We start from the raw sequence: 115,343 nt of genomic DNA on the forward strand, positions 1-115,343 counted from the left end.
GACAGCCGCTCTCGATCGCGATGCAGCTACGCTACGAGAGTCATCACGTCGCGTTCGGCCGGCCCGTGAGTCTCAACATCAATGCCAACCTGGGGGAGAGGTCGGAGCCGACGTGGCCGAGGAACCTGATGATTGCGAGCGGGGTGGGGATGGGGCTGGGTCTCGGGGGGCTCGTCACGGGGGTCGTCTTGCGGGACGAGACGCCCGGCAACCCGTGGACAGGCGTGGCTGTTGGGGGTGGGATCTTGTCAGCTCTATCCGTGACCGGCCTCATCATCGGCATCGCGAGCCGTCCTACTCCGCCCAATGTCATCATTCAGCCCCAGGTCTCGAACGACGGGGGCGGCATCGGGGTCAGCGGCGTGATTCCGTAGGGGCGATCGGCGGGGTGCTGAGCATTGGTTTCATCGGGCAAGCGCTTCGCTGGGGCGTTGCCCCAGGCCCCACCAGGGGCTGTCCGCCCCTGGACCTGGACCAGCCAGGGGCTGGACCCAACGTCGATGAACTGCGCTCCGCGCAGTTCATCGAACAGGCCCGGCCAAGACTGACGACGCCCCTGCCAGTCAAGACAGCCGCGCTGCGGGTTCTGCCGGCGACGCGGCCTCTTCGCCGGCCTGTTTGAAAAACTGCGCGGAGCGCAGTTTTTCAACCCCCGGTCCAGGGCTTGCCCTGGCGCGGGTCGAGGGGCGCGTAGCCCCCGCGGGGTCCGGGGCAGCGCCCCGGCTCTGCGCCTGCCCGATGAGACCCATGCTCAGGGCCGTGCCTGGTCCGGGGTGAAGGGGGCTGTATGCCCCCCTCAGGCACGCCCGGCAGGACTCGAACCTGCGACCCGCGGCTTAGAAGGCCGCCGCTCTATCCAGCTGAGCTACGGGCGCTCGCTTTCGCGTTCGCTCGCGAGCATAAACGGTCGCGGGCCGCCTGCCTAGATCGATCCGATCTCCGCCGTCGTCGCCGTCCGACCGACCTGCTCGTCCGTGCGACCAAACCGGCGCTGCCGGCGCGCGTAGAACGCGAGCGCGTCGTCCAGCGTCGCCTCCGAGAAGTCGGGCCAGAGCGTCTCCGTGAAGAAGAGCTCCGCGAACGCTGCCTCGAACGGCAGGAAGTCGCTCAGCCGTTGCTCGCCGCCCGTGCGGATCACGAGGTCCGCGTCCGGCAGCTCGCTCGTGCTCAGGAAGCGACGCACCGACACCGGGTCGATGTCCTCCGGCAAGAGCAGGCCCGCCCGCGCCTGCGCCGCCACCGCGCGCATCGCGTTCACCATGTCGCGACGGCCGCCGTAGTTCAGCGCCAGCGCCAGCGTCATCGACGTCCCGCCCGCCGTGTCCGCGATGAGCCGCTCCGTCGCCTTTCGCGTCGCCGTCGGGACCTCGTCGTCGATGTCCCCCACCACGACCACACGCACCCCACGCGAGACCAGCTCGTCGTGCGCGTCCTCCGCGAACTCCCGGCAGATGCGCATGAGGTTGTCCACCTCCTCCGCCGGCCGGCTCCAGTTCGCCGCGCTGAAGGCGTAGACCGTCAGCACCGGGATCTTGCGCTCGTGACAGGCGCGCGCCGCGAGACGCACCTTGTGCACCCCGCTCTCGTGACCCTTCGTGCGAGGGAGCCCGCGCGACGTGGCCCAGCGGCCGTTGCCGTCGAGGATGATCGCGATGTGCCGAGGGAGCGTGCGTTCGTTCATGGGATGCCTCGAGATTGCGGCCAGAGGATGCACCATACACGCACGCTCGTCCACGAAGCGGCCATGGTGCATTCGTGGAGCCTCCATGGAGAACGCACACACGAGAAGCGTGGCGAGTGTGGATTTTGTTACAGGATCTTCGCGGCCGGGAGCGTGACGCGGAACGTGACCTCGGGGGGGCCGCTCGCGGCGCACTCCGCCGAGCCGCTGTGCGCCTCGGCGATGGCGCGGACGATGGCGAGGCCGAGGCCCGTGCCGCCGTTCTCCACGCGGGTCGTGACGAAGCGCCGGAACAGGCGGCCGGCGACGTGCGGGTGGATGCGGCCGCGGCTGCGGACGGTGAAGCGGACCTCGTCGCCGTCTCGCACGAGCGAGACGTGGATGACTTCGCCAGGCTCCCCATGGGTCACGGCGTTGTCGAGCAGGTTCTCGAGGGCCCGCGAGAGCCAGAGGGCGCTGCCGCGGACGGTGACCGCGCCGGTGGTGGAGACGTCCACGAGGGCGCCTCGCTCGCGCGCGAGCGCCGCGGCGTCCCGGGCAAGCTTGGCGAGGTCGACGACGGCGGCGTCCTCGACGCCACGCGCCTCGATCCGCGCGAGGTTCAGGAGGTCGCCGAGCAAGGCCTCGATGCGCTCGGTCGCTTGCTGGATGCGGCCGACGAAACGCGCGGCCTCCTCCGGCTCCTCGAGGGCGCCGTCGGCGAGGACCTCGGCGCTCGCGCGGATGGCCGCGACAGGGTTCTTGAGCTCGTGCGAGAGGTCGGCCGCGAAGGTCTCGACGAAGGGGCGGCCCTCGAGCTGGCGGCGCATGGAGTCGATGGCACGCGAGAGGCGCTGGACCTCGCGGCCAAAGGCCGGCGGCGGCGGGGCGCGGCGCTCGCCTTCGCTGACGCGGACGGCAAAATCGGTGAGGGCCTCGATGGGGCGCGCGATGGAGCGGCCGATGAGGACGGCGGCAGCAGCGGCAGCAGCGCCGAGGACGAGGCTGATCGCGAGGATGGTGGGCGCGAAGTCGGCGAGGGTGCGGACGATGACGAGGGTCGGCTTGACGACCTGGACCTGGCCGACGACGAGGCCGTGGACGAGGATGGGCGCCGTGACGAAGACGGTGCCCGGCTCGCCCTGGGCAGGGCCGGCGCGGAAGACGGGGCGGCCGTCGGGGTCGAGCAGGGAGAAGTGGATGGCGTCGGGATCGGCGGAGCGGGTGATGCGGCGGCCGACGTCGGCGAGGGAGGCGCCGCGGGCGTCGAGCTCGCCGCCGACGACCGCAGCGATGGCCGCAGCCTCGTCCCGCGCGGCGTCCTCGGCGAGCAGGGTGGCGCGCGCCTCGATGCGATCGAGGACGAGCAGGCCGAGGCCAAACGCGAAGGCGCCGACGATGCCGGCGAGGGCGAGGAAGACCTGGAGGCGGATGCTGGTGCCGCGGGTGCGAGCGCGGACGAGGCGCGAGGCGATGTAGGCGACGAAGAGGATGAGGCCGACGGCGGAGGCGGCGGCGACGAGGAGGCGGATCACGGCGCGTCCGGAGCGCCGCCCTGCGGAGGCGCGGCGGGCCTGTCGGTGACGCGGTAGCCGACGCCACGCACGGTCTCGACGAAGGCCGGGTTGCCGCCGGCGGACTCGACCTTGCGGCGGAGGCCTTTTACGTGGGAGTCGATGGTGCGGTCGCTGATGGCGAAGCCGTCGCCCCAGACGCGGTCGATGAGCTGGGCGCGGGTGAAGACGCGGCCAGGCGCGGCGAGCAAGCAGGCGAGGAGGTCGAACTCGACACGCGTGAGCTCGACCTCGCGGCCGTGGACGTAGGCCCTGCGGGTGGCGTCGTCGACGGAGAGGGGCATGGGGGCGGAAGCGGGGGCGGGCGCGGGCGCGGCGGCGGGCGGGGGCGCGGAGGTGGTGGAGGCGGCGAGGGGCGCGGGCGGCGCTGCGCGGCGGAGGACGGCGCGGACGCGGGCGACGATCTCGCGGGTGGAGAAGGGCTTGGTGACGTAGTCGTCGGCGCCGGTCTCGAGGGCGGCGACGCGGTCGGCCTCGTCGTCGCGGCTCGTGAGGACGATGATGGGCGTGCCGATGCCGCTGCGGCGGACCTTGCCGATGAGGTCGAAGCCGCTGCCGTCGGGGAGCATGAGGTCGAGCAGGACGAGGGAGGCGACGTCGAGAGAGCGCTCGGCGCCGGCGAGGGTGGCGGCGAGGGTGACGCCGAAGCCGTCGCGGCGGAGGGCGTAGGCGAGGGACTCGGCGATCGCAGGCTCGTCCTCGACGATGAGGATGTGCGGCATGCGGGGAGGTATCGCGCCGCTCGGGGATGGGTTCAACCGGGAAGAGGGGGGCCTGCCGGGGCTGCGAGCGCTCGGAGGCCCCCGGCGCCGGGGAAGGAGCGTCGGGGGTAAGGCGCGGGGGGCTTCAGCGCTCCGCGGAAGTCGCGTACCATCACGCACCAACCGTCGACGAGGATCCATGAACAGACACGTGTCAGGGACGCTGGGCTTGTTTCTGTGGGCGCTCGCCGGGCTCGCCTGCGCCGGCGCGTCGCCTGGCGGCGCAGGGGGCGCCGTCGCGGCGGAGGCCACGTGTCAGTCGGACGCGGACTGCGTCGTCGTCCGGACCACGTGTTGTGATCACTGCAACGGAGGAAAGGTCGAGGCGTTCAACAAGGCGCACGCCGACGAGCACCACCCGCGAGGTTGCGAGGGCGTCGCGTGCACCCGCCTGGGGTGCGGCGACGCCATCGCCGTGTGTGAAGACAACACGTGTCGGATCGAGATCCTGCCGCTCGGTTCCTGACCTTTCTGCCGCTCGTGGGTGGCGGAAGCCAGGCGGGGTGAACGGATTCAGTGCGCGGTGATCCAGGCGCGGATCGGCTCCCAGAAGAGCGTCTCCGCCTCGTAGCCCTGGAAGATGTCGGTATGGCCCACGTCGAGGAGGCGGTATTCCTCGGGGAAGTGCTGGACGACGTGGCTCGAGACGTCCCCGCTGCCGAGCAAGGTCGTCGTGTAGATGCCGGCCGCGCCAAACCCGCCGCCCGCGCCGACGTAGAAGGTGGGGACCGTGATGTCGGCGAGGTGATCGTCGAAGGGCACGTCGTCCTGCGGATCGTCGCAGGCGGCCGCGTCGGCGTCGGCGATCATGGCGAGGGGCTGGAAGGGTCTGGCGCGGGAGAGCACGTCGAACCACACGGCCGGATCGGTATAGGCGAGATCCAGCACGCCGGTCTCGTCCCAGAGGCCACCCGTGAGGTGATACGAGGGCACCGGGGGCTGGGGCATCAGGAGGAAGGTGGCCGCGCCGAGGGTCATGGCGGCGTGCTCGTTGTCGAGGCCGGGGAACGCAGGCGAGGGGCCCGCGGGATCGATCTGCGCGAGCAACCCGAGCGGCCCGACCTGCGCGCCGAGGTCGTTCGCGTACTGGCCCGAGGCGACGAGGGCGCGCTCGTCGGCCCGACGCTGGCAGGCGCCGGCGCGCAGGTCGGGGTCGTCCGTCTCGAGGTAGATGTCCACCGGAATCAGGCCAGCGACGTGGCGCAGGCCGGCGGGGCGCTGGCTCTCGGCGCCCGCGTAGGCATACGCGAGCTGGCCGCCGCGGCTCCAGCCGAGCAAATGCAGGCGGCCGTGTCCATGGCCGGTGACGGCGCGGACCACGCGGGCGATGCCGAGCGCGGCGCCGATGTCGCGCACGTCGCGCGAAAAGCCCCACGATTGCATGAACGAGAGGTCGGCCTCGTTCGCGGGGACACGTGTCCAGCCGAGATCGATGCCCCAGACGTCGATCCCGTGCGCGGCGAGGTGGACGGGCAAGCTCGCGCCGCCCGGCGTGGGGCCGGCGGCGAGGAAGGCGGCCTCGAAATCCCAGGCGTCGCCGTGCACCATCATGACGGCCTTGCTCGTGGGTGCGGGGACGCTGGGCGCGGATTCGCGCACCACGCGGTGCAGGCCGATGACGTCGTAGGCGCCGGGTCCGACGCGGACGTCGACGCGGTATTCGACGACGTCTCCCGCGAGGACACGTCGGCTGATGGGCGCGGCGAGGCTTTTTTCGGGGGCGTCGCAATCGGAGTCGTTCGACTCACAAGCAATGGCGATCGCGCGGGTCAGGCTCGGGGCCGCAACGGCGGTCGAGGAAAGCGCGAGGACGGGGGAAAGGGCGAGGGTCGCAAGAAGGGCGTGTCGCAACATCAATTCACCTTTCGGTTGGACAACGAGCGGGCGCCCTTGGCAAAGCCCGTGCCGCCTCGTACGAGGGGCCCATCGCCGAGCTCCAGCCGATCCTCGTTGTGCAGGTTCTGCTCGAATCGCGCGGATGTGGGTCGGCTTGGGCGCGGGCGACCCGAAAATTTTTGACACCCCGATCGCGCGGACATAACCGGGGCATGTGCTCCCCTCTCCCGGATGTTCGGTGGGGCCCGACGGCTCCGTGACCTTCGCCTACCGCGACGAACACGCGTCCCACGTGCTCGTGGCAGGAGACTTCACCGGATGGGGCAGGGATCCCATCCCGCTCGTGAAGCGCGAAGGCGCGGATCTCTGGGTCATGACGACGCGGCCGCTCCCGCCCGGAGTGCACGCGTACAAGCTCGTCGTGGATGGACGGTGGATCGCGGATCCCGAGAACCCGCTCGACGTCGACGACGGGCTCGGGGGGCGGAACGCGGCGTTCGTCGTGGGGGCGCGTGACCTCGGGGATCCAGCGGCGATCCGCGTGCTCTCGCTGAACCTGCACACCTACCAGGAGCGCGGCACGCGCGAAGGCGTGGTGGTGAACGACTCGATCCCGAAGCTCGAGCGGGTCGCGTTCGGCGTGGCGGTGCATGGGCTCGACGTGTTGCTCTTGCAGGAGGTCGGCGAGCACGTGTCGAACCCGGCCGAGCCGAACGCGGGGCGGCTCTTGCAGCAGTTCCTGGAGAGGTTCACGCGGCGGCGCTGGGAGCACGTGTGGAGGGAGGCTCATATCGGGTTCGACGTGTACCGCGAGGGGCTGTCGATCCTGTCGTCAGGGCCGATCGAGGACGTGACGGTGTTGCAGCTCAGCGAAGGCGGGCTCGCTCGTATCGCGCTCGTCGCTCGGACGACGATCAAAGAGACAAAAATGCGGGTGGGGACGACACACGTGGCGTGGGGAGCCGAGGGCGGGGCGCAGGTGGAGCGGCTGCTCGCGGGCCTCGCGCGGCTGCCTTCGGGCGATCACGTGGCGACGCTCGTGGCGGGGGATCTGAACGCGAGCCCGGAGGAGCCGCCGGTCGCCCATTTCGTGGAGCGAGGGTATGCCGACGTCGGAATGGCCACGCGGGCGGTGTGGCCGACGTTCGGGGAGAAGAGGCTGACGAGCCGGATCGATTATCAAATGCTCCGGGCCTCGGCGGGCCGGAGGGCCGCGAAGGTCGAGGCCTTCGCGCGGGTGTTCGACGGCGAGGGGCCCGAGGACGGGCTGCACCCGCGGGTGAGTGATCACGCAGGGATCGTCGGGGCGTATCGCTGGGCGTAGCGGGCGCGTCAGCCCGGCCGAGCAAGGTCGCGACGAAGACCCCCTTCGGATTTTTCGCACGGTCTCCTCCCGCTGGGATACCGTGGAGGTTCGAGCGGAGGTCTTTGGGTCGTGAAAAACGGGTTCGGGGTTCGTCGCCAAATATCATGGTCGCTGGCCGCGGGGGTCTCCTTCGCGGGGGTGGCGTTCGCCTTGCCTGTCCGCGCGGAGGCGCCGCCAGAGGCCGCGCCCGCCGCGCCGGAGGCCGCGCCCGCGCCGAAGGCCCCCGCGCCGTATTCGTTGCCCTTCATGCTCCGGCCCCTGACCGCGGGGAACGTGGTCCGCCTCGACACGACGCTCGCGTTCTCGAAGACGAAGGACACGGTCCCCGTGCTCCTGCTCGGCAGCTACAAGGTCCTGCCGAACCTCGCGGCCATCGTCCGGCTCGGCGTCATCCACAGCGAGACGAAGGGGCCCGAGGGCTCGAAGGCCACGTCGTTCATCAACCCCGCGATCGGCGCGCTCTACTCGATTCCACTCGGCGAGGCGTGGAAGGTGGGCCTCTTCGCGGGCACGACGATCCCCGTCGGGATGGGCGGCGGCGACACGCCCGACATGGCCGTCCGCACGGCGAACCTGGACGGGATCTATGCGCGCGCCTCCATGGATAACGCGCTCTTCCAGGTCAACTACATGACCCCGATCGTCGGCGCGGGGATCGGATACGTGGCGAACGGGCTCACGATCCAGGCCGAGGTGACGCTGCTCGAGCTGCTCCGCGTGCGCGGCGCGGCGCTCGACAAGGACGCGGCCCGGACGAACCTCACGGCGGGCCTGCATTTCGGGTGGTTCCTCCTGCCGCAGCTCTCGTTCGGCGCGGAGCTCCGGTACCAGCTCTGGGTCTCGAACGGCACGATCGAGAAGGGCCCGGATCCGACGCGGCTCGAGAACTGGACGCTCGGCCTCGGGCCCCGCGGGCATTTCAAGCTCGGCGACAAGATGTGGCTGCGGCCCGGGGTCTCGCTGACGCTGGGCCTCGACGCGCCGACGGGCTTTTCGCAGAACGGGCTCGAATACAAGATCGTGCAGATCGACGTGCCGCTCGCGTTCTAGCCCACCGCCGCGTGCAGGACCTCGCGCGTGACGCCGAGCAGGCGCTGGTAATGCTCGGCCACGGGGCGCAGGCCGGCCATGAAGAGGGCCAGGCCGCCGGGGCGCATCTCGACGTGGCCCGAGAACCCCCAGCTCGCCAGGAGGGCGCGCAGGGGCGGGGGGAAGGCGGCGGCGGCCTCGGCGGGCGAGGCGGCGAAGGTCGTGACGTGCTGGTCCCAGAGTTTGTCGCCGATCGTGACCGTGGGCGGCGGCGGGCTCTCGAGGTAGGCGACGCGGGTCACGAAGTGCTCGCCGACCCGCATGGCCGCGCGGCGCACGAGGCGCGGGTGCGTGGCGTAGGCGAAGACGGTGCGCTCGAGGGGCTCGGTGTCGAGATCGACGGCGTACCAGGGCTCGACGAGCACGTAGGGGCCGTGAGGCGTCTGCCGTGTGACCGCGTGGAGGTAGTGGCCCGGGGGCGCGATGTTGTCGTAGGGCTCCCACTGCCGGAACCAGGTCTCGCCGGGGAAGGGGCTCCACGCGAAGCCATTCGCGTACGCCCAGCCGGCGATACGCTCTGCGCCAAAGGTTCTCTGGGGGCCTGACACGCGGCGAGAGCGTAATCCGGGAGGGCGACGAGACAAAGGGTGAAATGACGAGCGGGAGGGTCGGTCGGAGGACGGGCGACGGTCGTGCTCCCGGGTAGACGCCGCGCGGGTTCCATCCTAGACGGGGGCCCTGCGACGCTCTGCGTCGCCGTCGACGCCCGAACCATGAAGCTTCACGAACGGCTCGCCGTCCTCGAATGTTCGCCCGTCCCGACCTGGGTGTTCGATCTCGACTTCTTCCGCCAGCGCTGGGCGAACAAGCCCGCCCTCGAGCTCTGGCGAGCGGCGACGCCGGAGGAGCTCTACGCGCGCGATTACTCCGATATGTCGGCGTCGACGCGGGCCAGGATGCGCGGATATATCGAGGGGTTTCGCTCGGGGCGCGCCGCCGAGGAGGAATGGACGCTGTATCCGAAGGGCGAGCCCCAGACGATGAAGCTCTTCATGACGGGCGTGCCGCTCGACGACGGCCGGACGGGCGTGCTGATCCAGGCGTTCGTCAAGGAGAACGCGCCGAGCCCGGATCTCGTGCGCAGCATCGAGGCGCTCCGGCACACGTCCGTGATGGTGACGCTGCTCGACATGGAAGGGACGATTGTCCTGCAAAACCCGGCGGCGCAACACGCGTTCGGCGTGGACGCTCCGTTCCGCGCGCGTTTTTCGGAGGAGGACGTCCCGGACGCGCTTCTCGCGGCGGCGCTTGCGGGCGAGGTGTTTTCGCTCGAGGCGGCGGTGCAGACGGAGGCGGGCGAGCGCTGGCACGTGATCGAGGCGCGCACGCTGCCGGACCCGGCGACGGGCAACACGGTGATCCTCGTGCACCACACCGACGAGACGGCGCGGCGCGGGGCCGAGCGGCGGGCCGCGGAGGAGGGGCGGCTCGCGGAGGAGCTGCGGGGGACGCTCGCGCTCGTGGAGCGGCAGAAGCAGGAGATCCTGGCCCTGTCGGCGCCGGTGCTCGAGGTCTCGTCCCGCACGATCGCGCTGCCGATCATCGGGGCGCTCGATCCTGCCCGCGCCGCGGAGCTCGAAGGTCGGATCCTCGCGGCCGTCTCGGCGCGCGGGGCCGAACGCGTGATCCTGGATCTGACCGGAGCCGACGCGCTCACGGCGGAGACGGCCGAGCAGGTGGCGCGCCTCGGGCATGCGATACGGCTGCTCGGGGCGAAGCCGATCGCCACGGGCATCACGTCGAAGCTCGCGCGGACGTTGATTCATGCCAACGTGGATCTCGGCGGGATCCTGCTCCTCCGCAGCCTGCGCGACGGAATCGAGGCGGCGCGGCGCGAGCGGACGTAATCTCTCACCTCGCGGGCACGTCGCGCGGGAGGGGGGCTGGTCGGCTCACCATGAGCGCATGATATTGGTGGCTGTTCCGTAGGGAGCCGGTTTTCGGCGCGAGGCTCGAGGTCCGAGCGCGTCGAAATGGGCCTGGATACCCCACGGAGGCGCGTCCGGGTCGTTCGTCCTTCCGAAGGGCCGGGCGCTCCTCCGTGGAGGGGCGGGGGCAGTCATGAAGTATGAATTCCATGGTGTGTGCGCGGCCCTGCTTGCGCTCGTGGTCTCGGCGGGCTGCGGGGAGGCGCCGATCTCCGAGTCCGTGGAGGCGGAGCCCATCGGGGAAAACGAGGAAGCGCTCTCCGATTGCTCCATCGATGCCACGAAGGAGCTCTTCATCACGGATCTATCGGTGATCCAGGATGCCCGGGCCACCGGGATCGGCCCGTGGTCGTTCGGCTACGTGGTCCGGGAAATGGCGAAAGGCAACGACGAGCAGGAGTTCATCGAGCGGTTCATGGAATCGTGGCTCGCGGATCAGGTCGTCGACGGGCTCACGATCAAGGCGCGCAGCAGGATGGAGAGCCTCGTGCTCGCGCCCTGGCGGGCGAAGAGCGCGGACGGAAAGACGTACGATCTCGACAAGGCGCCGATGTCTCTGCTCGGTATCGTGTACCGGCTCGATCTGCGCAAGCTCCGGAACTTCGGCGCGGGCGCGGGCGAGGGGCGCATGATCTACAACGTGCACGGGCCCGACGGGCGCGCGCTGCCGTTCACCCTGATCTTCGAATACCGGCTGCCCGCGAACCGGGGCCAGACGGCGGAGAGCTGGGCGAAGGAGTTCCACGCGCTCGGCGCGTTGCCCTTCGGCCCGGAGTACAACAAGAAGCTCGAGGCGCTGACCGAGAAATTCGTGACCGCGAAGGCCCGGCAAGGGATGCCGCCCGGGACCGTGCTCAACCAGCTCCGCTCGAACGAGATCGCCCTGACCTTCGGCGACGAGGAGCCGCTGTGGGAGCTCCGGCAATTCGAGGTCGACCGAAAGGGGTTCCTCGTGCCGGCGAGCGTGGGGTTGACGCCGGACCTCATCCACAACAACACGCCGCTGCTCGCCGATTACGTGCGGCAGAACGAGCGCCTGATCCTGGAGGGGAACCACAAGGTGGGATCCCGATTCAAGGGCAAGGCGTTCAACGGCGGATCGGCGCGCGTGCCGACGCGCGACTTCACCTGGCAGGTCCCGGGCGTGGAGGAGGACGTCCGGAAGGCGTTCTCGCTCAACACCTGCAATGGTTGTCACGCGGGCGAGACGGGGACGAACTTCCTGCACGTGTCCCGGAGCCGCACCGGCCCGGAGACCGTGCTCTCGGATCACGTGCTCACGACGGATTTCCCGTTCCGCGTGCAGGAGCTGAAAGCCGTCGTCTGCAAGGATTGACGGCGCTATCGGCGGCGGCGGCGCGCGCCGAGGCTCGCCAGGGCGGCGAACGTGGCGAGGCCGAGCCAGCCGGGCGGGCCCTCGCTCGTGCCCGTCGCGTGGCACTGGCAGGAGACGAAGCCGCGGACCGCGCCATCGTCGTCCGCCGCGAAAGCTCCGGCGCCGCCGCCGCCGCCTTCGCCGCTCGCGCCGCCGCCCCATCCGGCGCCGCCTTCGCCGCCGGCGCCGCTTCCATCTCCGGCGCCGCTTCCATCTCCGGCACCTTCGCCGCCGGCACCTTCGCCGCCGGCGCCGCTCCCGCCCGCGCCGCCGCCTCCGCTTCCGCTTCCGCCGCCGTCGCCGTTACAGGCCGTGACGTGGGTCGGGCGTTTGTTCACGCAATCGGTGGGGGAGGCGCAGTCGGGATCGGGGAGGGCGGGCGGGCTCGAGCCGCCGCCGATGTCGCCGGGGTTCGGGTAGGCGGGCTCGATCGTCTGCCACTGGCTGTTGAATTCCATGAACCCGTAGACCTTCTCCTGGTACGGCGCGGCGCCGCCCACGGAGGGCTTCCAGACGCCGCGGTTCGTATCGTAGTTCGGGTTGTTCGGGTTGTTCACGTACGCCAGACCATTGTAGGCCCACGTGGCCGCGTACCAGTGCTCGACGACCTTGGGCTGGTTGTCGCCGACGCAGTTCGTCGCCTTCCATTTCGCCGCGAGGATGCGGGTGCTCGTGGCCAGGTTGTAAAAAGGATCCGAGGCGACGCGCTCGCGGTCGAAGTCCGGGTTCTCCCCGACGTGCATGCCGCTCGTCACCTGCCCGATCCCGTAGCCGCAATCGAAGGAGATGATGGTGCGGGATTCGCCGCCGACCTGATCGGCGGGCAAGGTGGGGACGCAGAATTGACGCCAGCCGGACTCGACCCTCGTGATGGCCTTGAGCAGCTCGCAAGGGAAACGCGCGGGGACGGATTGATAAGGCTCCGGTTTGCCGCAGCCCTGGCCGATGTCGCTGACGGTGGGGCCGTCGCCGCCCCAGGCAGAGGGGCCCTGGGCGACGAGGTCGAAGATGACGTTCCACTCGTCGACCGTGGGGTTCGTCCCGGGCACGGCCTCGATGGCGCAGCCGTGATCGTTCGAGGGGCTCGAGGCGGTGTAGGAAGGGCAATACGCGGCGGCGCCCGCGCTCGTGGCGAGCAGGGCGAGCGAGGCGGCGGCGGCGAGGGGGCGCGTGGGGCTCACGGAGCACCTCCATTCTCGAGGTAAAATCCTGCAATGGCGACGCGGCTCCCGCGAGGCGCGGGGAGCACGGACGCGGCGCCGGTCTTCGTGTCGACGAGGAAAGGCACGGGGAGCGCGCTCGGCTGGGTGTGCAGCGCGGCGATGAAGCGAGAATCGGCGGTCGCGGCGGCGACGAGGTCGACGCCGGGGCCGAGGGGGCCCGCGATACGCGCCTCGGCGTCGAGGGTGGAGAGGCCGCGGCCGGGAGGATTGTAAAGGACGCCGCCGCTCGGGAGGACGGCGGGCGCGAGGCTCATGCTCGGGCTCGAGAAGAGCCGGCGCGCGCGGCCCGTGGTGAGGTCGAGTTCGTCGACGACCCACGTGCGGCTGTTGGTCTCGTGGCGGTTCTGGAAGACGAGCTTTTTGCCGGCCGCGTCGATGGAGAAGTCGCGGGCGAACGGCGGGAGGTTTTTCACGAGCGGACGCACGGCGCCGGCGTCGGGATCGACGGCGACGAGGTCGGCACGATCGGGCAGGACACGATAGAGGATGATTTCACGGGCCGTGGCGCCCGCGAGGAAGAGGAGGTGTCCGTGCGCGCCGTGGACGGCGCGGGTTTTCCCGGTCGTCATGTCGACCTCGTCGACGGTGAGGGGATCGACGCGCAGGCGGCCTTCGAGGTCGGGGCCGGGGCGGCCGCGGGAGACGAAGACGCGGCCCGTGGGGGCGACGAGGGGGCGGCTCGCGTGCACGACCCGGTCGACGAGCACCTCGGCCGGCGCGTGGGGCCGGAGGCGGAAGAGGGAGGCATTGAAGGAGGCGTCGCGGCCGGGCGTGCTGTCGGCGGTCGCGAGGACAAAAGGCGTGTCCGGGACGACGGCGGCGCGTACGGTCGCGTCGGGCAGGTGGGAGAACGTCGCGACCGGGGCGGGATCGGCGCCGCCGCCGGCCTGGACGAGGTAAAGCGCGCTGTGTTCGGCGCCCGGGAACGTGGCCAGGAGGGCCACGCGTGGTCCGCGGACCTCGGGCGGCGCTGCAGCGTGGGCGGGCGCCGCGACTTCGGGGCCGTACGCGGCGAACGCGAGTGCGACCACGACGCACGAGGCGCCGAGGCCGAGGAGGAACTTTCGCGTGAGCATGAAGGGAGCGTAATGCCAGGAGGGCACTACGGAAAGTTCGCCGCGCGAGAATCCGCGGAGGTGGCCTTCCCGGCGCCGGAGGACGGAGCGACCGGCGCGCATCCGTCCGCGGAGGCGGGCCCGATGGCCGCGTCGCCGACGCGCCGCGAGAGGGCGCGGAATCGACCAAAAAAGTGGGATTCGTAAGCCTTGCGCCGGGGATCGCGGGCGAGGGGGATCGGGTCGATGCCGTGAATGCGGAAGGGGCAAACGAAGAGGCGGGGAGGGGCGCCCTTTTCGAGCTCGAGTTTGACGGAGAGGCCCATCTCGGTCCACGGGTGGCCGCTGTGCATGCGCATGAGCAGGTTGCCGAGGCTGTAGACGATGGGTTTTCCCGCGTGGAACGTGACGCCCTGCACGACGTGGGGGTGGTGGCCGAGGAAGGCGTCGGCGCCGGCGTCGATCACGGCCTCGGCGAGGGCGCGCGTGCGGGGCAGGGGGTCTTCGCGGTACTCCTCGCCGCCGTGGTAACTCACGAGGATCGCATCGACGTCGCCCTTTTCGCGGAGGGATTTCACGGCGCGGACGAGGGCCTCCCGATCGGCGGAGGCGACGTGGGCGCGGCCCGGGTGCCGCGAGAGGACGCCCTGGTTCCAGACATCGGTGACGGCGAGGAACGCCAGGCGAAGCCCGCGCCGCGTGACGATGGCGGGCTCGAACGCCTTTTCGAGGGTCGCGCCCGTGCCCGCGTGCAGGACCTTGGCGCGGTCGAGGTGATCGAGCGTCTCGAGCATGGCCGATTTCCCGTAATCCCAGGCGTGGTTGTTCGCCGTGGAGACGACGTCGATCCCGGCGCGCGCGAGGACGTCGGCCGAGGCGGGCGGGCCATTGAAGACGAGGTTGTTCTCGGGGGAGACCGTCTCGCGGCCCTGATCACTGATGGGCCCCTCCAGGTTGACGAACCGCACGTCGGCCGCGCGGAGGAGGTCATCCATGGAGGCGAACAGGGCGCGCTCCGGCTCGCGCAGGAGGATCTGCCCGACGAGGCGGCCGAAGCTCACGTCGCCGGCGGCGAACACGGTGACGAATGCGGGTTTTTCGGGGCCCGTGTCCGGGGCCGCGTCGCTCGCGTCCGCGCCTGCGTCGTCTCCGGCTCCGGGCGGGGTGGCGGGTGCCGCGGGCGCGGGGGAGGGCGCTGGATTCGAGGTATCCGCGCGATCATTCCCACACGCGGCGACGAATACGAGCGCGAGGGCGAGGGGTGCGGCAGCGCGGATCGAGGCCATGGGAGGGAGCTTCGGCGTAGCGCGCGGCGGCCCTCAGCGCCACAACCGCGCGACGATGACGCCGAGCTCCGTGAGGAGGAAGAAGGTGGAAGATTGCAAGATGAACCGGTTCGTCGAGGAGTTCGGCATTCCACGCACGACGCGGTGCAGGAGGAGGATGAGCGGGAAGCTCGTGATCATGCCCCAGAGGAAGCCGCTGTAGAGCGGATCGCAGCACTCCGGGGCCTTGCTGCATACGAGGCTCGAGCCTTCCCCGTCGGATTCGACGCAGCCTCTCGGCGCATAAGCGAACGCGATGACGACCGCCACGATGAGGCCGACGATCGCGCCGGCGCAGCCGCCCGTGGCCGCCGCGGCCTGCTTGTCGGACGGAGGGGCCTCGCCGCTCGCGCGGATCGGGGGCAAGGCGTCCGCGAGGAGGGCGAGGGCCGAGACGAGGCGCGCGCCGCGCTCCTGATCGGGCGAGCGGGTCGTGAACTCGACGAGGCCGAGCGAGATAGTGCCTTCGCTCGTGCCGTCGATGCGGACCTCGGTGCAATGGGCGCCCTGGAGGAGGGCGAGGATCGCGGCGCGGGCGTCCGGCGAGGCGAGGACGGCGCGGACCAGATCATCGTTGATCAATGTATCAATGTAGACCGCTTCGTCGAAGGCCGGGTCGCCGGTCTGGATCTCGCGGTTCACGCCGTCTTGCTTGAATGCGCGGTCGCCCGGGGTCTCCTTGCGGAGCACGAGGTTCATGGGCCTCGGGACGAGGAGCGGCCCCTGGCGGCCATTTCGATAGCCGGCCTGCGCGTGACGCGGGGTGGATCCCCTCTCCGAGATGCGCGTCTTGACGTAAAGCGAGTCGGTCGATCCGGGGCTGAAGTGGACGTGAATGACGCGGCCCTCGTCCGCGAGGACGTCGAACTCGTTCGTATCGTGCGAGACCCCGGCGAGGGCGCGGAGCTGCTCGACGAGGCTCCTCTTGGAGGGATCGATCTCGGCCACGAGGTACGTTTACCAGAAAAAGGCGAGCGGGCGCGAGGAGGCGCGGCATCCGTCGTGCAGGCGCCTCCCCGGTGAGCAAGACGGTCCCCCGGGGCCGATGTGCTCGTCAGGAAGGGGGAATGACCATGGCCATGCTCTCGACGTCCGCCTGGGTGCTGCATGATCTCGGCCTCGCGGCCGGCTTCGGCGGCCCGCTGTTCGGCAAGCTCGCGTTGCACCGCGCGGTCCAGGACATCCACTCCGAGGAGGAGCGAGGACAGGTCCTCCACGACGCGTGGAGCAGCTACAACGTCGTGACGGCGGCGAGCCTGGGCGTCGCGGCGCTGACCTGGTTCATCGGCCGCGCCGCGATCTCGGGGCGGTCGATCGACGAGGAGACGCGTGGCCTCGTGCTGGCGAAGGACATCCTGCTCGGCGCCGCCGTCCTGACGGGCGCGGCGAACATCCTGAGCGGTCAGGAGCTCGGCCGTCAGGCCCCCGAGGGCGCGGTGCCCGTGGCGTCGGGGGAGGAGCCCTCGGCCCGGACGCCCGAGAAGGCGAGGGGCCTCATGCGATTCCTGGGCGTGATGGGGCCGGTCAACCTGGCCTGCACGGCGGGCGTCATCGGCATCACCGCGGTCCTCGCGATGAAGTCGGGCCAGTCGACGAAATGGAGCATCATCTCGCGCCTGTTGCCCTGAGCCTCACCCCCCAACCCCTCCTCTCCGCGCGTCGGAGAGGGGGCGAAGGGAGGGCTCGGGTGGTGAGGTCAGGGCGAGGCCTTGGCCTTGACGTGTTTGTCGAGGAAATCGACCATCGCGGGGAAGGCGACGAGGCGGTTCTTGCGCTTCGCGATGCCGTGACCCTCGTCCTCGAAGGTCAAGAGCTCGACGGGCAGGCCGCGCTTCTTCACGGCCTCGGCGATCTGCCGCGCCTCGCCGATGGGGACGCGGGGATCACGCGTGCCGTGCACGACCATGAGCGGGGCCTTGATGCGGTCGACCTTGTGGATGGGGCTCACGCGGTCGAGGAAGGCGCCGTCCTTCGCCAGCGAGCCATACTCGGCCTCGCGGAGGTGGCGGCGATAAGGCGCGGTCTGCTCGAGGAAGGTGCGGAAATTGGCGATGCCCACGATGTCGACGCCGGCCGCCCATTGATCGGGGTAAAGCGTGAGCCCGGCGAGGACCATGTACCCGCCGTAGCTGCCGCCGAGGAGCGCGATCCGGGCAGGGTCGACGTCGGGGCGCGCCGCGATGAACTTGCCGACCTCGGAGAGGTCCCGGACGGAGTCCTCGCGCTTCTCCTTGTCGTCGAGGTGGGAGAAGGATTTGCCGTAACCCGTCGAGCCGCGCACGTTCGGCGCCGCCACCGCATACCCGGAGAGCGCGAGCCATTGCACGAGCGGGCTGAAGTTCGGCTGCGCCTGACCCTCGGGGCCGCCGTGCACCGAGATCACGACGGGCCGCTTCTCGCCCGCGTTCGGGGGCGTCTGGTAATAAAAAAACGAGATCGTCTTCCCGTCGGAGGCCTTCATCGTGATGAGCTCGGCCGGGACGAGCCTGGACGTGTCGATGCCCGCGTGGTGGCTCTTCGTCGCCCGCGTGACGGCGCCTGTCGCGACGTCGACGCGGTAGACCTCGGTCGGGAGGTTCGGGCGCTCGAGGCCGACGAAGGCGACGTCCCCGGCCGGCGCGAGATCGAGGCTCGACACCACGCCGCCGAGGTCGGTCTTTTTCTTCGACACGACCTTGCGCTTCGCGTCGAGCGTGACGACGTGCACCTCCTCGACGCCGTCGACGTTGACCGTGAGCGCCACGATGTCCTCGGGCTGCCCGGCCTCGGCCTTGCGGCTCGTGTACGACGGGAGGTCGAGGTCCTGCACGTCGTGGTCGAGCTCGAGCACCGGCGTGACCTTGCCCGTCGCCACGTCGAGCGCGACGAGCGAGAGGAACTCGCGGCCCCGATCGGTGAGCACGAGCAAGGACTTGCCGTCCCGCGTGAAGCGCGGCGAGACCCAGCGCTCGTCACCCTTGTGCTTGGTGAGCAGCTTCTTCGAGGCGTTCTTCGCGTCGATGAGCCAGAGGTCTTGATCGAAGCCGGAGCGCATCTCGCTGACGATCACGCGATCGCCGAGGAAGTCGGCGACCGCGTGGCTGCCAGACAATGCGACGACGGGCTTCTTGCCGAACGTCTCTTTCTTCGCGGGCAGCGCCTCGACGTAGAGGTCCATGTCCTTGCCGTTGCGCGCGTTCGAGGTGAACGTGAAGCGCTTGCCGGCGTCGTCGAAGACGGGGAGCGTGTGCCGGACCTTGGGCGCGTCCGAGAGCGCCTGCGTCGCCTCGGGCTTGTCGCCGGCCGCGAGGTCGAGCCAGTGGATCTGGAAGTTCTCGTCTCCGCCCTTGTCCTTGAGGAACACTGCGCCTTTGCCGCCGGGCGCGAGCCGGAGGGCCACGACGCGATCGGGGAACTTCGTGAGCTGCACCGGGGCCGTCGGCTCGGCCGTGGGCGCCGCGTCGAGCGAGGCCGAGAAGATCTGCATCGTGCCCGGCGCGTCCGAGAGGAACAGGAATTTTTCGCGGCCGAGCGCGCGCGGGGCCGTCGCGCGGTGCACGTCGAGGAGCTGCTCGAGCGTGATGCCCGCGGCAGCCTCGGCGGCGGGCTCGGGCGCCGGGGCCTCGGGAGGCTCGACCGGAGGAGGCACGAGGGCAGCAGGAGGGACGGGCACGGGCTTCGGCGGCTCCGGCGAGGCGCAGGAGACGAGGCCGAGGCCCGCGAGGAAGGCGAGACGCGGGAGGCGCATGCGCGGCAGGTTAACAGACAAACCGTGAGGTCAAAAGCGCCCGACGAGCCCAACCCCGGTCGGCGTGACGAACGGCTTGACGGAGATCCCGGAGGACTCGGCGGGCGTGTCCTGGGGCTTGCCCAGGAGGAGCATCGCGGCCCCCGCGCCCGCGGCGAGGATGCCGACGCTGCCGACGATGTCCCCCGCGAGCGCGAGCCTGCGCGCCTCCGCCGCCTCGGGGCCGTCCTGCACGGGGGCGTCCGAGGCCTTTTGAACACCAATCAACCCGACGGTCAGGCCCGACGCGAAGGCCACGGCGCCACCCGCGAGCAGGACGATGGGCGCGATCGGCCGCTCGGGCTCGGGGCCCTCGACGATCGGAGGCTTCACGGGCCCAGGGCCCTTCGCGTGGATCGGCTCGAGCTTCACGGTGACCTTGATCTGCTCGCCCTCGCCGACCTTGGCCGTGGCCTTGGCCTCGCGGTAGCCCTCGGCGCGCACGACGATGCCGTGCTCGCCCGGATCGACGATCCGCGGCAAGCCGAGCGCCGCCTGCGGGACGTCGAGGCCGTCGACGCGCACGGCGAGCGCGCGTGGCCCGGCGGGGACGATGCGCAGGTCGAGGCGGCCCACGCGCTTCTCGAGCGCCGTGATGGCGTCACGCGCGGGCTGCTCGTACGACTTGTGGGTCGCGTTCTCGGGATCCATCTCCACGAGGAAGGCGCGGAAGCTCTCGAGCGCCTCGACGAGGCGGCCGACCTCGCGGCTCGCGACGCCGAGGCTGTAGAGGGTGAGCGGCGCGCGCTTCAAGGCGAGCGAGCGCGCGTATCGCTCGCGCGCCTCGGCCCAGCGCCCACCCTCCGCGAGCGTGGCGCCTTCGCGGAAGAGCTCACGCGCGAGGGCGACGTCCGCGGGGCTCTGCGCGCGCGCGGGCGCGTGGCCGAGGAGCACGGCGGCGAGGACGAGGGACGTGAAGAGGCGCCTCGGGATCACGGTCAAGGGCGGTAGCGCTCCCCCGCGGAGGTCAACATGTTGTCCTTGTCGAGCCCGCCCCAGACGATGATCTCCTGGCCGGTCCACACGAAGGTGCCGTGCTCGTGGCTGTTGCCCGAGGGCCAGGGCGGGATCGCGCTCCAGAGCGCGCTCGCGGCGTCGTAGACGTGGCCGTCGGTCGCGGGCATCTGCGCCACGTCGAGGCCGCCGGCGAGCAGGACGCGGCTGCCGAGATAACCCGTCACGCCCGTCCGGCCGATCGGCGCGGAGCGCTTGACGTTCGAGGTCGTGGGGACCCAGACGTCGCTCATCGGATCGTAGATCGCGGCGTCCTCCAGCGCGGAGCCGGCGACGTTGCGACCGCCGTACACGAGCATCGTGCCGTTCATCCACACGGTGAAGGCATCATAACGCGAGTTCGGCGCTTGCTGGGTAGGCAGGCTGCGCCACTTGTTCATCGTGGGGTCGTAGCCGAAGCCCTCGTTCGTCGCGCCGGAGCCGAAGGGGCGCCCGCCGAAGAGCAACATCTCCGTGCCGGTCCAGACCCAGCCGGTGTGGGTCCGGGCGTTCGGCGCGCTGGCGGTGCTCATCGTGCTCCACTTGTTCATGGCCGGGTCGTAGAGCGCGCCGCCGGCGATGGGCGAGCCGCCGCTGGTGCCGCCCCAGATGAGCACGTGGCTGCCCGTGGAGAAGGCGACGGGCGCGCGCCGGCCGATGGGCGCGACGGCGACGTCGCTCCAGGCGTCGGCCGCGGGATCGTAGAGCTTGCCGGTGTTCACCGCCGCGGAGCTGTTCGCGGCGCCGCCGCCCCAGACGAGCACACGATCGCCGGTCCACACCGCGACCGCGTCGACGCGCGCCTCGGGCGCGTTCGTCGCGCTCACGGCCGTCCACGTGTCGGTCTTCGGATCGTAGAGCGCGCCGTCGCCGAGCGCGCCCTGCGCGTCCTGGCCACCCCAGACGAAGAGCCTCGCGCCCGCCCACGCCGCCGCCGCGCGTTGCCGCGGCGAGGGCGCGTTCATGGGGGTCATCGTCACCCAGCCGGGCTGGCAGACGCCGCCCGCGCACGCGTGCCCCGCGAGGCAGTCGTTGCTGCAGGTGCCGCAGTGCTTCGGATCCGTCGCGAGGATCGCGCAGACGTCGCCGCAGGCCTCGGTTTGCCCGGAACACTGGAGGACACACGTGTTCCCGATGCACTGGTGATCCTGCGGGCAGTCCGCGGTCGCGCAGCACGCCGCGCAGCCCACGTCGCCGCCGCAGCAACGCTCGCCGGCCGCGCAAGCTTGCCCGCAGCCTCCGCAGTGCTCGGCGCTCGTCTCGGTGTCGACACACGCGTCCGCGCAACACGCCTCGCTCGCGCTGCACGCGCCGTCGCAGGGCGCTCCGCCGCCGCCCTCGTTGCCGACGCCGCCGGTGCCCGTGGCCGCGCCGCCGCCTGCGTTCCCGAGAGGTTTGTCCGCGAGCTCCGACTCCGCGAGCAGCGAACACGCGAGCGGCGCGAACAGCAGGGGAAGGACGAGCGTGAGCGGCGTGCCGCGAGCGTTCATGAGCTCAGAAGTCGGGGTTCTTGGGGACGGGCATTGGCGCAGGGCCCGGCTTGCTGGAGGGCCTCGGGGCGATCGGCGCGCTCGTGCTCGGCGCGGGCGAGGGCGTCGCCGGCTTGCTGGTCGCGCTCGAAGCAGGCTCCGCGCTCGGGGGCGGCGTCGCGGAGGGGAGCGCGCCCTCGGGAGGCGACGCCGCGTGGATCGTGGGCTTCGCCTCGGGGTCGCTCGTGAGCGGCGCGGTGAGGGCCGACGGCGCGCGCGCGCTCGCCGCGCTCGGCGCCGAGCCATCCCCCTGCACGTAGATCCACGCGCCCGCCGAGGCCGCGCCCACCGCGAGCGCGATCGGCCCGATCCAGAGCGCAGCCGAGCGCCGCTCGGGTGGCCTCGTGCTCGTCGTCGGGAGCGGCACGCTCGAAGGCGGGTGCACGGCGTTCGGGTCGGCCTCCGCGTCGAGGTCCTCCGCGGCGGGATCGCCGTCGAGGTCCACGGGCGGCGGCAGCTCGCGCTCGGAGATCATGCGTGGCCGCGGCGAGGAGGGTTGCACCACGGATGTCGGCGGCCTGTCGGAGAGCGGCCGATGCTCCTCGGGCTCGAGCCAGTGGGCGCGCAGGGAGTTGCCCGCGGCGTCGGTCTCCACGCCGTGGCTCTGCGCCCACGCGGCGAGCGCGGCGCCGAGCTCGCGCATCGTCTGCCAGCGATCGTCGACCTCCTTCGCGAGGCCGCGCTGCACGATCGCCCAGAGCTCCTCGTCGTCGACCTGGTGCTCGGACCACGGCTCCGGATCACGCAGCAGGATCGCGCTGAGCAGCGCGTTGTAGTTCGAGCCGTCGTACGGCTTCACGCCCGCCGTGACCTCGTAGAGCATCACGCAGAACGCCCAGATGTCGGTGCGATGATCGACGTCGCTGCGGCCACACGCCTGCTCGGGCGACATGTAGTGCGGGCTGCCGAGGATCACGCCGGCCTGCGTCGTCGTGCGCACGACCTCCTCGTGGTGCAGCTTCGCGATGCCGAAGTCCACGATCTTGGGCACGACCGCGCCGCGATCGTCGGTGACGAGCAGGACGTTGTCGGGCTTGAGATCGCGGTGCACGATGCCCTTCGCGTGCGCGGCCGCGAGCGCGCTCGCCACGGGCAGGAGCGTACGCACGGCGGCGGCGGGCGAGAGCCTGCGCCTGCGCGAGATCGTCTCGCCGAGCGACTCGCCGTGCAGGACCTCCATCACGATGAACGGGTCCTTCTGCTCCGTCGTGCCGAAGTCGAACACGCGCACGATCGACGGGTGCCCGATGCGCGCCGCGGCCCGCGCCTCCTGCAGGAGGCGCTGCGACGCCTCGGCGGTCGCGAACTCGCGCCGGATGAGCTTGACGGCGACGTCGATGTCGAGCGTGAGGTTCTTCGCGAGCCATACGGCGCCCATGCCGCCCTCGCCGAGGACCTTCGAGAGCCGGTACTTCCCGGCGATCACGTCACCGGCGAGGTACGTCGTCGCGGGGGATGCCTCGGGCGGCGCGGAGCGCGGCGGCGTCGATCGGGGCTCGCCCGAGCGCGGCGCGTCCTGCGTCTCGGCCATGGATCGCGCCTCGGCCTCCGGGCTCTGCTCTGCGCCCGTGATCGCGGCGTCGCCCGGCGATCGAGCGGACGCGGGCGGCGGCTTGTGGGACGAAGGCGACATGAGGAAGCAGAAGGGGCGCCCGGGCCGGGCACGCGGATCCAGCCGAACTATAGCGCTGCCAACGGACGCTCCACAACCCTCGCCGAGATCCGGCTCTACGGGTTTTCCGGACGCCCGAGGTGGAGCGCCGAAATCCTCCGAAGGCGCGCGACTTTGTCCCGGGCGGCGACGCCGCGCGTCAGGGCAGCAGGCGATCGAGCAGACCGGCGAGGGAGGCGAGCGCGAACAGCAGGCCGAGGGCGTAGAGCGCGAGGAAGGTGGTCGGCACCGTGGCCTCGAGCTCCGAGAAGCCGAAGCGCTTCTTCGCGCGTGGCGCGTAGAGGCCCTCCCACTCGCGGGTGAAGAGGCGATAGCTGCCGACGAAGCGCCGCCGCTCCATGCGCCGGAGCTGGCGGTAGCGCCAGTCGACGAGGGCCTCGTACTGGAGGATCGTGCGCTTCCAGAGGCGGCAAGCGAGCACGCCGATCAAGAAGAGCGGGATCGTCACGAGCGCGAGGCGCGCGCCCTCGAGCGCGAGGTCCTTGACGAGGAAGGCGACGACCGCCGAGAGCCCCGCGTTCACCGTGAGGAACGTCTGCGTGGTGCCGCGCCTGCGCTCGACGAGGCGCTCGGTGCTGTCGAAGAGCAGGCGGTACTCGTCGAAGGCGTCGGTGCGCTCGGGCGCGTGGGATCGATCCACCTCGGCGAGGACCTCGTGCGCGACGTGGCGCTCGACGTCCCGCGCCGCGCCCTCGTCGAGCTCCGCGAGGCCCCCGCGCGCGGGCAGGACATCGGCGCGCAGGTCGACGAGCGGGGCGAGCGCGGCCCTGTCGACGGCGACGAGCAGGAGTTTGTCCGTGAGCTTCACGAGCGCGGGGACGAGCTCCTCGGGCGCGCCGATCTTGCCGGCGGCGAAGCTGCCGTCGGCGAGCAGGACGATCGCGGCGGCGGCCTTGCCGGCGCGGGCGAGCGAGCGCGCGGGATCGGCGCCGTCGTCGTCGTCGGGCCAGCGCTTCGCGTGGAGGCCGCGCTCCTCGAGCCGCTCGATGATCCGGGAGGCGCGTCCGTCCTGGCTCGGAGCAGCGACGACGAGGACCTCGGCCGGCGGTGCGTCGTGCATGATGGCTCGCCGCATCAAAGCAAGAGATTGGCATTTTGAACAGCGGAACGCGTGATGACGAGCGTCGGCCGTTCGGATATCGTGAGCCCCGGAAGGCGGGCGGCATGTCAGGAGGAAGAACGATGAGCGGGTGGACGAAACGCGGCGCGCTCGTGACGACGATGGGAGCGCTGGTGGTGATCGGTATCGCGTCGTGTTCGCTGGGTGATTACCAGCCGCCCCCGGCCTCGAATATCACCGTGGCGGCGGCGAGCGGGTCGGGCGGCGCGGGCGGCGCGGGTGGGATGGGGGGCGACGGCGGCGGCGTGACAGGTCCCGGCGGTGCGGGGGGCATGGGCGGCGCGGGTGGTTTCGGAGGCGGCGCGTGTACGGAAGGTGTATGCATCCCGTCGATACCGCCGGAAGGCTGGGTCGGGCCGTACTGGGGGCACGTGACGGAGCCCCTGGCAGCTACCGAGGCCTGCCCGGAGGGCGGCCCGCCCGACTTCACCTTGCGGGCGGATCCCTCGCCGAACGATTGTAATGCCTGCGAGTGTGACGTTCTCCCGGAGGTCACGTGTGTCGGCGCCGAGGTGTCGTGTCATGCAGGCTCCGGTTGCAGCAACGGCGCGCCCAAGCTCGTCCAGGGTGGGTGCGTGGGGGGCAGCTCCCTGCCGGGCGGCCCGCTCGGGGCCTCGTCCTGCAAGATCACGGGGTTGCCCGTCCCGAGCAACGACAACGCGGTGAAGTGTGCGTCGACGTTCGAGGCGCCGACGCTCAAGTACCCGAAATTGTGGCAACACGACGTGCACCTTTGCGAAGCGGGCCCGGGGAGCTCCGCGTGTGAAGGCGGCGCGTGCAGGACGCCGCCGCAAGGGCTCTACAGCGGTCTGGTTTGCATGAAAACGGAGGGCGTGGTGAGCGAGTGCCCGGTGGGCTGGCAGGACGCGCGCCATGTCGCGTATGGCGCCTACACCGAGGGGCGAAAGTGCGGGAATTGCGAGTGTGATTCGAGCAAGGTGTCGTGCGGCACGGAGGGCGTGTTCTGGTACACGCCGGCTGAGCTCGAGCTCGGATGCAGCGGGAACAAGGAGGTCCCGGCTGGGACATGCGTCAACATCGGGCTGGGCGGCGCGATCGAGGTCAAGCCCCCGCAGCCGGCGCTCGGCCCCGATGCGTGCCCGACGCCCGCGGGGCAGGGCGAGGTATTGACGGCGGGGAGCGCGACGACGATCTGCTGCAAGAGCCTCCTGCTGGCGGCCCCTTGAATCACGTCGGCGCCGGCCTCACCCCGCCGGCGCCTCCGCCCCCAGCGCCTCCCCCATTCGACGAATCGCCGCGACCTTCGCCTCGAAGGGCCCCCAGTCGTCGTGCGCGTCGATCGCGTGCCATATCGACTCGATCTCGTCGATGAGCAACGAGCACGGCCCGTCGCCCTGGAAATACGGGTGCGAGAGCGCCTCGGGGCGGGCGGGCGCATAGAGGTCGATGAGGCTCCGCAGCGCGTCGAATCGTTCACCTTGGTAAAACCGCGCGGCCTCGCTCGCCCGGGCCCGCGCCTCGCTCGCGGCGCCGCCGTACCAGTCGAAGAAGAATGGGTCGAAGGGGGCCCCGCTCTCCTCCAGGAAGAGCTCGATCGCCTCCGTCAGGCTCGCGTCGATGTCGGGATCCGAGGGCGAGAGGCCCATCCGGGAGAGGAACGCGGCCGAGCGCGCCTCGCGCAGCGCCGGCTCGAACGCGCGCACGGCCGGGGCGAACGCGGCCTGGGGGGCCACGAGGCGCAACGCGTCGGCGAGGCGCGTCAGGTTGACCGCCACGGCGCGCGCCTGCTGCCCGAAGGCATAGAGGCCCGTGTGATCGAAATAGGCGGCGATGAACGAGGGATCGAGCGTGGGCAAGAACCGGTACGGGCCATAATCGAAGCTCTCGCCCGTGATGTTCATGTTGTCGCTGTTCAGGACGCCGTGGACGAACCCCGCGGCGCTCCAGCGCGCGACGAGCCGGGCCGAGCGCCGCGCCACCGCCTCGACGAACCGGACGGCCGGCTCGGCGCCTCCGGCCGCCTCGGGCACGTAATGGGTGACGCAGAAATCGAGCAGCTTCGACAGGCGCGCCGCGTCGCGGTGATAGGCGTGCCGCTGGAACGTGCCGAAGCGGATGTGGCCGTGCGAGAGGCGGACGAGGACGGACGAGCGGGTGGGGGAGGGTTCGTCGCCGCGGAACAAAGCCTCGTGGGTCTCGAACAGGGAGAACGCCTTCGACGTGGGCACGGCGAGCGCCTCCAGCATCTCCGCGGCGAGGACCTCGCGCACGCCGCCCTTCAGCGTGAGGCGCCCGTCGCCGCCGCGCGACCAGGGCGTCGTCCCGCTGCCCTTCGTGCCGAAATCGAGCAGCCTTCCGTCCTCGGGATCCTCGAGCTGGGCCAGGAGAAACCCGCGCCCGTCGCCGAGGTGAGGGTTGTACACGTCGAACTGATGCCCGTGGTAACGCAACGCGAGCGGCGCGGGCAGGTTGTCCGGCAAGGGCTCGAGGCGCGCGAAGTGACGCTCCCATGCCTCCGCGTCGAGCTCGCCCAGGCCGAGGCGGCTGGCCCAGCGCTGGTTACGAAAGCGGAGCGTGCGGGCGGGGAAACGGGCGGGCGCGACGACGTCGGCGAAGCCTTCGCCGAGCGACGAAATCCGGGGGGAGGGGCGGTAGCGGGGGGGGAGGGGCATAGGAAATCGGAAGTCCTTTAGGCCACCTCTGCGCGGCTGGCCAGCGCAAGCGTGCGAGCGGGGCTCGCCCCGCGGTTGCGACGCCGTAGCTGCATCCTCTAGGATGGGGCCCTCATGTCCTCCTACGATCCGCCGTTGCTCCTCGGTCAACCCGAGGACGCGCTCGCCCAAGGCTCGCTCGAAGGCCTGCCTTTTGATGCCCTGGTCCTCGTCGCGCCTTCGCCGCTCAGCTCACGCGGCGGCGCGTTCACGGGCCCCGTCTCCGCGGCGCTCGCGTGCGCGCTCAAGGCCGACGCGGCGCTCGATCGAGGCCCGCGGCCCCCCGCGGTGATCGCGGCGCCCGGGCTGCCGGGAGGGCGCCTCGTGGTGGTGCCGATGGGCCCGCTCGGCGAGGACACGGACGACGTGCGCAGCGTGGCCGAGGCCGTGGCCGCGGGGACGAGCCGGGCGGTCGACGCGGGCGCGACGAGGCCGCTCGTGTGGGTACAAGCGCCGTCGGGGCCGCGGTTTTCGCGTGCGCGGGAAGTCGCAGCGCTCGCGGCGCTTGGCAGCCAGTGGGCGCCGGTCGAGGCGCGCGAGGCGGGCAAGGCGCCGCGCACCGCCTCTGCCGTCGGCGTGGTGGGCCTCGACGAGGCGCGGGCCCGGTCCTTGTCGGCGATCGACCATGGCCGCGCGCTCTGCCGCGACATCGCGGGCACGGAGCCCGAGCGTATGGCGCCGCGGCGTATCGCGGAGCTCTGCGAGATCGCGTTCCGCGGCACGGGCGTCGCGGTCTCCGTGGAGCACGACGTGTCGGGGTATCCGCTGATCGCGGCCGTCGCGCGGGCTTCGATGCGGGTCGAGCGTCACCGGCCGTGCGTCGTGCGCCTCTCGTACACGCCCGAGGCGCCGGCGTCGCGGACGGTGGTGCTCGTGGGCAAGGGCGTCACGTACGACACGGGGGGCGCGGATCTGAAGACGGACGGGCACATGGCGGGCATGTCGCGCGACAAGGGCGGCGCGGGCGCGGTCGCGGGGCTCGTCCTGGCGGCGGCGCTGCTCAAGGTGCCGGTGCGCGTGGTGGGGCTGCTGGGGCTCGTGCGGAACAACGTGGGCGACGAGGCGTTCGTGAGCGACGAGATCATCCGGGCGCGCTCGGGGGTGCGGGTGCGTATCGGGAACACGGACGCCGAGGGGCGGCTCGTGCTCTCGGATCTCCTGGCGGAGGCGAAGTCGATCGCGGAGCGGGCGCCGTCGCCGACGGTGCTCTCGGTCGCGACGCTCACGGGCCACGTGTACCGCGCGTACGGGCCGTACGTGGGTGCGATCGGCAATGGTTCGGCGCAACGCGCGGGGACGCTGGAGCTCCTGGATCGGCTGGGCGAGGCGTGGGGCGAGCCCCTGGAGCGGTCGCGCCCGCGGCGGGAGGATTATTCGTTCGTGGCGCCGCGATCGAGCGCGGAGGACGTGGTGAGCTCGAACCGGCTCGCGTCGGTGAACACGCCGCGGGGGCATCAGTTCCCGTTTGCGTTCCTCGATATCGCGTCGGGGCTGCGGGGCGAGAAGATCCCGTTCGTGCACCTCGACATCGGCGGCGTGGTGGTCGATCCGCCGGACTGGCAATTCGGCCGGCCGACGGGGAGCCCGGTGGCGATGTTGACGGCGTTTTTGGGGCAGCCGGCGGAGTGAGGGAGAGCGCGCGGCGGAGGTCGAAGGTGACCTCGAAGGTTGGCTCCGAGGTCCGCGCGGAGCTCGAAGGTAACCCCGAGGGGTGGTTTCGGGTGTCGGGCGGAGTTCGAAAGGAACCTCGGAAGCTGGCTCCGAGGTCCGCGTGGAGCTCGAAGGTGACCCCGGAGGCAGGTTCCGAGGTCCGCGCGGAGCTCGAAGGTAACCCCGGAGGCTGCTTCCGAGGTCCGCGCGGAGCTCGAAGGTAACCCCGGAGGCTGCTTCCGAGGTCCGCGCGGAGCTCGAAGGTAACCCCGGAGGCAGGTTCCGAGGTCCGCGCGGAGCTCGAAGGTAACCCCGGAGGCAGGTTCCAAGGTCCGCGCGGAGCTCGAAGGTAACCCCGGAGGCTGCTTCCGAGGTCCGCGCAGAGTTCGAAGGTAACCCCGGAGGCTGCTTCCGAGGTCCGCGCGGAGCTCGAAGGTAACCCCGGAGGTTGCCAGCAGCACATTCCCAACCCTTGCAGGAAACCAAGGAAACCGGTACAGTTTCCTGAGTTCCCACGGAGGCCCCCATGACCTTGCCTGCCGGCCCTCGCGTCCCTGCGCTCCCCGTGCTCGGGATCGCGCGTGATACGAAGCGTTTTTTCCTCGAAAGCTCCCGTCGTTACGGCGATCCCTTCACGCTCCCGCTCCCTACGGGTACGGTCGTCGCCACCGGCGATCCCGAGGGGATCCGCGAGATATTCACCGCCGATCCCGCCCTGTTCACCCCTTATGCGGTCCTCCCGCTCGAGCCCGTCGTCGGCCGGCATTCGGTCCTCCTGCTCGACGGCGCGCGCCACCGCCGCGAGCGCAAGCTGCTCACCCCGCCTTTTCACGGCGATCGCATGCGCGCTTATGGCGAGCTCATGGCGAACATCACCCTGCGCAATGCGGCCGCGCTCCCGCCGGGCGCCGCGTTCAAGGCGCAGGACCTCACCCAGGACGTCTCGCTCGAGGTCATCATCGAGGCCGTCTTCGGCGTGCGTGATCCCGCGCGCGTCGCGCTCTTCCGCGAGGTGATCGTCGGCTACATCGAGGCGTACACGCCGCCGCTCATGATGACGACGCTCCTGCGTCGCTCCTTCGGCGGGCTCGGGCCCTGGGCGCGTTTCCAGCGGTTCTCCGGGCGTTTTCACGCCCTCATCGCCGAGGAGATCACGGCGCGGCGCGCGAGCGGCGAGGTCCGCGAGGACATCCTGAGCCTCCTGCTCTCCGTGCGCGACGAGGACGGGCGGCCGATGTCCGACGAGGAGATCGACGACGAGCTGCGCACCATGCTCATCGCCGGCCACGAGACGACGGCCATCGGGATGGCCTGGGCGCTCGACGCGATTCATCGCGATTCGCGGATCCGCGATCGGCTCCTCGATGAAATCGGCGCGCTCGGCCCCGCGCCCTCGCCTGAGGCGCTCGCGAGGTTGCCTTATCTCTCGGCCGTCTGCGACGAGGCGCTCCGCATTCATCCCGTGGTCGGGATGGTCTCGCGCAAGCTGCTCGCGCCCTTCACGCTCCGCGGGCGGGAGCTCTCGCCCGGGATCGGCGTGATGGCCGCGATCGTGCTCGTGCACAATCACCCCGCCATTTACCCCGACGCGGACGTGTTCCGGCCCGAGCGATTCCTCGAGCGCAAGTTCACGCCTTTCGAATACCTGCCTTTTGGCGGCGGCGCGCGGCGGTGCCTCGGGGCGGCGTTCGCGCTCTACGAGATGAAGATCGTGCTCGGGACGTTGCTCTCGGCGCACCGCTTCCAGATCGTCTCCTCGACGCCGCCGCGTGTCGTTCGCCGCAACGTGACCCTCGGCCCCTCCGAGGGCGCGCCGCTCCGGCACCTCGGCCCCGTCCGTCGGGCGGTCGCGTGACGGTCGAGGCGGAGGTGAAGCTCCGCATCCTCGCCGCCGCGCGCCGGCTCTTTTTTGCGTACGGCTTCGGTCGCGTCACGATGGACGAGATCGCCTCCGAGCTCGCCATGAGCAAGAAGACGCTCTACCGCCATTTCGCGAGCAAAGAGGTGCTCTGCGAGGCGGTCATCGACGCGTCGTTCTCGGCGATCGACGGCGACCTCGCGGGCGTGCTCGGCGACGGGGCGCTCTCGTTCGAGGACAAGCTCGAGCGCTTCATGCGTATCGTGGCGGCGGGTTACGAAGAGGCGCGCGGGCCGCTGCTCAGCGATCTGCAGCGCGACGCGCCGTCGCTCTGGGCCCGCGTCGAGCAATGGAGGCAGAAGGTCGTCCACACGCGCACGCGCGCGCTCTTCGCCGCGGGCAAACGCGCGGGCGTGTTCCGGCCCGACATCCCCGAGGATCTCGTCGTCCGCGTCGTGATCGGCAATGCGCAGAACGTCCTCCGCCCCGACGTGCTCTCCGCGCTCGGGATGAGCTTCCCCGAGGCGTTCGCCCATTGCAAGGCCGTCCTCCTCGACGGGATCCGCGCCCGGGACGGGGACGCGCGCGGCGTGAAGGTTTGATCCTCCCGGAGCAGGGCGCCCTCGCTTGCGCGAATCGCGTCACGGTGACGCCGATTTGCGCAATTCGCGCAGGGGAGCTGCGCGACATGCGCAGCGGCGGGCGCGCGTGACCTCTCGGCGAAGCGAAACTCCCGGGCACGGCGATTGCCAGATGGATTCGTATGGACTTTCGACGAATCCGTACTTTTCCCGTGGCCACGATCCTCCTCGCTCTCGGCGTCGCCGCTTGTGGTGACGCCTCCTCGCCGGACGAGGACGTCGCCGCCGCGCAATCCGCCGTGAATGACGAGCTCCTCGCCGGGCTCGCGACGATCCCCGGGCTCACGGTGGTCAGCGAGAACCCCTCGACCATCCCGGGGGCGCGTTTCCTCGTGCTCCGATTCGAGCAGCCCGTGGATCACCACGACCCGCAAGGGCCACGCTTCACGCAGAAGATCGCCCTCGTGCACCGCTCCTTCGACGCGCCCATGTCGATGCTCACTGGAGGTTACTCCGTCTGGACGGGGCGGCAGGTCGAGAGCGAGCTCACGACCGCGCTCGGGGCCAATCAGATCTACGTCGAGCACCGCTACTACGGCGAATCCGTGCCCGCGGGCCCGGCGTACGAGCACCTGAACATCCAGCAGGCCGCCAGCGACATTCACCGGATCGTGCAGGCGATGAGGCCGGTTTACACGGACCGCTGGATCTCCAACGGCAGCAGCAAGGGCGGCATGACCTCGATCTACCATCGTTACTATTATCCGGACGACGTGGACGGCACGGTCGCGTACGTGTCGCCGTCCACCTATTCGGACAGGGATCCGCGGTACGTCAAGTTCATTCGCAATGTGGGGACACCGGAGCTCCGGGCGAGGTTGATCGCCTTCCAGCGCGAGCTCCTGAAGCGGCGCGACACGCTCGTGCCGATGATGCAGGCGGGGGTCGCTCAATGGGGCCTCACCTATGACGTCGTGGGCGCCGATCGGGCCTTCGAGTTCGGCGCCCTGGAGGCCTCGTTTTTCTTCTGGCAGTTCTGCCCCCTGGAGGTCTGCGAGCCCCTCCTCCCGGAGCCCACCGCGAGCGACGCGGAGCTCATCGACTTCTACATCAACTGGCTCGGCGCGCCCTTCAACTACGACGACGACACCATCAACATCCATTACGGGCCGTATTTCTATCAATCGGCCACCCAGCTCGGCCACCCGCGCTTCGACGAGGCTCCTTTGAAGGACCTCTTGCGATATCCGGGGGAGGACCTGGCGAGAAACCTCACGCCCGTGCCGGTGACGATCCCCTTCTCGCACGGGCTCATGCCGCTGATCGAAGCGCGGACGCGGGCGCACGGCGAGCGGATGCTCTTCATCTACGGCGAATACGATCCCTGGAGCACGAGCAAGTTCGAGGGCAGGGCGAAAAACGACTCCTTCCAGTACGTCGTGCCCGGCGGGTGGCACGGCGTGAGGATCGCGCATCTGCCCGAGGACGAGCGACTCCACGCGATGAGCCGCATTTTCGAATGGGCCGACGTGCCCTTTGATCCCTCGGTCTTCCAGGCGGCGGCGTCGCCCGCCTCGCTCGCGCCGGAGCCCGTGGACGACGAGCTCCCGGGGCCCTTCTCGCGCCTGCCGCCGCGCTGACGCCCTGCTTTCGTCACCGGAGCGGCCGCGCGGCGAGGTCCTCGGCGAGCTTTCGTAGCGCCGCGTCCCGCGGGTGGCCCTCGCGCCACACGAGCCGGAACCAGTCGATCGGCAGCTTCACGCGGGGCAGGATCGGCAGGAGCCGGCCGCGCCGGAGATCCTCCTTCACGAAATAATGCGGCAGCACCGCGACCCCCGCTCCCGCGAGGGCGCGCAGCCGCACGGCGCCTATCGTGCCGAGATATTCGACGCGGCGGAAGGCCCAGTCCTCACCTCCGGGGCGCGTGTCCAGGAAGTAGCGGAAGAGCGGCAGATCGCGGTGCACATCGAGCAGCGTAAACGCTGCGCAATCGTCCCGGCGCGCGAGGGGGCGGCACGCGAGGAGCCGCCGTTCTCCCACGAAGACGTATCGCTCCTCGTGCAGGCGCGCATAGGAGAACCCTGCGTCCGAGAGGCGCGCGCTCGAGATGAAGGCGTCGATCACGTCACGTTGCGCCTGCCGGACGAGGTCCGGCGTGTCGCCGAAAGAGAGGTGGATCCTGCGCTCGGGGCGCGCCGCTTCGAGCGCGTCGAGCGCCGGGACGAGCCAGCTCAAGCCGAGCTCGAAGCGCGTGCCGATCGTGAGCTCGTACGGCATCGGCGCGCCGTCCTCGCGCCGCGCGACCTCGCCGCACCGGCGCGCTTGATCGAGGCAACGTTGCGCCTCCGGCACGAGGCGTTCGCCCGCAGCGGTGAGCGCGACGCGGCGGGTCGTGCGGTCGAACAGGGAGGCGCCGAGCGTGTCCTCCAGGCGCTGGATGCGATCGCTGAACGCCGCGGGCGACAGCGCGACCGCGCGCGCGGCCACGCGAAAGCTCAGGTGACGCGCCGCGGCCAGAAAACAGCGGAGCGATTCGAGGTCGGGGAGGCGAGGGATGTCGGTCATCGTTCGGTCGCTCCGAACGATACAGTATCAAAAGTTCCGATTCACAGGACGTTCGAGGGAGCGCATGCTCTGACGCGAGGGATGCGATGAACATCGAAAAACTTTTTCATGTCCTGGTCATGGGCGGCGCGGCGGTTGGTCTCGCTGCGTGCAACCACGCGAGCGACGAGGGGAGCGGCGGCGAAGCCGGCGCGGCCAGCAGCACGAACGACGGCAATGGCGGGGGAGGGACGGGCGGCGCGGGCGGCGCGGGCGGCGCGGGGGGCGCAAGCGCGACGACGGGGAGCGGCGGCGCGGGCGGCGAGGCCGGCGCGGGCGGCGGGAGCAACCTCGAATGCACGCCGACGCCCGGCGACCTGGCCGATCCGTGCGGCTGCCCGTGCTGCTGGGCCAACGATTGCCTCAATACGGAGCCGTGCTGCGCAGCCCTCTGCGATGCGGGCAACGCCGGGGCGGGCTGCTGCGGTGGTTGACGTCGGAGCCGCGACGGCGCGTGAAGCCGCGGCGCTGATCTGGCGGAGCCGCGCGCGCGCCGAGCTCGAAGCGTCGGCGCGATTCACGCGGCTCGCGGGGGATCTCGCGGCGTGCGACGCCGTCTCGCCCGTCGTCACGATGGCCCGCGAGGCGGCCGAGGACGAGCGGCGCCACGCGGTGCAATGCGTGGCGCTCGTGCGCGAGCTCGGGGGGAAAGCCTTCGAGCTCGGGCCCGCGCCCGCCGCGTGCAAGGTCGGGCCCTCCGGGCTCGAGCCACGCGAGCGGCTGCTCTACGAGGTCGTCGCGATGTCGTGTGTCACGGAGACGCTGAGCGCGGCCCTGCTCGGCGAGCTCGTCGCGCGCGCGATCGATCCGCTCGTGCGCGAGACCATGCAATCGATCCTCCGCGACGAGGTCGACCACGCGCGGCTCGGGTGGGCGCACCTCGCGGCCGAGCACGAGCGCGGCGCGCCGGACGTCGTGGGCCCCTCTCTGCCGGCGATGCTCGCCGGCACGGTCTCCGAGGAGCTCTTCGCGTCCTGGGCAGAGCACCCGGCAGCAGAGTCGCTCTCCGGTCTCGGCGCGCTCGATCGCGCCGAGCGGAGGCGGATCTTCCGCGACACGATGTCGCTCGTCGTGTTCCCGGGGCTCAGGCGGTTCGGCGTCGATACGGGGCGGGGGGAGAGCTGGCTCGCGGAGCGGCTGCCGCCGTCATGACGAACCTCGCGTCATAACCCCAGTTTCCCCAGGAATGGCTCCAGCAAGTCCAGCATGGCCTTGATCCGCGGGACCTCGGCGAGCACGGCGGGCACGACCACGCGCAGGCCGATCTCCCGGCCCACGATTTCATCCAGGACCGGGACGAGCGCGCCCTCGGGCAGACCGGGGTCGGGGACCATGGCGTCGGGCACGAGCGCGACGCCATGCCCCGCGATCGCGAGCTGCCGGATCAAATGAATGTCCGGCGCCGTGATGACGGGCGCGACGGAGAACGTGCCCCCACGCAGGAGCGGCCAGGAGCGTCCGTCCTCGAAAGGGGCCTCCCAGGTGAGCAAATCGTGACGCGCGAGGTCCTCGACGGACGCCGGCGTGCCCCGCCGCGCGAGGTATTCGCGTGACGCGACCAGCCACACGCGGAGGCGGGCGAGCTCGCGCGAGACCCACGGCCCCGCGGGGCTCGTCTCGCCAAAATGGATGGCGAAATCCACGTTCTCCATGAGCCCCCCGATGGGGTTGTCGCTGAACTGGAGCCGGAAGGCGAGGCGCGGATACGTGCGCGCGAGGGTGAGCAGCGGGGGGAAGAGGTGCGGGGGCAATCCCACGGGCAGGAGGACACGAAGCACGCCGGACGGCTCGGCGCCGGCCTCCCGGACCGATTGCAAGAGCGCATTCGATTCTTGCACCATCAGCCGCCCGCGCGCCGCGAGGAGCCGGCCCGCCTCGGTGAGGGAGACGCCGTCACGCGTCCGATCGACGAGCAAGACGCCAGCCCGCGCCTCGAGCTGATCGATGCGCCGACGCAAGGTCGCGCGGGGCATGCGGAGCGACGTCGCCGCGGCCAGGAACGAGCCCGCCTCGGCCACGGCGAGGAAGGCGCGGAGCTCTTCGAGGTCCATCCCGAAAATTCCCTCAGCTCGGCAGGACGCGCCCGGCCGCCCAGGCGATCAGCGGCAAGGCGACGAGTAATGCGACGAAGGTGCGAAACGCGCGCGCATCCCCCTGCGCCGGCAGATCCGATTTCAGCCGCACCCCTCCCGCCGCGCACACCACCCAGCCCATCACGTCGCCCGAGAGCAGCGCGGCCACCGCTGCGACGGTGAGCACGATCCCACGCTGCCGGACATCGAGCGCGCGGAACCCTCGCGCGCCGTCGAGCTGCCAGACCGGGATCAGGTTGAACACGTTGATCATCGCGCCCACGCTCGCCACCGCGAGGGCCGTTCGTTCGTGCAGCAACCATCCCGCCGCGAGCGCCGCCGCCGCCGCCGCGCACCCCCACACCGGCCCCGCGAGCCCGACCCGCGCGTCTTCGCGCGCGTCGATGGGATACTGCCGCAGCCGCACCAGCGCGCCGAGGCCGGGGATGAACATCGGCGCGGTCGCCTGGATGCCGTAATGCCGCAGCGCCGCGACGTGCCCCATCTCGTGCACGTAAATCGACGCCACGAGCCCGAGCGCGAACGACATCCCGCGGGATCGATCGAGCGCGAGCCAGGCGAACATGGAGAGCACCGTCGGCAGCGACGCGAGCCCCGAGACGAGCAGCTTCGCTTTGCCGAGGAGCGAGAGCAGAAAATACTTGAGGTTCCAGGCAATCAGCGCGAGCGCGCCGAGCCCCGCCGCCGCCTTCGCGCGGCCGCCGGGCGTCTTCGGCGTATTGCCGTCACGCTCGAGCGCGAGGCTCAGGCGGCGGATCGTCTCGCCGACCGCGTGGTGCTGCGTGCTCTCCGGAGGCAGGAGCCCGAGCGCCTCGCGCCAGTGGACGAGGGCGTCTGTCAGGCGGCCTTCGCGCTCGGCGGCCTCGCCGTCCGCCGCGAGGGACCCGAGCCGCGCGCCGTGCACGAGCTTGCGACACGCGGGGCAAGCGAGCATGCCCGGGGCGAGCTCGACCCCGCAGGCCACGCAACGCGCGACGGCTCCGCTGCTCACGCGCCGGCGCTGACCTGATACGGCCCGCTGATGGCGACGGGGCCGCCGATGCCACGCGACACCTGCCACGCCGTGCGCAGGCCGAAGAAGATGATGAGCGCGCCGAGCACGCCGCTGAAGCCGCTCGTGACGTCGAGGACCGGCGCGGCGAGGGTGAAGGCCGCGGCGAGCCCGAAGTAGAGGATGCTCCCGATCAAGCCGAGGCTCCCGTCTCCGGCGCCGTTGTCGAGCGCCGCGAGGATGCCGGGCAGGTATCCCATCGCAGACGCGAGGTACGTGAACACGACCGCGAGCACCTGGTGCTTCGTGCCGCCGAAGCCGCGCGTGACCTGCTGGATCACGCGTCCGACGACCCAGCCGATGCCGATCGTCGCGAGCGCGAGCTGGATCTGGGTGAAGTGGACGAAGACCGCGTACACGGCGCCGCAACCGAGGCCCGCGCCGCCGGCCACGAGGAACGCCTTTCCAAAGGCCGCGCCGCTGCGGGCTTGCTCGGAGGTGTGGTTCACGGCGTCGCGACACGAGCCACACAGCACCTTGTCGAGGAGCTGATAATACGCCGTCGTGATGCCCGCCTGGCAGGCCGAACATGTCACGTGCCGGGCGGCGGGATCGCCGAACTCGGCGCGCTCGAAATCGAGCTTCTGTGGGGCTTCTGTTTCAGCAGGTTTGGTGTCGAGGGTCGCGTCGCTCATCGCCGAGGGGTCTCCGCGGGCGAGTGGAGCGTCACCGGCGAAGGAAGTCAATCGACGCGGGATGGCTCACGCCGTCGGCGAGGTCGGCGGCGGCAAGACGGCCGTGAAATCACGGACGAACCGCACGGCATACTCCTCGACGAGCTCGCGGACGCGGGAAGGTTCGTCCGCGCGGACGATGAGCCCCGCGTGGTACGTCTTCTCCGGCGTGCGCCAGACGATCTCCGGGTCCGTGTACGCCGACATGTCCGGGTGCTCCTGCCGCGACAAGGACAGCACCAGGCCCGCGTAGTCGTGGCGCCGCGGCGGCAGCTCGTACGGGCGTTCGCCCTGCGTGATTTCGATCTTCGCCCATTCGCGCCACAGGTTGATCCCCGTCGCCGCTTCCACCACGTCCGCCGTGTGGCTCCCGCCGACACGCGCGGCCGCCTCGATGAAGTAGATCCGGCCGTCCTCGGCCGAGCGCACGTACTCGATGTGCGTCACGCCCCGCACGAGGCCCATGTGCTCGATCACCCGATCGTTCACGTCGATGAGCTCGCGCCAGAGATCACTCGACCGATCGACCGTCTGCGTCGCCGAAGGGCCGCCCTGGTTCACCACCTCGAAGAGCGAGGTCCGGTACTGGTGCGCCTCCGCGAACACGATTCGTTTCTCCGAGACGATCGAGTCCACGTGGAAGAACTGGCCGGGGATCATCCGCTCGAGCAGGTAACGGGATCGATCGTCGCCGAGCTCCTCGATCACGCGCAGGGCCTCGTCTTCGCGCTCGAGCTTCTTGATGCCGAGCGACGCCGCCTCGGAGCGGGGCTTGAGCAGCCACGGGGCCGGCACTGTGCGCAAGAAGCGGCGCACGCGCTCGTCGTTCAGCACGTGCACGAAGTCCGGCACCGGGATGCTGCGATCCTTGGCGCGTGCGCGCATCGCGAGCTTGTCGCGGAAATACCGCGCCGTCGTCTCGCCCATGCCGGGGATACGCAGGTGCTCGCGCAGGTGCGCGGCGAGCTCCACGTCGTAGTCGTCGAGCGGCGCGACGCGCTCGATCTCGCGCGTGCGGGCGAGGTAACTGACGGCGTTCACCACGGCGCGTCGATCGTTCAAGGTCGACATGCCGAAGACCTCGTCGATGACCTCGCGCGGCCAGGGCTTGTCGAGCAAGGACTCGAGGGTCAAGAGGATCACCCGGCATCCCTCGCGCCGCGCCTGCTCGAGGAAATCGTGGCCCTTGAAGTAGCTCGACACGCAGAGGATCGTGGTCGGCAACGGGGGCAGGGAGGCGGGCCTCGTCGGATCGTGGTCGGTGTTGATCACGGCGGCTCCCTTACCCCAGCCGGGCCGGGATGTCATCCGGCCCGGTGATACCGCGCCCGCCGCTTCAGCCGGCCATCTCGGCGCCGCGCATCTGGCGAATGAGGGCAATCACGAGATCGATGCCGATCTTGTTGTCGCCCCCCTCCGGGATGATCACGTCCGCCCAGCGCTTCGAGGGCTCGACGAACATGAGGTGCATCGGCCGCACGGTCTTGTAATACTGCTCCCGGATCGAATCGAAGGTCCGCCCGCGGTGCTCGATGTCGCGGCGGATGCGCCGGAACGCGCGGATGTCGGCGTCCGTGTCGACGTAGATCTTGATGTCGAGGTGCTCGCGCAGCTTCGCCTCGACGAACACGAGGATGCCCTCGACGATCACCACCGGCGTCGGCGCCACGCGGCGCGAGTCGGGCGCGCGGCGGTGCGTCTTGAAGTCGTACCGAGGGACGTCGATGGACGCCCCACGCCGGAGCGCGGCGAGGTGCTCGACCAGGAGCTCGGTCTCGAGCGACTCGGGGTGGTCGAAGTTGAGCCCGCAGCGCTCCTCGTAGGAGATGTCACTGCGATCGCGGTAATACGCGTCGTGCTCGAGGATGGTCACCCCGGCCGGAGGCAACGCCTCGGCGATCCGGCGGGCCACGGTCGTCTTGCCGGAGCCACTGCCGCCGGCAACTCCAATCATGAGCGGTCGCATCAGAGCTCGTTCGTCCCGGCGGCACCATACTTCGATTCGGCGGCCCGGTCGACTGCCGAACGACGAAGCGAAGGAGCGAGCCGCGCCACACCCGGACGGACGCCAGGGAGCTTGCCGCAGCGCGGACGGAGCCGAATGTGAGGGGGAGAAGAAGGCGCGAGTCCCGGCGTCCCGACGGCCGGGTCCGTGCCTGTGCGTCGAGGGAGGCTCCATGAAGTTACCGCTCCAGATCACGTTCCGCGACATGCCATCGTCGGAGTCCGTCGCGCGCGAGGTGCGCGAGAAGGCCGAGAAGCTGGAGGAGGTCTACGACGGGATTTTGGGGTGCCACGTGGCGATCGCGTCCCACTCCCGAAGGCACCATCAGGGCAACGTCTACCGGGTGCGCATCGACATGGCGGTACACGGCGGCGAGGTCGTGTTCGGCCGCGAGGCGTCCGAGGATCACGCGCACGAGGACGTGTACGTCGCGGTCCGCGACGCGTTCGACGGCGCGCGCCGTCTCCTCCAGGAGCACGCGGCCAAGCAGCGGGGCGACGTGAAGACACGCGTCGGGCCGCCCCATGGCCGCGTGGCGCGGATCTTCCACGAGAGCGGCTACGGGTTCCTGGAGTCCGAGGAGGGCTACGACGTCTACTTCCACAAAAACAGCGTCCTGCACAACGGCTTTGCGCGCCTCGAGGTGGGCGCGGAGGTCCGCTACGAGGAGGAGCTCGGCGAAAAAGGCCCGCAGGCGAGCACGGTCGCCATCGTCGGCAAAAATGGGCACAAGGCGGCCTAGTCCCGAGGGGGACGCCTCGCGTCCCCCTCTCGTCCGGGCAAAGCCCGTACGATTCACCCCCCGAGGCGAGCTCGCTGCGCGATCTCGCGGAGCGCCGCTCGATCGGCGCTCCCAACCACCCCCCCTTGCGGAGCCCCGGAGAAGTAGGTACGAACGCCGGCTGCGGACGCGCGGCCCGGGCAGTCGCCCGGCGCGGTGATCCTTTCGGAGGACGGCGTGGCGGACCCTTCGGGGCGCTTCCCCAGAGCTTCACACGACACGCTGACCGGCGGCTTCTCGGGCCGCCCGCGCGCGGGCTCGACCTTGCCCGGCCCCATGGCCGAGGCGCCCTTCCATACGCCGATCGGCCCCGCCCTGCGCGCCTTCGAGAAGGGCGCGCGTATCGGCAAGTTCCCGATCGTCCGCGTGATGAGCACGGGCGGCATGGGGATCATCTACGAGGCCGCGCACCCCGTGCTCGGCTCGCGCGTCGTCATCAAGACCGTGCGCCCCGAGATGGCCGGCAAGGCCGCGATGGCCGAGCGCTTCCGCAACGAGGCGCTCGCCGCGAGCCGCATCCGCGACGATCGCCTGCCGCAGATCTTCGACATCGACCGGCTCGACGACAACACGCAGTACATGGTCATGGAGTACCTCGAGGGCGAGGATCTCCAGCAGCGGCTCACCGAAGGGCCGCTGCCGCCCGCGTACGCGACGCGCGTGGTCTTCGAGGTCCTCGAGGTCCTGCACAAGGTCCACAAGCTCGGCGTCATCCACCGCGACATCACGCCGCGCAACATCTTCCTCGCCCGCAGCGAGGTGCTCGGCGAGATCCCGAAGCTGCTCGATTTCGGCGTCGCCCACTTCGTCGACGACCCCAACACGAGGCCGGGCGAGCTCGTGGGGTCGCCGTTTTACATGGCCATCGAGCAGGTCCGCGATCACGGCGCGATCGGGCCCTGGACCGACGTCTTCGCCGCGGGCGTCGTGCTCTACGAGCTCGTCGCGGGCGTGCGCCCCTGGCCAGGGACGAACCTCCTCGGTTACCTCACGGCCCTCGCCGAGCGGCAGCCGCCGCGCCCGCTCGCCGCCGCCGCGCCGAACGTCCCGCCCGGCCTGGCCGAGGCCGTGATGCGCGCGATCCGCGTCGAGCCGATCGAGCGCTTCCCCGACGCGCTCGCCTTCGCCCGCGCGCTCGAGCCCTTCGCCGCCGATCGCGCCGTGCTCTACGATCTGCGCCGCGTCGGGCAACGATCGAGCGTGCCCACGCGCCGCGCGAGCCTCGAGAACGAGGCCACGGTCGCGATGACGCGCGGCAAGACCGTGACGATCCCGCCGCCGCCGCCCGTGCCCAAGCTCGCGGGCATCCAGTCGAAGCTCGCGGGGCTCGGGCGCGTTCGCGCCGGGACCGACGTGCCGCGGCCGAGCCTGCGCAAGGGCGAGCGCAGGCACCTGACGATCGCGATGGTCGGCCTCGCGCTCGACGAGCCCCGCGAGAGCACGCTCGGCGCCGAGGAGATCGAGCAGATCGCCTCGCAGATCTCCGAGGTCGTGGGCCGCGCCTTCGAGACGGCGGGCGCGCGCCTCGACAGGCCGCCGGGCGAGTCCTTGATGGCCGTCTTCGGCTACCACGCGTCGAGCGAGGACGACGCCGAGCGCGCCGTCGCTGCCGCCTTCGCCGCGCTCGATCAGCGTCACGAGATCAACGCGACCCTCGCCGAGATCGGCTGCGCGCTCTCCATGCGGATCGGCATCCACACGGGCTTCGTCACGCGCGGCGGTGACGCCATGCTCACGGGCGAGAGCATCAACCTCGCCGAGGTCCTCCAGCGCTCGGCGCCGCTCAACGCCGTCGTGGTCAGCCGCGAGACGCTCGATCTGCTCGGCGGCAGGTTCACGGAGCGGCACTTCGGGCCGATCTCGATGAAGGGCCGCGCGCGCCCGAGCGAGGCGTACGAGATCCTCGGCCCCTCCGAGGTCGAGGGCCCGCGCAAGACGCGCGCCGGCTCCCCCGAGGAGCGCCCCTTCGTCGGCCGCGACGCCGAGCTCTCCTCGCTCGAGGGCCTCCACGCCGAGGCACGCGCGCGCGGCGGCCTGCACCTCGGGCTCGTGACGGGTGGTCCCGGCGTCGGCAAGTCGCGCCTCGTGCACGAGCTCCTGCGGCGCATCGAGGCCGACGACGCTCGTTCGACCCTCGTCGTCCGCGCGCACCCGTCCTCCGCCGCGCCGTACGGCGCCTGGGTGGCCTTCCTCCGCCGCGTCTTTTTCCCGCCCGGCGCGACCATGATCGACGCGCGGGAGACCTCGACCGAGATCGGCGCCCTCGCCGCCGCGCTCGAAGATTCTCGGCGGAGCGAGCTCATGGCCAAGGCCCCCGTCGTCGACTTCCTCCTCGGCCTCGGCGGGCACGACCTCGTCGAGCAGTACGGCCCCGACGGCTTCCAGAGCCGCGTCCAGCAGACGCTCACCCTCTTGCTCGAGGCCCTCGCGCGCCGGGCCACTTCGCTCCGGCCTGGCAGGCCCGTCGTCTGCGTCCTCGACGACATGCACCGCGCCGACGCGACGAGCCTCGAGCTGCTCGGCCGCGTCCTCGGCGGGTATCGCGCCGCGCTCCCCGTCGTTTTTCTCGTCACGAGCCGCGACGGCGAGATCGCGACGTTGCCCGAGCACGTGGCCGTCACCCGCGTCCCGCTCGTGCCCCTCACGGACGACGAGATCCGCGACATCGCTGTGCACCTCGCGGGCGAGGAGCCCTCCGCGGACGTCGTGCGCCTGCTCGTCGAGCGCGCCGCGGGCAACCCGCTCTTCGCCGAGGAGCTCTCGCTCTCCTTGCGCGAGCAGGGCATGGTCATGGCCGACGCGGCCTCCCTCCGCCGCTTCACGGTCCCGTCCTCGCTCGTGGGCATGTTGCTCGCGCGCCTCGACCGGCTCGAGCCCGAGCTCCGCACCACCCTTCAATACGCGAGCATCCTCGGCGTCGAGTTCAGCGTCGATCTCTTCGAGGCCGTGGCCTCGGCCCTCGGCGACGAGCGGACCTCGCAGCGCCACCTCCACGAGCTCGTCCGCCGTGGCGTCCTCTCGCACCGGCGCGAGCGCGGCGAGGAGACGTTCACCTTCCGCCAGGTGCTCGCGCGGGACGCCATCTACGGCACGGTGCTCATGGACAACAAACGCGTCCTGCACCACCTCGCCGCCGCGGCGATCGAGCGCCTGCACGCCGGCAAGCTCGCGCCGCACCTGCCCGCGCTCTTCCATCACTACAGCCAGACCGACGAGGTCGAGCGCATCGTGCAGTATGCGCGCCTCGCGGGTCGCCGCGCCGTCGCCCTCGGCGCGTTCGCTGATGCCGTCGAGGCCTTGATGACCGCGGAGACCTTGCGTGGTCGCCTGCGCGACGACGAGCCGCTCGCGGCGGCCCGCGCGCTCTTCGACCTCGGCATCGCCCTCTTCTGGCTCGGCCGCTTCGACGAGGCGGGCGAGCGTGTCGAGCAGAGCCTCGGCCTCCTCGCCGACGACGCCCGCGGCGAGGCGCTCACGGTGCGGGCGCGTTGCCACCTCCTCTGCGCCGAGACCGCGCACCAGCGGGCGCTCTGGCCCGAGGCGGCCCTCGAGCTCGAGCGGGCGGAGGAGCTCTTTCGCCGCGCGGGGCGGCCCTTCGACGCGGCGCAGGCGCTCTGCACGCGGGGCTTTCAGCTCCGCAGCCAGGGCAAGATCGAGGAGGGCCTCGCGCTCGCCGAGAAGGGCTGGGCGACCTTGCGGGGTTCGGACGACCTGCCGGCGGTGGTGCGCGCGGGCCACGACCTCGGGAACTTGCTGCGCGACGTGAAGCGGTACGACGCGGCGATCGAGGTCTTCGAGGCGGCGATCCGGGCCGGCGAAGAGCTCGCGCTCTCGGGGGATCCGCTCGCGGCCGTGTGGGGCCAGGTCGCGGCGCGCAGCGGGCGGGCGATGACGTTCGCGGCGATGGGCCGGCTCGACGAGGCGATCGAGGATCAGAAGGCGGTGCACGCGCTCGCGGTGCGGGAGGGCAACGTGCTCGCGCAGGCGCACTCGGGCTTTCACCTGGCGCATCACCTGCGTGAAAAAGGGGAGCTCTTCGAGGCCGAGGTGCAAGCGAACCGCGCGCTCACGCTCTGCACGGAGCTCGGCTTGTCGGGGCGCGCCGTGAAGTGTCGATTGCTGCTCGCGGATCTGTCGGAGCAGACGGAGCGCGGCGGCGAGGCGCTCTCGCACGTGGAGGAGGCCGAGCGGCTGGCGCGTCCGATGGGCGGTGACCCGTGGATCGACGTGGTGGAGCGGCTCGTTTTGCTCCTGCGGGCGCGGGGGCGTACGGATCGGATCGCGGCGCTCGCGGCCGAGGCGGAGGCGCGCCTCGGTCCGTCGGCGGATCATGCGTTGCGGCAGAGGGTGGCGGCGCTCATTCCTTGAACAGGAACGTCGCCGTCACCTGCGCGCTCACCTGGATCTCGCCTGGCTCGACGGGGAAGCCGCCCACGCTCGTCACCATATCCTCGGATATCATGGCCTGCTGCGCGTATCCGTAGCTCTGGACGGTCTCCGTCGAGATCGTCTTCAGCCCGGTCAGCGTGACGTCCGACGCGCCGGCCACCACATCGGCGTTTTGCTGCGCGTCGCGCACGGCCGCCACGAGCGCGAGCCTGTGGGCCTCCCGCGGCTCGTTCAGGAAGAACTGCACCCCGCCGACGACATTGGCGCCCGCGGCGAGCGCGGTATCGAGGATCCGCGATCCCTGGGCGCGCAGGACGTCGACCTCGACGTTGCGTAATGCGACCGAGAGCCTGCTCTCGGCCTCGTAGCCGATGATCTGCGGCGGCGTATCGTCGCCCTCTCGCTGGCGCTCGTGAATCGGGCTCACCGAGATCTCCACGGTCCGCACCTGCAATGCCTGGATGCCCAGGCCCTCCAGCGCCGTGAGCACCGCCTGCGTCTTGGTCCCGGCCTCCTCGCGCGCCTCGGCCAGCGTACGAGCGCGCGCCCGGACCGAGACGCTCGTGCGCATCGAATCGGGCGTGACCATCACCTCCCCGAGCCCCTGGACGGTGACGATCCGGGATTCGGCCTTCTCCTCCGCATGATGGGCCGCCTCGGCCTCTGCGTCCTCGACCGCGAATGCAGGCGTGGAGACGGCGGACAAGGCGCAGGTCGCGAGCAAGGCGAAGAGTTTTGTCGTTTTCGTCTTCGGCATGGGTCCCTCCCTTCTCGGGAGAATCTAAGGCGGACGGCGGGGCGGTGGGAGCCGAGGCGGGGCGGCTGCGCGACTCTCGATGGCGTGTACGGCATCCACTCGACCGATGCCATGCCGTGGAGTCCACGTGTCGCGCCGCTGCACACCCGCACACGAGTGGCCCTGCCCCTGACTGGTTCGGCGTGGCGTGACGATTGCTTGTTTCCGGGACGGAAGGAGGCATTCCCATGAAGACAATTGCGATGACTCTGATGGTGGCTGCCGCGTGCGGGGTCGCGGCGCCGGTGCACGCGCAGCCGACGGTGCGGCCTCAGGAGGCTCCTGGGCTCGGTGGAGTGACGACGTCGGTTGGAACGGCGGCCGGGAGCAGGCTGGCGTCGGACCTCCGGTCCGGGTGCAATGGTTACATCCCGGTCGAGCACGACTTCAATGTGGAGATCACCGAACGGCGGGCTTCCATGCTACTATATACCCGATCCGACAAGGATCTGGTCCTCGTCGTAAAACTACCCGACGGCTCCTACCGCTGCGACGATGACAGCGGCGGCGCCAGCCAGCCGCAAATCCAAATCACGAACCCGCCGCTCGGCACGTATCGCGTGTGGATCGGCGTGTTCAACCCCGGCGACGTCGCGGACTTCAAGTTTCACACGGCGGTCAGACCGATCCTCAGCGGCTTCACTCCCTGAGCCCCCGTAGCGCGACGACCACCGCGTGCGCATGATCCGACCCGTCTTCGCTCAAGGCGAGGATGCGGAGGACCGGCATCTCACCAGAGCCCTTTTTGCCGCAGGACCTCGCTGACGGCCTGGATCCCGGTCCGATACGCGACGAAGAAGTCGTCGGCCTCCTCGTCGGTGAAGTTCTCCCAGACCATCTCGTCGCCGTCGAGGGAGCAGCGGATGAAGCGAGACTTCACGGATTCGCGGGTCTCGAAGCCCATGTGATCGACGAGCAGGGGATTCTGGCTGGCGAAGAACTTCTGGCGGCCTTCGCACGCCTCGACGCAGGCGGAGATCCAGTCGTAATGCAGGCCGTCGACGAGCTCGTCGGCGACGACGGGGTTTGAAAGGGTGAGATAGTAGAGAAAGGAAAGCAGCCGCTTTTGCCCGAAGCTCAGGTGCTGCTCGCGGAGCTCGTCGCCATTCTTGCGGCGGAAGAGGAAGGAGGGGCGGCCGTACAAGGCATAAATGTCGTCCTCGAACGTGGTTCGCTTGAGAAGTTCGAAGTGGAGAGAAGCATTTGCGAACCCACATAGGTCGACGAACCTACGAAGGAATGGCAGGTTGGTGTGCTCGACCGAGATGCGCTCGTCAGCGCTCCAGATGGAGTCTCCGAATGCTTGTACTAACTCCGGGCTGGCGAGCGACCGACCTGTCACATCCGTGGAGAGGGTCATATTTTCATTGGGGCTGATTCGTTGGAAGTGCGTAAGAATCTCGTCGAAACGCAGCACGTCCGCTGATCTGGATGCCGCACGCGCAGCTTTTCTGAACCAATGCTCTTTAGACGAAGCATGGTAACCCAACAAGACCATCACGGCGAAAAGCGCAGAGCCGCCGGCCGGGCTTATCGCACGAGTGCCGTGGAGCCCGTCGATTCCACGATCGTCGCCAATGAACGTGCGGTTCCCCAGGTCAGGCGCAAATAGCTCCGCGTGAAAGCGACGTTTTGCCGAATGCACGATGGCCGGCAGACCTGCGACGCGCTCAGGGACGGCGCTCGGCTCCGCGTTTTTGACCGACCACTTCACATCGACAGCCCCAAATGAGAGCTCCGCCTCCAGATCGTAATCAACCCCCTCGAAGGCCTCCAGATCCCCCCGAATCGTCGCCGCGATCAACTCCAGCAGCGTCGTCTTCCCCGTCCCATTCTTTCCGAGCAGGACGTTCCACTCCTCATCGAACACGAGCTCCGTCGGACGCACGTTTCGGAACTTGTTGATCTTGAGCCGCCGGAGCCGCGGTCCGGGGATTCCGTTCCCGCCCTCGGGGGTCGAACCTGTCGTCTCCGTCGTCTCGTCGCTCATCACCGCGGAGCATCGCACATCCAGCCAGAAGGGGCCTACCTCTCACCCCCGTCCATCTCGTTCGAACTCCCCACCCCCTCCACCGAACCCCAAGTCCCAACGGTTGGGACTCGACCTTCCCTCCACCGAAGGCCAAGTCCCAACGGTTGGGACTCGACCTTCCCTCCACCGAAGGCCAAGTCCCAACGGTTGGGACTCGACCTTCCCTCCACCGAAGGCCAAGTCCCAACGGTTGGGACTCGACCTTCCCTCCACCGAACCCCAAGTCCCAACGGTTGGGACCCGGCCTTCCCTCCACCGAAGCTCCGTCCCAAACGCGAACTTTTTTGTTCAGTCCCTCACCCCCAAGTTCGAACCACGAACCTCGCCCCCCTTCTCGGTTTGTCCCGTTCAGGCTACGTTGCCCCGAGCCCATGCACGACGAAGACAAGCTCCGCGCCTTCGGACGCCTCGTGGTCAAGCTCCAGCAGCGCGAGGACCTCAGCCGCGACGAGGTCCGCGAGGCCTACCGCCAGATCTGGCGCAACGAGCAGCCCGAGCTCCACCAGGGCGCCTTCATCGCCGCCCTGCGCGCCAAGGGCGAGACCCAGGCCGAGCTCACCGGCGTCGTCGAGGCCTTTCAAGACGAGTGGCGCCTCTGGTTCCCCCACACCGTCAACTCCCCCGAACCACCGCTCAGCATCGCCGGCGTCGGCATGGACGCCCTCAAGACCATCAACGTCTCGAGCGGCGCCGCCGTCCTCGCCGCCGCCTGTGGCCTCTACGTCCACAAACCCGGCGCCCCCGCCCTCACCGGCGTCAGCGGCGCCGCCGACATGTTCGCCCACTGGGGCGTCGACCTCGACGCGCCAGGCGAAGCCCAGGTCAAGAGCACCGAGACCTGCCGCCTCGGCTTCACCTCCGTCGTCGGCCGCGCCTTCATGACCAGCGGCTTCGCCCGCGTCATCAGCCAGATCCGCATCGGAACCTCGTTCCACATCGGCGGCCCCCTCGTCCGCCACGTCGGCGAGCGCCACAAGATCGCAGGTGTCCCCGAGCCCCGCCTCGTCCGCATCGTCTGCGAAGTCATGCGCGACCTCGGCTACGAGCGCGCCCTCGTCCCCTGCGCCGCGTCCACCGCCCACCCCGGCCGCTACCTCGACGAGATCGGGAACGTCGGCCCCACCCACGTCGCCGAGCTGCTCCCCAACGGCGAGATCCGCGAGTACACGATCCGTCCCGAAGACGCCGGCCTGCACGAAGCCCCGTTCGAAGCCATCGCCTCCCGCGGCACGGCCGAAGAAAACGCCCGCGTCCTCGCCCGCGCCCTCGCCGGAAAGCTCGAAGGTCCCATCGTCGACGTGCTCCTCCTGAACGCCGCCGCGAGCCTGAAGCTGATGGGCAAGGTCGACTCGCTCACCGAAGGCGTGGCCCGAGCCCGCCGCGCCATCCAGGAAGGCCACGCGATACACCAGCTCCGCGCCCTCGTGGAGACCCAGAACCGTGAGCCCACCGCAGGCCGAGCCAAGCTCGAAAGTTTGCTCTCGGACTGAGCGTCGTCGGAAATACGTGACGAGGCCCCCCCCGGTGGGTATCCTCGGCGCATTGCGTCGTCCGCCGTGAACGGGGAAAAATTCCGATGACGAACAAGACCAGCTACACGAAACACATCGAGATGTCGGCCGACGAGATGGCCAACCTGGCCGTCTGGGATCGCGCCGTCCTCCGCGCCTGGCAGGACCCCGAGTTCCGCCAGAAGCTGATCGACGACCCGAACAAGGTCCTCGCCGACCTCGGCTTCAAGATCCCCCCCGGCGTGCGCTTCGTGGTCGCAGAAAACACCGCCGAACGCCGCCACATCGTGCTGCCCGCAGCCCCCTCCGGGGACGTGTCCGTCAAGCCGCTCGATATCTCGCCGCTGCACGACTACGACCCGGGGTTCTGAGAAGAGGGACGGGGGTTTCCACCCCCGAACCCCCGACCAGGGGTTGTCCACCCCTGGACCCGGACCAGGCACGGCCTGGACCGAAAGTGGATGAACTGCGCGATGCGCAGTTCATCCAGCAGGGTGACGTCAGGGTCGCTTGTCTCGCCGGGTGACGAGCTCGATGAGGCGCGTGACGTCAGGGACGCCGAGCCCCGTCGCAGGGTCCCAGCCAGGGGCCGCCGAGTAACCAGACAGTCTGTGGATCACCGCCTTGCCGTGCGCGTTGAGCACGTTCATGGCGACGTCCGTGCTGCCCTCGGAGATCTCGCGGAACGGGGAGGCTTTCTCCTTGCGCAACGCGTAGAGGAGCGGATTGACGAACCCCACGCGCCCAAGCCCAGCCGCCCGGCGCGCCTGGTTCATGAGCGCCACGATCGCCGCCCAGATCGGCGCAGCCACGCTCGTGCCACCCGCATAGTCGACCCACTGCCCACACGCGACAGCCTGGTACCCCTGCATCGTGAGCGGCTGGCCCGGCGCACGTTGCACGGCGGAGCCAGAGGCCATGAGCGAGACGTCAGGGAAGCCGCGACCGTAAGGCACGACGGCAGGTTCTCCCTCGCCACGCGCGTACCAGCCCTTCATCGCGTCGGTTTGCCATTTCGGGACGGGCACCTCGCGCGAGAAGCCGCCGCTCGAAGCGAGCCGAACGAAATGAAGGACCCGGCCGAGACCAGGCGGAGGCGGCCCGCTCCAAGCGATCTCCGTGAGCGGCGCGCGACCGGTGATCATCGTGCCGCCGACCGAGAGCACGCGCTCCTCGACCGCAGGAAAGACCCCGTGGGGCCAGGGCGCGTCACCGACGTACCTGCCGTCCTTGATCGTGCGCGGCACGCCGTCGAACGCGCCCCAGTCGCCCGCCGCGCTGATCACCGTCACGCCGATCGCCGCGGCCTGATCGAGCAGGCCGCTCACGACCCTGCGCCCGTGGACGCGGTAGTAGCTGCGCTCGGGCGTGATCCAGCTCGTCGACACGATCGTCGGCGCGTTCTCGCGATCGCCGATCACCTTGAGCAGGAACGTCGCCCAGGGGTCGGCGATCACCATCGGGTCGACGAAGTACACGAGGATCCGCGCGCCCGGCGCCATCGCGGACGCCCACTGGACCGTCATCGCAGCCTCGAGCGTGTAGAGCTTGTTCGCGCTCGTCACCTTCGAGGGGCGTGATCCCACGTGGTACGTCTTGATCTCGGGCGGACGCGGGATCCCATGCGCGTCCCAGAACGTGAAGAGGTCACTCTCCTCGAGCGCGCCGCCGAGCATGAGCAGCGCGATCGTCTCGCCCGAGCCGTCGAGCTCCGTCATCGAGGGGAAGCGGTAGATCTCGCGCACGTCCGCGGGCGTGAGGCCAAAGCCGGGCTCGGGCAGGGTCTCGCGCGCGCCCTCGAGCGTGGGGAACTGCATCGGGTGCTCGGCGCCCGCGTCCGCGACCATCGTGCTGCGCGCGCGGTTGCCGCTCTGCCGGACCTTCACGGACTGCACGTACTGCGAGAGCTGCCGCGGGATCGGCCACTCGACGGGCGTGTGCGTGCGCTCGTCCTTCTCGCTCTCGTCGAGCCAGCGCCGGCACTCGGCGCCGAACGTGCGCCCCACGGCCTCCTTCGTGGTCTTCACGAAGATCGTCTGTCCCGACACGCTACGCACGTCCATGTGCGGCATGCCGTGCTCCTCCAGCCACGAGAGCACGGCGCGGCGCTCGTCCGAGGGGAGCACGACGAACTTGCGCAGCTCCTCGCGCTCGAGGTGCGGCGCGCGCTTGTGCTCGTCCGGGTGGCTCGCCGCCTCCGCCACGCGGCGGATCGACTCGCGATCGTGCTCGTGCAGGACGAAGACGAGCGTGAGCTCTTCCTGTTGCGCGTGGGCGCTCAAGCGGAGGCTCCCGGCGCGAGCTTGACGAAACCCTTCTTCGCGGCGGCGCGCACGACGTGCAGCGTGGCGGCGCGGATCGCCTCGGGGGAGGCGTAGCCGTCGGGCAGGAGCCGCGGCGCCTCGTCGAGCAGGGAGGAGACGTCCCGGTGGCGCCCCATCGCTTCGACGACGGGCCCGAGCGCGGGCGCGATCTTGCTCGGCGCGGCGTGCGTGCGGTGCGTGAAGTCGTCGTCGTCGCTGACGAGATCGTAGAAGACGTCGAGCTCTCCCGTCGGCTTGCCCTCGCTCGCCATCGGCTCGGTGCGGAGCGCGAGGCGGAAGCGCGCGAGGTGCTCGATCACGTGCTTCGGCAGCGCCTCGGGCGGGGGCAAACCGTCGTCGTAGAAGACGTTGTACACGTCGCCCTCTAGGCCCGCGATGCCCGCGACGAGCGGGATCACCGTGTCGTCCGTGACGGCGCGTAGCGTCGGGAAGAAGCCCGCGCTCGCCATGGTGAAGGCCTGGCGATCGTCGACGGCGAGCGCGCCCGAGGCGTTGACGAGCCGCTGCGCCTCCCACCACCACGAGGGCGCCGCCTTGTTGTTGCCGTAGAAGTACCGCGCGAGCCGCAAGAACGAGCCCGCCTCGCCGCGGATGTAGTCGGCATACGCGCGCCAGAGCGCGTCCTCGGGCAGGTCCTCGCGCGCCCGCGCCGTGCGGAGCGTGTACGCCGCGCGATGGCCGCTCTGCATGGCGAGCGTGACGCCGGACGAGAGGATCGGATCGACGAAGATGGCCGCGTCTCCCGCCGTGGCCCAGCCCGGGCCGATGGGGCTCTTCGCCCACGACGACCAGTCACGCGTCACCGAGATCCGCTTGCCTCCGCCGATGAAGTCGTCGCGCAGCGTCGCCCGCGAGAGGAGCCCCCGCACCTCGTCGCAGCCCTGGATCGTCTCGTGGTAAAACGCCTCGGGATCCTGGCTCTGGAGCGCGTCCTTGAAGTGCGTCGTGTTCGTCACGACGCCGACGCTGATGCGATCCTGCGCGACGGGGATGTACCAGATCCAGCCCTTGTCGACCGAGCAGATGAACACGTTCGTCCGGTCGCGCGTGCCCCGGTAGAGCACCTTCCACTCGGCGCCGGACCAGTAGCCGTAGACCGCGTAGTTGTTCATGTTCGGATCGAAGACACGCCCGCCGGGCGTGAAGCGCGTGCCTTGCCCGCTCGCGTCGAGCACGAACGAGGTCTCGATCGTGCCCCCGCGGCCCGCGTCGTCCTCCCAGTCGACGCCCGTGACGCGGCCACGTTCGTCCTTGTGGATGGCCTTGCCGCGTGTCCCTTCGCGCACGTCGGCGCCGAAGTCGCGCGCGCGGTTCATGATCATCTGGTCGAACTCGGCGCGCCGGACGTTGAAGGCGTTGAAGGTCTCGTCGCGCTCCTCGGGGCGGCGCAAGAGCTTCGAGAAGTCCTGGCCGAGCACGTTCAGCACCTCGGCGCCGTCGTGGATCCGCACGTCGCCGAGCTTGAGGTAGTCGGCGTCCCAGGGCGCGCGATCGCGGCCCCAGACGAAGGTGATGCCCATCTTGCGGATGAAGCCCGCGCGAGGGAGATCGTCGTAGATGCCGAGATCCCGCAGCACGGGGTTCACGGCGGGGATGAGGGACTCGCCGATGTGGTAACGCGGGAAGCGCGCCTTCTCGAGGACCGTGACCGAGAGGCCCGGCTCGTACTTCTTCAGGATGGCGGCGAAGGTGCTGCCTGCAGGACCTCCGCCGAGGACGACGACGTCGCGACGCTCGATGCCCATGGTCGACGTCGATTACCACGAGAGCGCGCGCGCCTGGAAGCCACGCGCCCGATGGGTTATTCGTGCTGTGAGCCGTGCAGGATTCCGACATCACGTGGGCGCGTATCGCGCCAGGCAAGGTCGTGGTCGCGACGGGCGCGCGCGCGTTCCTCCACGAGGACACGTCGGCGTTCGGAGGCCCGTTCACCATCCCACCCGAGGGCCCCGTGAGCCTCGCGGCCACGCGGCACTTGCTCGAAGGCGCGGTGGGCGTCGCGCAACGCGAGGGCCCCGCGCCGCCGCGCCGAGCGCTCACGCTGCCCGGATGGATCCACCGCCTCGCCGGGTATTTCCACACGACGCACGCGACGCCTCCGCTGATGATCGAGGCGCGCGCGCGCTTCGAAGCGGAGGGGCGCGCGGCGCTCGCGGCGTGGGCGGACGAGAAGTCACGCGACGAGCGAGGGCACGACGAGCTCGCGCTGCGGGATCTCGTGTCGCTCGGGTACGACGGCCGCGCGCTCGTCGCCGCGCACGTGCCAGAGACCGCGAGGGCGCTCGTGGATTTCTTCACGTCGCTCGTGCGCGGCCCGGGAGATCCCGCGCGGTGCGTGGGTTACGCGTTCGCGCTCGAGCGCCTCGCCGCGACGCGTAGCGCGGCCGAGGTGCGCGCCGTCGCGGCCGTGATCCCGGACGGGATCGACGCCACGCGATGCCTGCGCGTGCACAGCGCCGCCGGCACCGACGCGGATCACGTCGACGACATCGTCACGCTCGTCGCCGGCCTCTCGCACGACGAGCGCGAGGCGATCACGCGGGCCGCTCACGAGACCACCCGGATCGGTAGATCCACGCGGGGCGAGATCGCTCGCAGCGACGACGAGCTCTCCGCCGTGTTCGAGCCGTTTCGCGTCGCGCGCAAATCTTGACAGGATCACGCGCGTCGGCTTTCGATGCTCGCCCTCCACAGCGGGAGAGCGGATGTACCAGAGGCGTCACGTGCCGAGCCCACGCGCGCTCGCGAAGTCCTATCGTTTCCTGCGGCTGCCGCTCACGCTCGACGTCGGGCCGATCGTCGCCGAGATCGAGGCGGCGAACATCGACTGGCTGCCGAGCCAGTGGAAGTGGCACCTCGGCACCTCGTTCTGCATCCTGCGCGGCGGGCAGGAGCGCGGATGGCCGGGCAGTCGGCTCACGAGCGGCGGCGGCATCGACGCGCCGGCGCTCGCGCCCCTGCCGCGGCTGCGCGAGCTGCTCGACACGGCGTTCCCCGCGCGCCCCGTCTCGGCCTGGCTCGGCCTGAGCCCGCCGGACTCGCGCATCCATCTGCACGTCGACAACACGCCGCACTGGGACGAGCACCACCGCTTCCACGTCCCGCTGATCACGACGCCCGCCGCGCGCCTTTGCGTCGCGGGCCGCTTCCTGCATCTGCCCGCGGGCACCGCGTGGGCCTTCAACAACAGCGTGCCGCACGGCGCGGAGAACCTGGGTCCGCCGCGGATCCACCTGATGGTCGATCTGCCGCCGACGCCCGAGGTCGAGGCCCTCGTCGCCGCCGGGACCGCGGAGGACGGCGCAAAAGATCCCGAGGCGATGGCGCGTTTGTCGCGGGATCCGATGGAGTCGATCCCCGAGGGGATGAAGTCGGACGCGTACCTGCTCTGGCGCCTCGCCCAGCAGTAGCGGGGCAGGGGAGGGAGGGCGTTTTTCTCGCTCGACCCCGAAGCCACGCAGGACCCGGCGAACCTCGAACGTCCCCCTACGGAACGTTCTTCTCCCATCAAATCCCCGTCAACCTGTGGCCTGACCAACCGTTCGTCGGACCGTAAGGGAGGGGGTGCGGCAGGTTGCCGCAGCCGTGCGGCGCTTTGCCATCTTGCCCTCGTCGGCTGGGGACGGCAAAACCCGCCCGCGTCGTCGGGAATTCCCGATGATCGAGCGTCCACATGGCGAGATACCTATTCCCAAAGTGGTCCAACCGGGTGCTGCCGATGGTAGCCGCCTTCGTACTTGCTCCGCTTGGCACCGCGGCTGCCGGCGGCCTCTGGTACTACGGTACCAACAAGCACGTCGAAGTTGGCTACACCCCCACGCAACCGGTGGACTACAGCCACAAGCTTCATGCCGGCGATCTCGGCATCGACTGCCGTTACTGTCATACGGCCGTCGACAAGAGCGCCCAAGCGTCCGTCCCTCCCACCGAGACGTGCATGAACTGCCACTCGAAGGTGAAGACGGATAGTCAAAAGCTCCTCCCCGTGCGGGAGAGCTACGCGACGGGGAACCCCATCCCCTGGGTGCGCGTCCACAACCTGGCGGACTACGCGTACTTCAACCACCAGGCCCACGCGACCGCGGGGGTGGCTTGCCAGAGCTGCCACGGGCGCGTCGACCAGATGATCAAGGTGAGTCAGGCCCAGCCGCTCTCGATGGGCTGGTGTCTCGACTGTCATCGGAACCCGGAGCCTCACCTCCGCGATCCGAAGGACATCACCAAGATGGTCGACGAGACCGTGCCGGCGAGCGTCGCGAACCTCGCGGCGCCGCCGTCTCAGCGCAAGGTCTCGCCTCCCGTTCATTGCTCGGGGTGCCACCGATGAAGCGAGCTCCGTATCCCATCGAGCCGGATACGTCCGGAAAGAACTACTGGCGGAGCGTCGACGAGTTCGAGAAGTCGCCGTCGTTCGCAGAGGATCTCACGCGCGAGTTCCCGGAGGGCGCCGCAGAGCCTCCGCAAGGGACGAGCCGTCGTAGCTTCCTCACCATCATGGGCGCCTCGATGGCCCTCGGCGGCCTCGCGGCCTGCCGCAGGCCGGAAGAGGTCATCGTCCCCTACGCGCGCGCGCCGGAAGAAATCGTCCCCGGCAGGCCGCTCTTCTTCTCGACCGCGATGCCGCTGCAAGGCTCCGCGATCGGCCTCGTCGTCGAGACGCACGAGGGTCGGCCGACGAAGATCGAGGGCAACCCGCGCCACCCCGAGAGCCTGGGTTCGACCAGCACGTTCGTGCAGGCGTCGGTGCTCGACCTCTACGATCCCGATCGCAGCCAGAGCCCGCAGGAGAAGGGCGAGGCGCGCACGTGGGACGAGGCGAGCTCCTTCCTGCGCAAGCTCGGCGATGACGCGAAGAAGAAAAACGGCAAGGGCCTCGCGGTCCTCGTCGAGGATCATCGCTCGCCCACGCTGGCCGCGCAGCTCGACGCGCTCCTCAAGCTGATGCCCGACGCCCGCGTCGTGCGTTACGAGGCGTTTGGTCGTGACGCAGCCGAGGAGGGCGCGAAGCTCGCGTTCGGCAAGGCGATCGTGCCGGTCTACGACCTCGGCGAGGCCGACGTCGTGGTCTCGCTCGACGCGGACTTCCTGCTCACGGACGGCGCCGCGGTGAAGAACGCGCGCGCCTTCACGTCGCGTCGCAACCCCGAGAACAAGCAGAAGCCGATGAACCGCTTCTACGCGATCGAGAGCGCCTTCTCGGTCACGGGGACGAACGCGGATCACCGGATGCGCGTGCAGAGCCGGAAGATCCCGGCGATCGCCTTCGCGCTCGCGCAGGAGATCGCCTCGGCCGCGAAGGCGGAGCTGCCCGCGGAGATCGCCTCGGCGCTCGGCGGCGCTCCCGCGCTGGATCCGCAGGCGGCGAAGATGGTCAAGGCCATCGCGAACGACGTCGCCAAGCGTAATGGCGCGGTCGTGATCCTCGTCGGTCGCAAGCAGCCGGCGGCGGTGCACGCGCTGGTGAACGCGCTCCATCGGACGATCGGCGCGGTCGGCAAGACCGTGAAGTTCGTGAAGCCGCTCGACGAGGTGAAGGGCGGACCGGCCGAGGTCGCGGCGCTCGGGAAGGACCTCCAGGCGGGGGCGATCGACACGCTGCTCGTGCTCGGCGGCAACCCCGTGTTCAACGCGCCCGCGGACGTTCGGGACGCGATCACCAAGGCCAAGACGCTGGTCCACGTCGGCACGCACGTCGACGAGACGGGCAAGGCCGCGGCGTGGCACCTGAACCGCGCGCACGCGCTGGAGAGCTGGGGTGACACCCGCGCCGAGGACGGCACGGGCGCGATCATCCAGCCGCTCATCGCGCCGATGTACGGCGGCAAGACCGACGCGGAGATCCTCGAGGTCCTCCTCGGCGGCACGCGCAAGGGCTACGACCTCGTCCGCGCGAGCTGGCGTGGGGCGGAGTCGCTGGTCGCCGACTTCGAGCGTGATTTCCGGCGCGCGCTGCACGATGGGCTCTGGAAGGACAGCGCCTTCCAGGCCGAGACGGCGGAGCTCGACGCGGCGAAGATCGGCGCGGCGATCAAGGCGCAGAAGGCCGTGGCGCCGAAGGGCGACCTCGAGGTCGTCTTCGAGCCCGACTTCCACACCTGGGACGGCCGTTACGCGAACAACGGCTGGCTGCAGGAGCTGCCCGATCCGATGGGCAAGCTCACCTGGGGCAACGTCGCGTCCCTCTCGCCGGCGACGGCGAAGGGCCTCGGCGTGGCCGACGGGGATCTCGTCACGGTGAGCGCGAACGGCGCGAGCGTGACGCTCCCTGCGCTCGTGCAGCCGGGGCAGGCGGACGGGACGATCCTCCTGACCGTCGGTCAGGGCCGGAGCGTGGTCGGTCGGGTCGGCAAGAACATCGGCGTCGAGACGGGCGTGCTCCGCACGAGCGCGGCTTTCCACGTCGCCGACGGCGCGTCGATCACGAAGGCGGGCGGCGTGGCGAAGCTCGCGCGGACGCAGGAGCACTTCCTCACGGAGGGCCGTCCGCTCGTGCACGAGGCCTCGTACGTCAAGTACCAGGAGAGCCCGCAGGTCGTCCCGCCGCCGAAGAAGTACCTGAGCCTCTTCGAGGAGCGGAAGTACGACCAGGGCCATGCCTGGGGCATGACGATCGACCTCTCGGCCTGCATCGGCTGCAACGCTTGCAGCGTCGCTTGCCAGGCGGAGAACAACATCCCGATCGTCGGCGCGGAGAGCGTGGGGCGCACGCGCGAGATGCACTGGATCCGCATCGACCGCTACTACGAAGGGACGAACCTCGACGAGCCGACGAGCGTGGCGCAGCCGATGATGTGCGTGCACTGCGAGAACGCTCCGTGCGAGGAGGTCTGCCCGGTCGCGGCGACGACGCACAGCCCCGAGGGGCTGAACGAGATGACGTACAACCGGTGCATCGGCACGAAGTACTGCGCGAACAACTGCCCCTTCAAGGTCCGAAGGTTCAACTACTTCGACTACACGAAGGACACGATCGAGCAGCACAAGATGCAGATGAACCCCGACGTCACGGTGCGAGGCCGAGGCGTGATGGAGAAGTGCACGTACTGCGTGCAGCGCATCAACCGCGCGAAGATCGCCGCGAAGGCGGAGGGGCGTGATCGCCTCCGCGACGGTGAGGTGGTGACGGCGTGCCAGGCGGCTTGCCCGGCGCAGGCCATCCACTTCGGCGATCTCAACGACAAGCAGAGCGAGGTGGCCAAGCGGGCCGCCCTGCCGCGCGGATACAAGCTCCTCGAGGAGCTGAACATCCGCCCGCGCACGTCGTACCTCGCCAAGATCAAGAACCCCAACCCTGAGCTGGAGGGGGCATGACCACCGCCGCCCTGCAAGAAGACACGCCCGGCAAGCGTGCTCCACTCGTCCTCGGCCACCGCGATTTCAACGCGGTGACCGAGACGGTCGCGGGAATCGTCGAGAAGAAGACGACCCCCACTTGGCTGGTCCTTCTGGGCGTCGCGATGAGCGTGTTGCTCATCCTGCTCGGCTCGCTCGGTAAGCTCGTCGCGGACGGCCTCGGTATCTGGGGTCTGAACAACACGGTCTTCTGGGCCTGGGACATCACCGGCTTCGTCTTCTGGATCGGCATCGGCCACGCCGGCACGCTGATCAGCGCCATTCTCTTCCTGTTCCGGCAGAAGTGGCGCACGAGCATCAACCGCGCGGCCGAGGCGATGACGATCTTCGCCGTCATGTCCGCCGCGATTTACCCGGTGTTCCACGTCGGCCGCGTGTGGTTCGCGTATTGGCTCTTCCCGATACCGAACCAGATGAGCATGTGGCCGAACTTCAAGAGCCCGCTGCTCTGGGACGTGTTCGCGATCTCGACGTACGCGACGGTCTCGATCCTGTTCTGGTACGTCGGCCTCGTGCCGGACCTCGCGACGCTGCGTGATCGCGCGAAGACGAAGGTCCGCTCGATCGTGCTCGGCATCTTTTCGCTCGGCTGGCGCGGGTCGCACAAGAACTGGCTGAACTACGAGAAGACCTACCTGATCCTGGCGGGCCTCTCGACGCCGCTGGTCCTCTCGGTGCACACGATCGTCTCGTTCGACTTCGCCGTGTCGATCATGCCGGGCTGGCACACGACGATCTTCCCGCCGTACTTCGTCGCCGGCGCCATCTTCAGCGGCTTCGCGATGGTCGTGTCGCTGATGGTGCTCGCGCGCAAGGCGTACGGTCTCGAGGGCCTGATCACGATCAAGCACCTCGAGAACATGAACAAGATCATCCTCCTCACGGGGACGATGGTCGGTTACGCCTACGCGATCGAGTACTTCATCGCCTGGTACGGCGGTAACGAGTACGAGCGCTTCGCGTTCATCAACCGCGCGTTTGGTCCGTACAAGTGGGCGTACTGGACCATGTGGAGCTGCAACGTCTTCTCGCCGCAGCTCTTCTGGTTCAAGCGCATCCGGACCAGCATCCCGGCGATGTTCGTGATCTCGATCTTCGTGAACATCGGCATGTGGTTCGAGCGCTTCGTCATCATCGTGACCAGCCTCCACCGCGACTTCATCCCCTCGAGCTGGACCTACTTCCGGCCGAGCCTCTTCGACATCTCGACGTTCCTCGGGTCGTTCGGCCTCTTCTTCACGCTGTTCCTGCTCTTCCTCCGGTTCCTCCCGGCGGTGGCGATCAGCGAGGTGAAGGGCGTGATGCCGCAGGCGGATCCGCACGCGGGTCACGGCGGTCACGACGACCATGGGCACGACGCGCACGACGACCACCACGAGGAGGCGAGCGCGAAGGCCGACGAGAGCAACGAGGACGAGGGCGACGAGGGCGAGGAGGCTTCGAACGACTCGGAGAAGGACGAGGAGGAGTCCCGTGGATAAGGCTCATCGTCACGAAGAGCTCGAGGAAGAGTCGGCGAAGCCGTTCGGCCTCATGGGCTACTTCCTCACGCCGGGCGAGCTGATGCACGCGTGTGAGAAGCTCAAGAACGCCGGGTACAAGCACTTCGACGCGCAGACGCCGTTCCCCGTGCACGGCCTCGAGAAGGCGATGGGGCTGCCTCCGTCGAAGATGCCGTGGATCGTGCTGTCGTGTGGCGCGACGGGTCTGCTCAGCGCGATCGCGCTGACGTGGTTCGTCTCGGTCGACTACCCGCTCGTCATCAGCGGCAAGCCGTCGTTCTCGTGGCAGGCGTACATCCCGATCATGTTCGAGCTCACCGTGCTCTTCTCGGCGTTTGGTGCGTTCTTCGGCATGTGGGGCATCAACCGCCTGCCGATGTTCTACCACCCGTCGATGAAGCACCCGTCCTTCCCGCGGGCGACGGACGACGCGTTCTTCGTCACCGTCGAGGCGAAGGACCCCAAATACGACGCGTCGAAGACGAAGAAGCTCCTCGAGGAGCTCGGCGCGCGCGAGATCGTGGAGGTCACGGAATGAGGCCCGCCGCATTCCTGCTGTTCGCGCTGGCCCTCGTCGGCTGTCGCGGCGGCAAAGGCGAGGAACCGCCGGTCCATGTCTTCGGAGACATGGACTGGCAGCCCAAGTACCAGTGGGGTGAGGCGAGCCCGCTCTTCGAGGACGGCCGCGCGATGCGTCCGCTCGTCGACGGGACGGTGCCGGTCGGCTACCTGAACGAGGACGACGCGTATTACCGCGGTAAGGACGCGAAGGGCGAGTTCGTCAAGCGGGTGCCGACCGAGGTGGACGAGAAGCTCGTCCGCCGCGGCGAGGAGCGCTTCAACATCTACTGCGCGCCCTGCCACGACATGTCGGGCAGCGGCCGCGGGATGGTGGTGCAGCGCGGGTTCCCCCCGCCGGTCGATCTCGCGTCGGAGCGTGTCCTCACGATGCCGGACGGGCAGGTCTTCGACACCATCACGCACGGCGTCCGCAACATGCCGGGCTATCGCAAGCAGATCCCGGTGGCCGACCGGTGGGCCATCGTCACGTGGGTGAGGGTGCTCGGCAAGAGCCAGCATGCCTCGATCGACGACGTGCCTGCCGAGAAGCGCAGCGCGATCGAGCCGGAAGGAGACGCGCAATGAGCCAGGCGGCGGCGATGACCGCAGGTCGGGCCTCGGGCGGCAAGGCGAAGACCGACGACGCTCGGAAGCTCCCGAAAGACGTGGGCGACACGCTCACGAAGGCGGGCATGGGGCTCGCGGTCGTGGGCGTCGTGGCGGCGGGCGCCGGGTATGCGATGGACGCGAAGCGGTTCGCGTTCTCGTACCTCGTCGGCTTCCTGTTCGTCGCGACGATCGCGCTCGGCGGCCTGTTTTTCGTGCTGGTCCAGCACCTCGCGCGAGCGGGCTGGTCGGTGGCGGCGCGGCGGCAGATGGAGTGGCTCGCGAGCCTGCTCCCTGCGGTCGCGGTGCTCGCGATCCCGATCTTCCTCTGGGCGCACGACCTCTACCATCACTGGATGGGGCCCCAGGCGGCGACGGATCCGCTCCTCCAGAAGAAGGCGGGGTATCTGAACCCGTCGTTCTTCTATGGCCGGTCGGTGCTCTACCTCGTGGTGTGGGCGGCCCTCGGGCTCTACTTCGTCCGCACGAGCCGGGCGCAGGACGAGAGCGGGGACCTCAAGCTCACCGAGAAGATGCAGGCGGCGAGCGCCCCGGCGATGATCCTCTTCGCCCTGACGACGACGTTCGCGGCGTTCGACTGGGTGATGAGCCTCGACCCGCACTGGTACTCGACCATCTTCGGCGTGTACGTGTTCGCGGGCTGCGCGACGAGCTCGCTGTCGGTGCTCGCGCTCATCACGGTGCAGCTCCAGCAGCGCGGCTACTTCCGCAAGATCAGCACGGTCGAGCATCGGCACGACATCGGCAAGCTGCTCCACGGGTTCGTCATCTTCTTCGCGTACATCGGCTTCTCGCAGTTCCTGCTGATCTGGTACGCCGACATCCCCGAGGAGACGATCTGGTACCACCACCGCTGGGACGACGCGGGGTGGGCGAAGGTGAGCCTCGCGATCTTCTTCGGCCACTTCGTGATCCCGTTCCTGCTGTTGCTCTCGCGGCACGCGAAGCGGCACGGGGCGGTGCTCTCGCTCGGCGCGGTGATCATGCTGGTCATGCACTATGTCGACCTCTACTGGCTCGTCATGCCGACGTTCGACCACCACTTCCACTTCAGCGTGGTGGACATCTGCGGCCTGCTCGGTCCGCTCGGCATCGCGGCGTTCCTGGTTGCGCGGCAGGCTGCGCAGGGACCGCTCTACCCGCTCCGTGATCCTCGGCTCGCCGAGACCGTGAAGGTGGACAATCCATGAGCAAGAAGAAGAAGAAGAACCAGGGCCGCGCGGAGGCCGCTGCCGAGGAGACCTCGAAGGTGTCCTCGAGCGACGAGGAATCCACCTCCGAGGAGCGCGAGGACGGCGCCGAGGCTTCCGCGCACGACGCGGGTCACGGCGACGAGGCGCACGGCGGCGGCCACGGGCACGGCGGGCACGACCCGGTCGAGGACGACAGGCCCCGCAACGGGCTGATCGCGCTCGTCACGGTCGTCACCTGCGTGGTCGTGGTGGTCATGTGCGTCGCGGTGCGCGAGATCTTCAACTACTACGTGGACAGCGAGCTCCACGAGAAGGTCCTCTCGCTCCAGTCGAGCGACCTTCGGGCGCTTCGCGCCGCCGAGCAGCAGAAGCTCACGCATTACCAGTGGGTGAGCAAGAAGGACGGCGTCGTGCGGATCCCGACGGATCGCGCGATGGAGCTCACGATCGCGGCCTATCGGCAGCCGGCGCCCGAGCCCTTGAAGGAGGAGCCGGCCCCCGCGCCCCAGCAGGACAAGCCCGAGGAGAACAAGGGCGAGGACAAGGGCGAGGAGAAGAAGGACGGCGCCAAGGTCGAGGAGAAGAAGGACGGCGCCAAGGTCGAGGAGAAGGGCGAGAAGAAGGGCGAGGCCACGGACAAGAAGCCCGAGGACAAGCCCGAGGAGCCCAAGCAGTGATGGTTCGTCCGGGCCGCTTCCTTATGTTCTTCGCTGCCGCGCTCACGGCGGCCGTGGTCACGCTTGCGCCGGCTTCGCGGGCGCTCGCGGGGGATCCGGCGTTGCCGAAGGAGCTCGTTGGTGTGGACATCGAGGAGCGACCCGGCGCCGACCTTCCGGCGGACGTGAAGCTCCGAGATCAAGAGGGGCGCGACGTCACGCTGGGCAGCTACCTCGACGGCGAGCACCCGGTGATCCTGGTGCTCGCGTATTACGAGTGTCCGATGCTCTGCACGCTGGTCGTGAATGGCCTGATGCAGGGCATGAAGGGCCTCGATTGGACGGCGGGCAAGGAGTACCGCGTCGTCGTCGTGAGCTTCGATCCTCGCGACACCCCCGAGATGGCCCGCAAGAAGCGCGACGTGTACGTCGGCGCGTATGGGCGTCCCGTGGGGGAGCGTGGGTGGGAGTTCCTGGTGGGGGAGGAGGCCCAGGTGCGTCGGTTGGCCGACGCGGTGGGCTTCCGGTACCGCTGGGAAGAGGCGACGCAGCAGTATGCGCACGCGGCAGGGGCCTTCGTATTCACGCCCGAGGGCAAGCTCTCGCGGACGCTGTACGGGCTCAACTTTGCCTCGAACGACTTGAAGTTGTCCTTGCTCGAGGCGTCGCAGGGCAAGCTCGCGACCGCGTGGGGTCGCGTGCTCCTGTTCTGCTTTCATTACGATTCCGGCGAAAACAAGTACGTCCTCGCGACGAGGCGTCTGATGAAGGCGGGTGGCGCGTTCACAGTGCTGGGACTCGGGGGTATGCTCCTCGGGTTCTGGCGGCGTGAGCGTCGCCGCGCGTCGAAGTCGGCGGATGGAGCTCTGGCATGACGTTTGACCCGATCGACCTCGGCTCGTTCTGGATGCCGAAACAGTCTTCGACGATCGCAGAGGAAATCGATACTGCGTACTACATCGTCTACTGGCTGGATGTCGTGATGTTCGTTGCCCTGATGGGAGCGCTCGCGTACTTCATGTGGAAGTACAAGCGACGCGGCCCGAAGGACAAGCTCAGCGACGTCACCCACAGCACGACGCTCGAGATTTCCTGGACCATCATCCCGACGATCCTCGTGATCGGCCTCTTCTTCGTGGGCCTCAAGGGCTGGATGAAGGCGATGGTCGCGCCGGGCAATGCGCTCGAGATCCGCACGACGGCGGAGATGTACATGTGGACGTTCACGTACCCGAACGGGAACGTGAGCGTGAACGAGCTGGTGGTGCCCAAGGGCCAGCCCGTGAAGCTCATCATGAGCTCGAAGGACGTCCTTCACAGCTTCTTCGTGCCCGAGTTCCGGGTGAAGCAGGACGTCGTGCCGGGCATGTACACGACCGTCTGGTTCGAGGCGATCGAGAACCGCGAGACCGTGCTGTTCTGCACGGAGTACTGCGGCGTCGGTCATTCGGACATGATGGCCAAGGTCCGGGTGATGGAGAAGGCCGATTACGACAACTGGCAGGAGACCGGCCTCCTCCCCGGGGAGAAGCCGCTTCCCCCGGCAGAGCTCGGCAAGAAGCTCTTCACGACGCGTAGCTGCAACACCTGCCATTCGCTCGATGGGTCCCGCATCCAGGGCCCCACGTTCAAGGGCATCTTTGGTCGGACCGAGCAGATCGCGGACGGCTCGTCGGTGAAGGTCGACGAGAACTACATCCGCGAGAGCTTGCTCGAGCCGAACAAGAAGGTGGTCCAGGGGTATCCGGCGGTGATGCCGACCTACAAGGGCCTGCTCAAGGAAACGGACATCGACGCGCTCATCGCGTACCTGAAGACGGTCCAGTAGGGAATCGGAGGCTCGATCATGGCAAATACGGCTACGGTCGACGAACTCGGGCACGCGCCCGAAGTTCGAGGCAAAAACTACCTGAACCAAACTGCGGGCGTCTGGTCCTGGCTGACGACGGTCGACCACAAGCGCATCGGCATCATGTACCTGGTGTCGGTGCTCGTGGGCTTCGGCCTCGGCGGCATCTTCGCCTTGCTGGTGCGTCTCGAGCTCCTGACGCCGAAGAAGACGATCATGGACGCCACGATGTACAATCAGGCGTTCACGCTGCACGGCGCGGCGATGGTGTTCCTCTTCATCATCCCGTCGATCCCGGCGTCGCTCGGCAACTTCTTCCTGCCGCTGATGATCGGCGCGAAGGACGTGGCCTTCCCCAAGCTCAACCTCTTGAGCTTGTACCTGTTCTGGATCGGCGCGGTCTTCATGCTCGCGGCGATCGTGACGGGTGGCGTGGACACGGGCTGGACCTTCTACGTCCCCTACGCCTCCGGCGTGTCGACGACGTCGGTCATCTCGGCGACGTTCGGCGTCTTCGTGATGGGGTTCTCGAGCATCCTGACGGGGCTCAACTTCATCGTGACGCTGCACAAGCTGCGGGCCCCGGGGATGAGCTGGTACCGCATGCCGCTCTTCCTCTGGTCGCTCTACGCGACCAGCATCATCCAGGTGCTCGCGACGCCGGTCCTCGGCATCACGCTGCTGCTCCTCATCTTCGAGCGCGCCTTCCACATCGGCATCTTCGATCCGACGCTCGGCGGTGATCCCGTCCTCTTCCAGCACTTCTTCTGGTTCTACAGCCACCCGGCCGTCTACATCATGATCCTGCCGGGCATGGGCGTGGCGACGGAGATCCTCACGACGCACTCGAAGCGCCGCGTGTTCGGGTACAAGGCGATCGCGTTCTCGAGCGTGGCCATCGCCCTCGTGTCGTTCCTCGTGTGGGGCCACCACATGTTCGTCTCGGGGCAGAGCGAGCTCTCCTCGGCGATCTTCTCCTTCCTCACGTTCTTCGTGGCCATCCCGAGCGGCGTGAAGATGTTCAACTGGCTCGGCACGCTCTGGGGCGGGTCGATCCGGTTCACGGTCCCGATGCTCTACGGCATCGGGTTCCTCTTCCTCTTCGCGATCGGCGGCCTGACGGGCCTCTTCCTCGGCACGCTGAGCGTCGACCTGCACCTGCACGACACGTACTTCGTCGTCGCCCACTTCCACTACGTGATGATGGGCAGCACGGCGATCGCGTTCTTCGGCGGCCTCCACCACTGGTGGCCCAAGATGACGGGAAAGATGTACGACGAGAAGCTGGCGCGCGTGGGCTTCGCCCTCACGTTCATCGGCTTCAACTGGACGTTCTTCACCCAGTTCATCCTCGGCACGCGTGGCATGCCGCGCCGCTACTACAACTACCTCGACCAGTTCCAGCCGCTGCACGCGTTCTCGACGTACGGCTCGTGGGTCCTGGGCACGGGCTTCCTCATCACGTTCATCTGCCTCGCGCGCTCGCTCAAGAACGGCGCGCCCGCGCCGGCGAACCCGTGGGACAGCACGACGCTCGAGTGGCAGACGCAGTCGCCGCCGATCACGGAGAACTTCGAGAAGGCCCCCATCGTGACGCTGGACGCGTACGAGCGTCCCGCTGAGGAGACTGCTTGATGAGCGCGAAAGCCGAGGCTTTGGGCGGCGCCGGGGAGCAGAAGCTCTCCCCCCAGTTCCACGTCGCCCACCACTTCGACAAGGCGGACACGCAGTTCGACGCGGGTCGAATGGGCGTGTGGCTCTTCCTGGTGACGGAGATCCTGCTGTTCGGCGGCCTGTTCTGCGCCTTCGCCATCTTCCGGAGCAAGTACTTCCCGTCGTTCGTCGAGGCGCACCACCACCTCGATCGCGTGATGGGCGGTATCAACACCATCGTGCTGATCACCTCGAGCTTCACGATGGCGCTCGCGGTGCGCTCCGCGCAGAAGAGCGAGACCAAGAAGACCACCGCCCTGCTCGCGATCACCCTCGCGTGTGCGGCGATGTTCCTCGTGGTCAAGTACTTCGAGTACAGCCACAAGATCCACGACGGGCTCCTGCCCGGCGGGAACTTCACGGCGGCGGATTTCGCGTCCGGTCATCCGGGCATCTTCTTCGCCATCTACTTCATGATGACCGGGATCCACGGCGTCCACGTGGTCATCGGCATGGGCCTCATCCTCTGGATCCTCCTCCGGAACCAGAAGAACGAGTTCTCCAGCCGTTACTACGCGCCGGTCGAGAACGTCGGCCTCTACTGGCACCTCGTCGACCTCGTCTGGATCTTCCTCTTCCCGCTCCTTTACCTGGTCGGCTGAACCCCGGAGCAGAGCGCACATGAGCACCTCGCACGCAGAGCACGACCACGGTCACGGTCACGGGAGCGCGAACGGCGATCACGTCCCGCACGTGCTGCCGTTCAAGGTCTACATCGCCACGTTCGCCACGCTGCTCTTCCTCACGGTCGTCACCGTGGCGGCGAGTTACGTGGACATCGGCCACACGGGCAACCTGATCGTCGCCCTCCTGATCGCCACGATCAAGGCGTCGGTCGTCGCGCTCATCTTCATGCACCTCAGGTGGGACCAGAAGTTCCACTCGATCATCTTCATCTCCGCCCTCATCTTCCTGGCCGTCTTCATCGGCATCACGATGAGCGACACGCAGTACCGCGGAGAAGCCGAGTCGATCGAGGCGCACAACCCGATCGACATCAAGGACCCGTTCAAGGGCCAGCGCATCGGCGACGTCGCCATTCCCAAGGAGGCGGCCGCGCCCGCCGCCGCCGGCTCGGCCGCTCCGGCCGCCGGTTCGGCCGCTCCGGCCGCCGGTTCGGCCGCGCCCGCCGCGGTCCCCGCCAAACACTGATCCCTCCCGCGCCCGCTCGGGGGCCGCGTTCGGACAAGCCGAGCCGCGACCCCCACCTCCCCGAGCCCCTCGGAGCCGCGAACCGCTCGACACCGGGTTCCGACTCGCCATAGTCTGGCGACCCGATGTCGGCCCGCGTCTCCGTCCCCCCCATCGAGATCGTCGAGCCGGGGACGGCGCGCGTGTCGAACGCCGCAGCCCCCGGAGGACGATTCTTCGTCCGGGACGTCCTCTCGAGCGCGGATCCCATCCCCGAGGGGATGGCGGCCCGGTGGTTGATCCAGCTCCGCTGGCTCGCGATCCTCGGCATGGGCGCCACCACAGCGACGGGGAGATGGTTCGTCCCCGAGCTCGCCGTCGGCCCGGTGTTCCTGATCCTGGGCGTGCTGGTGATCCTGAACGGCGCCTTCGCGTTCGGGTTCGGCCGCATGTTGCGCCACGAGCGACGCCTCGTCGCCGGTCAGATCGCGTTCGACGTCCTCGCCCTCGGCGCCGTCCTGTGGGTCACGGGTGGCACGGGGAACCCGTTTGCTGCGTTCCTCGTCTTTCAGATCGCGCTCGCGGGTCTGTTGTGCGGCGGCCGCGCGATCCTCGCGATCGCGGGCCTGACCGTGGCCGTGGGCGCGCTCGTCTCGGTCGCCGAGCCGCTGCCGCTCGCCTCGGCGCCGCTCGGCAAGGAGCGCGTCCATCACCTCGGCGCGTTCGTCTCGCTCGCGTCCGTGGCTGGTTTCCTCGGGGTTTTCCTGTTCGTTTACGCGCGCAGGCTGGACGAGCTCCGGCAACGCGCGTTGCGGAACGACAAACTCGCCATGCTCGGCCGCGTGGTCGGCGGCATGTCGCACGAGCTCTCGACGCCGCTCGCCACGATCCTGCTCGCGGGTCGCGAGCTGTCGGAGCTCACGAAAGACGGCCCGCCCGACGCGTCCGATCTCGCGCGGACGATCGCGGGGGAGGCGCAGCGGGCGAGCGACATCATCGGGCTCGTGCGGGGGTACATCCGGCCGGACCAGCGGCGCGAGGAGGTCGAGCTCGGCAAGCTGGTGATGGAGATGGCGGGCAAGGAGCTGCGGCGGCTCGCGTACCGGGGCGAGATCACGATCGACGCGCCGGAGCCGGTGCACGTGACGGTGATGCCGGCCGGTCTCCTGCAGGTGCTGGTCAACGTGCTGACGAACGCGACCGAGGCGATGGTGCGGACGCTGAAGCCGCGCATCCACATCGTGGTGCGGGACGGCGGGGATCACGCCGAGATCATGGTCGACGACAGCGGTCCGGGGTTCGCGCCGGAGATCCTGGCGCGGCTCGGCGAGCCGTTCCAGACGACGAAGGAGCGCGAGGGCGGGATGGGCCTCGGGCTCTACGTGAGCTCGGTGCTGCTCGATCGAATGAACGGCACGCTGAGCGTGGACAACAGGGGCGAGGGCGGGGCAAGGGTGACGATCCGGCTCGCGCGCCGTGTGGCGTCGCGTGATTCGGAGGTGTGAAGATGCCTCGCAAGATCGAGACAGCGCTGCTCATCGACGACGACGACGCATTTCGCACGACGCTCCAGGGCGCGATGCGGCGACGCGGGGTGCAGGCGCGGACGGCGGCGACCGTGGAGGAGGGGCTCGTCGCGCTGGAAGACGCGCCGGTGGATCTCGTGGTCGTCGATTATCGCATGCCGCGCGTCGACGGTCTCTCGGCCCTGCCGCGATTGCGTCGGCTGTGCCCGGAGGCGGCGATCGTGATGCTCACGGGATTCGGGGACATCCCGCTCGCCGTGGCGGCCGTGCGCGAGGGCGCCGACACGCTGCTGACGAAGCCCATCGACGCGGATCGGCTGCTGCGCGAGGCGACGGTTTTGTTCGAGCGCCCGCGCGCGCCGCTCTCGTCGTCGCCGCCGTCGAGCCGGACGACGTACAAGCTCGACGAGCTCGAGCGCGACGCGATCAACGCCGCATTGAAGGATTCTGGCGGGGTGATCGCGGTGGCGGCGAAGCTCCTGGGGATCGATCGCCGCACGTTGCAACGGAAATTGAAGAAATCGTCCTGACGATCAGGCGTGTGCCCGCGCGGCTTTGCCGTTCCTGGCCTTGGCTCTGGCGGCTTTGGTTTCCTCGCGCCCGAGGATCTCCGCCAGAAAGCGCCCCGTGTGGGACTCGGACACGCGCGCCACGGCTTCGGGCGTGCCTTCTGCGATGACGCGGCCGCCGCGCGCGCCGCCTTCGGGGCCGAGATCGAGCACCCAGTCGGCGAATTTGATCACGTCGAGGTTGTGCTCGATCACGACGACCGTGTTTCCTGCGTCGACGAGCCGCGAGAGCACGACCAGGAGGCGCCGGATGTCCTCGAAATGCAGGCCCGTCGTGGGCTCGTCGAGCACGTAGAGCGTGCGACCCGTCTGGGTTTTTCCGAGCTCGCGGCTGAGCTTGACCCTCTGCGCCTCGCCGCCCGAGAGGGTCGTCGCGCGCTGGCCGATTTTCATGTAGCCGAGGCCCACGTCCACGAGCGTCGTCAGGATTCGCTTCAGCGCCACGTGGTGCTCGAACATCGTGAGGCACTCCTCCACGCTCGATTCGAGCACCTCGTTGATGTTTTTCCCTTTGAAACGGACGCCGAGCGTCTGCGCGTTGTACCGCTTGCCGCCGCAGACCTCGCAGGGGACGTAGACGTCGGCGAGGAAATGCATCTCCACCTTCACGACGCCGTCGCCGTGGCAGCTCTCGCAGCGGCCGCCCTTCACGTTGAAGCTGAATCGCCCCGAGTCCCAGCCGCGCGCCCTCGCTTCGGGCAGGAGCGCGAAGACCTCGCGGATGTGGTCGAAGGCCTTCGTGTACGTGCCCGGGTTCGAGCGGGGCGTGCGGCCGATGGGCTGCTGATCGATGGCGATCACCTTGTCGAGCGCGTCGAGGCCCTCGATCGAATCGTGCGCGCCCACGGTGCCCGTCGCGTCGTGCAGGGCGCGGCTCAGCGCTGGCAGGAGGATTCCATTGACGAGCGAGCTCTTCCCCGCGCCCGAGACGCCCGTCACCGCCGAGAACACGCCGAGCGGGATCCGCGCGTCGACGTTCTTCAAATTGTGCTCGCGCGCGCCCTTGATCTCGATCCATCCATTGGGCTTGCGGCGCAGCTCGGGGATCTCGATGCGACGGCGGCCGGAGAGGTAATCGCCCGTCACGTTCCCTCTCGCCTCGCAGAGCTCCTCGGGCGTGCCCGCGAAGAGCACGCGACCGCCCTCGTGGCCTGCGCCGGGGCCGAAGTCCACGACGTGGTCGGCTGCGCGGATCGTCTCCTCGTCGTGCTCCACGACGACCACCGTATTGCCGAGATCACGCAGGCGCCGGAGCGTCGCGATCAGCCGCTCGTTGTCGCGCTGGTGCAGGCCGATGCTCGGCTCGTCGAGCACGTACATCACGCCCGAGAGCTCGCTCCCGAGCTGGCTCGCGAGCCGGATGCGCTGCGCCTCGCCGCCGGAGAGCGTGGTCGCCGAGCGATCGAGCGTCAGGTAATCGAGGCCCACGTTCATCAAGAAGCCGAGCCGCGCTTCGATCTCGCGCTTCACGCCCTCCGTGATCCGGGCCTTGCCGCCGGAGAGGGCGAGTTTGTCCACGAAATGAACGGCGCCGCCCACGGTCATCGAGGTGATGTCGGCGATGTTCTTCTCGGCCACGAAGACCGCGAGCGTCTCGGGGCGCAGGCGCTTCCCCTCGCAGGCGTCGCAGGGCATTTCCCGGAAAAATTTCCGGTAGACGTCGCGCGCCATGTCGCTCGTGGTGTCGCGGAAGCGCCGCTCCAGGTTCGGGATGACGCCTTCGAACTTCATGCCGAAGGTCCCGTGGCTCTCCGAGCCCTCCTTGCCCCATTGCACGGCGATCTTCTTGCCTTCGAGCCCGTAGAGGATGAGCTCGCGCTTCTTCGCCGGGAGTTTTCCGAAGGGGGCGTCGAGGTCCACGCCCGTCGCCTTCGCCACGGCGTCCGCGATGCGGAACGTCCAGCCTTCGCCGCGCGACATCGCCGAGGCCCAGGGCGCGATCGCGCCCTCCCGCAGCGAGAGCGCGGGGTTTGGCACGACGAGGTCCGGATCGGCCTCGAGCCGCGTGCCGAGGCCGCTGCATTTCGGGCACATGCCGAGCGGGCTGTTGAAGGAGAAGCTCTGCGGGCTGAGCTCGGGATAACTCTTGCCGCAGCACGTGCGCGCCTGGCTGAACGGGCGGGGTTTTTCGCCTTCGATTTCGACGATCATCTCGCCCTTGCCCTCGCGCAGCGCGAGCTCGATGCTCTCGGCGATGCGCGGCCGGTCCTCGCCGCGGATCGTGATTCGATCGGCGACGAGCGAGATGTCGTGCCAGAGCTTCTTGTCCAGGCGGGGAAGGGGATCGAGCTTCTCCATTTTGCCGTCCACGATCACCCGGGAGAAGCCACGCGTCGCGAGGTCCTCGAAGACCTCCTTGTGCTCGCCTTTTCGGTGCACGACGAGCGGGGCGAGCAGGGTCGCGCGGCTGCCTTCGGGCAGCTCGAGCAAGGTCTCGACGATCTCGTCGACGCTCTGCGAGGCCACGGGCTTGCCGCAGGTCGTGCAGCGCTGCTCGCCGGCGCGGGCGTACAGGACGCGCAGGTAATCGTATATCTCGGTGATCGTCCCGACGGTCGAGCGCGGATTCGAGGACGCGCTCTTTTGCTCGATGGCGATCGTCGGCGAGAGGCCCGAGACGTGCTCGACCGCGGGGCGATCGAGCTGGCCGAGGAACTGGCGGGCGTAGGCCGAGAGCGTCTCGACGTAGCGGCGCTGGCCTTCGGCGTAGAGCGTGTCGAACGCGAGGCTCGACTTACCCGAGCCGCTCGGTCCCGTGAAGACCACGAGCTTGCGCTTGGGAACCTCGAGCTCGTCGATGCGTAGGTTGTGCTCGCGGGCGCCCTTCACGACGATGAAATCGGGCTCGCGTGCGGCGGGGATCTCGGTCTTCGTCCTGGTCTTGCGCATGGGGCGGTGGTTTGTCCTCGGTGAATCGCGCGCGCCTCGCCCATACCACGTCCGTCCGTCCGTGTCTTCCCCAAACGCCTTGTCCGTTCCCATTCGAATGTGTGCCCGTGTATACCGCGTTACGTGAAACACGGTAGAATGACGCTTTGTTGACCACCCCGGAGACTTTGGGGACCAGGGGGCGCCCTGCGTCTTGACAGGGGATCCGAGGGGTTTGGGGGTGATCATTGGGCGCGCTCGTATGGCTGCTACGTATCCTCGATCTGGTGATCGTCGGGTACGTGACCGTGTTTTTCCTGATCAACCTGCGGTTCGTCCTGGTCAGCTACCGGCGCATCCGCAGGGAGCTCGTGGCCGAGCTCGTCCGGCCCGCGTCGCTCTCCGAGCGCGACGCGTTTTTGCCCGTCGTGTCGCTGCTCGTCCCCGCCTACAACGAGGAGGTCACGATCGTCGAGAGCCTGAAATCGCAGCTCCGTCTGCGGTATCCGGCCTACGAGATCGTGATCTGCAACGACGGATCGAAGGACCGGACGGTCGAGGTGTTGCTCTCGGCGTTCCCGTTCGTCCCCGCCGTGCTGGAGCGCGCGAGCGGGCTCGATACGGCCGCGGTGCGCGGGATGTGGGAATGCCGGACGGGGCTGCCCGACAACGTCAAGCGCATGGTCTTGATCGACAAGGAGAACGGCGGCAAGGCGGACGCGCTGAACGCGAGCACGAGCGTCGCCGTGGGCGAATTCGTGACGAGCATGGACGCCGATAGCCTGCTCGTCCCGGACGCGCTGCTGCTCGCCGTCCGCAAGGTGATGGAGTCGCCGGACGATACGGTGGCGGTGGGGGTGCAGGTGGGGCTCTCGAATGGATCGATCATCCGCGAGGGCGAGGTGAAGGAGCTCGCGCTGCCCGGGAGCCTCATCGGAAAGCTGCAGATCGTGGAATACATGCGGTCCTTCGCGAAGGGGCGGACGGCCCTGTCCGAGGACAACGCGGTCCTGATCTTGTCCGGCGTCTTCGCCTTGATCCGCCGCGACGTGCTCTTCGAGGTCGGGGGCTTTCTCACGCGCCACGTCCGCTCCAGGATCTGCATCGAATACTGTTCGGAAGGGGCGCACACCGTCTGCGAGGACATGGAGATCGTGGTGCGCCTCCACCGCTATCTGCTCGACAAGGGCAGGCCGGGTCGCATCGTCTGTTTGCCCTTCGCGGTCACGTGGACGGAGGCGCCCGAGAATTATCGGGACCTGGGAAAGCAACGAGCAAGGTGGTACCGAGGGCTCTGGGAGGTCATGAGTTATCACCGGGCGATGCTGCTGCGGCCTCGGTTCCGGCAGATCGGCCTCTTCGCGATGCCGTATCAGCTCGTGTTCGAGGCCCTCGCGCCGCCGATCGAGTGCATCGGGTATCTCTTGCTCGTGCTGACGGTCCTCTTCGGAGCGCTCTCCGGGAAGGCATTGCTCGCGTTCCTGGGGCTCGCGATGGCCATGAATTTTTGTCTGTCGACGCTCTCGATCGTGCTCTGCACGTTCTCGGCGCGGCCCGGGCGGGGGCTCCCCGGCGCCGCGTCGCTCGTGCCGTACCCGCGGGCCCGGGACGCGGTGGAGCTCGTCCTCGTGGGGTTCTTGTCGAACCTCGGGTATCGACAGTACCTCGTTTTCTGGCAGCTCCGGGGGCTCTACGATTTCTTGAAGGGGAAGAAGGGCTGGGACAAGTTCGGGCGCAAAGGGTTTGCACAGGCGGCCACCGCTGCGCGGGCCTGACGGACGTTTTCGCAGGGGATCGGGGGAAGACGGTGAGTGTCCTTGTCTTGGTCCTGTACGTGGGGCTCGGGATCACGATCCTCGCGCTCGTGCCAGGCATTTCGGTGATCGGGCGCGAGGTCTGGCGGAGGCGGCGCGAGCGGCGCGCGGTCGAGCGGCTCGCGGCCGCGCGGAAGGTGCTCGAGAGGCTCCGCGTCGAGCCGGCCGCGCGCGTGGCGCGATCGCTCGCGCAGAGCTTCGATCGAGGCACGATCCAGGCGGCCCTCTCGCAGGCGCTCGACGAGGAGGCGCGCTGCGCCGCGGTATGCGAGGAGCTCGGCCTGCGCGCGGCCTGGGAGCGGACGCTGCGCGCATCGAAATCGTGGAACGAGCGGGCGCACGCGGCGCGGATGCTCGGCAAGCTCGGCGCCGCGTCGGCGAGCCCCGCGCTCGCCTCGGCCCTGACGGACCCCCACGAGGACACGACGGTGCGGCTCGCGGCGGCCGAGGCCATTGGATCGATCCCGGACATCGCGGTGATCCCGCACCTGTGCGAGGCGCTCGCGTCGCAAGGCGAGGGGAGCGCGAAGGTCGTGGCCGAGGCGCTCCTTTCATTCGGAGCGGAGGCGGTCCGGCCGCTCGTGAGAATGCTCGACGACGAGCGCGCGCAGGCGCGGACCTGGTCCGCGCGGGTGCTCGGTCGAATCGGCGATCCGGGGGCGACCTTGCCGCTCGTGGCGCAGCTCGGCGACGGCAATGCGGCGGCGAGGACGGCCGCGGCGGAGGCGCTCGGGCATATCGGCGATCCGCGGGCCACGCGGCCGCTCGTGACGGCCGTCCTGGGAGATCCCTCGGGCGCCGTGCGCGCGCGGGCCGCGGCGGCGCTCGCGCGGGTCGGCGACGAGGAGGTCGTGGCGACGCTCGTGGCCGCGCTCGGGGACCCGGACTCCGAGGTCCGATCGCGGGCCGTCGACGCGCTCGCGGCCCTCGCGCCGGAGGATCGATCGGCGATCGAGCGGGCGCTCTTCGATCCTTGTGACGACGTGCGGAGGAGCGCGGCGCTCGCGATGGATCGGCTTGGAATGGTGTCGGCCTGGGCCGCGGCGCTGGGAGAGGCCTCGGCCGAGGGGCGCGCGGCGGCGCGCGCGGCGCTCGTGGCGGTGGGCCGCGCAGGTTTGTCCGAGGCGATCATTGCGGCGGCGCGGCACGAGGCGGCGGGGGTGCGCGCGGGGGTGCTCCGGATCCTCGGGGAGCTGGGTCTGTCGCGGCACGTGGTGGTGCTCGGGCGGGGGCTCGACGACGCGGCCGCGGAGGCGCGGCAGAGCGCGGCGATCGCGCTCGGTCGGATCGGGGGCGAGGCGGTCGAGGTGCTGCTCGGCCGCGACAAACCCGAGGGCGTCGCGCAGGCGGCGTGGATCGTGGCGCGGGCGCTCGCGGGCGTGGAGACGTGGATCGCCGAGGCGCGGGTCTGTCTTTCGGAGCCGGCCTTCGCGGCGGAGGCGCGGGCCCTCTGCGACGAGGAGGGCGAGGGGATCTTTCGGGCCTTCGAGGCGAAGGTGGGCTCGGCGCGCCCCTCCGAGAGCGGCCGCAGGGGGGTGACCTTGTCGCGGTTCGCCATTGCAGCGAGGCGCGCGGCGCGGCTCGAGGATCGGGTGCGGGCCATCCTGGAGCTCTCGGAGCGGCGCGGGCCCGAGGCGACGGCGGCGCTCGCGGAGGTCGTGATGAGCGACCCGTCCGCGGAGGCGCGCGCGCTCGCGGCGCGGAGCCTGGCGCAGGCGGAGGAGCGGTGGCTCGCGGTGCCCGCGCTCGTGCGGGCGCTCTCGGATCCGTCGCCGGAGGTGGTGCTCGAGGCGTCGCGGGCGCTCGGCCGAGGGCCCGCGAGCGAGGACCGGCGGGGGCCTCGATCCTCGGAGGCGCCCGTGCCGTCGGAGCGGAATGGTGCGTCGCGACGAACCACCGGAAAAGTGCTCCGGGAGGAGGCGGGCGAGAGCGCGGCCTGAAGGTGTGGCCTCTCCGATCAGAACGCCGCCTGCGCCTGCACCATCACGAAGGGCTCCCAGGCGCGCGCCTCGTGCCTGCGCGCGAGCCCGACGTTGGCGACGATCTTCAGATCGTGCTCCGCGGCGTAATAGGCCGCGTCGAGCTCCAGCTCGGTGCGGGTGAGCTCCGGGGCATCAGCTCCCACGATCCGCGTCACCCGCGCGCCGAATCCGCTGCGCAGCGAGGGGATGTATCGATCGGCGCGGGCATACAAGCCCGCCACCGTGCGGCTGCCGGTCGTCGTCCGCTGCGATTGCCCCATGAGCTCCAGGGTCACGTCGAGCCCGTGGCCGCGGTATGCCATCTCGAATCCGCCGGCCGTGGCCCGCGCAGGATCGAGCGTCGTGTACCCCGAGAGCCCGACGACGACCGTCCGCGGGCTGTCCAGGAAGTCCACCTCTCCCTCGATGCTCCGGCCCATCAAATTCCACGCGGCTCGCCCCGCCACGACCGGGGACTCGACGGCGGCGCCCGCCTCGCTGATGCGACCGACGCCGTTGAAGACGCCGACGGCGTAGTCCACGTGCGCGGCGAAGAGCTCCCCGCTCGCGAGGACCCCATAAGAGCGCCCCGGCGCGAGGGTCTGCGTGAGGCTCGTACGCTCCACGGACGCGATCATCCTGGCCGTCTCCACCCACTCGCGGAATACGGGGATCTTGAAGCGCCCGGCGCGGAACCCGATTGCGTCCGTCGCGCGGAAGTCCACGTACGCGTCGTAAAGCTCCGGGTGGATGGACGAGGCCGGTGTGCCCAGCATGAGGCGGTAGCGGACGTTCGGCGAATGGACGTGCCCGAAGGCATAGAGGCGCGTTCGTGGCGTGTCGAAGCTCGACGATTCGAGCTCGAAGTCACGCGCCACGAGCGTGTAACGCCCCTGCAGAAAGCCGCCCAGCGCCACGGAGTACCGCCCGTCCTTCGACCGGGCCTCGATCCGCGGCCGCACCGATTGCTCCTTCATCATGGGCGGCTCGGCCATCGCCGGCGTGGTCGTGGCGAGGAGCGAGACCGAGAAGCTGAACGCAAGCGCGCCGCGCAGCGACGAGAAACGCATGCGGCGCCGTCACAGCAAGGACGGCGCCACCCCGCGTCGCCGGGCGCCCGCGCCTCGTCCGCCGCCGAGTTTCGGCCCGAAATCGCTCTTCGACGCGATCACGATGAAACGTCGTGAAACATCTGCAACGAAGCTTGAAACGCCTCGTCGTGGCGCTCCGTGGGAGCACCGTCGTGCAGGACACAAGCACGAAGGTTCTGTCCGCCAAACCCGACGAGAGGCGCGCGCGGCCGGGTCGTCCATGCCATCCGAGAGCTCCTGGCTACGGCGTTTCCCTCCCCAATCGGGATCATTCCATCTTTACCGATCACGTTTTGTGAGCAATCTTACGCGCAGGAGCTTCTTCCTGTTCTTGGCGACGTGGATCTAGCCGTCGCTACTGCCCTGGAGGTTTCATGCAATCTTTGCACCGTGCGGCCACGCGCTTCTCGCGATGGCAATGCTTGGCTCTGTTTGGCGCCGCGCTCGGCGCGACCGTCTCTTCGAGCGCCGAGGTGTCCGCCGCGTCATCGTATACCCTCTTCGAGAGCGGCCAGGTCCGTCCGCTGGCGATGACGCCGAGCGGAAACCTGCTCCTCGCGCTCAATACACCCGACAATCGCCTGGAGATATTCCGGCTCACGTACAGCGGCGTCCTCGAGCATACGGACTCCGTGCCCGTCGGCCTCGAGCCCGTCGCGGTCGCGGCGCGCAGCAACAGCGAAATATGGGTCGTCAACCACCTGTCCGACAGCGTGAGTGTCGTCCACGTGAGCGGGTCCGGGAAGGGCCAGCTCGTGCGAACATTGCACGTCGGCGACGAGCCGCGCGACATCGTCTTCGCGGGGCCGCAGAGGAGCCGCGCGTTCATCACCGCGGCCCACCGCGGGCAAAACGCGCCCTTCGACCCGGAGCTCACGACGCCCGGCGTGGGCCGCGCGGACGTCTGGGTCTTCGACGCGAAGAACCTCGGCACGGCGATGGGCGGCACGCCGATCCAGATCCTGAACCTCTTCGGCGATACGCCGCGCGCGCTCGCGGTCACGCCCGACGGCTCGCGTGTGTATGCGGCCGTGTTCAATTCGGGCAACAAGACGACGATCGTCGATGAGACGCTCGTGCCCGACGGCGGCGAGGACGTGGGCGGCGTGCCCGGGCCGAACACCAATTTCGAGGGGATCCCCGCGCCCGAGGTCGGCGTCCTCGTGAAGCACGACGGCACGGCCTGGCGGGACGTCCTCGGCCGTCCCTGGGACGACGCGGTGAATTTCTCGCTGCCCGACAAGGACGTCTTCGTCATCGACGCCCACGCGAACCCGCCGGCGCAGCTCGCGGGCTCCGCGGGGTTTTACTCCGGCGTGGGGACCACGCTCTTCAACATGGCCGTGAACCCCGCCAATGGGAAGGTCTACGTCAGCAACACCGAGGCCCGCAACGACCTGCGATTCGAGGGCTTCGGCGATTTCGCCGGCGAGACGCTCCAGGGTCACCTGCACGAGAGCCGCATCACGGTGCTCGGCCCCGGCGGCGCTGTCCCGCGGCACCTCAACAAGCACATCGATTACAGCCTCCTGCCCGCGCCGCCGACCGTGAACGCGAGGAGCCTCGCGCAGCCGCTCGGCATGGCCGTCTCGAGCTCCGGCTCCACGCTGTACGTGGCCGCGTTCGGCTCCTCGAAGATCGGCGTATTCAACACGGCCGCGCTGGAGAACAACACGTTCGTCCCCAGCGCGGCGACCCACATCTCGCTGAGCGGCGGCGGACCGACGGGCATCGTCCTCGACGAGGGCCGGGCGCGTATGTACGTCCTTACGCGCTTCGACAATGCCATCTCCGTCGTGAGCCTGTCGTCGTACCAGGAGATGGCCCACGTCAGGATGTACAACCCCGAGCCGGAGAGCGTCGTGCGAGGGCGGCCTCTCCTTTACGACGCGCGGCTGTCCTCCAGCAATGGCGAGGCGGCCTGCGGGAGCTGTCACGTCTTCGGCGAAATGGACCACCTCGCCTGGGATCTCGGCAATCCCGACGGGTCGATGCTCGACAATCCCGGTCCGTTCAAGGGGCCCCTGTTCGTCAACCCCGATTTCCACCCGATGAAGGGCCCGATGATGACCCAGAGCCTGCGTGGAATGGCGAACCACGGCCCGATGCACTGGCGCGCCGACCGCACGGGTGGCAGCGACGAGCCGAGCTCGCAGCCCGATAACGGGGCCTTCGACGAGGAGGCCGCGTTCAAGGCCTTCAACCCCGCATTCGTGGGCCTGCTCGGCCGGACGGCGGAGCTCAGCGACGAGGAGATGCAGGCCTTCACGGACTTCATCCTCCAGATCGCCTATCCGCCGAACCCGATCCGGAACCTCGACAATTCGCTCACGCCCTCACAGCAGGCGGGCAAAGACTTCTTCGAGCACGGGTCGCTCCTCCCGAACGGGATCACGTGTCGGTTCTGTCATGCGACCGAGGAGAATGCCAATGCGAACGATCCATTCCCGGGGTTCTTCGGGGGCGACGGATCCTCGAGCTTCGGCTTCGCGCCGCAGATCATGAAGAACGTGCACCTGCGCAGCTTGTACCAGAAGATCGGCATGTTCGGCACCGCCGCCAGCTTCGGCGCCGAGCCGCCCGATCCCTTCATGGGGGATCAGATCCGCGGCTTCGGCATCAATCACGACGGGAGCTTCCCGACCTTGTTCCTGCGCAGCTCCATCTTCGACACGGGCACCCAGGTGCTCCCCGGCAAGCTGCCCGAGGTGGTCAAGGTCAATCCCGGCATCCCCGTCACGCCGGCGGGAGACCAGATCAAGCGCAACCTGGAGGCGTATCAGCTCGTCTTCGAATCGAACCTCGCGCCCATCGTCGGGCAACAGGTGACGCTCACCGGGGTGAACGAGGCGGCGGCCGGGGCGCGTATCGACCTTTTGCTGGAGCGCGCGAATGCCCTCGAATGTGATCTCGTGGCCAAGGGGGCGTCCGGCTCCGCGGGCGCCGACGTCGGGTATCTCTACATCCCGGAGATCGAGCAGTTCGTCGTCGATCAGCAGTCCATCCCGCCGCTCTCGGACGCGCTTTTGCGCTCGATCTTCCTCGGGAGCGGCAAGGCGCTCACCTATACCTGCGTGCCGCCGGGCTCCGGGGTGCGTATCGGTATCGATCGGGACCTCGACGGATACCTCGACGGCGACGAGCTCGCCGCGGGCAGCAATCCCGCGAATTCCCTGAGCACGCCCTGACCGGCCCCTTCACCAGCGTACGAGCGCGCCGATCTCGAAGGTATGGAGCGCGGCGCGCTCGGCGCCGGGGGGGCCGCGGAAGGTGAGGTTGTAGAGCGGCATCACGCGCAAAAAGTCATACGGCCAGAGATCCGCGCCGACATACACGGCGTCCGTGACGAGGTCGAGGATCTGGAACGCCGCAGGGAACCGCTCGGCCTCGGCGCCATGCGCATACCCGGCCCGGAGCGCGAGCCAGGGCAGGAGCGCGCGGCCCGCCGAGATCAAAAAGGCATGCGTGAATCGACCTTCACTCGCCCCCGCAGGATCCGTGACGCTCACGTGCGTGAGCCAGTAGGTCGCGTCGAGCCGCAGCTCGTCGCCGATCACGACGCCGAGCGTCGGGCTCGCGCCGTGGGTCTCGATGCCACCCGTGTACCTCCGGTACGTGTACGAGAGGCCGCTCGTGAGCCACGGGCGAACGGGCGCGGTCCCGTGCACGCGGAGCCTCAGCGTCGGGACGCTCCGGGCCGGCGCGCCGAACGCCGCCTCGCCGCCGAGCGAGAAGCCATGGCCAAAGAGCCAGGTGGCCTGGCCGCCCCAGGTCGCGCCATAGGCCCACCCGCCCGAAGCCGTGGACGGACGGCCGCCGTGCTCGGTCACGACGCCGAGCACGAGCCTGCGCCACGCCTGCGAGACCTCGACCTCGACCTGCCCGAGGGTCGGCATCGGCCGCGGAAAGACGAGCACCCGCGTGGTGATCCGCGCATAACCCGTGGAGAACCGCCGCGCGAGCGCCCGGAGCTCGCTGTTGCCTCCGGACGTCTCGTAGGCCCGCTCCGCCAGCCGATGCGCCGCCGTGAGGTCGCCCCGCGCGTGCTCGAGCTTCGCGCGGCACGCGAGCACGGTCGGTGATTGCTTCTGCGGCGCCGCGTCGAGGACGGCCTCGGCCTCGTCCCAGAGGCCCTGCCAGGTGAGCACGTGGAAGAGCCCGGCGCGCACGTCGTCGTCGTCCGGGTGGCGGGAGAGCACGTCGCGGTAGGTGGCCGTCGCCCGCGTGTAGTGCCCGTCCCAGGCGTCGAGCCGCGCGAGCCCGGTGCGCGCCTCGTCGTCCCGCGGATCCCGCGCGAGGAGCGCCTCGTAGCGCCGCCGCGCCCCGGCTCGGTCGCCCCGGTGCGCCGCCGTCCTCGCCTCGTCGAGCAACGTCCCGCGGTCCTCGGAGAGCACCTCGCCGGCGCTCCGAGGAGGCGCCGACGTGCAGGACACAAGCGGCAGGGAGAGGGACGCTGCCACCCACCCCGCGAGCGCGCGGCGGCCCAGGCTTTTGGCCTGTGCACGGTGGCTGCGCACGGGGCCGAGCGTCGCACACGCACGCGCGGCGTGCACGCGCGACGTCGCGCCCCGGCGCGGCGTGTCCTGGATGGATCCGTCAGTGGAAGCGGTAGCCGACGCCGATGGGCAGGGCGATCGCGTAGCCGTTCCAGGTCTTCAGGAACGTGGGCCAGGCGCTCGCGACGAGTGAGCCGGTGGTGATGCTCTTGCCCTTGCCGAACTCGGCGAGCGCGAACGAGACCTCGGCCGAGGCGCCGAAGGAGAAGCCGAAGCCGGTCTCGTTTTCTGCGGGGATCGTGCGGTTGAGCTGCAGCTCCACCTCGTCGCCGCCGTTGAGATCGACCCACTCGCTCGGGACCTCGCCGCGCGCGCCGTTGATGGTCGCGTTTTGCCCGCCGAACCCGACGACGAGGGTGCCGCCGACCCAGAGTCGATCGTTCACGCGCACGGAGAGCGCGGGGCCGACGAGCAGCGAGTAGCCACCCGTGACGAGGTAGCTGCCGAAGAAGCGGCCGCCGAGGTGCATCTTCTCGGTGAGCGCGTACCCGACGAACACCTGACCGCCGACGGGCACGCCGATGGCGGGATCCACCGTCGCGTAACATGCGCTCGCGTCGCACGCCTTGTACTCGGCAGCCTCGCCTCCGAGCGGGTAGGTGATGCGGTACTCGTAGGTGAGGGACGACAGCGCATCGACGGTGCCACCGCCGAAGAAGAGCTGCCCGCCGCCGAAGGCGCCGACGTCGACGACGAGGCGCTTCGCGCGGTGGATCGGGCCCTTGCCGTCGTCCGGCTCCTCGGGTTTGTCCTTGGGCTTCGTGTCGCCCGCGGCGCCGCCGCCACCGTCCGTGTTCACGTTCGTCGTCCCGCCCGCTTGACCGGCCGCGGCGCCGTCCTGCCCGGCGGGTTTGTCCGGGGCCTTGTCGGGCGTGGCCGCGGCGGCGCTGCCGTCCTCGGCGAGGGCGGGGACGACGACGGTCTTGCGCTCGGCTTTGCCCAGGTTGAGCGTGGTCTCAAAGGGCTTGCGGCCGGGCGCGGAGGCCACGATCTTGTGCTCGCCGGGATCGATGGGTCGGCCTTTGCCGAGCGCGCCGACGTCGATCTTCTGTCCGTCGATCGCGATCTCGATGCCGGGCGTGTTCGCCGCGACGGTGACGGTCACGCGTGGCAGCTTCGGCTCGAGCGCCTTGCTGTTCGCGCGCGCGCGCGTCTCGATGTCCGCGCGTCCGGCCTTGCGGGCGTCCGTCTCGGCGTCGAGCATCTCGCCCCAGGCGGTCGCGAGTTTGCCCTGCTTCTCGTGGCAGAGCGCGAGATCGAGCAGCGTCGCGGGCGACGGCGCGAGCTTGTACGACTCGGCGATCTTGGGGCATGCCTCGTCGTACTTCTTCTCGGTGACGAGCTTCTTGCCCTCTTTGAGCAGCGCCTCGGCGTCGGCCGCGCCGGCGCTCGCGAGGGGCGCGAGGCACGCCGTCGAGAGGGCCGAAAGGAAGAGGAAGAGGCGCGCGCGCCGCGAAGCGCGGGGGACGTGCACATGGTTCGGCTTGTCTGTCTGGGTCATCGCGTGGTCCAAGGCAGGAGCCCGGAAAAGGAAAGCTACGAGCGAGGCAGGCTGGAAATCAATTTTTTCCTTCGTCCACGACGATCCGGGCCTCGCTCGAGACGCGTGGACGCTCGGAAGGTGGGCTGGGTGAGGTTCAGCGGGAAATGAGGCCTCGCCACCAGGCGGTGGGCGCCTTGTCTTCCGGGGTGTTCGCCGGGTCGGGGCCCTCGAGCTCGTCGCTGAGGCCGGAGAACGTCTCGCCTTCGAGATCCGAGCCGAGCGAGGACGGGGAGGCCACCGGGTTCGCGCCCGTGAGCTTGAAGAGGTCGGGCTGCAGGCTGTTCGGAGCGGCGTTGTCCTGCTGGGTGAGGGACTTGAACTCGAGCAGCATCAGGTCGAGCATCTCGCCGATCATCGCGAGCCCGTCCTTCCGGACGGCGGGCGCGCCCGCGGCGCCGAGGACGAGATCGGCGACCTCGTACTCGCTGACGGGCCTGCCGAAGCGATAGAGGAACCGCGTCAGATCGCGGCCGAAATCACGCGCGGTCTGGTAACGGACGTCCCGATCGCGGGCGAGGGCCGTGCGGAGGATCTCCTCGAGCTCCCCGGGGACGTCGGCGTTGATGGGCTTGAGCGACGGGATGTTCGCGTCGCGCACGAGCTTGACGGTGCCGAGGTCGGTCTCGCCGAGGAAGAGGCGCCTCCCCGCGAGCATCTCCCAGAGGATGATGCCGGCGGCGAAGACGTCGACGCGTTTGTCGACGCCGAGCTCCATCACGGTCTCGGGCGCGAGGTACCCGAACTTGCCCTTGATCATGCCCGCGTCGCTGTTGGCGAGCTGGCTCGACGCCTTCGCGAGGCCGAAGTCCACGATCTTGCACTCACCGTGGCGCGTGATGAGCACGTTGGCCGGCGTGACGTCGCGGTGGACGATGTTGAGGTGCTCGCCGTCGGGCGTGTGGAGATCATGGGCGTAGGCGAGGCCCTGGCAGATCTTCGCGGCGATGAAGCACGCGCTCTCGACCGGCATCGGCTTGCCGACCTTCTTCTGGTACTCGATCACCTGCTTCAAGTCGGCGCCGTCGACGTACTCCATGACGATGAAGTACGTGTTGTCACCGACGCCGATGTCGAAGACGCTCACGACGTTGGAGTGCGCGAGGCGGCCGGAGAGGCGGGCCTCGTCGAGGAACATGTCGATGAACTGCTCGTTCTTGCTGAGGTGCGGCAGGACGCGCTTGATCGCGACCTGCTTGCGGAAGCCCTCGATCCCTGCGCTCTCCGCGACGAACACCTCGGCCATACCGCCCGAGGCGAGCCGCTTGATGACCCGGTAACGCTGGTTCTCCGACATCGATGGTTCCTCGTGACCCCCGCGCCTCCGAGAGTGTAACCGCTCGTCACGCCGATGTGATGTTTTTGTCCCTCGCGACTCAGGGGACGAGGTCGACCGCGAGGACGTAGGCTTCGAGCCCACCCGACTGCACCCGCGGCGCTTCGGCCATCCAGGGATCACGCGCGAGCCGCACGCGCACGCAACGCGGCGTGCCTTCCTCGTAGGCGATCGCGGGGCCGATCCACGGAGAGCGCGCATCTTCCTGGGAGAGCGCACCCTCGCCCGTGGTGTGCACGCGGACCCTCGTGTCGATCTCCCGACCTCGCATCGTCGTGACCTCCAGCACCGAGCCCGCGTCTCGCACGACGTCACGCGCCGTCCAGCGGATCACCTTGCCGTTCGCGCCCGCGCCCACGCAATACGTGTCCTGATCCTCGATCCAGCCGAGCGCGCCCGTCCATGATTCGCCCGGCTCGATCGGCGTGGCCGAGGGGAGCTCGTCGTTTGGCTCGATCTCGTGCGACGACGGCTGCTCGGCGAGCGCCACGGTGACGCTGTAGCTGTCGGACACGTTCTCGTGCACGAAGGGGATCCTCCGCTCGCCGCGCGGATCCAGGTCTTGCAGCACGGAGGCGTAGTACCGGCCCGGCTCGATGCGCAGGCGCGGGATCGAGAGATCACGCCCCGGCCGGCCCACGCAATACTGCGCGATCGGCGCGTGGAAGCCCTGCCGGTAGAGCAGCGTGCAGGTCTCCATGTTCGGCAGCGCCGTGACCACGAGCCGCGCGATCCGCGGCGCATCCACCGCGCCCTTCGGGACCTCGAAAGCGTAGAAGTCACGATCGCTGCGCTGCGCGTCGATCCGCTTGCCGAGGAGCCCCGACGCCGACACCCCGAGCGGGAGCTCGGTCGCGTTCGCGGGCGTGTCGTTTGGCTCGATCTCCACCCCCGCGAAGCGCGGCGCCGCGCGTCGCCACATCACGAAGAGCCCCGCGCCCGCGAAGGCGAGGAGCAAGAGGCTCGACGCGAACCAGGCCAGGTGCCTCCGGCTCCTGAGCTTGCGCTCGTACGCCTCGACCTCGTCGCGGCTCGCGATCTCGCCCGGATCCGGCGCGGCCTCCGCCAGCGCCGCGCGCGTGAGCTTCCGGAGCGCGCTCGCGTCGAGCAGCGCCTCGACGTCCTCGGTCCCGAGCTTGCGGAGCTCCGCCGCGATCGCGGCTTGTAGCTCGTCCGCGCTCTGCCATCGCGCCGCGGGCTCTTTCTCGAGCGCGCGCAGCACGATGGCGTCGACCCCGGGCGGGACGCCACGCGAGGGCGCGCGGGCCGAGGGCGCGACCGCCTTCTCCGTCACGTGCTTGACCAGGATGCTCGCCGAGGTCTTCGCGTGGAACGGGTAGTGGCCGGTGAGCGCGTGGAAGAGGAGCACGCCGACGGCGTAGAGATCGGCGCGATGATCGACCGGGTCGCCGCGGATGAGCTCGGGCGCGAGGAAGTACGGCGTGCCGATGAGCTGATCGCGGCGCGTCACCTCGCCGCCCGCGCTCGCGTCGGCCTCTTCGCGGAGCTTCGCGATGCCGAAGTCGAGCACCTTGGCGATGTCGGTGCCGCCCTCCGTCGTCGTGATCATCACGTTCTGCGGCTTGACGTCGCGGTGCACGATGCCTTTGCCGTGCGCCTCGCCGAGCGAGCTCAGGATCTGCAGGACGATCTTGCCAAGGCGCGCGAACGGCATGGGGCCACCCTCGGCGAGCACCGCGGCGAGATCGCGGCCCGTCACGAGCTCCATCACGATGTACGTGAGGCCCGCGTCGACGCCGTAGTCGAAGACGTGCACGGTGCTCGGGCTCGCGAGGCGCGAGACGGTGAGCGCCTCGCGCTTGAAGCGACGCACGACCTCGGGGCTCGTGCTGAGCTCGCCCGCGAGCAGCTTCATCGCGAGCAGCTTGCCGAGGTGGACGTGCTCGACCTTGTAGACCACGCCCATGCCGCCGCGGCCGATCGGCGTGAGGATGCGGTAGCGGCCCGCGACGACGAGGCCGATGAGCGGATCGGCGAGGTGCGCGCTCTCCGCGTCGTCGAGGGGCATGGAGAGCGCGAGGGCCGCGATGCGCGAGGTCGGCTGCGGCGTCTCCGCGGGCGCGGCCGCGTCGAGCTCCGGCGCGAGGTCCGTCGCGAGCGCCGTGGTCTCGGCGTCGGGAGCGGTGTCGCCAGGCTCGTCCTCGCCGATCGTCATGAACGCGCGCCGATTGTGCCCGACGGACCTCCGCGCTGGAAGCTCAGATCCACGCGCCCCTGAGCCGCTCGGCCGCCGCGAGCACGTGCGCCGCGGTGATCGGCTGTCGCAGCGGAGGCCGGAGCTTCTCCACGATCTCGCGCGCGAGGACGTTCACGACCCACGGGTGCCCGCCCGAGATCGCGGCGATGTGCGCCACGGCCTCGTTCTGGAACGGCTGCCCCGTCTCCTCCGTGTGCTCCGCGCAGAGCGCGGCCACCTGCGCGGCCGTGAAATCGGGCAGGCGGAGCGCCGTCACCGCGCCGGGATCCAGCAGCTCCACGGCCGCGGCGCGCACCTCCTCGGAGCCCGAGAGCACGACCGACCACGGCGCCGCGCGGGGCCGGGCCTCGTACGTCGCGCGGAGCTGCACGAGCAGGCTCGCGCGGGCCTCGCGGGGCAGGAGGTCCACGTCGTCGAGCAAGAGGACCAGCGGCCGAGGGCACGCCCGCGCCCACGCCGAGAGCACGACGCCCGCGAACCGCACGTCGTACGAAGGTGGCCACGGCGGAGGCCGCAGCTCGGCCGGGAGCTGCTCCACGGCCGCCTGCGTGATCTCCTCGAGCAGCGCCCGCTCCGCCGGAGCCCCCTCCGAGGCGCCACGCTTCGGCCGGCACGACGCCCGCACCACGGCCCACGCCCCGCTCTCCGCGAGCCCGGCCGAGAGCCCCCGCAGCCACGTCGTCCGCCCATGCAGCCGCGGCGCGTGCACCACCACGTACGCCCCACGCGCCACCAGGCCCGGCACCTCCGCGAGCCGCGCGCCGGCCGGTAGCATGTAATGCAGATCGCTGTGGCAAGGACCCACCACGTTGAACCTGCGTCGGTGCCGGTGCGCGCGCAGGAACCCCGAATTGCGGGCCCTGTCGTGCCCTCGGTGTACTTTGGAATTTCGGTCATGATCGATGGCTGGTTCACCGAACCAACCTTGCCCGTGTTGCCTCGTCGTCGTGCTCACGACGAGGAATGTCTCCAGGCGGGGCCCGTTCGAAGTTTTTCTGGGCCGCTCAGGCGACGCCGAGGGACCGTGCGATCGGGAGGAGCACCTCGCCCGTGAAGTCCCGCGTCGAGCGCGGGACCCAGGCGACGCCGAGCCGCTCGAGCAGGCTTTGACGCGCGCGCTCGATGTGCGGCGTGACGAGCAGGGAGCGCGGTCGAGGGAGGTGCGGCTCCTCGCCGTTCGCGCCCGCCATCCGCTCGAGCTCTTGCCAGAGAGGAGACTCGTCGAGCCGGGTCCCGACGAAGACGAACGGCTGCTCGCAAAAATCGTGGACGAGCGCGGCGTAGTGGGGATCTTTCTCCGTCGCGAGGCGCGCGCCGTACTGCGTCGTGGAGAAGGTCACGCCACGCGCGCCGCTGCGCACGTGTCCGTTGAGGTGCACGACCTCCAGCCGGGAGGAGGCGGGGACCTCGTCCGGCGGCGGATCCCCCGCGAGGGCCGCGCGGATCACGAGGGGCCGCGGCAGGTCGAACCGAGCCGCCGCGGCCGACGCGAGGTCGTCCACGTTCAGCGTGTAGATGCGGCGCCAGGGCAGGGCGAACCAGACCCGGTAAAACGCCGGCAGCCGCGCCGCGTCGACCGTGAGCCGCCGCCGGAGCAGCGCCTCGAGCTCGTCGGGGGCCTCGGTCAAGGCGTGCTGGAAGAGGTCCGAGAGGGCGCTGCCATCGCGGCGTTCCCCGGGGAAGCAGATCTGCCAGAGCTCGTCGGCGAGCTCGGGCCCGCTCGGGATCGGGCTGCCGTCGTGCGCCTTGGCGTCGACGGAGAAGCCGGCGCCCGTGAACAGGACCACCCGCCCGGCCGCGAGCTGCCGGCCGAGATCGCTCGTGATGTCCCCCTCTGCCATGCGGCGATCCCTCGGGCCGCGCCGCCCGACGTCGAGCCCGCCGCGGTCAGCGCGGGCTGGGCAGCCGTCCGAGGTGCATCCCGACGAACCCGGCGCAGAGGCAGCCGACGAGCGTCGCCGCGCCGTACGTCGCTGCGAGGCGGGTCTGTCCGTTCTGCGCGTACTGGACGAGCTCCAGGTTGAACGTGGAGTACGTCGTGAACCCGCCCATGAACCCCGCCCCGAGCGCCATCTGCAGCGTGGGGGAGAGCCAGGTGACGCTCCGGGAGAGCTGGAACAGCAGCGCGAGCAGAAACGAGCCTGCGATGTTGACGGCGAGGGTCCCGTACGGGAACGCGGGGCCGTATCGCTGCAGGGACCAGGTCGTCACGAGGAACCGCGCCCCCGAGCCGAGCGCGCCGCCGACGCAGACCCAGACGAGCTTCATGACCACGGGCGCGCGCGCCTCCGAGCCGGCATCCCTCTACAGAAGAGCACACCGTCGTCGTGGTCAAGCCTTCGTGAGGGGGGCGGGCGCCTCGCCTCTCCGGCGGGATGCGGTAGCATCCGCGCGCCATGACGGAAGACCAAGCGGGGACGCTCCCCTCCACCCCGCCACCCGCGAGCGCGGCGCCACACGCCGCGGCCCCGCACGGCGCCACGAGCCCTGGCGCGCGATGGGCCCTGCTCCTCGGCGCCCTCGGCGTCGTCTTCGGCGACATCGGAACGAGCCCGCTCTACGCGATCAAGGAGTGCTTCAGCCCGGCGAGCCCGCATCGGGTCCTGCCCACGCCCGACAACATCCTCGGCATCCTCTCGCTCGTCTTCTGGTCGCTCTTGATGGTCGTGACGGTGAAGTATCTCACGTTCGTCCTGAAGGCTGACAACCAGGGTTCGGGCGGCATCCTGGCGCTGCTCGCGCTCGTGCCGACCCGCAAGGGCCCGGGGACGGGGCTGCTCGTCTTGCTCGTGCTGCTCGGGGCGTCGCTCCTTTATGGCGAGGGCGTCATCACGCCCGCCATTTCGGTGCTCTCGGCCATGGAGGGCCTGGAGATCGTTTACGAGCCCTTGAAGCCCGCCGTCGTGCCGCTCACGGTGCTCATCCTCGTCGCGCTTTTCCTCGTGCAAAAGCGCGGCACCGGGGGCATCGGGAGCGTCTTCGGGACGGTCACGCTGATCTGGTTCGTGACCATCGCGGCGCTCGGGGCCCGGTGGATCGTGGCGAACCCGAGCGTGCTCGCGGCCGTGGATCCGCGGAACGCCGTACGGTTTTTCCTGGAACACAAGAGCCACGGCTTCCTCTTGCTCGGCGCGGTGGTCCTCTGCATCACGGGCTGCGAGGCGCTTTATGCGGACATGGGCCATTTCGGGCGCGGGCCCATTCGCCGGGTCTGGTTCGTGGTCGTGTGGCCCGCGCTCCTGCTCAATTATTTCGGCCAGGGCGCGTATCTGCTCCAGCACCCCGAGGGCGCGACGAACCCCTTTTATGCCCTCGCCCCCTCCTGGGCCCGCGGTCCGACGGTCGCGATCGCCACGGCGGCCACGATCGTCGCCTCGCAGGCGCTCATCTCGGGGGCGTTCTCCCTCACGCAGCAGGCGGTTCAGCTCGGCTACTTCCCGCGCGTGACGATCGTGCATACCTCGAAGGACACCGAGGGGCAGATCTACATCCCCGAGATCAACCGCGCCCTGCTCGTCGCGTGTATCACGCTCGTCCTCATGTTCCGCTCGTCGACCTCGCTCGCGGCGGCGTACGGCATCGCGGTCACGGCGACGATGACCATCACGACGATGGTCTATTTCGTGGTCGTCACGCAGCGCTGGGGCTGGCCGCTCTGGAAGGCGCTCCCGCCCGTCGCCGTCTTCCTCGCCATCGACGTCTCGTTTTTCACGGCAAACGCGGCCAAGTTCTTCCACGGCGGCTGGTTCCCCGTGGCGCTCGCGGCCGTGCTCTTCACGGTCATGACGACGTGGAAATCGGGCCGCAGGATCCTCGCCGAGTCCTTCAAGGAGGGCGTGCTGCCGCTCGAGCTCTTCCTCGAGGACGTCGAGCGCACGAAGCCCCACCGCGTCCGCGGCACGGCTGTCTTCATGGCCTCGAACCCGAACGGCACGCCGCCCGTCCTGCTCCACCATTTCAAGCACAACCAGGTCCTGCACGAGCAGGTCGTGCTCCTCTCCATCATGAACGAGCGGGTCCCCGAGATCCCGCCCGAGGCGCGCCTCTCCGTCGAGCACAAGGGCCACGGGTTTTACCGGGTCACGGCCCGTTACGGCTTCATGCAGACGCCGCACGTGCCGAGCCTGCTCGCCGCCTGCGAGGAGCACGGCCTCTCGATCGAGCTCGGGCGCGCGAGTTATTACCTCGGCCGCGAGACGCTCTTGCCGACGGGCCGCTCCAAGATGTGGAAATGGCGCAAGGACCTCTTCGCCTTCATTTCCCGCAACGCCCGCCCCGCCACGGCGTATTTCGGCCTGCCCCCGGGCCGCGTGGTGGAGCTCGGAATGCAGATCGATCTCTGAACCCGAACACGCCTCGGCGTTCGAGCGGGGCGAGCCGCTCGAGCGTGCGCTCCGCGTCGAGACCGTGATGCGATCGTGAGCCGTTGCGTCGGCGGGGTCCTTGCCCGATGCCCCGATACGGGATCGGGAGGCGCGGATCATGGTCGACGAAAGAATGGAGAACACGCCGGTACGCGTGCCGGCAGGCGGCGTGATGCTGGACGGGGATCTCGGGAACCCGGCGGGCGCGCGGGGCGTGGTGGTCTTCGCGCACGGGAGCGGCTCGAGCCGGTTCAGCCGGCGCAACCGTCATGTCGCTTCGATTCTGCAAGCCCGCGGGCTCGCGACGTTGCTCGTGGACCTCTTGACCGTCGAGGAGGAGGCCGTCGATCTGCGGACGGCCGAGGTCCGGTTCGACATCGACCTGCTCGCGCGGCGGGTCGTGGGGATCGTGGACTGGCTCGGCGGGGAGACGGTGACGGCGGGGCTCGGGATCGGGATCTTCGGCGCGAGCACGGGGGCCGCGGCGGCGCTCGTGGCGGCGGCGGAGCGCCCCGAGGCGGTGAAGGCGGTCGTCTCGCGCGGCGGGCGGCCGGATCTCGCGGGCGGCGCGCTGCCGCAGGTGAAGGCGCCGACGCTGCTCATCGTGGGGGGCGCGGACACGCTGGTGATCGACCTGAACCAGCAGGCGTTCGAGGATCTGCGGTGCGAGCGGCAGATCGTCATCGTGCCTCGGGCGACGCACCTCTTCGAGGAGCCGGGCGCGCTCGACCAGGTCGCGGATCTCGCGGGCCACTGGTTCGAGGCGCACATGGCGCCCGGGGAGCGGCGGATGGCCCGGGCATCATGAGGCGACGGAGCGCGGGCGCAGGAGCGTAGGATCGCCCCGTTGCTCGAGGGCGTGGGCGATCCAGCCGGCGAGGCGGCCGATCGCGAAGAAGGTCGTGGCCGCGCCCGGCGGCAGGCCGAGGGCGAGGCAAAGCGCGACGAGGCCGACGTCCACGGACGGGGGCGGGTAGCCGGCCTCCTTCGTCGCGTCGAGCAATGCGAAGAGGGCGGCGACGTCGGTCTTTCGAGGCGCCCCCACGCGCGCGGCGTCCACGAGCAGGGGAGGGGTGCGGGGATCCCCCTCGGGGTAGAACGGGTGACCGAGCTCGAGGATTGCGTCGCCGCGGCGCGCGCGGGCGGCCACGACGTCGCGGGCTCGCTCCGGGCGCCCGACCTCGGCGACCACGGCCTCGATGCGGTCGCAGGCGCCGCCGTGCTTGGGGCCGGAGACGGCGGCGAGGCCGGCGCTCACGCAGGCGTAGAGGTCTGCGCCGGTCGAGGCGGTGACCCGCACGGCGAAGGTCGAGGTGGCGAGCTCGTGATCCGCGATCAACACGAGGGCTCGTTCGACGGCGGCCTCGGCGCGCTCGGTCTTGCGTCCGCCGAGGGCGACGAGCAGGGCGCGGCTTACCGTGGGCTCGGCGAGCGCGGCCTTGGCGCGGCGCGCGCCGGCGGGCAGGGCCGAGAGCGCGGCGAGGCGGCGGATCAAGCCGCGGGCGCGGGGCAGCTCGGCCTCCTCGGTGGCGGCGAAGCGTAGCGGGTCACGCGCGGCGAGGGCCGGGACGGCGAGGGCGAGGGTCGCGACGGGCGGGGCGCCGTCGGGGACGAGGTCGGCGAGGCGTGTGACGGGCAGGGCGGCGTCCTCGGGCACGGTCCAGGTGGGGCGTTCGCGGGGCAAGGTGCCGGTCCAGAGCAGCTCGGCGACGGACTCGAAGGGCGCGCCGGCGGCGGCGAGGGCCGTGGCGGCCTGGCCGCGGTAGCGCGGGCCTTCGGGGCCGATCGTGGTGATCGTCGAGGTGAGGACGGGCTCGCCCCAGCGCAGGGCGGAGGCGGCGACCGGGCCGTGTCCGCGCCGCGCGTCGCTCCGGGCCTTCAACCGTTCGAGGTCCTCGCGGACGTAGAGGCGGCTCCTTCCGCCATCACTCGGCACGCTGCGGACGAGGCCGCGGCTCGTGTACGCGTAGAGCGTCTCGCGCTTCACGCCGAGCAGCGCGGCGGCCTCCGGGCCGGACAGGAGGCTCTCGGGTTGATTGTCGAATCCAGTGGGTTGATTGATCAATCCACGTTGATCAACGTTGCTCACGCCATCAAGGATACCATCAACAACGGAGGAAACGATGGATCTTGCGAAGCAAAATGGCGCGGCGAAGGCGGGCGGGCTGGATGGGGTCGTGGTGGCGGACACGGCGCTCAGCGAGGTCGACGGCGAGCGGGGGCGGCTCGTCGTGGCGGGGCACGACATCGAGGCGCTCGCGGGTCGGGTGGGCTTCGAGGATCTCTGCGGGCTGCTCTGGACGGGCGCGGCGCCGGACGCGGCGACGCGGCGCGCGATCGGGCAGGCGCTCGCGGAGGGGCGGGCGCTCGCGTTCGAGCAGATCCCGGCGCTCGGGGAGGCGCTCGTCGCCGAGGATGGAAGCGCGGCGCTCATGGCGTGCGTGGCGCATTTCGGGGCGCGCGCGGCGTGGCGGGCGGAGGGCGCTGCGCCGTGGACCGAGCTCGGCCGCGTGACGGGCGCGGTGGCGACGTTCGCGGCGGCGTGGGCGCGCCGGCGCGCGGGCGGGCAGCCGATCGCGCCGGACGTGTCGCTCGGGCACGCGGCGGACTACCTGCGGATGGTGCGCGGCGAGGTCGCGCCCGAGGCGGCGGCGCGGGCGCTCGACGCGTACCTCGTGACCGTGGCCGATCACGGCATGAACGCCTCGACCTTCACGGCGCGGGTCGTGGCCTCGACGGGCTCGGATCTCGTCTCGGCGATCGTGGCGGCGACGGGCGCGCTCAAGGGTCCGCTGCACGGGGGCGCGCCGGGGCCCGTGCTCGACATGCTCGACGCCATCGGCGAGCCGGGGCGCGCTGGGGCGTGGATCGCGGCCGAGCTCGCGGCGGGCCGGCGCATCATGGGCATGGGGCATCGGATCTACCGGGTGCGGGATCCACGGGCCGCGGTGCTCGAGCGGGCCCTCGGGGAGCTCGAGCGGGGCGGGAGCGTGGGGGCGCGCCTCGCGCTCGCGCGGGCCACGGAGCGCGCGGCCGAGGCCTTGCTCGCCGAGCGCCACCCGGATCGACCGCTCAAGGCGAACGTCGAGTTCTACACGGCCGTCCTGCTCGACGCGGTGGGCCTGCCGCGTGAGCTCTTCACGCCCACCTTCGCCGTGGGGCGGGCGGCTGGGTGGTCGGCGCACGTGCAGGAGCAGCGCCGGGCGGGGCGCCTCATCCGGCCGGCTTCGCGGTATGTTGGGCCCGTCCCGGCCTGAATGACGCTGCTCGTCATCGATCCGCCACTGTACATCTAGACAGCGGCCACGACCTGGGGTAGCGACCCGCCCGAGCGGATCGCGCAGGGTGCGGGCGCGCGCCCCGGCCCTGCAACGGAAAACGGAGAAGACCATGGACGTGGCAGATCCCATTCCTCCCTCGGTCCAGGCCCTGATGGACCTGTTCGCGAGCGAGCTCTCGCATGTGAGCTTCCCGGGCGTCGATCGGGCGATCCTCGAGCAGGTGGTCACCGACGTTCGGACCCACACCGAGGCCGTGGTGAAGGCCGAGGCGGCGCTCGAGGCGGCGCGCGCGGCGCTGCGCGAGAGCGAGGAGACGCTGTCGAGCAAGACCACGAAGGCGCTCGCGTACGCGCGGGTCTACGCCGAGGATCACCCCGACATCCGGTCGAAGGTCGACTCGGTCGCGCGGATCGCGGGCGTCTCGTCCTCGCCGCCCGGGCCTTCCAAGGAGGCCAGCGGCGACGCGCCGAAGCGTCGCGGGCGCCCGGCGAAGGTGAAGCCGGCGGCGAGCGCCGAGCCGGCCGCCGAGCCGAGCGACGCGACCCCGGCGGCGCCTCCGGTCATGGAGCTCGGGCCCTCGTCGATGACCGGCGAGGAGACGGCCCCCGAGCCGTCCGAGCTCCCTGGCGTGTCCGAGCAGAACGGCTCGGCGCACCCGGCCTGAGCGGAGCGCTCTCAACGTAGGCGCGGCACGCGTGCTCCTTCGAGCGCGAGCAGCCGCGCCTTCGTCTGCACCCCACCTGGCGCGGAGAACCCGACGGCTGCGCCGGCTGCGCCCAGGATCCGGTGGCAAGGCACCACGATGGGGATCGGGTTCTTCGCGAGCGCTTGCCCCACGGCGCGGGCGGCGCCTCGGGGGCGGCCGAGGCGCGCGGCGAGCTCGCCGTACGTGACGGTTTGGCCGGGCGGGATGTCCCGCGCGGCCAGGTACACGGCCCGGTAAAACGGCGGCACGCGCTCGAGATCGAGCGGCACCTTCGAAAAATCCTGCGGCGCGCCGCCGAGGTGCGCCGCCACGAGGTCCATCACCTCCTCGGCCCAGGGAGGCGGCGCTGCGTGCACCGCTCCGGGCGCGCTCGCGGCGATCCACGCGATCGTCTCCTCTTCCCGTTCGCTCGGCAGCGCGAGCGCGTAGAGCCCTCGCTCGCTCCAGGCCACGACCACGCGACCGAGCGGCGTATCGAAGGGCGCGAACCTCAATCCGTCCATAATGGTGCTTCCTACCAAACCCCGACCTCGACGTCCACGACGGTTTGTCGCCGGGCGCGCCTGGTCTCCGGAGAACCCAGGGAGTCGCTCCACCTGCTCGCTGGTCCGTCCGCGTCATTGCCGTACGGCCGCGTACGTGCGTGGCGGAGCGCCCCTGGAGCAGCCGCTTCCCGCGCTCGTGTACGCCTCCACGGCGATCCACCCCGGGAGCTCTTCTCTGCCCGGGTTCATTTTGCGCTCCGTTCTGGATACACCCGCTCCTCGGTATGGGGCGTGCATTACCGCGCCTCGTTCCTGCTGTGGGGTGCATACCATCGGGCACGGCGACGCCGGCTATTCCCGGAATTCCCCGATGGCGTGCGCGATCGAATTCGTCACCTTGTGAGTCCGTGCTGGACTCATTGATCAACTTGAAACGGCGCGTGGGCGTCGATCGAGCTTCGAGCGGAGGGCGTGCATGACGCGATCCAGGGTTCGGCTGGGTGGAAGGTGCTTCGGGTTTCTCGTCGGCGCGGCGCTCGCGGCCGCGATGTTCCTCCAGGTGGAGGCGCCGTCGGCCGCGCCCGCGCATTGCGACTTCCTGGCGCGCCTCGCCGAGGCGCCGGGGTATCCGGATGGCATCGTCCTCCGCAAGAACCGCATCTACGTCGCGGGCCCGGCGTGGGGCGTCGACGTCGGCGCGGTCCCCTCCGAGATCGCGGTGTTCCACCCGAAGACGGGGGCCGCGCGCGGCACGATCCCCATTCAAGGGGAGGACCTCGCCGCGCCCCACGCCCTCACCGGCCTCACCGTCGACGCGAGCGGCCGTCTTTATGCGTTGAGCTCGCAGCTCGGCCTCCTCAGGCTCTCGGAGAAGGGCCACGGCAAATGGCACCAGTCGGTTTATGCCGGGCCCTTCCCCGACACCCTGCTCTGCGATCCCGCCGAGCCCTCGGACCTGTGCTCCCTCGTCACCAAAGAATTGCCGCCGATGCCCAGCGACATCGCGTTCGCCAAGGACGGCAATGCCTACGTGACCGACGCGGCCCAGGCCACCATTTTCCGGATCCCGCCCGGCGGCGGCGCGCCCGAGGTCTGGCTCGAGAGCACGAAGCTCGCCGGTTTCTACGACCTCCAGGGCGCGCGCGGCATCGTCGTGAGCCCGGACGGCAAGAGCGTCTACGTGACGGTCTCGTACGCGGCCGACGCGCCGTGGGAGGGCCGCGTGTATCGGATCCCGCGTATCCCTTCGCCGAAGGAGGCCGACGTCGCGCTCGTGGCCGTCTTCCCGGATTTCGAGGGCCCCTCGGGCCTCGCCCTCGGCGAGGACGGCGCGCTCTTCGTGGCCCTGTCCCTCAAGGACGAGATCGCGGTCGTGGACCCGGCCGGCGGCGAGCTCGGTCGATTCTCCGCCGCCACGAACGACGACATCCCCCTCGATGGCCCGGCGCACCTCGCCTTCGACGGCAAGGGCGGCGTCTTCGTGACGAACCAGGCCGTCGCCAGCGGGTTATCCGACCATTTCGCGGTGGTCGAGGTCGACGTGGGGGATCGGGGCCGGAAAATCCACCCGCCGAAGGTGCCTTGAGGGCCGCTCGACCACGCCCAGGACCTTCTGATACGCTCGGCGCGCCATGCGTGCGCCGCTTCGCCCCACGACCTCGAGCGCCCTCTTCGTCGCGACCGCCCTGCTCGTCCTGTCCGCCTGCGCGCCCACGCAGGAGCGGTGCGCCGCCGCGCCCGCCGCCGCGCCTGCCCCTGCGCGCGGGGGGCGGGGCGAGTTTTTCCTGGGCAACGCACGCGATGTCGTCGAGAAAAACCCGATCGGGCCGGACGAGAAGACCAAGCTCGTCCCGCTCTTCGAGAATGCCGATCACACGGTCAACGTGATCCAGACCCGGGGCGCCGTGCCCGCGCATTACCATGCCGAGCACGACGAGCTCGTCGTGATCCTGGAGGGCAGCGGGACGTTCACCGTGGAGGGGCAGACGCGCGTGGTGAAGGCGGGCGACGTGCAGGTCATCCCGCGCGGCGCCGTGCATTCCTACGTGCACGACGGCCCCGGCGTGACCGTCGTCGTGTCGACGTTCTCGCCGAGGTTCGATCCGAAAGATCGAATCATGGTCGACGCGAAGAAATGAGCACCGGCGCCCCGGTCCTCGGGCGGCGCCTCAGACGCTCGGCGGCGGCGAGGATTCGCGCTTGTCGGAGAGCTCGGCCCGCGCCAGGCGGTCGAGCGAGAGGGCGACCGCGCCTTGCGCCATCGCTTGCTCCTCGGGCCGCAGCCCCGCCCGCGCCGCGAGCCATGGCCGCACGTGGCGCCGCAGGACGTCGGGCAGCACCAAGCGTTGTTGCCGGATGTGCGCCTCGGCGTCCGTGCGCGCGCTCTCGTGGCTGTAGACGTGCAGCGCGCCCTCGTGCTCGCCCTCCGGCGCCGCGCTCGGCACGAGCGACAGCCCCGTCGCGAGCCGCAGCACGGTCACGGTCGCGCTGTATCGTTTTGGCTTCGGCAGGTCCGTCTCGACGTACGTGTTTTGCGTGCACGTCGCCACGAAGAGCCGCTCGCCTGCCCGCGCGCGCGCGGCGAGCGCCCGCCACGGCGCGAGCTGCCAGTCGGCCGGCGGCAGATCGCCGTGTGTCCCGTCGATCGCGAGCACGCCCGAGGGATCACGGCCTGCGATGAGCTCGCGGCGCACGGCCTGACAACCCGCGGAGAAACCCGCGAGGATGACGTCGCCCACGGTCGCGCCCGTCGTCGTCGCGACGCGGGCCACGGTCTGCGGCAATGGCTCGCCCACGGCCTCGTCGTAGGCGACGATGCTCGGCTCGGGCCCCAGCGCGGCGCGCAGATCCGCGTCGACGTGCGCGCCCACCAGATAAAGAACGACGAGCGGACGCTGCTCTCCCTCTCCACGCTGCACGAGGCGATAAGCCATTGGATTTCCTCCGCGCTGGCCGGCGAGCGCCGGACGTCTCGATCCTCCAGCATAGCATCGATATCGCCGCTCGGGTCATTTCAGGTTCTCTCCGATACGGGAATCATGGCATGCTCCCCGCCGATGCTCGGCTTCTTCAAGGAGCGAAGGCGCAAAGCCGTCCGGGGCCGGCCCTTTCCGCCCGCGTGGGAGGGGATCCTCTCGGAGAACGTGCCCTACTTCGGTCGGCTCGCCCCCGAGGACCAGGACGAGCTCCGCGGCCTCGTGTTGATTTTCCTCGACGAGAAGCGCTTCGAGGGCTGCGGCGGGCTCGACGTCGACGACGAAATTCGCGTCACGATCGCGGCCCAGGCCTGCATCCTGCTCCTCAACCGCGCGAGCGACGTCTACCCGGATCTCGAGGTCGTCCTCGTGTATCCGAGCACCTACGTCGACCGCCGCCCGCGGACGATCGAGGGCGGCATCGTCGTCGAGGACGGCGAGACGCGGCTCGGCGAGTCGTGGGGGCGCGGCGTGGTCGTGCTGGCCTGGGACGCGGTGCTGCGCGGCGCGGCCGACGTCCGCGACGGCCACAACGTCGTCCTGCACGAGTTCGCCCACCAGCTCGACACCGAGGACGGCGCGGCCGACGGCGCGCCCGTGCTGCCGAAACGCGCGGCCTACGGGCCCTGGGCGCGTGTCCTCGGCGCGGCGTACGACGGGCTCTTGCGGGACCTCGCCTCGGGAGACCGGACCGTCATCGACAGCTACGGCGCGAAGAACCCGGCCGAGTTCTTCGCTGTCGTGACCGAAGCCTTCTTCGAGCGGCCGCGCGCCCTGCGGGCCCGACATCCCGCGCTCTACGAGCAGATGCGCGACTTCTACCAGCAGGACCCGGCCGAGTTGTCGTGCTAGGACGGCGCTCCCTCGACCGACCTCGTTTCGACCATCCTCTATGTCCAGAACCGCCACCGATCGCCCCGCCGCCGTGCTCGTCGCGGTCCAGCTCTCCACCGTCGCCGACGTGGATCACGAGGCCGACATGGCCGAGCTCGGCAGGCTCGTGAACACGCTCGGCTACGACATCGTCGCGACGGTGTCGCAGCGCCGCTCGCACGTCTCGAAGGGCGCCGTGCTCGGGGAAGGGAAGCTCCGCGCCCTCGCCGAGATCACCGGCGGGCCCGGCCCCGCGGGCATGCGCTTCAGGAAGCCGGGCACGAAGCGCGACGACGACGCGGACGAGCACGACGAGGCGCCCGAGAGCGTCGAAGGCGAGGACGACGCGGACGACGACGCCGGCTCCGTCGTCGCGACGAAACCCCCCACGCTCGTCGTCGTCGATCACGACCTCACGCCGAGCCAGCTCCGCAACCTGGAGAAGTGCACGGGCCTCGAGGTCCTCGATCGCAGCGGCGTGATCATCGAGATCTTCCACCGCCACGCGCGCAGCCGCGAGGCGCGGCTCGAGGTCGAGATCGCGCGCCTCAACTACGTCGCGCCCCGCATGCGCGAGTCGAGCGCCGGCGGCGACAGGCAACGCGGCCGCGGCGCGGGCGAGAGCCAGCTCGAGCTCGACCGGCGCAAGATCCGTGATCGGATCGCCGAGCTGCGCAAGGAGATCGACGGCATCCAGCGCGAGCAGGCCACGCGGCGCGCGCTGCGCCAGAACGCCCGCCGCGTCGCGCTCGTGGGTTACACGAACGCGGGCAAGTCCTCGCTCATGCGCGCGCTCACGGGCAGCGACGTCTACGTGATGGACAAGCTCTTCGCGACGCTCGACACCACGGTGCGCGCGCTGCACCCCGAGGTGAAGCCGCGGATCCTCGTGTCCGACACCGTCGGCTTCATCAAGAAGCTGCCGCACGACCTCGTGGCCTCCTTCCGCTCCACGCTCGACGAGGCGCTCGAGGCCTCGCTCCTGCTCTACGTGGCCGACGCCTCGGACCCGACCTTCCGCAGCCAGCTCGACGTGACCCGCTCGACGCTCGCGGAGATCGGCGCGGAGGGCGTGCCCTACAAGCTCGTGCTGAACAAGATCGATCGGATCTCCGACGAGGAGCGGCTGATCCTCTCGCGCGAGTTCCCCGAGGCGATCCTGCTCTCGGCCAAGGATCCCGCGGACGTCGCGCGCCTTCGGCTCGTCCTCGTCGACTTCTTCGACGCGCTCATGGTCCCCGGCGAGCTCGTCGTGCCGTACACGAAGCAGGCCCTCGTCAGCGAGGTCTACGAGCACGCGAAGGTCCTCTCCGAGACCTACGACGAGGCCGGCGCGCACCTCGTGCTCCGCGCCGAGCCCGCCGCGCTCGCGCGGCTCCAGAGCTTGATCACGCGATGACGCGAGCCATGCGCCAAGCCGATCCCGCCCGCCCGCGCCTCCACCTCGTCGACGCCACCTACGAGCTCTTCCGCGCCTACTTCGCGCAGCCCTCCCGCAAGGCCCCCGACGGCCGCGAGGTCGGCGCCGTCCGCGGCTTGCTCTCGACGTTGATGGTCCTCACGCGGGACGCCACGCACCTCGCTTGCGCGACCGATCACGTCGTGACCTCCTTCCGCAACGACCTCTACGCCGGCTACAAGACCGGCGACGGCCTGCCGGAGGAGCTCACCTCGCAGTTCGCCCTCGCCGAGGACGCCATGCGCGCGCTCGGGCTCGTCGTCTGGCCCATGATCGAATTCGAGGCCGACGACGCGATCGCCGCCGCGGCGGCCCGCTTCTCGGAAGACGCGGGCCAGGTCTTGATCGCCTCGGTGGACAAGGACCTCGCGCAGTGTGTCGACGGCACGCGTATCGTCATGCTCGACCGGAAAAACGACAACACCCTGCTCGACGAGGACGGCGTGACCCGGAAGTTCGGCGTCAAACCCGCCTCGATCCCGGATTTCCTCGCCCTCGTGGGGGACTCGGCCGATGGATATCCGGGCTTGCCGGGCTGGGGGGAGAAGTCGGCCTCGTCCGTGCTCTCCGTGTTTGGCTCGATCGAGCGTATCCCGCGCGAGGCTTCCGCGTGGGGCATCAAGGTGCGTGGCGCCGACAAGCTCGCCGCGACGCTCGCCGCGCGGGCCGACGACGCGCGCCTCTTCAAGCAGCTCGCCACCCTCCGGACCGACGTGCCCTTGACCGAGGGCTTCGACGACCTCGCCTACCGCGGGGCGCGGCCCGAGCTCCGGGCGCTCTGCGACGCGCTCGGTTTGCCTGACCTCGTCAAACGCGTGACACGCTGGGCGCCTTGAACCGTGGGGGCCGTGACGGAGGCCGCTCGAATTTTGCGTGCCGTCCTGGCCGAGCCGTCGAGAAGATGCCCGCCGCCCCGCTGCTGGTGTAGAACCGGGGCCGGTGGAGTCCGGACTGGGGGGCACGTACGACGGTGGCGCTGGGGAGTTCCCCGATGGGCCCGAGTCTCTTGCCGGCGATGACAGGCAGACGCTCGTCATCATCGGCAACGGGATGGTGAGCTATCGGCTCTGCCAGAAGCTCGTCGAGAACGGCGTCAACCAATCGATCCGCATCGTCGTCTTCGGCGAGGAGCGCTTCCCCGCCTACGACCGCGTCCACCTCACCGACATCTTCGGCGGGCGCGACGGCGAGAGCCTGATCCTCGCGGAGGAGGACTGGTACGAGTCCCACGGCATCGACCTCTTCCTCGACGACCCGGTCGTCTACGTCGACCGCGAGCGCAGCTACGTCCAGTCGTACTCGGGCCGCCGCGTCCCCTACAACCGCCTCGTCTTCGCCACGGGCTCCGAGCCCTTCGTGCCGCCCATCGAGGGCATCCGCGTCGAGACCGACGACGGCACCAAGCACATCCGCCCGGGCGTCTACGTCTACCGGACCTTCGACGACGTCTACAACATCGAGTCACACGTCGAGGGCTCGCTGCGCGTCGCCGTGATCGGCGGCGGCTTGCTCGGCCTCGAGGCGGCGAAGGCGATCTACGACCTCGGCCGGCGGCTGCACCCGATCGAGGTCCAGGTCATCGAGGTCGCGCCGGGCTTGATGCCGCGGCAGCTCGACGCGCAGGGCGCCGCGGCGCTCAAGGAGAAGATCGAGGAGCTCGGCGTCAAGGTCCAGGTCGGCAAGAAGATCAAGGCCGTGCTCTCGGCGAAGGAGCACTTCGCCTCGAAGAAGAGGGCCGAAAAGGCGGCCTCGAAGGCGGCGTGGCGGCAGGCGAGGGAGGCGGAGCGGCAGGCGAAGAGACAAGCGAGGCAGGCCCTCATGGCGCTCTCGCCCGGCGAGCTCGCCCCCGGCAACGCCGGCCCCTACCGCTTCACCCAGCCGCGCGGCGACGTCGACGAGGAGACGCCGGAGGAGCCCGAGCAAGAGCCGGAGGAAGAGGACCTCGCGTCGTCCGAGGACGAGGTCGAGGAAGAAGAGGAGGCGTTCGAGGACGAGGAAGAGCGCCTCGTGATGCTCTTCGACGACGGCACGATCCTCGCCGTCGACATGATCATCGTCTCCACCGGCATCCGCCCGCGTGGCGAGATCGCGAAGGCCGCGGGCCTGAACTGCGCGGCGAACGGGGGGATCCTCGTCGACGATCGGCTCCAGACCTCGGACGAGCAGATCTTCGCGATCGGCGAGTGCGCCTGCCACAACGGCATGACGTATGGCCTCGTCGCGCCGGGTTACCAGATGGTCGACGTGCTGGTCGCGAACCTGCTCGGCGAGGACGCGGAGTTCAAGGGCGCCGATCAGTCCGCGAAGCTGAAGCTGCTCGGGGTCACGGTCGCGGCGCTCGGCGAGTACGACGGCGACACGAAGCCGCTCTCGTCGGCGCTCCGGTACACGACCGGCGGCGTCTATCGCAAGCTCGTCACGCGCCAGGGCAAGCTCATCGGCGCGGTCACCGTGGGCGACTGGGAGAACCTCGATCGCATCCGCGACGCGCTCGTCGCGCCCGTGCCGATGTCGTTCTTCGACATGCGGCGCTTCCGCTCGACGGGCAACCTCTTCGCGAAGGAGGAGTCGAAGAGCATCACCGAGTGGGCCGACGACGCGGTCGTCTGCGGCTGCATGCGCGTCACGCGTGGCGCGCTCAGCCTGGCGATCGTCGAGGGCTGCGGGACGATGCAGGCGCTCTGCAGCAAGACGGGCGCGGGCACGGTCTGCGGCTCGTGCAAGCCGCTCATCGCGGAGCTGCTCGGCGTCGACGAGAACGCGCAGGTCCCCGTGGCGGTGCCCGTCTCCTCGGTGCGTATGGGCGAGCGCCCGACCTTGCGGGAGCGAGCGCCCACGTCGCGCCGCTCGATGACCCCCGCGCCGGCCTCGCAGCGCCGCTCGACGTTGCCGGGTGTCTCGCGCTCCTCGACGCTGATGAACATCGTGATGCCGGGCAGCTTGCCGCCGTCGACCGGCGGGCGCGCGCGGCGCAAGACGCTCACGCAGATCGACCTCACGGCCGGGCTCGCGGATTTCAGCGCCGAGGCGCCGGCCGCCTTTGCCCCCGAGGCCATCATGCGCGAGACGGACGCGGCGCCGATCAGCAGCCGTCGCCCGCCGTCCTCGCGCCCGCCTGGCAGCCTCAAGCCGCGCCCCTCGTCGCGCCCGCCTGTGCCCACGCAGGCCGAGCTCGAGGCGGCGATCCGCGCGCTCGCGCCCCCGGCGTTACCCGAGGACGAGGCCGAGGTGGGCCTCTCGTCCGATCGTTCGCCGGCGTTGCTCTCCGAGGAGCCGGCGCGCGAGGCCATGGACCTGCAGATCACGCCGCTGCCTCCCTTGCCGACGTTCCTGGACGAGTCCACGAGCTCTGACGACGTCGAGGGCGCGGACGAGGACGACGACGCGTACGAGGAGGAGGCGGAGGCCGCGTTCAAGGCGCTCGACGAGGGCGACTACGACTACGGCTACGTGCAGGCGCGGCGGAGCTGGGTGCCGCCGAAGCGGCATGGTTTGCTCCCGCCCGAGGGGCGCCCGTCCCTGCCAGACATCATCCTGCCGCGCATCAAGGGACCGCCGCCGCCCGAGTCGGGGCTCCGGCCTCTCCTCGTCGCTTCGATGGGCGCGTTCCTCCTCTCGGTGGTGGCGGTCGCGGCGCGGCCGATCCCGGTGCCTGCGACGATGGCGGGCCGGCTCGGCCCTGCTCGTCTGCTCACGGACGACACGCTGAAGCAGATCTCGGGCTACGTGCTCCTGGGGCTCTGCGTGCTCAGCCTGGTGCTCTCGCTGCGCAAGCGCTGGCGGCGGTTCACGTGGCTCGACGTGCCCGTGTTCCGTGCGATCCACGGGGTGATCGGGGCCTCGACGTTGCTCGCGCTCGTGGCGCACACGGGCCTTCGGCTCGGCCACAAGTTCAACCTCATCCTGTCGGTCGATTTCCTTCTGGTCTGCGTGCTCGGCGCGGTGGCCGGCGTGGTCACGGCGATCTCGAACCGCTGGAGCCCGATGAAGGCGCGCGACAGGCGCCTCTCCACGTCACGCGCGCACCTCTGGGCGTTCTGGCCGCTGCCGGTGCTGGTCGCGTTGCACGTGGTGCAGGTCTACTACTACTGACCCGACTCGTATCGGAGGCGGTCAGAGCTCGACGAGTTGTCGTTCGAGTTGATGCGGAAGGTCCCGAAGCTGTGTCGCGCAGCGGCAGCGATATTCGGCGGTTACCTGCTCTGGAACACCGAGATAACGCCTCATACGCTCTTCGAGATCTCTGACGGCCCTCTTCAATATCTCCGCTTCTGTTCGAGCCCTGTCGTCGTCGGAACGCTCGAGTCGATTTGCGAGGCGTATGAGGGTGATTCGCCTCTCCAGGTGAGAATGAATGAATTGCCGGCGCGCTTTTCGTTTCCGGACCTTGCGCTCGTCGTTGATGTCGTAGACGATTTCCGCGTACGTGCCCCTTTCGGTCCTCGGCACGAGCCTGTCACCGACCACCTCGAAGTGGTCAGCCCATGCGTCGACTGTCGGGTCGAGGAGCGGAGTACCGTGTTCGTCGTGAAGGGGCGTGTTGGAGCGCGCCCTGTTGCAGAACCAACAGGCGTAGAGAAGGTTCTCGTACACGTTTGCGAGATTCCGGTCCACGCTTTGCGGAGTGCAGTGCTCGACGGTCATCTGGTGCGGCGTTTCCTCGACACCGCGCTCCGTGAGATCACCCTCGTGCAGTAGACATAGCGCGCACGTGAAACCGAAATCCCAGCGAAGACAAGGCACGTATGCTCGATACCCGCCCTGCCAATCGGCCTTCTTCGGAGCGTGAGCCCGCTCGAAAGGTCTAGTCGGTGGTTGTGTCGTCGGCGGGAGTACCTTCATAGTATTCGACGAGCTTCATGGCTCGCTGAACGAGCTCCGAGTCTTCGTAGGCGGTTGCTGCATGCTCTGGACTGCATTCCGTCTCGCTCCGATCCGCATATTCGATCTGGAGCTGACGTCGCCGTGCGATGGCAGCCTCGAGTTTTGCCTTTACCTCCGCGTCCTTCGGGCGCGCGTTCCGCTCATGCAAGAGCGCTGCGACTTCGTCATGCATGGCGTTGATCTGTCGTTCCAGCTCATCGAGCGAGGGGAGAGCTTTTCCGACCTGTGGCTGTTTACGATGCCAGGTCGCTCGGTGAATGCTCTTCCCTCGCCGCTTCTCGAGTTTTTGCGCAGCCAGACCCATGGTCACCTCCCGAGTCTCAACGTTTCGACGAGGTCGTGCGGAACGTGGGCCATGTCGACATCGCCCTCCCAGAATACGTTGGCGAGCGTGGGGACATGATCGACGAAAGCAATTGTCTCCTCGATGCCCGCAAGGCTCGAGATCGATCCGAGTCGACTGCGAGCGAGCGCTCGCACGGCGTTTGGCGCTCGAACCCGGCGGTTGACGACGGGCTTCAAGTTCGGAACGATATCGTGGTGGCGGGCGATGTACTCGAGCGCGGGCACGAGATCGTTGGTATCACAGCTTGTGACCAGGAAGGGATTCGGCTCCCAGCGTACGCCGCCCATGGATGGGTAGTCGTTGGGCAGCTTCTTCGTCGGTTCGAGCAACATCGAGACGAGATCCAGGACTTCGTGAGGAAATCCCCAGACGCCAGTCGGTAGATCCAGGACGACGTCGGTCAACGATGGAATCTGGGAGGGCAGTGCTCCCAGGGTCCGAAGGAGCGCGCGAGCCCAGTCGAACTCCTCGCCGTAAAACCACGCTGCGCTCTCGACCACGTCGTCGTAGGTCGACGAAGAGGGCAGGTACAAGACACCATCCTCACGCTGGTGCTTCCACACCAAGGCATCCACTCGCGCGGCGTGCTCGTAACCGAATGCGTGGTTGAGTACGTCGTTCACGAAGGGCGGTGGATGAGGGAAGTACCTCCAGCGCTCTTCTGTCTGCATCGCCGTGCGCCGTGCCGCTCGCAGCGCTCTCGTTTCGTTGACGGAGAAGAACCTTCCCGTCGGCAACGCGTCCAGGTCGAGAGAGCCATCCGTCTGGAGCGTGACGTCTGGCGCGCGCAGCTCCAGACCGTCCGCGAGGGACGTTCCCAGCAGATCGCAGTCGATGAGCAAGGGGACGCGGCCCAGACCGCAGAGCAGCTTGGCGCAGACGGTGGCCAGGGTCGACTTGCCGACGCCGCCCTTGACGGAGCAGAAGACGTGCAGGCGGATCGAGCGATCCGTCACGTGCTCTCCTTCTCGAGGCCAAAGAAGCCGAGCACCTCGCGCATGCGCGGATCATCCAGGAAGGGGGAGCGCTGCGCAAGTCCCAGGAGCACGGTGCGAGCGCGCACCGCGTCGACGACCTGCACCTGATGCGCACGGCAGGCCGCGAGGATGACGTCGATCCAGCGGCCGAGCTGCGCCACGTACGCGTCGCCACACGGCGCCCTGGGGCCCCCTCGCCCCTCTTGCATAGGCCCACCTGGGCACCCAAGGCGGCATCCTGCCACTTCGCACAGCGGCGACTCGGCTGCCCAGGTGGCGCCGTGCAACTTTACATAGCGCTCCCTGGCTGCCCAGGCGGCGTCATGCGACTTCGCACAGCGGTGACTTGGCTGCCCAGCTGGCGCCGTGCGACTTTACACAGCGCTTCCTGGCCGCCCAGGCGGCGTCATGCGACTTCGCTCGGGGGCAACTCGGCTGCCCTGGCGGGGCCTTGCAACGGCTCTTCAGGGCGAGGGCTGCGTGGGCTCGTCGACGATCACGGGCTTCGTGCGTTGTTGCTCGGCGAGGTCGTCGAAGATCTCGGGCATCATCGAGACTCTGTCGAGCGGGCGCAGCACGCCCTCGATGATCGACTTCGTGGCCGTGTAGCGGCGCAACCAGGAGGCGCGGGCGCTGGCGACCTCCGGCGTCATCTGGTGCCGGTCGATACGCGCGCGCCGCACGCCTTCGTTCAGCGAGGACAGGGCGTCGCGCACCACGAGCAGGTCGGCCGACCAGGTCGCGTGCTCGGGCAGGCTCGCCTTGTATTTCTCGACGGCCGTACTCGCGTGATTGAGCGCCGCGGCGAGCTTGACGGGGCGCCGCCGCAGGATGGTGGTCAGGGTCTCGCCCTGGAGGATGTCGTTCGCGATGGCGTCGCCGTTCGGGCGGGATTCGGCGTACCGCACGAGCCGCCGCAGGAGGGTGCGCCCCGCGGCGACGACGTCCGCCTTTGATTCGTAGGTCACGATCTCGATCGCGCCCGCCTTTTCGAGCGCGGCCTTCATCGCGTCGGTCTCGCTCGCGAGGCGCGTCGCGGCGACCTTGATCATCGGATCGAGCTCCGGATCCAGCCCGACCACGAGCGCCAGGATCTGCGAGACCGCGAACCCGCCATAAGCGATGGTCTCGTATTGGTCGATGTGCGTGTCCGCCATGGCGCGCAGTGTCGGCCAGCTCTCGATCCCTGGTCAAGAGGGATCGAAGCGACCGGGACGCTTTGTCGCGTCCTCCGGTACTCTCCCGCCACGCGGGCGCGTGACGCGTCCGATGCGAGGTGTTCATGGCTTTTCGATCAAAACGGAATGGATGGCTCGCCGCGGCGGGCGTCTTCGCGCTCGCCCTCTCGGCGCTCGGCCAGGGATGTGGTGACGGATCGAGCACGGGTACGGGCGGCGCGGGCGCGGGCGGGCCCGGCTCGGGCGGGATGGGCGGCGACGGCGGGACGTTCACCGTCGGCTCCGCGCAAGGCGGCGGGTTCCCGGGGACGTGTGATCCGACGTGCGACCCTGCGAGCGAGGTCTGCTCGCACGGCGTCTGCGTGCCCGTGAAGGGCTGCGGCAACGACGCGGATTGCCAGAACGACACGTACTGCGAGCCCATGTCGAAGCAATGCGTGCCGTGGGAGAGCAAGGCGCCGCCGAACGATCCGACGTGTATCAACGTCATCGCGGCCGGGCAGTTCTCGCCGCGCGTGAAGTGCGAGTTCAGCACGGCGCCCGAGGGGGATCCGTTCCCCGGGCACGTCGACGTGCAGGGCACGCCGATCGTGGCGAACTTCAACAAACCGGCGGCCGCGGGCTCGCCGAGCATCGTCGCGGCGTTCACGGCGACCGTGGTGGCGAATTACACCGAGGACGCGGGCATGATCCGCGTGCTCAGCGGGAAGGATTGTTCGCTGGAGGCAAACCTCGGCGGCACGGACGTCGACGGGGACGGCGCGGTGGACTGGCTCGTCTCGTCGTCGACGCTCGCGGCGGGGGATCTCGACGGCGACGGCGTGGCCGAGATCGTCGCGTACGGGGCGGACGGCTCGACGCTCGCGTTCACGAAGAAGGCGGGGGCGTGGGGGCTGCTCTGGAAATCGGCCCACCAGGCCGGCATCGTGGGAGGCCCCTGCGATTTCAACCTGCACCGCTGCCCCGTGGGCTGGGCGGGGCCCTCGATTCACGACATCGACGACGACGGCAAGCCCGAGATCCTGCGCGAGGGCGCCGTCCTGCGCGCGGACGGCACGCTCGCGTCGGGCGCTCCGCCGGGGTATGCGAGTTATGGGTCCGGCCTCTTCTCCGTGGTGGCGAACCTCGATCAGGACCCGAACATCGAGCTCACGAACGGGCAATTCGTCTGGGAGTGGGCGAACGGCGCGTGGGCGCAGGAGCCGGGTTTCCCGGGCGCGTCGGCGTCGGCGCCGGGGCACGTGGCGATCGCCGATTTCGGCGCGTATGGAGAGGGCGCGCCGGCGAAGAACCCCGAGATCGTGGTCGTGCGATCGAGCCTCGTGATGATTTACGCGATCGACGGCACGCTCGTGCAGCCGCCCGTGGCCGTGCCCGGTGCGGGGGGCGGCGGGCCGCCCACGGTCAGCGATTTCGACGGGGATGGCCTGCCCGAGGTCGCGGTGGCCGGGCAGGCGTTTTACACGATCTACGACCTCGATTGTGGCGCCGCGCCGAGGCCCGGCGGGCAATGCAACCTCGCGCGTTGTGATTTCGCGGGCGGCACGTGCGCGGCGGGCGGCTACATCCTCTGGTCGAAATCGACGCAGGACCTCTCGTCGAACGTGACGGGCTCGAGCGTCTTCGATTTCGAGGCCGACGGCTCGAGCGAGGTCGTCTACGGCGACGAGTGTTTCGTCCGCGTGTACGACGGGAACACGGGCGACGTGCTGTTCAGCCAGTATCGCTCGTCGTGCACGTGGTACGAGAACCCGCTCATCGCGGACGTCGACGGCAATTTCCGCGCGGACCTGGTCACGCCGTCGAACAAGGCGTGCTCGCCCGACGGGACGGGCATCGTCTGCCAGACGCTCGACGCGAACGGCGTGGATCCGCAGTTCCCCGGCGTGCGGTGCGAGGCGGCGGCCGATTGTGTCTCGGGGGTGTGTGACGCCGGGTTCTGCCGGTGCACGGAGACGAAACAATGCTGCGCGGCGCAGGACGACGCGGCCTGCATCGAGGAGGGCCTGAAATGCGCGCCGCCGCCCGACGGCACGCCCGGTACGGGGAGCACCTGCCGCGCCGGCCATCCGCACGGGGTCTCGGGGATCCGCGTGTATTCGGACGCGAACGACAAGTGGGTCCGCTCGAGGACGATCTGGAACCAGCACCCGTACGCGGTGACGCACGTGAACGAGGACGGGACGATCCCGCAGACGAGCGCGTGGACGAACAACTGGGACGACCCCACGCTCAACAATTTCCGGCAAAACGTGCCCGGGAACGCGAACGGCGCGGCGACGGGGGATCCGACGGCGGGCGCGAGCACGCAATACGCGTGCAGCGGGCAAGGCGCGGAGATCGGCGCGCCGATCTGCAACCGCGGGGCCGATCCCGTGGGCGCCGGGCTCTCGGTCGGCTTCTACGTCGGGCAGCAGAAGGTGTGCGAGGCGAAGACCACCGAGGTCCTGCAGCCGGGCGAGTGCCGGCTCGTGTCGTGCAACTGGAGCATGCCGCCGACGATCGAGGCCGAAAAAGTGGACGTGACCGTCATCCCGAACGACGACGGCGCGTACGCCGAATGCAAACCAGGCAATAACCTGGGGACGATCGTCGGCGTGTTCTGCAAGCCGCCGGCTTGATCCGTCGCTAACGCGCCCGCGGGGCCCCGCAGCTCGCCGGGGCCTTCGGGGCGAGCGCAAACGAGAACGCGTCGACGTTCTCACCACGCGGCAAATAACGCACCTTCGTGAGCTTGCCGCCGCGGTCGACCTCGACCTCGACCGGCTTTTCAATCGTGCCGTCCCCGAGATCCGCCGCCGTGATGCGGTCCCCCTCCACGAGGCCCGCCTTCGCGGCGGCCGATTTCGGGGAGAGTCCCCGTACCTTCTTTTCAGCCACGGACGCAGGATCAAAGCCGAGGTCGTGCTGGGGGACCTTCTTCTTCACCCGCGTGAGGCACGGGCCGAAGGCGTCGCCAGGGACGTCCGGCGCGGCGCCTCCCTTCACGAGCACCGCAGCGAAGCGAGTCTCCCCCTCGGCCCCGAGCTCCTTGCCAATCGCCTCGCGCAGCGCAGCGACGGTCACACGCGCCTGTTCGCCGGTCTCGTGCGGGCCAGGCTTCGGCGTGATCACGCGGATGACGTCGGCGAGGGAGCGTTTCCCGTCACTCTTCGCCCGCAAACGCGCGTCGAGCTCGGCCGCGAAGAGCATGCCAAGGTCGTCCGGATGGGCGCGCCGCGAGGAGAAGTACCGCGTCGCCCGCACATCAAGCTCCCCGGCGAGATCCGCGGGCGCGACGAGCTCCGCCCGGCGCAAGGCGTCGACCGCGAGGTAGGTGACGAAGCCCTCGTCGAACCAGCGCTCAGCCTCGACGGTGAGCCCGAGGTTCAAGCGCGCCATGGCCCACGCGAGGTCACGCTTCTCGGGCCAGCCAAACGTACGCCCCTCGTCCGCGACGGCAATCACGCCCGTTCCCGCAATGTCGAGGTCGAAGCGCCCGCCCGCAGCGCCGCTCGATCGCAAGAAGAGCTCGAAATGGCCAAGCGGCGCCTCGGTGAGCGGCTGGACGGAGAGGAAGGCCCGGCTCGCCCAGGCCCCGACGTCGAACATGTCGAAGGCGCCACGCCCAAGGGAGGTCAAGGTGACGACAGCACCCCTGCCTTCCTGCAGCAGGAGCTTCTCGACCGTCATCCGATCGAAGATCCCCGCGGTAAAGGTGGCGTCGCCAATCATCGTGAGCGGGCCAATACACTCGACGTCGCCCAGGCCAAACGAGGACGCAGCCCGCGCGCCAGGGCCGAGGCCCGCGACGTCCCAGCGCACACGCATCACATGCGGCTCGGTCGTCTCCGGCACGAGCAAGAAGGCACGCCCCAGCCCAAGGAACCCGCCCGCCGTCGCCGAGAGGGCGGAGGGCCGCGCACCCGCGGTCGAAGCGATCTTCCGCGTGTACGTCACGGTGACGGGACCACGCGCGCGCCGCTCCGCACGCCAGCCAGGCAACGCCGTCGTGTCCTTGTCGTCCCCCTCGTCGCGCACGAGCGCGAGCGAGCCCTCCGCGTCACGCGCCGCGAGCTCGTCGACATCCTCCGCGCGAGCGCCGTCGAGCCGAAACACGAGCGGGCGCGTCTCACCAAACTCCACCGGCGGCGCAGAGAAGCGCATCGACACGTCGATGGCGACAGCCCCACTCGCACCGTCACGCGTCGGGGCAAGGCGCACTTCAACCACGGGAGGCGCGTTCGTCTCGGCCTTCGGCAGCGCAGCCGCAGGAGCGACGCTCTTCGGAGCCGGCGGACACGGGGTTTCGGCGATCAGCGGCTCGGACGCGCAAGCCACGAGGCAGGAAGCCAGCGCGAGCAGGGAGAGGCAGGGGAGGCGCACGGCGCGCGAGGATACTGCCAGGGCGTGCGCGAGTGCACGCGGATTCAGAACTTGATGACGTCCTTCGCCGAGAGGAAGTGCGAGCCCTTCGCGGTCGTCTTCGGCCCGGCCGAGGGGCGGAAGGTGAGCTTGCGGTACGCGGCGACGACACACGTTTCGAAGCCTTTGCTCCACCACGGGTCGGCGCCACGCGTGAGCCCGCTGAGCGTCACGCGACCGACCTTGCCGGTGGGCTCGATGTCATAGGTCACCGTGACGAACCCGTGCGCGTCGGGGTGTTTGCGTGTCTCCTCGTGATGGCAGGCCCGGACCTCGGGGGCCATGCGCTCCTCGGCGCGTTTGGTCTCGCTCTCCTCGGGATCCTCGTCGGTCGCCGCGCCCGAGGTCGACGCCGGGGGAGCGACGCGCGGCGGCGGGGGGACGTGCCCCTCGGCGACGGGGCCTTTCTCGTGCACGGGGGGCGTCGGCGCAGGCGCGGCAGGGAGCTCGGGGCAACTGACGTACACGAGCGGATCGTAGAGCGCCCAGAAGCCGAGGGCGCCGGCGCCGGCCACGAGGACGTGGGTGAGACCGAAGATGCCGATCCACGCGGCACGGGAGATCGACGGCTTTCCGCCGGCCCTGCGCAGCCGCGCGAGCTCGACGTTTTGCTCGGCGATCTCCGCCTCACGCGCCCGGAGCGAGGCCTCGCGCTCGGCGAGCTTCGCGTCGAGCGTCTCGATCCGCATCCGCGCCGCGTCGAGGTCGCTCCGGTACTCCATGGCAGCTACCGCTTCCGCGGGGTCGTGGGCCGCTTGGGGGCTGGCGGCGCTTTGCGCGGGGCTACGGGTTTGGGGACCGGGATGCGGTACCTCCGGCCCATCTTGATGTCGATTGTCTTGAGCCCGTTGGCTCCCTGGATTGCTTCGACCGTCGTGCCGTACCTGCGGGCCAGGATCTGGAGCGTGTCGCCGCTCCGGGCCTTGTGCATCACCACGGACTCGGCCACGTGGGCCGGCGCGACCTTCGCGCGCCTCAGGAACGAGCCGGCTTTGCGCCCGAGCTCCTGCGCGATGGGGCTCGAGAAGCGCACGTGCAGGTGGTTGCCGTGGCCGCGCGCGTGCCGCACCACTGCGCGGGGGCTCTTGCCGCGCACCTGGAAGACTTGGTCCAGCCAGGCCTCGTCCTCGCCCTTGCGCTGGGCGTACTTCACGAGCAGACGCTGCACGGCGGTGTCGATGAGGACGAGGTCCACGTCGGCCTCGTTCACGATGGTTTTTACCAGCGCGAGTGTGCGCTCGAGGTCGAGGTTTGCCTCGGTGGCGCGGATGAAGTGGGACTTTGGCGGGTTGTGGTAGTAGCCGAGGTCGACGTCGCGCCCTGACTGGTGGCTCTTGTGGGGTGAGAGGTGGCCGCCTTTGCGGGCGCTGATGTGCCCGATGGCGAGGGGCGGGGCGCCGGGGTGCTCGGCCGCGACCTTCTCGATGCTGCGCGCGATGGCGTCCACTGTCTCCTGCGTGCCCCAGGCGCACGAGGGATCTTGCACGATCCACTTGTCGCTCTTCGGCATCTGCACGCCGTTCACGAGTGCGCCCGCGTTTGGCACGCCGAGCGAGAGTGGGCCGACGGAGGCGGGATCCTTGCGGTAGCGGGCCTCGAGCTGCTCCACGCTGAGCGCGAGCATGGGGGAGGGGAGCTTGGGTTGCGGCGGCGGTGGGGCTGCGGTCGGGGGGGTGTTTTCGGCCTCGGCGGCCTCGGCGGCCTCGGCTTCGTCGTCGTCCGGACCTTCGTCGTCGCCTTCGTCCGTGTCTGCGTCGTGCGTCGTGGCCTGGGCGGGGGCGCTCGGCGTGGGCTTCGGGGCTGCGGCCTGGGCCGGCTTCACGAGCAGCGGCGCGGGGTGGGTCGCCTTCGGGCCTGCTTCCGCGGGCGCGGTGGCCGCGCAGCCGGGGAAGACCAGGAAAACGAGCCCGAAGAACCACCGCCGCATCGAGGTGGACTCTACCAGCGGCCGGCCGGATCTGGCTACCTTCTTGGGTTTCGGCGGGGCCTTTGCGCTTCTTCACACGGAGCGGGGCGCGCGCTTCACACGAGCGAGTGATGTTCCTTCGCGTGAA

At 69.8% G+C, this 115,343-nt stretch carries 93 protein-coding genes, 1 tRNA gene and 1 pseudogene; 49 read left to right on the forward strand and 46 right to left on the reverse strand.

Annotated features, from left to right (window positions below):
- Positions 1 to 374, forward strand: a pseudogene (locus tag GF068_RS44405) (hypothetical protein); the annotation flags it as partial.
- 427 nt (positions 375 to 801) lie between these two features.
- On the opposite strand, the gene GF068_RS26585 reads toward GF068_RS44405, so the two are convergent.
- The 4 genes from GF068_RS26585 to GF068_RS26600 form a co-directional block, all read right to left on the reverse strand.
- A tRNA-Arg gene (locus GF068_RS26585) sits at positions 802 to 875 on the reverse strand.
- Between the two features lie 47 nt (positions 876 to 922).
- A complete protein-coding gene (gene uppS / locus GF068_RS26590; protein WP_153822282.1) occupies positions 923 to 1,681 on the reverse strand; it encodes a polyprenyl diphosphate synthase in 759 nt (252 codons plus the stop codon).
- Positions 1,682 to 1,809: 128 nt separating this feature from the next.
- Positions 1,810 to 3,195, reverse strand: a complete 1,386-nt coding sequence (locus GF068_RS26595; protein ID WP_338046586.1) for an ATP-binding protein — start codon at positions 3,193 to 3,195, stop codon at positions 1,810 to 1,812.
- Complete coding sequence (locus tag GF068_RS26600) at positions 3,192 to 3,956, reverse strand: response regulator transcription factor (RefSeq protein ID WP_153822283.1); 765 nt, start codon at positions 3,954 to 3,956, stop codon at positions 3,192 to 3,194. The genes GF068_RS26595 and GF068_RS26600 overlap by 4 nt, the downstream gene beginning before the upstream one ends.
- Positions 3,957 to 4,134: 178 nt before the next feature.
- Between GF068_RS26600 and GF068_RS26605 the strand changes: the two genes are divergently transcribed.
- Positions 4,135 to 4,461, forward strand: a complete 327-nt coding sequence (locus GF068_RS26605) for a hypothetical protein (protein WP_153822284.1) — start codon at positions 4,135 to 4,137, stop codon at positions 4,459 to 4,461.
- Positions 4,462 to 4,508: 47 nt separating this feature from the next.
- On the opposite strand, the gene GF068_RS26610 is transcribed toward GF068_RS26605, so the two are convergent.
- Positions 4,509 to 5,849 (reverse strand): esterase/lipase family protein, encoded by a 1,341-nt coding sequence (locus GF068_RS26610; RefSeq protein WP_153822285.1) that lies wholly within the window; start codon positions 5,847 to 5,849, stop codon positions 4,509 to 4,511.
- 238 nt (positions 5,850 to 6,087) lie between these two features.
- Here GF068_RS26610 and GF068_RS47160 point away from each other — a divergent pair, with 238 nt between their 5' ends.
- On the forward strand, positions 6,088 to 7,155 hold the full coding sequence (locus GF068_RS47160) for an endonuclease/exonuclease/phosphatase family protein (RefSeq protein ID WP_153822286.1): 1,068 nt from the start codon (positions 6,088 to 6,090) through the stop codon (positions 7,153 to 7,155).
- Between the two features lie 192 nt (positions 7,156 to 7,347).
- Positions 7,348 to 8,247, forward strand: a complete 900-nt coding sequence (locus GF068_RS26620; RefSeq protein WP_153822287.1) for a hypothetical protein — start codon at positions 7,348 to 7,350, stop codon at positions 8,245 to 8,247.
- Here the strand turns inward: GF068_RS26620 and GF068_RS26625 are convergent.
- Positions 8,244 to 8,834, reverse strand: coding sequence for a hypothetical protein (locus GF068_RS26625; RefSeq protein ID WP_240807462.1), 591 nt, complete (start codon positions 8,832 to 8,834; stop codon positions 8,244 to 8,246). The genes GF068_RS26620 and GF068_RS26625 overlap by 4 nt on opposite strands.
- 165 nt (positions 8,835 to 8,999) lie before the next feature.
- Here GF068_RS26625 and GF068_RS26630 point away from each other — a divergent pair, with 165 nt between their 5' ends.
- Both GF068_RS26630 and GF068_RS26635 read left to right on the forward strand, forming a co-directional pair.
- Positions 9,000 to 10,133 (forward strand): STAS domain-containing protein, encoded by a 1,134-nt coding sequence (locus GF068_RS26630; protein WP_153822289.1) that lies wholly within the window; start codon positions 9,000 to 9,002, stop codon positions 10,131 to 10,133.
- A gap of 214 nt (positions 10,134 to 10,347) precedes the next feature.
- Complete coding sequence (locus GF068_RS26635) at positions 10,348 to 11,550, forward strand: hypothetical protein (protein WP_153822290.1); 1,203 nt, start codon at positions 10,348 to 10,350, stop codon at positions 11,548 to 11,550.
- Between the two features lie 5 nt (positions 11,551 to 11,555).
- On the opposite strand, the gene GF068_RS26640 is transcribed toward GF068_RS26635, so the two are convergent.
- From GF068_RS26640 to GF068_RS26655, 4 genes are read right to left on the reverse strand one after another with little or no spacing between them, the layout of a single operon-like run.
- Positions 11,556 to 12,770 (reverse strand): MYXO-CTERM sorting domain-containing protein, encoded by a 1,215-nt coding sequence (locus tag GF068_RS26640; RefSeq protein WP_153822291.1) that lies wholly within the window; start codon positions 12,768 to 12,770, stop codon positions 11,556 to 11,558.
- Complete coding sequence (locus tag GF068_RS26645) at positions 12,767 to 13,888, reverse strand: TolB-like translocation protein (RefSeq protein WP_153822292.1); 1,122 nt, start codon at positions 13,886 to 13,888, stop codon at positions 12,767 to 12,769. The genes GF068_RS26640 and GF068_RS26645 overlap by 4 nt, the downstream gene beginning before the upstream one ends.
- Before the next feature lie 26 nt (positions 13,889 to 13,914).
- On the reverse strand, positions 13,915 to 15,153 hold the full coding sequence (locus tag GF068_RS26650; RefSeq protein WP_153822293.1) for a CapA family protein: 1,239 nt from the start codon (positions 15,151 to 15,153) through the stop codon (positions 13,915 to 13,917).
- 33 nt (positions 15,154 to 15,186) lie between these two features.
- Entirely contained in the window at positions 15,187 to 16,140 is a 954-nt protein-coding gene (locus tag GF068_RS26655) for a hypothetical protein (protein ID WP_153822294.1), read from the reverse strand.
- A gap of 125 nt (positions 16,141 to 16,265) precedes the next feature.
- Here GF068_RS26655 and GF068_RS26660 point away from each other — a divergent pair, with 125 nt between their 5' ends.
- Positions 16,266 to 16,820, forward strand: coding sequence for a hypothetical protein (locus GF068_RS26660; protein ID WP_153822295.1), 555 nt, complete (start codon positions 16,266 to 16,268; stop codon positions 16,818 to 16,820).
- Between the two features lie 68 nt (positions 16,821 to 16,888).
- On the opposite strand, the gene GF068_RS26665 is transcribed toward GF068_RS26660, so the two are convergent.
- The 5 genes from GF068_RS26665 to GF068_RS26685 form a co-directional block, all read right to left on the reverse strand.
- Positions 16,889 to 18,919: a S9 family peptidase gene (locus GF068_RS26665; protein WP_153822296.1), complete on the reverse strand. Its 2,031-nt coding sequence runs from the start codon at positions 18,917 to 18,919 to the stop codon at positions 16,889 to 16,891.
- Between the two features lie 30 nt (positions 18,920 to 18,949).
- Positions 18,950 to 19,894 carry a PEGA domain-containing protein gene (locus GF068_RS26670; protein ID WP_153822297.1) on the reverse strand — a complete coding sequence of 315 codons (945 nt, stop codon included), beginning with the start codon at positions 19,892 to 19,894 and terminating at the stop codon, positions 18,950 to 18,952.
- 2 nt (positions 19,895 to 19,896) lie between these two features.
- Complete coding sequence (locus tag GF068_RS26675; RefSeq protein WP_170319697.1) at positions 19,897 to 21,441, reverse strand: Kelch repeat-containing protein; 1,545 nt, start codon at positions 21,439 to 21,441, stop codon at positions 19,897 to 19,899.
- A 4-nt stretch (positions 21,442 to 21,445) separates the two neighbouring features.
- Positions 21,446 to 23,113: a serine/threonine-protein kinase gene (locus tag GF068_RS26680; RefSeq protein WP_240807463.1), complete on the reverse strand. Its 1,668-nt coding sequence runs from the start codon at positions 23,111 to 23,113 to the stop codon at positions 21,446 to 21,448.
- Between the two features lie 178 nt (positions 23,114 to 23,291).
- Positions 23,292 to 24,212, reverse strand: coding sequence for a RipA family octameric membrane protein (locus GF068_RS26685; protein WP_153822299.1), 921 nt, complete (start codon positions 24,210 to 24,212; stop codon positions 23,292 to 23,294).
- Positions 24,213 to 24,334: 122 nt separating this feature from the next.
- Here GF068_RS26685 and GF068_RS44410 point away from each other — a divergent pair, with 122 nt between their 5' ends.
- Positions 24,335 to 25,459 (forward strand): hypothetical protein, encoded by a 1,125-nt coding sequence (locus tag GF068_RS44410; RefSeq protein WP_206079561.1) that lies wholly within the window; start codon positions 24,335 to 24,337, stop codon positions 25,457 to 25,459.
- Between the two features lie 18 nt (positions 25,460 to 25,477).
- On the opposite strand, the gene GF068_RS26695 is transcribed toward GF068_RS44410, so the two are convergent.
- Positions 25,478 to 26,905: a protein adenylyltransferase SelO family protein gene (locus tag GF068_RS26695; RefSeq protein WP_153822300.1), complete on the reverse strand. Its 1,428-nt coding sequence runs from the start codon at positions 26,903 to 26,905 to the stop codon at positions 25,478 to 25,480.
- Between the two features lie 114 nt (positions 26,906 to 27,019).
- Here GF068_RS26695 and GF068_RS26700 point away from each other — a divergent pair, with 114 nt between their 5' ends.
- From GF068_RS26700 to GF068_RS26715, 4 genes are all read left to right on the forward strand, one after another.
- On the forward strand, positions 27,020 to 28,573 hold the full coding sequence (locus tag GF068_RS26700) for a M17 family metallopeptidase (protein ID WP_153822301.1): 1,554 nt from the start codon (positions 27,020 to 27,022) through the stop codon (positions 28,571 to 28,573).
- Between the two features lie 547 nt (positions 28,574 to 29,120).
- Positions 29,121 to 30,449 carry a cytochrome P450 gene (locus tag GF068_RS26705; RefSeq protein ID WP_153822302.1) on the forward strand — a complete coding sequence of 443 codons (1,329 nt, stop codon included), beginning with the start codon at positions 29,121 to 29,123 and terminating at the stop codon, positions 30,447 to 30,449.
- Complete coding sequence (locus GF068_RS26710; protein ID WP_153822303.1) at positions 30,446 to 31,054, forward strand: TetR family transcriptional regulator; 609 nt, start codon at positions 30,446 to 30,448, stop codon at positions 31,052 to 31,054. Before GF068_RS26705 ends, GF068_RS26710 begins: the two co-directional genes overlap by 4 nt.
- 191 nt (positions 31,055 to 31,245) lie before the next feature.
- Positions 31,246 to 32,673, forward strand: coding sequence for a S28 family serine protease (locus tag GF068_RS26715; protein ID WP_170319698.1), 1,428 nt, complete (start codon positions 31,246 to 31,248; stop codon positions 32,671 to 32,673).
- A 13-nt stretch (positions 32,674 to 32,686) separates the two neighbouring features.
- Here the strand turns inward: GF068_RS26715 and GF068_RS26720 are convergent, their stop codons facing one another.
- The gene (locus GF068_RS26720; protein ID WP_153822305.1) at positions 32,687 to 33,598 is read right to left on the reverse strand and encodes a LysR family transcriptional regulator; all 912 of its coding nucleotides are present in this window, start codon (positions 33,596 to 33,598) and stop codon (positions 32,687 to 32,689) included.
- Between the two features lie 86 nt (positions 33,599 to 33,684).
- Between GF068_RS26720 and GF068_RS44415 the strand changes: the two genes are divergently transcribed.
- Positions 33,685 to 34,071, forward strand: coding sequence for a hypothetical protein (locus GF068_RS44415; RefSeq protein WP_206079562.1), 387 nt, complete (start codon positions 33,685 to 33,687; stop codon positions 34,069 to 34,071).
- Positions 34,064 to 34,789: a ferritin-like domain-containing protein gene (locus GF068_RS26730; protein ID WP_153822306.1), complete on the forward strand. Its 726-nt coding sequence runs from the start codon at positions 34,064 to 34,066 to the stop codon at positions 34,787 to 34,789. The genes GF068_RS44415 and GF068_RS26730 overlap by 8 nt, the downstream gene beginning before the upstream one ends.
- A gap of 11 nt (positions 34,790 to 34,800) precedes the next feature.
- Here GF068_RS26730 and GF068_RS26735 read toward each other — a convergent pair whose 3' ends face one another.
- From GF068_RS26735 to udk, 5 genes are all read right to left on the reverse strand, one after another.
- Complete coding sequence (locus tag GF068_RS26735) at positions 34,801 to 35,688, reverse strand: LysR family transcriptional regulator (RefSeq protein WP_153822307.1); 888 nt, start codon at positions 35,686 to 35,688, stop codon at positions 34,801 to 34,803.
- Positions 35,689 to 35,701: 13 nt separating this feature from the next.
- Positions 35,702 to 36,721, reverse strand: coding sequence for a site-2 protease family protein (locus tag GF068_RS26740; protein WP_153822308.1), 1,020 nt, complete (start codon positions 36,719 to 36,721; stop codon positions 35,702 to 35,704).
- On the reverse strand, positions 36,718 to 37,416 hold the full coding sequence (locus tag GF068_RS26745) for a hypothetical protein (protein ID WP_153822309.1): 699 nt from the start codon (positions 37,414 to 37,416) through the stop codon (positions 36,718 to 36,720). The genes GF068_RS26740 and GF068_RS26745 overlap by 4 nt, the downstream gene beginning before the upstream one ends.
- 66 nt (positions 37,417 to 37,482) lie before the next feature.
- A complete protein-coding gene (locus tag GF068_RS26750) occupies positions 37,483 to 38,727 on the reverse strand; it encodes an ATP-grasp domain-containing protein (RefSeq protein ID WP_206079563.1) in 1,245 nt (414 codons plus the stop codon).
- Between the two features lie 64 nt (positions 38,728 to 38,791).
- Complete coding sequence (gene udk, locus GF068_RS26755) at positions 38,792 to 39,409, reverse strand: uridine kinase (protein WP_240807464.1); 618 nt, start codon at positions 39,407 to 39,409, stop codon at positions 38,792 to 38,794.
- Positions 39,410 to 39,632: 223 nt separating this feature from the next.
- Here udk and GF068_RS26760 point away from each other — a divergent pair, with 223 nt between their 5' ends.
- Positions 39,633 to 40,202 carry an HPF/RaiA family ribosome-associated protein gene (locus tag GF068_RS26760; protein ID WP_153822312.1) on the forward strand — a complete coding sequence of 190 codons (570 nt, stop codon included), beginning with the start codon at positions 39,633 to 39,635 and terminating at the stop codon, positions 40,200 to 40,202.
- A 216-nt stretch (positions 40,203 to 40,418) separates the two neighbouring features.
- Complete coding sequence (locus tag GF068_RS26765) at positions 40,419 to 44,609, forward strand: protein kinase domain-containing protein (protein WP_153822313.1); 4,191 nt, start codon at positions 40,419 to 40,421, stop codon at positions 44,607 to 44,609.
- Here the strand turns inward: GF068_RS26765 and GF068_RS26770 are convergent.
- A complete protein-coding gene (locus GF068_RS26770) occupies positions 44,599 to 45,387 on the reverse strand; it encodes an SIMPL domain-containing protein (RefSeq protein WP_153822314.1) in 789 nt (262 codons plus the stop codon). The genes GF068_RS26765 and GF068_RS26770 overlap by 11 nt on opposite strands.
- A 227-nt stretch (positions 45,388 to 45,614) precedes the next feature.
- Between GF068_RS26770 and GF068_RS26775 the strand changes: the two genes are divergently transcribed.
- On the forward strand, positions 45,615 to 46,076 hold the full coding sequence (locus tag GF068_RS26775; RefSeq protein ID WP_153822315.1) for a hypothetical protein: 462 nt from the start codon (positions 45,615 to 45,617) through the stop codon (positions 46,074 to 46,076).
- 80 nt (positions 46,077 to 46,156) lie between these two features.
- Here the strand turns inward: GF068_RS26775 and GF068_RS26780 are convergent, their stop codons facing one another.
- A complete protein-coding gene (locus GF068_RS26780; protein WP_153822316.1) occupies positions 46,157 to 47,416 on the reverse strand; it encodes an AAA family ATPase in 1,260 nt (419 codons plus the stop codon).
- 413 nt (positions 47,417 to 47,829) lie between these two features.
- Between GF068_RS26780 and trpD the strand changes: the two genes are divergently transcribed.
- Entirely contained in the window at positions 47,830 to 48,948 is a 1,119-nt protein-coding gene (gene trpD, locus GF068_RS26785; protein WP_153822317.1) for an anthranilate phosphoribosyltransferase, read from the forward strand.
- An 86-nt stretch (positions 48,949 to 49,034) separates the two neighbouring features.
- Positions 49,035 to 49,340, forward strand: a complete 306-nt coding sequence (locus tag GF068_RS26790; protein ID WP_153822318.1) for a nitrile hydratase subunit alpha — start codon at positions 49,035 to 49,037, stop codon at positions 49,338 to 49,340.
- A gap of 129 nt (positions 49,341 to 49,469) precedes the next feature.
- On the opposite strand, the gene GF068_RS26795 is transcribed toward GF068_RS26790, so the two are convergent.
- Positions 49,470 to 51,251: a S53 family peptidase gene (locus tag GF068_RS26795; protein WP_153822319.1), complete on the reverse strand. Its 1,782-nt coding sequence runs from the start codon at positions 51,249 to 51,251 to the stop codon at positions 49,470 to 49,472.
- A complete protein-coding gene (locus GF068_RS26800; protein WP_153822320.1) occupies positions 51,248 to 53,038 on the reverse strand; it encodes an NAD(P)/FAD-dependent oxidoreductase in 1,791 nt (596 codons plus the stop codon). The genes GF068_RS26795 and GF068_RS26800 overlap by 4 nt, the downstream gene beginning before the upstream one ends.
- 74 nt (positions 53,039 to 53,112) lie before the next feature.
- Between GF068_RS26800 and GF068_RS26805 the strand changes: the two genes are divergently transcribed.
- The 16 genes from GF068_RS26805 to GF068_RS26880 all read left to right on the forward strand — a co-directional run bounded on the left by GF068_RS26805 (position 53,113) and on the right by GF068_RS26880 (position 69,934).
- Positions 53,113 to 53,946 carry a hypothetical protein gene (locus GF068_RS26805; protein ID WP_153822321.1) on the forward strand — a complete coding sequence of 278 codons (834 nt, stop codon included), beginning with the start codon at positions 53,113 to 53,115 and terminating at the stop codon, positions 53,944 to 53,946.
- 52 nt (positions 53,947 to 53,998) lie between these two features.
- Positions 53,999 to 54,703: an aspartyl/asparaginyl beta-hydroxylase domain-containing protein gene (locus GF068_RS26810; protein ID WP_153822322.1), complete on the forward strand. Its 705-nt coding sequence runs from the start codon at positions 53,999 to 54,001 to the stop codon at positions 54,701 to 54,703.
- A gap of 308 nt (positions 54,704 to 55,011) precedes the next feature.
- Positions 55,012 to 55,620 carry a cytochrome c3 family protein gene (locus GF068_RS26815; RefSeq protein ID WP_240807465.1) on the forward strand — a complete coding sequence of 203 codons (609 nt, stop codon included), beginning with the start codon at positions 55,012 to 55,014 and terminating at the stop codon, positions 55,618 to 55,620.
- Complete coding sequence (locus tag GF068_RS26820) at positions 55,617 to 58,604, forward strand: TAT-variant-translocated molybdopterin oxidoreductase (RefSeq protein WP_153822324.1); 2,988 nt, start codon at positions 55,617 to 55,619, stop codon at positions 58,602 to 58,604. The genes GF068_RS26815 and GF068_RS26820 overlap by 4 nt, the downstream gene beginning before the upstream one ends.
- Positions 58,601 to 60,127, forward strand: coding sequence for an NrfD/PsrC family molybdoenzyme membrane anchor subunit (nrfD, locus tag GF068_RS26825; RefSeq protein WP_153822325.1), 1,527 nt, complete (start codon positions 58,601 to 58,603; stop codon positions 60,125 to 60,127). The genes GF068_RS26820 and nrfD overlap by 4 nt, the downstream gene beginning before the upstream one ends.
- On the forward strand, positions 60,120 to 60,686 hold the full coding sequence (locus tag GF068_RS26830) for a quinol:electron acceptor oxidoreductase subunit ActD (RefSeq protein WP_170319695.1): 567 nt from the start codon (positions 60,120 to 60,122) through the stop codon (positions 60,684 to 60,686). The genes nrfD and GF068_RS26830 overlap by 8 nt, the downstream gene beginning before the upstream one ends.
- Positions 60,683 to 61,294: a c-type cytochrome gene (locus tag GF068_RS26835; protein WP_153822327.1), complete on the forward strand. Its 612-nt coding sequence runs from the start codon at positions 60,683 to 60,685 to the stop codon at positions 61,292 to 61,294. Before GF068_RS26830 ends, GF068_RS26835 begins: the two co-directional genes overlap by 4 nt.
- Positions 61,291 to 62,526 carry a hypothetical protein gene (locus tag GF068_RS26840; protein WP_153822328.1) on the forward strand — a complete coding sequence of 412 codons (1,236 nt, stop codon included), beginning with the start codon at positions 61,291 to 61,293 and terminating at the stop codon, positions 62,524 to 62,526. Before GF068_RS26835 ends, GF068_RS26840 begins: the two co-directional genes overlap by 4 nt.
- Positions 62,523 to 63,206, forward strand: a complete 684-nt coding sequence (locus GF068_RS26845; RefSeq protein WP_153822329.1) for a hypothetical protein — start codon at positions 62,523 to 62,525, stop codon at positions 63,204 to 63,206. Before GF068_RS26840 ends, GF068_RS26845 begins: the two co-directional genes overlap by 4 nt.
- Positions 63,206 to 64,060: an SCO family protein gene (locus GF068_RS26850; protein ID WP_240807492.1), complete on the forward strand. Its 855-nt coding sequence runs from the start codon at positions 63,206 to 63,208 to the stop codon at positions 64,058 to 64,060. Before GF068_RS26845 ends, GF068_RS26850 begins: the two co-directional genes overlap by 1 nt.
- Complete coding sequence (gene coxB / locus GF068_RS26855) at positions 64,057 to 65,013, forward strand: cytochrome c oxidase subunit II (RefSeq protein WP_153822330.1); 957 nt, start codon at positions 64,057 to 64,059, stop codon at positions 65,011 to 65,013. The genes GF068_RS26850 and coxB overlap by 4 nt, the downstream gene beginning before the upstream one ends.
- A gap of 18 nt (positions 65,014 to 65,031) precedes the next feature.
- The gene (ctaD, locus tag GF068_RS26860; protein WP_153822331.1) at positions 65,032 to 66,669 is read left to right on the forward strand and encodes a cytochrome c oxidase subunit I; all 1,638 of its coding nucleotides are present in this window, start codon (positions 65,032 to 65,034) and stop codon (positions 66,667 to 66,669) included.
- On the forward strand, positions 66,669 to 67,349 hold the full coding sequence (locus tag GF068_RS26865) for a cytochrome c oxidase subunit 3 family protein (RefSeq protein WP_153822332.1): 681 nt from the start codon (positions 66,669 to 66,671) through the stop codon (positions 67,347 to 67,349). The genes ctaD and GF068_RS26865 overlap by 1 nt, the downstream gene beginning before the upstream one ends.
- A gap of 19 nt (positions 67,350 to 67,368) precedes the next feature.
- Entirely contained in the window at positions 67,369 to 67,899 is a 531-nt protein-coding gene (locus GF068_RS26870; RefSeq protein WP_170319699.1) for a cytochrome C oxidase subunit IV family protein, read from the forward strand.
- 125 nt (positions 67,900 to 68,024) lie between these two features.
- Positions 68,025 to 69,383, forward strand: coding sequence for an ATP-binding protein (locus tag GF068_RS26875; RefSeq protein WP_153822333.1), 1,359 nt, complete (start codon positions 68,025 to 68,027; stop codon positions 69,381 to 69,383).
- Positions 69,384 to 69,385: 2 nt separating this feature from the next.
- Entirely contained in the window at positions 69,386 to 69,934 is a 549-nt protein-coding gene (locus GF068_RS26880; RefSeq protein ID WP_153822334.1) for a response regulator transcription factor, read from the forward strand.
- Between the two features lie 3 nt (positions 69,935 to 69,937).
- On the opposite strand, the gene uvrA is transcribed toward GF068_RS26880, so the two are convergent.
- On the reverse strand, positions 69,938 to 72,862 hold the full coding sequence (gene uvrA, locus GF068_RS26885) for an excinuclease ABC subunit UvrA (RefSeq protein ID WP_153822335.1): 2,925 nt from the start codon (positions 72,860 to 72,862) through the stop codon (positions 69,938 to 69,940).
- Between the two features lie 266 nt (positions 72,863 to 73,128).
- On the opposite strand from uvrA, the gene GF068_RS26890 reads away from it, so the two are divergent.
- Entirely contained in the window at positions 73,129 to 74,616 is a 1,488-nt protein-coding gene (locus tag GF068_RS26890) for a glycosyltransferase (RefSeq protein WP_170319700.1), read from the forward strand.
- Between the two features lie 32 nt (positions 74,617 to 74,648).
- Entirely contained in the window at positions 74,649 to 76,595 is a 1,947-nt protein-coding gene (locus GF068_RS26895; RefSeq protein ID WP_153822337.1) for a HEAT repeat domain-containing protein, read from the forward strand.
- A 17-nt stretch (positions 76,596 to 76,612) separates the two neighbouring features.
- On the opposite strand, the gene GF068_RS26900 is transcribed toward GF068_RS26895, so the two are convergent.
- Entirely contained in the window at positions 76,613 to 77,686 is a 1,074-nt protein-coding gene (locus tag GF068_RS26900; RefSeq protein ID WP_153822338.1) for a hypothetical protein, read from the reverse strand.
- A gap of 395 nt (positions 77,687 to 78,081) precedes the next feature.
- Between GF068_RS26900 and GF068_RS26905 the strand changes: the two genes are divergently transcribed.
- Complete coding sequence (locus tag GF068_RS26905) at positions 78,082 to 80,895, forward strand: hypothetical protein (protein WP_240807466.1); 2,814 nt, start codon at positions 78,082 to 78,084, stop codon at positions 80,893 to 80,895.
- A gap of 9 nt (positions 80,896 to 80,904) precedes the next feature.
- Here GF068_RS26905 and GF068_RS26910 read toward each other — a convergent pair whose 3' ends face one another.
- The 7 genes from GF068_RS26910 to crcB form a co-directional block, all read right to left on the reverse strand.
- Complete coding sequence (locus GF068_RS26910) at positions 80,905 to 82,224, reverse strand: tetratricopeptide repeat protein (protein ID WP_153822339.1); 1,320 nt, start codon at positions 82,222 to 82,224, stop codon at positions 80,905 to 80,907.
- A 79-nt stretch (positions 82,225 to 82,303) separates the two neighbouring features.
- Complete coding sequence (locus tag GF068_RS26915; protein ID WP_153822340.1) at positions 82,304 to 83,764, reverse strand: hypothetical protein; 1,461 nt, start codon at positions 83,762 to 83,764, stop codon at positions 82,304 to 82,306.
- 136 nt (positions 83,765 to 83,900) lie between these two features.
- Positions 83,901 to 85,100 (reverse strand): serine/threonine protein kinase, encoded by a 1,200-nt coding sequence (locus tag GF068_RS26920; RefSeq protein ID WP_170319701.1) that lies wholly within the window; start codon positions 85,098 to 85,100, stop codon positions 83,901 to 83,903.
- 79 nt (positions 85,101 to 85,179) lie between these two features.
- On the reverse strand, positions 85,180 to 87,315 hold the full coding sequence (locus GF068_RS26925; RefSeq protein ID WP_153822342.1) for a serine/threonine-protein kinase: 2,136 nt from the start codon (positions 87,313 to 87,315) through the stop codon (positions 85,180 to 85,182).
- A gap of 43 nt (positions 87,316 to 87,358) precedes the next feature.
- Positions 87,359 to 88,162 (reverse strand): AAA-like domain-containing protein, encoded by an 804-nt coding sequence (locus GF068_RS26930; protein WP_170319702.1) that lies wholly within the window; start codon positions 88,160 to 88,162, stop codon positions 87,359 to 87,361.
- A 199-nt stretch (positions 88,163 to 88,361) separates the two neighbouring features.
- A complete protein-coding gene (locus tag GF068_RS26935) occupies positions 88,362 to 89,198 on the reverse strand; it encodes an SIR2 family protein (RefSeq protein WP_153822344.1) in 837 nt (278 codons plus the stop codon).
- Positions 89,199 to 89,244: 46 nt separating this feature from the next.
- Complete coding sequence (gene crcB, locus GF068_RS26940) at positions 89,245 to 89,625, reverse strand: fluoride efflux transporter CrcB (protein ID WP_153822539.1); 381 nt, start codon at positions 89,623 to 89,625, stop codon at positions 89,245 to 89,247.
- Between the two features lie 128 nt (positions 89,626 to 89,753).
- Between crcB and GF068_RS26945 the strand changes: the two genes are divergently transcribed.
- Positions 89,754 to 91,700, forward strand: a complete 1,947-nt coding sequence (locus GF068_RS26945; protein WP_153822345.1) for a potassium transporter Kup — start codon at positions 89,754 to 89,756, stop codon at positions 91,698 to 91,700.
- 139 nt (positions 91,701 to 91,839) lie between these two features.
- Positions 91,840 to 92,529, forward strand: coding sequence for a dienelactone hydrolase family protein (locus GF068_RS26950; RefSeq protein WP_206079564.1), 690 nt, complete (start codon positions 91,840 to 91,842; stop codon positions 92,527 to 92,529).
- On the opposite strand, the gene GF068_RS26955 is transcribed toward GF068_RS26950, so the two are convergent.
- A complete protein-coding gene (locus GF068_RS26955) occupies positions 92,524 to 93,810 on the reverse strand; it encodes a citrate/2-methylcitrate synthase (protein ID WP_170319696.1) in 1,287 nt (428 codons plus the stop codon). The genes GF068_RS26950 and GF068_RS26955 overlap by 6 nt on opposite strands.
- A 34-nt stretch (positions 93,811 to 93,844) precedes the next feature.
- Between GF068_RS26955 and GF068_RS26960 the strand changes: the two genes are divergently transcribed.
- Together GF068_RS26960 and GF068_RS26965 are read left to right on the forward strand one after the other, a co-directional pair.
- Positions 93,845 to 94,978: a citrate synthase gene (locus GF068_RS26960; protein ID WP_153822347.1), complete on the forward strand. Its 1,134-nt coding sequence runs from the start codon at positions 93,845 to 93,847 to the stop codon at positions 94,976 to 94,978.
- Between the two features lie 133 nt (positions 94,979 to 95,111).
- Positions 95,112 to 95,666 carry a hypothetical protein gene (locus GF068_RS26965; RefSeq protein WP_153822348.1) on the forward strand — a complete coding sequence of 185 codons (555 nt, stop codon included), beginning with the start codon at positions 95,112 to 95,114 and terminating at the stop codon, positions 95,664 to 95,666.
- Positions 95,667 to 95,677: 11 nt separating this feature from the next.
- Here the strand turns inward: GF068_RS26965 and GF068_RS26970 are convergent, their stop codons facing one another.
- Positions 95,678 to 96,211, reverse strand: coding sequence for a methylated-DNA--[protein]-cysteine S-methyltransferase (locus GF068_RS26970; protein WP_153822349.1), 534 nt, complete (start codon positions 96,209 to 96,211; stop codon positions 95,678 to 95,680).
- A gap of 457 nt (positions 96,212 to 96,668) precedes the next feature.
- Here GF068_RS26970 and GF068_RS26975 point away from each other — a divergent pair, with 457 nt between their 5' ends.
- Both GF068_RS26975 and GF068_RS26980 read left to right on the forward strand, forming a co-directional pair.
- Positions 96,669 to 97,778 (forward strand): SMP-30/gluconolactonase/LRE family protein, encoded by a 1,110-nt coding sequence (locus tag GF068_RS26975; protein ID WP_153822350.1) that lies wholly within the window; start codon positions 96,669 to 96,671, stop codon positions 97,776 to 97,778.
- 46 nt (positions 97,779 to 97,824) lie between these two features.
- Positions 97,825 to 98,331, forward strand: a complete 507-nt coding sequence (locus GF068_RS26980; protein WP_153822351.1) for a cupin domain-containing protein — start codon at positions 97,825 to 97,827, stop codon at positions 98,329 to 98,331.
- Positions 98,332 to 98,361: 30 nt separating this feature from the next.
- Here GF068_RS26980 and GF068_RS26985 read toward each other — a convergent pair whose 3' ends face one another.
- On the reverse strand, positions 98,362 to 99,126 hold the full coding sequence (locus GF068_RS26985; RefSeq protein WP_153822352.1) for a hypothetical protein: 765 nt from the start codon (positions 99,124 to 99,126) through the stop codon (positions 98,362 to 98,364).
- A gap of 105 nt (positions 99,127 to 99,231) precedes the next feature.
- Here GF068_RS26985 and GF068_RS26990 point away from each other — a divergent pair, with 105 nt between their 5' ends.
- From GF068_RS26990 to GF068_RS27005, 4 genes are all read left to right on the forward strand, one after another.
- Complete coding sequence (locus GF068_RS26990) at positions 99,232 to 100,020, forward strand: M90 family metallopeptidase (protein WP_240807467.1); 789 nt, start codon at positions 99,232 to 99,234, stop codon at positions 100,018 to 100,020.
- A gap of 40 nt (positions 100,021 to 100,060) precedes the next feature.
- Positions 100,061 to 101,440, forward strand: coding sequence for a GTPase HflX (gene hflX / locus GF068_RS26995; protein ID WP_153822353.1), 1,380 nt, complete (start codon positions 100,061 to 100,063; stop codon positions 101,438 to 101,440).
- 8 nt (positions 101,441 to 101,448) lie between these two features.
- On the forward strand, positions 101,449 to 102,336 hold the full coding sequence (locus GF068_RS27000; protein ID WP_153822354.1) for a 5'-3' exonuclease: 888 nt from the start codon (positions 101,449 to 101,451) through the stop codon (positions 102,334 to 102,336).
- Positions 102,337 to 102,439: 103 nt separating this feature from the next.
- On the forward strand, positions 102,440 to 105,592 hold the full coding sequence (locus tag GF068_RS27005) for an FAD-dependent oxidoreductase (RefSeq protein WP_153822355.1): 3,153 nt from the start codon (positions 102,440 to 102,442) through the stop codon (positions 105,590 to 105,592).
- Between the two features lie 21 nt (positions 105,593 to 105,613).
- On the opposite strand, the gene GF068_RS27010 is transcribed toward GF068_RS27005, so the two are convergent.
- The 5 genes from GF068_RS27010 to GF068_RS27030 form a co-directional block, all read right to left on the reverse strand.
- On the reverse strand, positions 105,614 to 106,144 hold the full coding sequence (locus GF068_RS27010; protein WP_153822356.1) for a hypothetical protein: 531 nt from the start codon (positions 106,142 to 106,144) through the stop codon (positions 105,614 to 105,616).
- 160 nt (positions 106,145 to 106,304) lie between these two features.
- Positions 106,305 to 106,688 (reverse strand): hypothetical protein, encoded by a 384-nt coding sequence (locus GF068_RS27015; protein WP_153822357.1) that lies wholly within the window; start codon positions 106,686 to 106,688, stop codon positions 106,305 to 106,307.
- A 2-nt stretch (positions 106,689 to 106,690) separates the two neighbouring features.
- The gene (locus GF068_RS27020; protein ID WP_153822358.1) at positions 106,691 to 107,686 is read right to left on the reverse strand and encodes a nucleotide-binding protein; all 996 of its coding nucleotides are present in this window, start codon (positions 107,684 to 107,686) and stop codon (positions 106,691 to 106,693) included.
- A complete protein-coding gene (locus GF068_RS27025; RefSeq protein WP_153822359.1) occupies positions 107,683 to 107,916 on the reverse strand; it encodes a hypothetical protein in 234 nt (77 codons plus the stop codon). The genes GF068_RS27020 and GF068_RS27025 overlap by 4 nt, the downstream gene beginning before the upstream one ends.
- Positions 107,917 to 108,171: 255 nt before the next feature.
- Positions 108,172 to 108,864: a hypothetical protein gene (locus tag GF068_RS27030; protein WP_153822360.1), complete on the reverse strand. Its 693-nt coding sequence runs from the start codon at positions 108,862 to 108,864 to the stop codon at positions 108,172 to 108,174.
- A 125-nt stretch (positions 108,865 to 108,989) separates the two neighbouring features.
- Between GF068_RS27030 and GF068_RS27035 the strand changes: the two genes are divergently transcribed.
- On the forward strand, positions 108,990 to 111,506 hold the full coding sequence (locus tag GF068_RS27035) for a hypothetical protein (RefSeq protein WP_153822361.1): 2,517 nt from the start codon (positions 108,990 to 108,992) through the stop codon (positions 111,504 to 111,506).
- Between the two features lie 7 nt (positions 111,507 to 111,513).
- On the opposite strand, the gene GF068_RS27040 is transcribed toward GF068_RS27035, so the two are convergent.
- From GF068_RS27040 to GF068_RS27050, 3 genes are read right to left on the reverse strand one after another with little or no spacing between them, the layout of a single operon-like run.
- Complete coding sequence (locus GF068_RS27040) at positions 111,514 to 113,250, reverse strand: M61 metallopeptidase family protein (protein ID WP_153822362.1); 1,737 nt, start codon at positions 113,248 to 113,250, stop codon at positions 111,514 to 111,516.
- Positions 113,251 to 113,294: 44 nt separating this feature from the next.
- Complete coding sequence (locus GF068_RS27045) at positions 113,295 to 114,011, reverse strand: hypothetical protein (RefSeq protein WP_153822363.1); 717 nt, start codon at positions 114,009 to 114,011, stop codon at positions 113,295 to 113,297.
- A gap of 5 nt (positions 114,012 to 114,016) precedes the next feature.
- Complete coding sequence (locus GF068_RS27050) at positions 114,017 to 115,216, reverse strand: LysM peptidoglycan-binding domain-containing protein (protein WP_153822364.1); 1,200 nt, start codon at positions 115,214 to 115,216, stop codon at positions 114,017 to 114,019.
- Positions 115,217 to 115,343: the final 127 nt, after the last annotated feature.

The organism is Polyangium spumosum (genome assembly GCF_009649845.1).
GTDB lineage: Bacteria > Myxococcota_A > Polyangia > Polyangiales > Polyangiaceae > Polyangium > Polyangium spumosum.

Excerpts from the sequence above, each read along its gene's own strand:
- uppS (WP_153822282.1), bottom strand. The coding sequence starts at position 1,681 with ATGAACGAACGCACGCTCCCTCGGCACATCGCGATCATCCTCGACGGC.
- GF068_RS26600 (WP_153822283.1), bottom strand. The coding sequence starts at position 3,956 with ATGCCGCACATCCTCATCGTCGAGGACGAGCCTGCGATCGCCGAGTCC.
- GF068_RS26605 (WP_153822284.1), top strand. The coding sequence starts at position 4,135 with ATGAACAGACACGTGTCAGGGACGCTGGGCTTGTTTCTGTGGGCGCTC.
- GF068_RS26610 (WP_153822285.1), bottom strand. The coding sequence starts at position 5,849 with ATGTTGCGACACGCCCTTCTTGCGACCCTCGCCCTTTCCCCCGTCCTC.
- GF068_RS26630 (WP_153822289.1), top strand. The coding sequence starts at position 9,000 with ATGAAGCTTCACGAACGGCTCGCCGTCCTCGAATGTTCGCCCGTCCCG.
- GF068_RS26635 (WP_153822290.1), top strand. The coding sequence starts at position 10,348 with ATGAAGTATGAATTCCATGGTGTGTGCGCGGCCCTGCTTGCGCTCGTG.
- GF068_RS26645 (WP_153822292.1), bottom strand. The coding sequence starts at position 13,888 with ATGCTCACGCGAAAGTTCCTCCTCGGCCTCGGCGCCTCGTGCGTCGTG.
- GF068_RS26650 (WP_153822293.1), bottom strand. The coding sequence starts at position 15,153 with ATGGCCTCGATCCGCGCTGCCGCACCCCTCGCCCTCGCGCTCGTATTC.
- GF068_RS26660 (WP_153822295.1), top strand. The coding sequence starts at position 16,266 with ATGGCCATGCTCTCGACGTCCGCCTGGGTGCTGCATGATCTCGGCCTC.
- GF068_RS26665 (WP_153822296.1), bottom strand. The coding sequence starts at position 18,919 with ATGCGCCTCCCGCGTCTCGCCTTCCTCGCGGGCCTCGGCCTCGTCTCC.
- GF068_RS26675 (WP_170319697.1), bottom strand. The coding sequence starts at position 21,441 with ATGAACGCTCGCGGCACGCCGCTCACGCTCGTCCTTCCCCTGCTGTTC.
- GF068_RS26680 (WP_240807463.1), bottom strand. The coding sequence starts at position 23,113 with ATGTCGCCTTCGTCCCACAAGCCGCCGCCCGCGTCCGCTCGATCGCCG.
- GF068_RS26685 (WP_153822299.1), bottom strand. The coding sequence starts at position 24,212 with ATGCACGACGCACCGCCGGCCGAGGTCCTCGTCGTCGCTGCTCCGAGC.
- GF068_RS44410 (WP_206079561.1), top strand. The coding sequence starts at position 24,335 with ATGAGCGGGTGGACGAAACGCGGCGCGCTCGTGACGACGATGGGAGCG.
- GF068_RS26695 (WP_153822300.1), bottom strand. The coding sequence starts at position 26,905 with ATGCCCCTCCCCCCCCGCTACCGCCCCTCCCCCCGGATTTCGTCGCTC.
- GF068_RS26700 (WP_153822301.1), top strand. The coding sequence starts at position 27,020 with ATGTCCTCCTACGATCCGCCGTTGCTCCTCGGTCAACCCGAGGACGCG.
- GF068_RS26705 (WP_153822302.1), top strand. The coding sequence starts at position 29,121 with ATGACCTTGCCTGCCGGCCCTCGCGTCCCTGCGCTCCCCGTGCTCGGG.
- GF068_RS26720 (WP_153822305.1), bottom strand. The coding sequence starts at position 33,598 with ATGACCGACATCCCTCGCCTCCCCGACCTCGAATCGCTCCGCTGTTTT.
- GF068_RS44415 (WP_206079562.1), top strand. The coding sequence starts at position 33,685 with ATGAACATCGAAAAACTTTTTCATGTCCTGGTCATGGGCGGCGCGGCG.
- GF068_RS26735 (WP_153822307.1), bottom strand. The coding sequence starts at position 35,688 with ATGGACCTCGAAGAGCTCCGCGCCTTCCTCGCCGTGGCCGAGGCGGGC.
- GF068_RS26745 (WP_153822309.1), bottom strand. The coding sequence starts at position 37,416 with ATGAGCGACGCGACCCTCGACACCAAACCTGCTGAAACAGAAGCCCCA.
- udk (WP_240807464.1), bottom strand. The coding sequence starts at position 39,409 with ATGATTGGAGTTGCCGGCGGCAGTGGCTCCGGCAAGACGACCGTGGCC.
- GF068_RS26760 (WP_153822312.1), top strand. The coding sequence starts at position 39,633 with ATGAAGTTACCGCTCCAGATCACGTTCCGCGACATGCCATCGTCGGAG.
- GF068_RS26770 (WP_153822314.1), bottom strand. The coding sequence starts at position 45,387 with ATGCCGAAGACGAAAACGACAAAACTCTTCGCCTTGCTCGCGACCTGC.
- GF068_RS26775 (WP_153822315.1), top strand. The coding sequence starts at position 45,615 with ATGAAGACAATTGCGATGACTCTGATGGTGGCTGCCGCGTGCGGGGTC.
- GF068_RS26780 (WP_153822316.1), bottom strand. The coding sequence starts at position 47,416 with ATGAGCGACGAGACGACGGAGACGACAGGTTCGACCCCCGAGGGCGGG.
- trpD (WP_153822317.1), top strand. The coding sequence starts at position 47,830 with ATGCACGACGAAGACAAGCTCCGCGCCTTCGGACGCCTCGTGGTCAAG.
- GF068_RS26790 (WP_153822318.1), top strand. The coding sequence starts at position 49,035 with ATGACGAACAAGACCAGCTACACGAAACACATCGAGATGTCGGCCGAC.
- GF068_RS26800 (WP_153822320.1), bottom strand. The coding sequence starts at position 53,038 with ATGGGCATCGAGCGTCGCGACGTCGTCGTCCTCGGCGGAGGTCCTGCA.
- GF068_RS26810 (WP_153822322.1), top strand. The coding sequence starts at position 53,999 with ATGTACCAGAGGCGTCACGTGCCGAGCCCACGCGCGCTCGCGAAGTCC.
- GF068_RS26815 (WP_240807465.1), top strand. The coding sequence starts at position 55,012 with ATGGTAGCCGCCTTCGTACTTGCTCCGCTTGGCACCGCGGCTGCCGGC.
- GF068_RS26820 (WP_153822324.1), top strand. The coding sequence starts at position 55,617 with ATGAAGCGAGCTCCGTATCCCATCGAGCCGGATACGTCCGGAAAGAAC.
- nrfD (WP_153822325.1), top strand. The coding sequence starts at position 58,601 with ATGACCACCGCCGCCCTGCAAGAAGACACGCCCGGCAAGCGTGCTCCA.
- GF068_RS26835 (WP_153822327.1), top strand. The coding sequence starts at position 60,683 with ATGAGGCCCGCCGCATTCCTGCTGTTCGCGCTGGCCCTCGTCGGCTGT.
- GF068_RS26840 (WP_153822328.1), top strand. The coding sequence starts at position 61,291 with ATGAGCCAGGCGGCGGCGATGACCGCAGGTCGGGCCTCGGGCGGCAAG.
- GF068_RS26845 (WP_153822329.1), top strand. The coding sequence starts at position 62,523 with ATGAGCAAGAAGAAGAAGAAGAACCAGGGCCGCGCGGAGGCCGCTGCC.
- GF068_RS26850 (WP_240807492.1), top strand. The coding sequence starts at position 63,206 with ATGGTTCGTCCGGGCCGCTTCCTTATGTTCTTCGCTGCCGCGCTCACG.
- coxB (WP_153822330.1), top strand. The coding sequence starts at position 64,057 with ATGACGTTTGACCCGATCGACCTCGGCTCGTTCTGGATGCCGAAACAG.
- ctaD (WP_153822331.1), top strand. The coding sequence starts at position 65,032 with ATGGCAAATACGGCTACGGTCGACGAACTCGGGCACGCGCCCGAAGTT.
- GF068_RS26865 (WP_153822332.1), top strand. The coding sequence starts at position 66,669 with ATGAGCGCGAAAGCCGAGGCTTTGGGCGGCGCCGGGGAGCAGAAGCTC.
- GF068_RS26870 (WP_170319699.1), top strand. The coding sequence starts at position 67,369 with ATGAGCACCTCGCACGCAGAGCACGACCACGGTCACGGTCACGGGAGC.
- GF068_RS26875 (WP_153822333.1), top strand. The coding sequence starts at position 68,025 with ATGTCGGCCCGCGTCTCCGTCCCCCCCATCGAGATCGTCGAGCCGGGG.
- GF068_RS26880 (WP_153822334.1), top strand. The coding sequence starts at position 69,386 with ATGCCTCGCAAGATCGAGACAGCGCTGCTCATCGACGACGACGACGCA.
- uvrA (WP_153822335.1), bottom strand. The coding sequence starts at position 72,862 with ATGCGCAAGACCAGGACGAAGACCGAGATCCCCGCCGCACGCGAGCCC.
- GF068_RS26900 (WP_153822338.1), bottom strand. The coding sequence starts at position 77,686 with ATGCGTTTCTCGTCGCTGCGCGGCGCGCTTGCGTTCAGCTTCTCGGTC.
- GF068_RS26905 (WP_240807466.1), top strand. The coding sequence starts at position 78,082 with ATGCAATCTTTGCACCGTGCGGCCACGCGCTTCTCGCGATGGCAATGC.
- GF068_RS26915 (WP_153822340.1), bottom strand. The coding sequence starts at position 83,764 with ATGACCCAGACAGACAAGCCGAACCATGTGCACGTCCCCCGCGCTTCG.
- GF068_RS26920 (WP_170319701.1), bottom strand. The coding sequence starts at position 85,100 with ATGTCGGAGAACCAGCGTTACCGGGTCATCAAGCGGCTCGCCTCGGGC.
- GF068_RS26925 (WP_153822342.1), bottom strand. The coding sequence starts at position 87,315 with ATGACGATCGGCGAGGACGAGCCTGGCGACACCGCTCCCGACGCCGAG.
- GF068_RS26935 (WP_153822344.1), bottom strand. The coding sequence starts at position 89,198 with ATGGCAGAGGGGGACATCACGAGCGATCTCGGCCGGCAGCTCGCGGCC.
- crcB (WP_153822539.1), bottom strand. The coding sequence starts at position 89,625 with ATGAAGCTCGTCTGGGTCTGCGTCGGCGGCGCGCTCGGCTCGGGGGCG.
- GF068_RS26945 (WP_153822345.1), top strand. The coding sequence starts at position 89,754 with ATGACGGAAGACCAAGCGGGGACGCTCCCCTCCACCCCGCCACCCGCG.
- GF068_RS26950 (WP_206079564.1), top strand. The coding sequence starts at position 91,840 with ATGGTCGACGAAAGAATGGAGAACACGCCGGTACGCGTGCCGGCAGGC.
- GF068_RS26960 (WP_153822347.1), top strand. The coding sequence starts at position 93,845 with ATGGATCTTGCGAAGCAAAATGGCGCGGCGAAGGCGGGCGGGCTGGAT.
- GF068_RS26965 (WP_153822348.1), top strand. The coding sequence starts at position 95,112 with ATGGACGTGGCAGATCCCATTCCTCCCTCGGTCCAGGCCCTGATGGAC.
- GF068_RS26970 (WP_153822349.1), bottom strand. The coding sequence starts at position 96,211 with ATGGACGGATTGAGGTTCGCGCCCTTCGATACGCCGCTCGGTCGCGTG.
- GF068_RS26975 (WP_153822350.1), top strand. The coding sequence starts at position 96,669 with ATGACGCGATCCAGGGTTCGGCTGGGTGGAAGGTGCTTCGGGTTTCTC.
- GF068_RS26980 (WP_153822351.1), top strand. The coding sequence starts at position 97,825 with ATGCGTGCGCCGCTTCGCCCCACGACCTCGAGCGCCCTCTTCGTCGCG.
- GF068_RS26985 (WP_153822352.1), bottom strand. The coding sequence starts at position 99,126 with ATGGCTTATCGCCTCGTGCAGCGTGGAGAGGGAGAGCAGCGTCCGCTC.
- GF068_RS26990 (WP_240807467.1), top strand. The coding sequence starts at position 99,232 with ATGGCATGCTCCCCGCCGATGCTCGGCTTCTTCAAGGAGCGAAGGCGC.
- hflX (WP_153822353.1), top strand. The coding sequence starts at position 100,061 with ATGTCCAGAACCGCCACCGATCGCCCCGCCGCCGTGCTCGTCGCGGTC.
- GF068_RS27000 (WP_153822354.1), top strand. The coding sequence starts at position 101,449 with ATGCGCCAAGCCGATCCCGCCCGCCCGCGCCTCCACCTCGTCGACGCC.
- GF068_RS27010 (WP_153822356.1), bottom strand. The coding sequence starts at position 106,144 with ATGACCGTCGAGCACTGCACTCCGCAAAGCGTGGACCGGAATCTCGCA.
- GF068_RS27015 (WP_153822357.1), bottom strand. The coding sequence starts at position 106,688 with ATGGGTCTGGCTGCGCAAAAACTCGAGAAGCGGCGAGGGAAGAGCATT.
- GF068_RS27025 (WP_153822359.1), bottom strand. The coding sequence starts at position 107,916 with ATGCAAGAGGGGCGAGGGGGCCCCAGGGCGCCGTGTGGCGACGCGTAC.
- GF068_RS27030 (WP_153822360.1), bottom strand. The coding sequence starts at position 108,864 with ATGGCGGACACGCACATCGACCAATACGAGACCATCGCTTATGGCGGG.
- GF068_RS27035 (WP_153822361.1), top strand. The coding sequence starts at position 108,990 with ATGGCTTTTCGATCAAAACGGAATGGATGGCTCGCCGCGGCGGGCGTC.
- GF068_RS27045 (WP_153822363.1), bottom strand. The coding sequence starts at position 114,011 with ATGGAGTACCGGAGCGACCTCGACGCGGCGCGGATGCGGATCGAGACG.
- GF068_RS27050 (WP_153822364.1), bottom strand. The coding sequence starts at position 115,216 with ATGCGGCGGTGGTTCTTCGGGCTCGTTTTCCTGGTCTTCCCCGGCTGC.